Below are 113,243 nucleotides of genomic sequence, written 5' to 3' on the forward strand. Positions count from 1 at the left end.
ATGGTGCGGATGGTCCGGAGGTGGCCGCTGGCGCGGATGGCGCGCAGGCGGCCCGCTCGCCCCAGTACCGGCCCCTGAACCTGGCCCGGCTGGCCGAGCAGGGCATGCTCACGCACGATGGCGGGCGCAGTTCGGTGGCCGAGGATTTCCGCATCATCAAGCGCCCGCTGCTGCGCCAGGCACGCGCCAGCGGCGCCGAGGCCATCCGCCACGGCAACCTGATCGTCGTCACCAGCGCCATGCCCGGCGAAGGCAAGACGTATTGCGCCGTCAACCTGGCCATGAGCATCGCCATGGAAATGGATATCACGGTGCTGCTGGTCGATGCCGACGTGGCGCGCCCGTCCGTGCTGAAAGTGCTGGGCCTGCCGCCCGAGCCGGGGCTGATGGACGTGCTGCTCGACCCGCAGCTGGCGATGGCGGACGTGATCCTGAAAACCAACGTGGCCAACCTGAGCATCCTGCCCGCCGGGCGCAGCAACAAGCATGCGACGGAACTGCTGGCCAGCCGGGCCATGAGCCGCTTGCTGGCCGAGATCGCCAGCCGCTACGCCGACCGCGTCGTCGTCTTCGACTCGCCGCCCCTCTTGATCACCAGCGAAGCGCACGCGCTGGTGGGACAGATGGGGCAAGTGGTGATGGTGGTCGAGGCGGAAACGACGACCCAGCACGCCGTCAAGGAAGCGCTGCGCCAGATCGACTCGTGCGAGCACATCCATTTAATCTACAACAAGACCAGATCATTCCCCGGCAACGACTACTACGGCTATGGCCATTACGACTAGCTGCCGCACGCCGCTGGCGCTGCCGCTGCTGCCGTTCCTGTCCCTGCTGCTGCCCGCGCCGGCCGGCGCCGTCGACTGGCTGGTGAAACCGTCGCTGCGCCTGCGCGAAAGCTATACGGACAATGCCTTGCGCGCGCCGCCCGGCCAGGCGCAATCGGACTTCATCACGGAAATCGCGCCCGCCATCGCCCTCATCGGCACGGGCCCCGCCTGCGCGTGCACCTCGACTACAGCTGGCACAAATACCTGTCGGGACAGCGTGCCGATACAGACAACCACCAGCTGCACGCCTCGGCCGACGCCGAGCTGGTGAAGGACTGGTTCTTCATCGATGCCGATGCCAGCGTGAACCGGCGCAACATCTCGCCGTTCGGCCCCCAATTGATCGACGACCTGCCCGACACGGACAATGCCAGCACCGTGCGCACCACCGGCATCAGTCCGTATTTGCGCCACCGCTTCCGCGGCCTGGCCACGGCCGAGCTGCGCTACACGCGCAACACGGTCGACAGCGGCGGCGACTTGTTGTCCGTGCACAGCGATGAAATGGAATTGCTGCTCAGCGGCGAGCCGCGCGCCGGCGGCTGGACCTGGAACGCCAGCCACGACGTGCGCCGCACGCAGGACAGCAAGCTGGCGCCCGTGCGCATGCAGCGCAGCAGCGTGGGCCTGCGCTATCCGTTCAGCAGCAAATGGGCGGCCACGGCCAGCGGCGGCCTGGAAAAGGAAGGCTATATCTCTACCAGCGGCAAGGCGCCCGAGGGGCGCTTCTGGTCGCTGGGCGGCGTGTGGACGCCATCGCCGCGCACCAGCGTGGCCTTCAGCACGGGCAAGCGCTTCTTTGGCACCACCTACAGCCTGGATGCCAACTTCCTGCAGCGCCATACCAACTGGCAACTGAGCTACAGCGAAAACATCACCACCATGCCGACGCAATTTTCTCGCCTGGGAAACCGCGACGCGGCCCAGTTGCTCGATCAGTTATGGCGCGGCATCTTTCCCAACACGCGCGACCGGCGCCTGCGCATCGATGCCTTCCTGCGCTACGCCAACAGCCTGGGGCCGGAACGGGGCGCCATCAATTACTTCAGCCACCGCTATTTCCTGCAAAAACAGCTGAAGCTGACGATGGCGCGCGCCACGGCGAAAAGCACGATGATCGCCGGCATCACGGTTGTCGACCGCACGGCGCAGACGGCCAGCGGCATCGACAGCGGCTTGCTGCCCGGCGTGGAATTCGGCAGCGAAGACCGCACGCGCCAGATCGGCGGCAACCTGGGCTGGAGCTGGCAAGCCAGTGCGCGCACCAGCGTGAATCTCAATGGCGGCTACGCCAGCGTGCGCTCGCTGAGCGTACCCCGGCGCGACAACAACATCACCATGACGGCCGGCTACAACCGCATCCTGCAGCCGGACATGACGGCCAGCATCGAGCTGCGCCACACGCGCCACGCCAGCAACCGGGGCGGCGATTACCGCGAGAACGGCGTCAGCGCCACGCTCATCATGCAATTCTAAGGAGGCCGCAATGTCCGACCCCTCTCTTGCGTCCGCCGCGCCGGCGCACCTGCTGTGCGTGGTGGCCGCGCGCCCCAACCTGATGAAGATGGCGCCCATCCTGGCCGCCCTGGCCCGCCAGGCGCCGGCCGTGCGCGTGACCTTGCTGCATACGGGTCAGCATTACGACACGGCCATGAATGGGCAGTTGTTTACGGACCTGGACCTGCGCCCGCCCGACATCGCCCTCGACGTCGGCTCGGGCAACCACGCGCAGCAGACGGCCGAGATCATGCGCCGCTTCGACGCCGTGCTCGACGCCCATCCGCCGCTGGCGCCCGATGCCGTGCTGGTGGTGGGCGACGTCAATTCCACCTTGGCTTGCGCGCTGGTGGCGGCCAAGCGGGACATCCCCGTGATCCACGTCGAGGCGGGCCTGCGCAGCGGCGACCGGCGCATGCCCGAGGAAATCAACCGCGTGCTGACGGATCAATTATCGAGCCTGCTGCTCACCAGCGAGGCAGGCGCGCGCGCCAACCTGTTGCGCGAAGGCATCGCTCCCGAACGCATCCATTTCACGGGCAACGTCATGATCGACAGCCTGCGGCGGCAGCTGCCGCGCGCCGTCAAGCCGGCCGCCACCCTGCGCGCGCACGGCCACGCCTGCCCGCCCGCGTATGGCCTGCTCACCCTGCACCGGCCGTCGAACGTGGATGACCCGGCGCAGCTCGCCGCGCTGCTGCAGGCGCTGGGGCAGCTGTCGCGACAGCTGCCGCTGCTGTTCCCCATCCATCCCCGTACCCTGGCCGGCCTGCGCCTGGCGGGCCTGGAACCCGTGCTGGCGCGGCATGCCATCATCCGCCTGCCGCCGCTGGGCTACCTGGAAATGCTGGGCCTGATGCAAGAGGCGCACCTGGTGCTGACGGATTCGGGCGGCATCCAGGAAGAAAGCACGGCCCTGGGCGTGCCCTGCCTGACCCTGCGCGCCAACACGGAGCGGCCCGTCACCGTGAGCGACGGCACGAACACGCTGGCCGGCACGGAGCCGGCCGCCATTCTGGCGCTGGCGCGCGCCATCCTCGACACGGGCGGCAAGCGGGGCCGCATACCGCCCCTGTGGGATGGCCACGCGGCCACGCGCATCGCCGCCATCGTCGCGCCCTGGCTGGCGGCGCGCCGGGGCACGCCATGACGGCGCCGGCGCTGCCGCCGGCGCTGAAGAATGCGCTCACCATCGACGTGGAAGACTATTTCCGGTATCCGCCTTCGCGCCGCACATCGCCCGCGCCGACTGGCCCCGCCTGGAATGCCGGGTCGAGGCGAATATCGAGCGCATCCTGCTGCTGCTGGAGAGCCGGCGCATCCACGCCACCTTTTTTACGCTGGGCTGGATCGCCGAACGCTATCCGGCCATGCTGCGCCGCGTGGCCGCCGCCGGGCACGAGGTGGCCAGCCACGGCTATGCCCACCTGCGCGCCAACGAGCAGCCGGCCGCGCAGTTCGCCGACGACGTGCGCCGCAGCAAGGCCATCCTCGAACAATTGACGGGGCTGGCCGTGCGCGGCTACCGGGCGCCCAGCTTTTCCATCGGCGCGGCCAATCTGTGGGCCTTCGACGTGCTGCAGGAAGCGGGCTACCGCTACAGTTCCAGCATCTACCCGATCCGCCACGACCATTACGGCATGCCCGACGCGCCCCGCTTCGCCTGGCGCCCGCGCGGGCCGCACGGCGTGCTGGAACTGCCCGTCAGCACCGTGCGCCTGCGCGGACGCAACCTGCCGGCCGGCGGCGGCGGCTATTTCAGATTGATGCCGTATGCACTGTCGCGCTGGCTTTTGCGACGCATCAATTCGCGCGACGGGCAAGCTGGCATATTCTATTTTCATCCCTGGGAACTCGATCCCGGCCAGCCGCGTCCACTTGGTCTCAGCGCCAGGACGCGCTTTCGCCACTACCTGAACCTGGGGCGCATGGAAGCGCGGCTGGGGCGACTGACGCGCGACTTCGCCTGGGACCGCATGGACCGTATTTTTCTGGAAAGCACATGATGCACGAGGCCAGCCTTCCTCCCGACTACGCGCCGTCCAGCGCCGCCATCGCCGTGCGCTCCCTGCAGGCGCACGAGCATGCACGCTGGGATGCCTTTGTCGATACTTGCCAGCAAGCGACCTTCTTTCACCGGGCGGGCTGGCAAACCATCATGGAGCAAGGTTTCAAGCACGACAGCTATTTCCTGTACGCGGAACAGGACGGGCGCATCGCCGGCGTGCTGCCGCTGGCCCATCTGCGCAGCCGCCTGTTCGGCGCATCGCTCGTCTCGCTGCCGTTCTGCGTCTACGGCGGCATCGCCGGCGGCGGCGCGGCCGTGCGCCAGGCGCTCGACAGCGCCGCGCTGGCGCTGGCGCGGCGCCTCGGCGTGGGCCACCTGGAATACCGCTGGCGCGAAGTGGAGCAAAACGCGTCGGAAAATGCGGACTCTGCCTGGCTGCACAAACCCCTGTACGCGACCTTCCGCCGGCCGTTAAGTCCCGATGCCGAGCAGAATCTGCTGGCCATACCCCGCAAGCAGCGCGCCGTCGTGCGCAAGGCCATGGCGGGCGGCCTGCACAGCGCCATCGACTACGACCTGCGCCATTTCTACCCGATCTATGCGGCCAGCGTGCACCGGCTGGGCACGCCCGTCTTCGCGCAGCGCCATTTTTCCCTGCTGCGCACGGTCTTCGGCGACGCCTGCGACATCCTCACCGTGTACCACGGCCAGCAGGCGCAGGCCAGCGTGCTGCTGTTCTATTTCCGCGATGAAGTATTGCCGTATTACGGTGGCGGCACGCCGCTGGCGCGCAGCACGGGCGCCAACGACTTCATGTATTGGGAAGCGATGCGCCGCGCCTGCGCACGCGGCTACCGCCTGTTCGATTTCGGCCGCAGCAAGCTGGGCACGGGCGCCTTCGACTTCAAGAAGAACTGGGGTTTTAGTGCGCAGCCGCTGCCGTATGCCTGCCAGCTCGTGCGCGCCAGGGCCTTGCCGGAAGTCAATCCCCTGAATCCGAAATACGCGCTGTTCATCCGCGCCTGGCGCCGCCTGCCGCTGCCGCTGGCCAACCTGCTGGGGCCGCACATCGTGCGGCAACTGGGCTAAGCAAGGGGACACACCATGCGCGAACTCCTGTTCCTCGCCCACCGTCTGCCGTATCCGCCCAACAAGGGCGACAAGATACGTTCGTGGCACATGCTGCAATACCTGAGCCGGCATTTCCGCGTGCACCTGGGCTGCTTCATCGACGATGACGACGACTGGCAGCACGCGAAAACCGTGGCCGCCCTGTGCGCCAGCACGCGCTTCATCGGCTTGCGGCGCACTACGGCCCGCTGGCGCGCCATGCAGGCGCTGCTGTCGCGCCAAGCCATGAGCGTGCAGTATTACCGCGATGCGCGGCTGCTGCAATGGGTCGAAGGCGTGATCTCGACCGGCAAGGTGCGCCACGCGCTGGCCTTTTCCGGCCCCATGGCGCAATACATCGACGGCAGCGCGGGCCGTGCCTTGCACCGCGTCATCGATTTCGTCGACGTCGATTCCGACAAGTGGCGCCAGTACGGCGACAGCAAGCCCTGGCCCATGTCGCAGCTGTACCGCCGCGAAGCGCATCTGCTGCTGCAGTACGAGCGCCATATCGCCCAGCAGTTCACGGCCGCCAGCTTCGTCTCGCCGGCCGAAGCGGCCCTGTTCCGCCAGTGCGCCCCGATGGCGCGGCGCAAGACGGGCCATGTCAACAACGGCGTCGACACGGCATATTTCACGCCCATGCCGGCCCAGCCCGGCGTATATCCGCCCGGCGTGCAGGCGCTGGTGTTTACGGGCGCCATGGATTACTGGCCGAACGTCGACGCCGTGCAATGGTTCGTGCGCCACGTCTGGCCCGCCCTGCGGCGCCAGTTTCCCCAGCTGCGGTTCTATATCGTCGGCAGCGCGCCCGTGCCCGCCGTGACGGCGCTGGCCAAGATTCCTGGCGTGGTGGTGACGGGCAAGGTGCCCGACATCCGCCCCTACCTGGCCGGCGCGGCCCTGGCCGTGGCACCGCTGCGCATCGCCCGCGGCGTGCAGAACAAGGTACTGGAAGCGATGGCGATGGGCAAGATCGTGCTGGCCACGCCGCAGGCGCTGGAAGGCATCGCCGCCCAGCCGGGCCTGGAACTGCTGCTGGCGCGCGACGACGCCGAATTCATCCACCATGCGGCGCGCGTGCTGCGCCATGCCCAGGGCGACGCGGCCGAAGGCAGCGGCGCGGCCATCGGCGCGGCGGCGCGCCAGCTGGTCCTGCAGGATTACGACTGGGAACGCAATCTGCGGGGCCTGGGCGCCATGCTGGGACTGCCTGCCGAGGCCGGGACCGATGCGGCTGGCAGCGGCGCCGCCGCGCCTTTGCTGCCGGCGCGGGAGCCCTCCACATGAGCTTGCAGCTCGACAGCGCCACGCGTTTGCCGGACGCGGCCGTCCTGCCGCGGGGCCGGCGCCAGGCCGCCCTGGCGGCCCTGCTGCTGGCCCTGGCCGCCGTCGTGCTGCTGTACCACGCCACCTTCTGGTCGATGGTGGAACTGTGGTCCCGCTCGCAAACGTTCGCGCACGGCTTCCTGATCGTGCCCATCAGCTGCTGGCTGGCCTGGCGCCAGCGGGACCGCCTGGCCGCGCTGGCGCCCCAGCCGTCGCGGCAGGGCTTGCTGCTGCTGGGCGCGCTGGGTCTGGCCTGGCTGCTGGCCGACGCCGCCAACGTGCCCGTGGTGGAACAATATGCGGCCACGGCCATGCTGCCCGCCTGCGTGCTGGCCATCCTCGGCTGGCCGGCCGTGCGCCTGCTGGCCTTTCCGCTCGCGTATCTGTTCCTGGCCGTGCCGTTTGGCGAAGTCTTCCTCGACCCGCTGATCGACTTCACGGCCGCCTTCACCGTCACGGCGCTGCAATGGACGGGCGTGCCCGTGTTTCGCGACGGCAGCAATTTTTCTTTGCCCTCCGGCAACTGGTCGGTGGTGGAGGCGTGCAGCGGCTTGCGTTACCTGATCGCCGCGCTGGCCCTGGGCGCCCTGTTCGCCCACGTCAACTTCCACAGCGCGCGGCGGCGCCTGGCCGTCATGGCCGCCGCCCTGCTCGTGCCCATCCTGGCCAATGGCGTGCGCGCCTACCTGATCGTGATGCTGGGTCACCTGAGCAATATGCGCCTGGCCGTGGGCGTCGACCACCTGATCTATGGCTGGCTGTTCTTCGGCGTGGTGGCGCTGCTGCTGTTCTGGCTGGCCGCGCGCTGGCGCGAACTGCCGCCGGCGCCGATCTTGCCACCCACGTTGCCGCCCCGGCCTGTCGCTGGTGGCGTTGCGGCCAGCCCGCGCGCCGCCGTGCGCGCCAGCATCGCCTGCCTGCTGCTGGCGGCGCTGTGGCCGGCGCTGGCCTTCGCCAGCCAGCACCAGGATGGCATGGCGGCGCCCGCTTCCCCGCCATGCTGGCCTTGCCCGATCCGCCCGCCTGGCGCCGGCTGCACGCTGCGCCACCCGCGTGGCAGGCGCCGTATGCGGGCGCGCCCGCGCGCTTTGCCGCCACGTATGCGCGCCGGGAAGGCGACGGCGCGCCGGTGGGCTTGCAGCTGCACTGGTATGCGCGCCAGGCACGCGATGCCGAACTGCTGACGCACCAGGCCCTGCCCTACGGCCCCCGCTGGATGGCACTGGCGCAGCGCGTGCGGCCCGTCACCCTGGCCGGCGGCCCCATGACCGTGCGCGAAAGCGTGCTGGCGCACGGCGGCGAGCGCCTGCTCGTGTGGCGCCTCTACCGCCAGGGCGGCATCGTCACGGCCAGGCCCGTGCTGGTGAAACTGCTGCTGGCGCAAGCCAAGCTGCTGGGCAGGCGCCAGGATGGCGCCGACATCCTCGTCTTTGCCGCCTACGACGAGCTGGCGCCGCCGCCGCGCGCGCGCCTGCAAGCCTTCCTGCAAGCGGCGCTGCCCGTCATCGAACAACGCCTGCAGGAGCTGCCGCATGGCCCTTGACTTCGATACCGGCGGCACGCGCCAGGCTGCCGCAGGGCCCGGCGGCGCCCCCTGATCGTGCACGTGATCCACCAGCTCGACGTGGGCGGGCTGGAAAACGGCCTGGTCAACCTGATCAACCATTTGCCGCCCGGGCGCTACCGGCACGCCATCGTCTGCCTGAAGAACGCCACCGCGTTTCGCCAGCGCCTGACCACCCCTGGCGTCGACGTGATCAGCCTGGACAAACGCGAAGGCAAGGACTGGCGCCACTACCTGCGCCTGTACCGCGTGCTGAAACAGCTGCGCCCGGCGCTGGTGCACACGCGCAACCTGGGCTGCCTCGAAGCGCAGTTGCTGGCCTGCCTGGCCGGCGTGCGTCTGCGCGTGCATGGCGAACACGGGCGCGACATGAGCGACCTGCACGGCACCCGCCTCAAATACCGGCTGCTGCGCAAATGCATGCTGCCGCTGGTGCAGCACTTCATCGCCGTCAGCGCCGACCTGGGACACTGGCTGGTGGACGCCATCGGCGCGGCACCCGCGCAGGTGTCGCACATCGGCAATGGCGTCGACAGCGTGCAATTCCATCCGCGCCTGGGGCCGCCCGCCGCCGTGGGGCCGCCCGGTTTCCTGTGCAACGGCGCCTTCGTCATCGGCAGCGTGGGCCGCATGGCGGCCGTCAAGGATCACGCCTCGCTGGTGCGGGCCTTCCTGTTGCTGCTGGCCCAGCCGGGCGCCCGCGCGCGCCTGCGCCTGATCATCGTCGGCGACGGGCCGTGCCGCCAGGCTTGCCTGGAGCTGCTGCAGCAGGCCGGCGTGGCCCATCTGGCCTGGCTGCCCGGCGCGCGCGACGACGTGGCGCAGCTGCTGCGCGCCATGGACCTGTTCGTGCTGCCGTCCTTGGCCGAAGGCAGCTCGAACACCATCCTCGAAGCCATGGCGACGGGGCTGCCCGTCGTCGCCACGCAGGTGGGCGGCAATGCGGAACTGGTGCAGTCGGGCTGGAGCGGCACCCTGGTGCCGCCCGGTTCGCCCGAGATGCTGGCCGACGCCATGCTCGACTACTACAGCATGCCGGAACTGGGTCCGCGCCATGGCGCGCGCGGGCGGCGCCAGGTGCTGGCCGAGCACAGCCTGCCCGCCATGGCCGGCGCCTACCTGGCCGTGTACGACCGCCTGACGGGCGCGCGCCAGCCCTCTCCCTGTCCACCACTCCCTGAAAGGCCTCCCATGTGCGGCATCAGCGGCATCTTTGATTTGCAGGGCCAGCGCGACATCGACGTGCTGCTGCTGGCGCGCATGAACCACAGCCTGCGCCACCGGGGGCCGGACGAGGGCGGATTGCACCGCGAGCCGGGCCTGGGCCTGGCGCACCGGCGCCTGTCCGTGATCGATCTGGCCAGCGGCCAGCAGCCGCTGTTCAACGCCGACCGCAGCATCGCCATCGTCTTCAATGGCGAAATCTATAACTATCGCGGCCTGATGGCGGAATTGCGCCAGTTCGGCCACCCCTTCCGCACCAGCAGCGACACGGAAGTCATCGTCCACGCCTGGGAGCAATGGGGCGAACAATGCGTGCAGCGCTTGCGCGGCATGTTCGCCTTCGCCCTGTGGGACCGCCGGCGCCATGTGCTGTTCCTGGCGCGCGACCGCCTGGGCGTCAAACCCCTGTACTACGGCGAGGCGCAGGACGGCACCCTGCTGTTCGGCTCCGAACTCAAAGCCCTGCTCTCGCATCCGGCCATGCCGCGCGAACTCGACCCGCTGGCCGTGGAAGACTATTTCGCCTACGGCTACGTGCCCGAGCCGCGCAGCATCTTCCGGCACGCGCGCAAGCTGCCGCCCGGGCATACCCTCTGCATCCGCGCAGGCCAGCCGCTGCCCGCGCCGCAAGCATACTGGGACATTCCGTTCACGCCGAATCCCCCGCCAGCGAGGCGCAGGCGGCCGACGAACTGCTGGCGCGCCTGCGCGAAGCAGTGCGCATCCGCATGGTGGCCGAAGTCCCGCTGGGGGCATTCCTGTCCGGCGGCGTCGATTCGAGCGCCGTCGTGGCGCTGATGGCGGGCGCCAGCGCCACGCCCGTCAACACCTGCTCCATCTCGTTCGGCGACCCGGCGTACAACGAGGCGCGCTACGCCGACCTGGTGGCGCGCCGCTACGGCACGGCGCACCACGCGCGCCAGGTCGAGCAGGACGACTTCGAGCTGATCGACCTGCTGGCCAAGCTGTACGACGAACCGTTCGCCGACAGTTCCGCCATGCCCACCTACCGCGTGTGCCAGCTGGCGCGTCAGCGGGTCACGGTGGCCCTGTCGGGCGACGGCGGCGATGAAAGCCTGGCCGGCTACCGGCGCTACCGCCTGCACACGCGCGAGGAAAAAGTGCGCAAGGCGATGGACCCGCTGCTGCCGGCCGGCCTGCGCCAGTCGCTGTTCGGCACCCTGGGGCGGCTGTACCCGAAGGCCGACTGGGCACCGCGCTTCCTGCGCGCAAAGACCACCTTCGAGGGCCTGGCGCGCGATACGACGGACGCGTATTTTCACGGCGTCAGCCTGCTCGGTGACGCCATGCGCGCGCGCCTGTTCAGCCCCGAGCTGCGGCGCAGCCTGCACGGCTACCGCGCCGTGGAAGTGCTGCGCCGCCACGCGCTGGCCAGTCCCGCGCAGGATCCGCTGTCGCAGGTGCAGTACCTGGACCTGAAAACCTACCTGCCCGGCGACATCCTCACGAAAGTCGACCGGGCCAGCATGGCGCACGCGCTGGAAGTGCGCTCGCCCCTGCTCGACCATGAACTGGTGGCGTGGATGTCCGGCCTGCCGCCGCAATTCAAGCTGCGGCGCGGTGTCGGCAAGTATCTGCTGAAAAAGCCCTGCGCCCGCTGCTGCCCGACACCCTGCTGTACCGCCAGAAGATGGGCTTTTCCATCCCGCTGGCCGACTGGCTGCGCGGCCCGCTGCGCCAGCGCCTGCAGCAGCGGCTGCTCGGTCCCACCCTGGCGCAGTGCGGCCTGTTCGACATGGATTACGTGCGCCTGCTGCTCGAGCAGCACGCGAGCGGGCGGCGCGACTACAGCGCGCCCCTGTGGGCGCTGCTGATGTTCGAGGCCTTTTTGCGCCAGGTTGCAACGGGGTCAGACCCGTTGGGGGAATATGGCCCAATGGGCCGTATTCCGCTCCCGCAGGGACTGACCACAACATCCGTCCCAGGTTAAACCATGCGCATCCTGCACATCCTCGACCACTCGCTGCCCCTGCACAGCGGCTACACGTTTCGCACCCTGGCCATCCTGCGGCAGCAGCGCGCGCTGGGCTGGCACACCATGCAGCTCACGAGTGCCAAGCAGGGTCCGGCCGACGGCGCGCAGCAGCTGGTCGACGGCTGGCATTTCTACCGCACGGCGCCCGATGCGCGCTGGTGGGCGCGCCTGCCCGTGCTGCGCCAGGTGGCCGTCATCGTCGGCCTGGCCGTGCGCCTGCGCCAGCTGGCGCAACGGCTCAAGCCCGACATCCTGCATGCGCATTCACCCGCCCTGAACGCCGTCGCCGCCCTCAACGCGGGCCGCGCGCTGGGCATCCCCGTCGTGTATGAGGTACGCGCCTTCTGGGAAGACGCGGCCGCCGACCATGGCAGCAGCCGCTCCGGCGGCTTGCGCTACCGGCTCACGCGGGCGCTGGAAACCTATGCGCTGCGCCGCGCAGACGCCGTCACCACGATCTGCGAGGGCTTGCGGCGCGAACTGTGCGCGCGCGGCGTGCCCGCGCATAAGATCACGGTGATCCCGAACGCCGTCGATGCGGGCGCCTTCCATGCCTCCCACAATCCGGCATTGGCCCGCACGCTGGGTTTGGATGGTCATCCTGTTATCGGCTTCATCGGCTCGTTCTATGCCTACGAGGGCCTGGCCCTGCTGCTGCGCGCCATGCCGCGCATGCTGGCGGCGCAGCCGGCATTGCGCCTGCTGCTGGCCGGCGGCGGACCGCAGGACGCGGCGCTGCGCGCGCTGACGGCGCAGCTGGGCATAGAGTACGCCGTGGTCTTCGCGGGCAGGGTGCCGCATGCGCAGGTGGCCAGCTATTATCAGCTGGTCGACATCTGCGTGTATCCGCGCCTGCCGATGCGCCTGACGGAGCTGGTGACGCCCTTGAAACCGCTCGAGGCGATGGCGCAGGGGCGTCTCGTGGTGGCGTCCGACGTGGGCGGCCACCGCGAACTGGTCGAGCATGGCGCGACAGGCATGCTGTTTCGCGCCGGCGACGCCGGGGCGCTGGCGCAAACGGTATTGAACCTGCTGCTGGCCCCGGCCAGCTGGCCGCCGCTGCGGCGCCAGGCGCGCGCCTTCGTCGAGACGGAGCGCAGCTGGGGCGCCAGCGTGGGCCGCTATGCGCCCGTGTATGCGCGCGTGGCGGCGGCACGCATGGCGCCGGGAGCGACGCCATGATCTTCACGGGCCTGCGCATCGCGCTGGTCGGCCCGCTGCCGCCGCCGGCCGGCGGCATGGCGAATCAGACGGCACAGCTGGCGCGGCTGTTGCGCGAGGACGGCGCGCAAGTGCAGCTGCTGGCCGTCAACGGCCCCGTCCTGCCGCCCTGGCTGGCGCGCATCCGCTACCTGCGCGCGGCGCTGCGCCTGCCCGTGCACCTGTGGCGCCTGTGGCGCGCCGCCAATACGGTCGACCTGTTCCACATCATGGCCAATTCCGGCTGGTCCTGGCACCTGCAGGCCGCACCGGCCCTGTGGATCGCCAGCCTGAAAGGCAAGCCCGCCCTGCTCAACTACCGGGGCGGCGAAGCGGCCGCCTTTTTCGCCCGCTCGCCGCGCCTGGTGGCGTTCAGCCTGCGCCGCGCCAGCGCCATCGTCGTGCCGTCGGCCTACCTGGCCGGCGTCTTCGAGCAGCATGGCCATACGGCCCACATCGTGCCGAACGTGGTGGACTTGCAGCGCTTCGCGCCGGCCGCGCCGCGTGCGCCAGGCGATGCCGGCCCGTGCATCCTCGTGGCGCGCCACCTGGAAAGCCTGTACGACAATGCCAGCGCCGTGCGCGCCTTCGCCATCGTGCGCGAGGCTTTTCCCGCGGCGCGCCTGGTGCTGGCCGGCGGCGGGCCGCAGCGCGCGGCGCTGGCGCGCATGGCCAGGTCGCTCGGCGTGAAGGATGCCGTCCGCTTCGCCGGCCCCGTCGACAACGCCGCCATGCCGGCCCTGTACCAGGCCGGCGACATCGTCCTCAACCCCAGCCTGGCCGACAACATGCCCAATTCCGTGCTCGAGGCGCTGGCCTGCGGCGTGCCCGTCGTCAGCACCAACGTGGGCGGCATCCCCGCGCTGCTGCAGGACGGCGTGACGGCCCTGCTGGTGCCGCCCGCAGATCCGGCCGCCATGGCGCAGGCCATCCTGGCGCTGCTGCGCGATCCGCCGCGCGCGCAGGCGCTGGCAAACGCGGGCCTGGCGCATGCGGCCGCCTTCGGCTGGCCCGGCATCGCGCCCAGGCTGGCCGCCCATTACCGCCGCATCCGCGCCGCGCCGCGTCCCGGCGCCTACACGCGCCTCGTCGCCCACTGGCTGTTTCCCCTGCATGAACGGTTCAAGAGCCACCACAGCGTGCGCCTGCTGCGCCGGCTGGAACGCTCGCAGTGGTGGAGCGCAGAACAGCTGCAAGAATGGCAGCTGGCGCGCCTGCGCGCGCTGCTGCGCCACGCGGGCGCGCACGTGCCCTACTACCGCGCCCTGTTCGCCCGCAGCGGTTTCGACCCGGAACAGCTGCGCCAGCTTTCCGACCTGTCGCGCCTGCCGCTGCTGCGCAAACGCGATATTGCCAGCGCGCGCGACAGCTTCAAGTCCGCCCGCGCCGTGGGCTTGCGGCCGTTCGCCACGGGCGGCTCCAGCGGCGAGCCGTTGCAGTTCTTCCTGGGTCGGCGCCGCATCAGCCACGACATCGCCGCCAAGTGGCGCGCCACGCGCTGGTGGGGCGTCGACATCGGCGACCGCGAAGCCGTGCTGTGGGGTTCCCCATCGAGCTGCAGGCGCAGGACCGCCTGCGCCGCCTGCGCGACGCCCTGCTGCGCACCACCCTGCTGCCCGCGTTCGCCATGTCGCCCGCGCGCCTCGATGGCTATGTCAGGCAGCTGCGCCGCCTGCGCCCGCGCATGCTGTTCGGCTACCCGTCCGCCCTGTGCCGCCTCGCCAGCCACGCCGCCGCGCACGACCTGCCGCTCGACGGCCTGGGCGTGAAGGTGGCGTTCGTGACGGCCGAGCGCCTGTACGACGCGCAGCGCGCGCAGATCGCCGGCGCCTTTGGCTGCCCCGTGGCCAACGGCTACGGCGGGCGCGACGCGGGCTTCATCGCCCACGAATGCCCGGATGGCGGCATGCACATCACGGCCGAAGACATCATCGTGGAAATCCTTGATGGCCAGGGCCGGCCGCTGCCCGCCGGGGCCACGGGCGACATTGTCGTCACCCACCTGGCCACGCAGGACTACCCCTTCATCCGCTACGCCACGGGCGACGTGGGCGCGCTGGGTACCGAACCCTGCACCTGCGGCCGCGGCCTGCCCCTGCTGCAGAAAATCGAAGGGCGCAGCACGGATTTCCTCACGGCCGTCGACGGCACCGTCATGCACGGCCTGGCCCTCGTCTACATCGTGCGCGAACTGCCGCAGGTGCGCAGCTTCAAGATCATCCAGGAAAGCCTGCTGCGCACGCGCGTGCTGCTGGTCTGCCTGCCGCGCCTGGACGACGCCACGCGCAGCGCCATCGTCACCGGCTTTCGGGCCAGGCTGGGCGCGCAGGTGGAGGTCATCATCGAGGAAGTCGGGGAAATCGCGGCGGAGGCGTCGGGCAAGTACCGCTATGTGGTGAGCGAGGTGGCTTAACGCCGAAACGCCACCGAATAAGGTTGCTTTGGTTGTCAATATCAGCTTATGGAGTAGAATCTGGTATGGTAACTGGAGGGTGTCATGGCAAAGTTGGAAGTCTCAAAACCGGCAAAAGCGAAGAGCGCGCATCGAATGACAGTGCCTGACGCAAGCAAGGCCCTGGGTGATTCGCTCCGAAAGATCGGCGCAAAAGGCATCGACCTTGGCGAGGGCTACGTATTGGTCAAGATACGACGCCCCAAACAGCTAGCGCATCATGCGCGTGAAAAGGATGCGGCGTATGTACCGCGACAGCTGCCGGGAGTGCCTGTGGTTTCTAGTGCAGATCTCCAGGAATTGATCCAGCGATTCCAGCGCACACATACAATGCAAGCCGGTATCAGCACGATTCCGCCAGAAAACCAGGCATTCCTCGATCAGTTTTCCCGCCAGGAAATGCAAAGATATGCGAGCCTGGAAAAGAAAGGCGAATTGGTCGATTCAAGAACACTGGCCGAGCAAATGGGCGTGACGCGGCAGGCGATCAGCAAGGCCGTGACGGAACAGCGAATGTTTTCCATGGATAGTGTCTCCGGCAAGAAGCTGTACCCTGCCTTCTTCGCCGATCCCACCTTGAACCGTCGCCAGCTCAGCAAAGTGAACAAGGAATTGGGACAGCTGGCTGGGTCCAGCAAGTGGCAATTCTTCACCACTGCGCGGATGTCGCTCAACGGCAGCAGTCCGCTCAATGCTTTACGGAAAGGAAAATTTGCCGACGTCATCGCCGCAGCGACAGCGTTCAGGGAGGCATGATGTGGCCGCGACCAGGCTGAAGCCACCTCCGAAGGTGCTGGCAACGAGCGCGACGCTTCCCGTCGTCGGGTTGCCGGTCCCCAGCCTGTACCGTATCTCGGGACATGCGACTGGCGAACCCTATTTTGGCTCCAGCGGAGGGAACCGGTTTGATGCACCTGGCTGCAAGAAAGGCCATCCCGAATACAGCACTTGCTATCTGGGGCCGAGTTTTGATGTTGCTCTTGCCGAGTCCCTGTTGCACGATGCAGTGCCTGTGAAGGGGGCATTTCCTATCGCCAAATCCGAGATTGATCGCCGGTGGGTACATCAATTCATTGGTAGTTTTCGACTGTTTGACCTGACCGGCCATTTTCTCAAGCAGATGGGCGGACATGCTGGCCTGACCGGCACCTCAAGTTACACGCTGCCGCAACAATGGGCGCTGGCCGTGTATCGCAATCCGCTCCAGGTCGATGGCTTCCTGTATATGTCGCGTCATTTCACCAACGAAAAGGCGGTCGTGGTATTTGATCGCGCCAGGTCTTATCTCACGGCCGTTGATAGACCTGTCCAGCTTATAGCGGCACAGGAAATGCCGGATGCCATGCGATTGTTTAATATCATTGCTGCGTGAGATCGCCAATTATCCGCTAAATCCGCTTGCTGCGTGATGTTGTCCGCCTTGCGTTGATGGTCCATTCGCTAACCGCAGCAGGTCTGAAACGGTAAATATGATCGCGTTCTCTTGAAAGGAGCGCATGTTACAGGCTCACGCTTGTGATGCCTTCTGATTTTCCTCACGCTTTAAACCTATCGACAGCCCTACGCATCCACTACCAACCACAAGGAAAAAATATGAGTCCACATCTGATGTGCTGGTATTTTCCGCTTCCTCAAGTAAGCTGTCCCCCAGCTTTTTCCATACTTCCGACTTTTCTGGCGTAGTAATGGCATCGACCAGGCAGATCACTTTTCTTAATATCTCTGGTGTGGTTTGTGGAATAAGCACTAATGCAACCTCAATTAACTTCTTTAATTTCGTTACATTTCCCACAAATCCTCCATTTTTTTATTGTTAATGAGAACACATTGCAGACTCAGTTAGCCGTGCAGACACCCATTGCCTGTGTCTCGCCTGACGTATTTGTGAGATTAAATGAAACAAGAAACATTTTATGCTTGGTCATTAACTGTTTTATTTTTTCAGTGCACACCCTGGCCTGCCAAATCTCAGTACGCGCCAGGTTTGCCAGGAACTTCGCCCTATCGACATCTGCACCAGGCGCCGACATGAATTCGACGGCATCTGTCGAAAATTTCAGCACATAGGAGAGCCTGGGCTTTTCTAAGGTCTGCACCAAGGAGTCATAACTCATTTTTGCTTCGAACGAAGCAGCGACTTCGTTTCCGTAGGCATTCAACTCCCCTGCAATTTTTCCGGGATCTGGAGAGCATCCACATAGCGATACCAAGGCAAGGAAAAACCCATATATTTTAAATTTCTTCATATTATGTTTTTCAGAAAGAGCATATTCCCCGGCATATATTGGACTCCATGCCGCTTACATTTAGTATATATCTGCAACGATGGCATGTATATATCAATATCCGACCAGATAATATTAAGGTCTGGTTCAGCCTTTCAGCAAGCGAGCAATCCCGGATACATCCTCCTGCGCCACAAACCACTCCCCCTGCCAGCGCTGCGTGCGCTGCGCCTGGATGGATTCCGGCGCGCACCAGGGCGGATACACGCGCAGCGCGCGCTTGCCGCCCTGGCCGGCGCGGGACATCACGCCCCGTTCGGCCAGCACGCTGCGCGGCAAAATGAAGAAGCCGTGCTGCGCACCGTCAGTGACGGCGATGATGACGGCATCGACGGGGTCCGCTTCGTCCAGCGGGGCGATCTCGGCGTCGGGATGGGGGCGCTTCCAGACGGTGACAAACTGGCCGGTTTTCGTCGGCGTCGTTTTCGCCACGCGCAAGACCAGGCGCTTGCCGCGCAGCTCGGCGCGGCAGGCGCCGTATTCCGCGCTTTCCGCTTCCGGCACGGGCGCTTGCGGCAAGCCCAGGAAAGCCCAGGGACTGGCCCTCATTGCGCGCTGAACTCGGCCGCTGCCTTGGCCGCCCACAGCGCCTCGGCATGGCTGGCGAACGGGCTGTCGTAGCCGTCGATGTTGCCGTCCTCGTCGACAAAATACAGCCACCAGCCGTCAGCCTGCTCGCGGATAGCCGTCTGGCCGGCCGCGCAGTGGGCAGCGACGTCCTGGCCTGCCGCCAGTGTGGTGATGGTGATGCTGTGGTGAATAATATGCTGGGGTGTCATGGAGAGTACGTCATGTAAAAAAATCAATGGCCGTAGTGTAGCCGCACCGCCCAGTCCTGGCCAGTGCGCTACACTATTCCTTCATACGGAGGACGACATGGCATCACAGCAAGGCACGGTGGATTTTTTGCTCGACCAGATGGCGGGCGCGGGCGGCATCAGCGCAAAGAAAATGTTTGGCGAGTATGGGCTGTATTGCGACGGCAAGATGTTCGCCATCGTCGCCGACGACATGCTCTTCATCAAGCCGACGGACGCGGGCCGCGCCTGGATCGGCGCGCAGGGTCCGCTGCAGGAAGCGCCGCCCTATCCGCAAGCCAAGCCGTATTTCCTCATCGATGGCGGGCTGTGGGACGAGCGCGACTGGTTGTCCCAGCTGGCACGGCGCACGGCCGATGCCTTGCCGCAGCCGAAACCCAAGCCGCCGCCCAAGCCCAAGAAACCGGCTTCAAGCAGCTAGTACGCTGTTCTCGCACGCCTTGCCCTGGCGGAAGCATTGCAGGTTGTGGTAGGTGATGGCGGCGATTTCGCGCAACGCCTCGATGGTGAAGAAGCCCTGGTGGCCCGTCACCAGCACGTTGGGGAAGGTCATCAGGCGCTGGAAGACGTCGTCGTCGATGATGTCGGACGAGCGGTCCTGGAAGAACAGATTACTTTCCTGTTCGTACACGTCGATGGCCAATGAGCCCAGCTGGCGCGATTTCAGCGCCTCGATGACGGCGCCCGTGTCGATCAGGCCGCCGCGCGAGGTGTTCACCAGCATGGCGCCCTGCTTCATCAGCGGCAGAGTCGCTGCGCTGATCATGTGGCGCGTGCTGTCCATCAGGGGGCAATGCAGGGAGACGATGTCGGACTCGGCCAGCAGGCGCGGCAGTTCCACCATCGTGCCCAGCTCCCCGAACGCGGGCGCCGGATACGGGTCGTGGCCCAGCACCGTGCAGCCGAAACCCTTGAAGATGCGCGCCGTGGCCAGGCCGATCTTGCCCGTGCCGACGATGCCCACGGTCTTGCCGTGCAAGGTGGCGCCCAGCAAGCCGTCGAGCGAGAAATTGCCTTCGCGCACGCGGGCGTAGGCGCGGTGAGTGTGGCGGTTCAGCGTCTGCACCAGGGCCAAGGTGTATTCGGCCACGGCTTCCGGCGAGTAGGCGGGCACGCGGGCGACGAACAGACCCAGGCGTTTCGCCGCTTCCAGGTCGAGGTTGTTGTAGCCGGCGCAGCGCAGCAGGATGGCGCGCACGCCGTAGCCGTGCAAGGCTTGCAACACGGGCGCGTCGAGCACGTCGTTGACGAAGACGCAGACGGCCTCGGCGCCTTGCGCCAGCACCACGGTTTCCTGGCTCAGCAAGGCGCTGTGGTAGACCAGTTCGATGCCGGCAGGGTCGGGCTGGGACGGCAAGGCTTCATCGAAGAAACGGCGGTCGTAGGGCTGGCTGGCGAAGAAGGCGATTTTCATGGGGCGTCCTGGAACTTGCTGAATGGCAAAACATCATCATAGCGCAAGCGCCCTGCCCCACGGCGTCCGCCTGGCAGCTTGGTCGCCTATTTGGGTTCGCGGGGCAAGGTCAGCACGTGGCGCAGGTAGGCCGTTTCTTCGGGGTGCTGGACGTGGTAGCGCGCGCGCGCGCCCGCGTGGCCGCCTGGTGGGCCGCGATGCTTGCCGGCGTCAGCTCGACGCCAAAGTCCGCCGGCGGCGGCAACTCGCCGCCGAACAGGCGCGCCAGGATGAGATGGCCCACATTGTCGCGGTAGTGCGACGCTTCCCAGTAATAGCGCATTTCGCGCATGCCCGTCACCTGCGGGATCGGCTCGCTGGTAACGCTGTTGAAGCCGGAAAAATCGTACAGGCGCACATCGCAGCCCTGCTGGCGGTAGCGCCCCGCCATCTGCGCCAGATCGCGCTGCCACTGTTCCATGGCGGCCCACTTGCCGCGCCAGTACAGGGCGTCGAGCGTGAGCGCATGCGTGGGATTGATGTACAGGCGCAAGCGCGTGCCGCCCTGGCACAGCTTGCCGACGCTGGCATCGAAAGCCTGCAGCGCGGGTACGGTCGGACCCAGGCCGTCGCCGAATTCCTGCAACCGCGGCGTGAACGCGCGCGCCGTGCCCGTCCAAGTACGGTTGCGGCTGGTAAGGCAGGACTCGTCGCGCTGGCCGTGCAACGCCAGGCTGGACAGGCAGACGCCGTCATAGCTGCCGCTGAGGATGCGCCAGGTATCGCGCGTCATGTCCACCGTCAGGCCGCGCTTGATGTTGAGCAAGGCGCGCCGCGCAAAAACGCGGGGCCGCCCTCCGTCAAGCCCGGCTCCACGCCGGCCGAACCCAGTTCCAGGGAAAACGAGGGCGCGTCGATGCCCCACACCATCGTATCGACATGGCTGACCCTGGCCGCATGCTCGGCCAGGTGGATGGCTTCGCCGATCGAGGCGCCCGAGACGGCGCTGTTGAAGACGCTCTTGCCATCGAACAAAGTACGCATGCTGTTCACCGGCAAACCCATTTCCGTGCGCGAATTGCCGATGTAGACGACGGCGGGCCGGTAGCGCGCCACGGCATACGTCTTGCCCCACACGCTGAGTTTTTCCGTCGTCGGCCGCAATCGCTGCAGCAGCGGGCTGTCCCACTGGTGCAGCAAGTACGGATCGACGTGGTAATTCACGGCGGAAACGAGCGCCAGCGCGGCCAGCGCGCAGGCAAAGAAGATGGCGAGGTAGCGGCGGGCGGTGGTATCCATGGTCAGCTTTGAAAGTAGAGAAATGGCGTACGTGGCGTCCTGCATCAGCGCCGGATCAGCGGCCCGTCCAGCACCTGCTGCGTATAGGCCGCCTCGCGCGCGTGTTCCACGCGATAGCGGTCGCGCGCGGCGCGCATGGCCGCCTGGTGCGCGTCGACGTTGGCCGGCGTCAGCTCCACGCCGAAATCGGCGGGCGCCGGCGTGCCGCCGCCAAACAGGCGCGCCAGGATCAAGCGGCCCACATTGTCCCGGTAATGCGACACTTCCCAGTAGTAATGCATGTCGGGCTTGCCGCTGACGAGCGGGGTCGGTTCCGTCGTGATGCTGTTAAATCCGGAAAAATCAACCAGGCGCACGTCGCAGCCCTGCTGGCGGTGGCGTTCGGCGATATTCACCAGTCCCCGCTGCCAGGCCTGCATGGCATCCCACTTGCCGCGCCAGTGCAGCGCGTACAAGGTCAGCGCGTGCGTGGGGTTGATGTACAGGCGCAGGCGCAGGCCAGCGCGGCACAGCTTGCCGATGCTGGCGTCGAGCGCCAATGTCGAGGGCGGCGTCGGGCCCAGGCCATCGCCGAATTCCTGCAGCCGCACGGGGATGGCATCCTTCGTGCCGAGCCAGTGCGCGATGCCCTTGCGGGTGCACGTCTCGTCGCGCTGCCCGTACATGGCCAGGTTGGAGCGGCAGGTATCGCCGGCATTGCCGGTGAGGATGCGCACGCTGTCCTGCGTCATGTCCACCGTCAGGCCGCGCTTCAGGTTGACCAGGGCGCGCCGGACGAAAAAGCCGTGCCCGGCGCCCGTCAGGCTGTCTTCCACGCGCGCCGCCCCCATCTCCAGGGAAAAAGTGGGCGCGTCGACACCCCACACCATGGTTTCGACGCGGCTGACCCTGGCAGCATGCTCGGCCAGGCGGATGGCGTCGCCGATCGAGGCGCCGGACACCGCGCTGTTGAACACGCGCTTGCCGTGGAACAGTGCGCGCACGCTTGTCGGCAAGCCCATTTCCGTGCGCGAATTGCCGATGTAGATGATGGCCGGCCGGTAGCGCGCCACGGCGTAGGTTTTGGCCCAGGCACCGAGCTTTTCATTGAGCTGGCGCGGGCGCTGCAGCAAGGGGCTGTCCCACTGGTGCAGCAGGTAGGGGTCGACCTGGTAGTTCAGCAACGAGACGGCGCCGAGCGCCAGGCCGACGCAGGCGATGAAGCAGACGAGGTAGCGGCGGGCGGCGGTATCCATGCTCAGAACTGGAAGTAGAGAAATTCGGTGACCCGGTTCATGCCGAAGATGCAGGCGACGAACAGTGCTGCCAGGCCCACGCTCCAGCGGCGCGTGGGCCGCCAGCTGAAGGCCCAGCGCCCGGCGGGCTGAAATATTCTTTCAATGGCAGGCTCGTAGAGAAAGAATATTTCTTGCGTATTCGGCGCCTTGAAGGCCAGCAGCATGGCGCCCAGCAGCACGGGCAAGCCGTAGCCTTCCAGTTCGATCCAGCGGATGCCGCCAAAGGCCGGATGCAGGCCCCACTGCGCCAGGCTGGCGCCGTGGCTGGCCAAGCCGCGCGGCAGGCTCACGCCATTCGCCCCCAGCAGCGCGCCGGAGATATCCCAGGCTGTGGCCACGTCGGGCGCGCGGAAGAACACCCAGGCCAGCATGACGGCGAAAAAGGTCAGGACGCCGGGCCACCAGCGCGCCCGGACCGCGCCGAACGCGCGCTGCCACGCCTGCTGCAGCACCAGGTACAGGCCGTGCAAGCCGCCCCAGATGACGAAGGTCCAGCCGGCGCCGTGCCACAGGCCGCCCAGCAGCATGGTCAGCATCAGGTTGCGGTAGCGCATGACTTCGCCTCGCCGGCTGCCGCCCAGCGGTATGTACAGATAGTCGCGCAGGAAACGCGACAAGGTCATGTGCCAGCGGCGCCAGAAGTCGGCGATGTTGGCCGCCTTGTACGGCGAATTGAAGTTCAGCGGCAATTTCACGCCGAACAGGCGCGACAGGCCGATGGCCATGTCGGAATAGCCGGAAAAATCGAAATACAGCTGGAAGGTGTAGGCCAGCACGCCGATCCACGCCTCGATCAGGGTCGGTTCGGCGCCGGCCGCGAAGACGGGAATGGCCAGCGGCGACAGGTTGTCGGCGATCAGCACCTTCTTGGCCAGGCCGATCGTGAAAATCGACAGGCCGATGGCGAAATTGGCGGCGCGCGGGTGGGCATTGGCCGGGTCGGCGAACTGCGGCATCATGTCGCGGTGGTGCAGCACGGGGCCGGCGATCAGGTGGGGAAAGTAACTGACGAACAGCACGTAATGGATGAAGCGGTATTCGCGCACCTCGCCCCGGTAGCAATCGACGAGGAAGGCGATCTGCGTGAAGGTAAAGAACGAGATGCCGATCGGCAGGATGATGTCGAGGCCGTGCCATGGCAGGCTGGCGGCGTCGGCGCCGGCGCCGGCGGCCACGGCGACGGCATTCACGCTGCCGATGAAGAAATTCGCATATTTATAGTAGGCGAGCAGCCCCAGGTTCAGTGCCAGCGCCGCCACCAGCACGCGCTTGCGGGCCGCGCCCGCGCGCGCGCCGATCAGCCGCCCCGCGCCGTAATTGACGCAGATCGAGGCCAGCAGCAGCGGCAGGTAGCGCACGTCCCACCAGGCATAGAAGAACAGCGAGGCCAGCGCCAGCCAAGTCGCGGGCGCCAGGCGGCGCCAGTTGGTGGACGGGCCGCCGGCGTACGCCCAGCGGTCCAGCAAAAAATAGCCGGCCAGCACGATGGGCAGATAGGCGAACAGGAAGGCGAAGGAATTAAACAGCATGCTGCCTCCTGGCTGGCAAGGACTGCGCCTGGTAATAACAATCGACGATCTGCGCCGCCACCCGTTCCCACGTAAAGCGTTCCACCAGCGCCTGCACGCGCGCGCGTTCGGGCGGCAGCGCCAGCAGTTCGAGGATGGCCTGGCGCTGCGCGGCGCCGTCGTCCCAGCGCACCTTGCGCAGCGCAAACGCGGAATCGGGCAAGTCCAGCGCGCTTTGCGCCGTCATGACGACGGGCGTGCCGGCCGCCAGCGCTTCGAGCACGCTCAAGGGAAACACCTCGCCCTGGCTGGGCAAGGCCGCCACGGCCGCCGCATGGTAGGCGCTGGCCAGCAGCGGGTCGGCGTGGTCGAGCGCGCCCAGCCAGCTGACGTGCGGCAAGTCCAGCAAATGCTGCAGATATGCCTGCTGTTCCCGGGGCGCGGCGCCGATCAGCACCAGGGCAAGCCGGCGCCTATCAGCGCCTGGGCCAGCCCCAGCTGGTTTTTATACGGCGAAATACTGCCCACCATCAGCGCGAACGGCCCGGCGATACCCGTTTCGCGCAGGAACAAATCGCCATTGGCCGTGAAAAAATGCGGGTTGATTCCGTTCGGCAAGACGCGGATGGCGTCGCCCTCCATGCCGAAACCTTGCACGATGGCGTCGCGCTCGGCTTCGCCCAGGGCGATCACCACGTCGGCCAGCTGCAGGGCGCGCCGCGTTTGCGCATAGCTCGTTTGCACCATCCACTCCGTCAATCGCCCCGCCAGGCGGTCTGCCAGCCGCGCGCGCCAGGCGCTGGCGCGGTTCCAGCTGGGCGCCATCAGCGGCGACAGCACCACGGGCACGCCTTGCTCGCTGGCCATTTCCATGATGCGGTAGGTGCCATTGCTCGCTGAAAACACGTGCAGCACATCGAAATCGGCCAGCCGCTGGTGGTTGGCGTCGACCAGCTGCACTTCCAGCGGGCGCGCCGGCAGCTGGGGCAGCCGGTTCAGCGCGGCGATGGTTTCGCGTACCTGGATCTGCAAGCCGCCGTCGCGCTGGAACAGCATCGGGTAGGACAGGATACCGACACGCATGGTCTTCCTTTCATGGGCCCGCGCCGCTGACAACGGCTCAGTGCGGTGATTTGACGGCCAGCCAGCGGCCGGCCAGCTTGCGTTGCAACAATAAAAATTCGCCGGCCAGTTCATGCTTCACCAGGAACAGACCGATCAGCCAGCACAGCAAGGTGGCCAGCGCCGTGCCCGTCAGCGCCAGCAGCGCCGGCGTGTCGGCAGGCAACCACAGCAGCGAAGCGATGGGCGCGGCGGCGCTGACGCCGCACAACAGCAAACTCTTGCGCAAAGCGCGCGCCAGGATGCGCCAGTCGAGTGCGCTCAAGCGCCGCAGGCAGCCGTAGCTCATCCAGCTGCGCAGCACGTTGCTGAGCACCACGGCCCAGGCCACCGCCACCAGGCCGAACGGCGCCGCGGCCAGCAGCAGCGCCACTTTGCTTGCGCCGGCCCAGGCATCGAGCCGCACCTGCGCATGCAGCTGGCCCGTCGCCACGAACAGGTAGCGGGCCATGCTGAACATGCTATACACGGCCGAGGACAGGCACATGATGCGGATCAAGGGCACACAGGCTAGCCATTGTGTGCCATACAACACCTTGACCAGGGGCAAAGCCATGCAGGCGAGGAAGAGAAAGAACGGCCAGGCCAGCGCCGTCATGTAGCTGATCGTGCGCAGATACACGGGTTCCGCCCCGCCCTGCCCCTCACCTTCGCGCGCGCGCCGCGAACAGGGGAAACACGACGGGCGAAATGGCGCTGGTGATGGCCTGGTTGAAGATATTGAGCACGCTTTGCGCCTTGCCGAACAGGGCCAGGCTTTCAATGCCGATCAGCTTGCCGATGATGAGGTCCGGCGCCGCCACGCCCGCCTCGTCGACGAGGCCGCCACCCGTCGCATACGCGCCAAAGCTGGCGATGGCCCCCATGCCGCGCCGTCCCGGCAGCCACGGCAATTCGCGCGGCCGCACCAGCAGGCTCACCAGCAGCGAGGCACAGGAACCGGCCAGCGCCGCCCACACCATGCTCATGTAACTGTAGCCCTGCAGCGCCAGCAGCACGGCCACCAGCAGGTTGACCACGCTATTGGCCGCGTTGATGGCGTAGATGGCGCGAAAGCGCAGCTGCCGGCGCAGCATGGGCAAGGTCAAGGCGCTGAACGGGATCAACAGGAAATTGATGGCCAGCAGCCGCAGCACGAGCGTCAGCCGCGGTTCGCCATAGAAATGCGCGAGCGGCGCGCTGGCCAGCAGCACCAGGCCCGCCAGCAGCCAGGCGACGAGCAGGCTGGTGGCCAGCGCGGCCCGCAGTTTCACGGCATCGAGCTGCTTTTCCTGGATCAGGTATTGCCCGACGCCAAAATCGCGCACCACTTGCGCCAGCGCCACCAGCACGGCGCCCAGCGAATACACACCGACCTCGGCCGGCGTCAGCAGGCGCGACAGCACCATGGTGGCGACAATGCCCAGCAGCAGTACCGTGTATTTTTCGGCAAACGAAAAGAAAAACGAATGGCGGGTGGCGCTCATGCGGGCCGCCCGCGCCTACACCAGGCCCGCGTAAAATGCGCGCAGCTGGCGTTCCAGGCGCGGCATCGAATAGCGCTGCACGGTTTCCTCGCGCGCCAGCCGTCCCATGCGGGCGCGCCGTGGCGCATCCAGCAGCAGCTGCGCCACGGCCGCGCAGGCGGCGTGTTCGTCGTCGAGCGGCAGCAGCAGCCCTCCTTCACTATCGTGCAGGATATCGCGGGTGCCCGGCACATCCGTGCCCACGGCCGGCACGCCGCACGCCATCGCTTCGATGGTGGCAATGCCGAAGCCCTCGTTCTTACTCAGCAGCAGGTGCAGGTCGAAGGCGGGCATCAGCAGCTCGATATGCTGGCGGAAGCCGGCGAACAGCACGCGTCGCGCCAGTCCCAGCTGCGCCACCTGCAGGCGCAGCATGGCTTCCAGCGGCCCCGTGCCCACCAGCACCAGATACAGATCGGGAAAACGGGGCGCCAGGCGGGCGAACAGGGCCAGCAGCGCCTGCGGGCGCTTTTGCGCGGACAGCCGCGCCACGCAACCGAGCACCAGCGCCTCCGGCGGCAGCCCCAGCTCGCGCCGCGCCAGCAGGCGGCGTGCGGGCGAGACGATAAACGTGTCCGTATCGACGCCGTTGGGAATGACGGCCAGCCGCGTCTGCGGCGCCAGCATGTCGCGGTACAGGTCGAGGAAATGCCGCAGGGCCGACGGCGACACGGCATACACGCCCTTGACGCTGCGAAACGCTTCCTGCAGCCGGGGCCGCTGCCAGGCGCTGAAGGTTTCCAAAGGAAACGCGTTGTGCACGCTGATCACGGCCGGCAGCCGGCATTGCCGGGCCAGCCACAGGATGGATGCGCCATATGCCGTCCAGCAAAATGCCACGTGGACCAGGTCGGGCCGCAGCCGCCGCAGCCGCCAGGCGCCCGTGACCCTGGCGCGCAGCCAGTTCCAGCGGCGCCAGGCCCAGTGTTCGAGGAACAAGGGCGGTTCATACACGCGCACCTGCAGATGCTGCGCGCGCAAGCCTTGCACCCAGGCAGTAAAACCGGGAAAGCGCCGCAGGGCCAGCACGCTGTCGTAGCCGCTCGCGCCCAGCAATTTCGCCTCTTGCGCCATGCGCAGCTCCATGCCGCCCAGCTCGCCCGAGTAACTGCTGATGACGACGCGCGGCAGGCGTTTACGACGTCCGCGCCACGCTTCATGAAAGAAACCGCGCAGCCAGGCCCGTTCCCACTGGCGCAGGAACAGGTCGGCGTGGTCGCGCCGCAGCCAGGCCCGCGCGGCGCCGAGGGTGTCGCGCACGTATCTGCCCAGCATCCAGCGTGGCACGCCCAGCAATTCCGCGCTGGGCGCCAGGGTCGCCAGCCGGCACTGGCCCCGGCCGAACAGCATGGCGCGGCGCAATATCCAGGCGCGCCGCACTTGCGGGACGCGGATGATGTGCGCCACCCTCGCCTGCGGACAGAACCAGGAAGGGTTGCCGGCCGCATGCATCTCCAGGTTGAGCCGGGTTTCGCTGCCCATGGCGTAGTTGGCTCCCTGCGGGCCGATGCTTTCGTCATAGCGGGCGCCCGCCTCGAAGATGCGGCGGCGGATCGCCATGTTGGCGCCCCACACCAGGCCCGGATAGATGGGGGCGTCGCGCAGGTCGGGGCTGGTGATGCCCCAAGTTAAACCCACGGGGGTCAGACGCAGCAGCCAGTCCGCCGGCCGTTCCCGCCAGGCGGGCACGATGGCGCCGCCGAACAGGGCATAGCCGGGGTGGGCGCGCGCGCAGTCCTGCAAGCGGCACAACCAGTCGGGCGCGGGCATGGCGTCGTCGTCGCCAAAGACGAACAGCTCGCTGCCATCGCCGCCCTGGCGCAAGGCGTGCTCGACGGCGTCGTTCAGGGCGGGACTGCGGCCGCGCCGCGCCACGTAGATATAGCTCAAGGGCAATCGTCCGCGAAAGGCGGCGATCACCCGGGCAGTGGCGTCCGTGCTGCCATTGTCGGCGATGACGAGACGCCAGCCGCCTGCGGGCGGTCGCAAGCCCATGTAGGCGCGCAATACCTGGGGCAAGGTGCCGGCGCCATTGTAGGTCGCCATGAGAACGGTCAACAAGGACATGCCTCCTTGGTCTTACCATGACAAAACTATGTACTCAAGCAGTGTTGATCCAGTGTACTGAGCCTGCCCGCCAGCCCGTTGACCGGTGTCAAGGGCAGGCAAAGCCGGAGCAAACCAGGAGCGTCCCCCTTCATGCGCGACATCTTGATCACCATCATCATCCTGGGTTCGCTGCCCTTCATCCTGAAGTCGCCGGCCATCGGCGGCCTGATGTGGGTCTGGGTCAGCGTGATGAACCCGCACACGCAGGGCTGGGGCTTTGCCACCCACATGCCGTTCGCCTTCATCATCGCCATCGCTACCCTGGTCAGCCTCGCGATGACGCGCGAGCCGAAAAGCCTGCCGCTCACGCCCGTCAGCGTGCTGCTGCTGCTGTTCGTCGCATGGATGAACGTCACGGCGCCGTTCGCCCTGCTGCCGGCCTCGTCGTGGGTGCAGTGGAACAAGGTCATGAAGATCATGCTGATGAGCTTTGTCATCATGATGGTGATACGCACGCGGCGCGACATCGTGCGCCTGATCTGGGTGCTGGTGGGCTCGATCGGCTATTACGGCGTGAAAGGCGGCATCTTCACCATCCGCAGCGGCGGCACGGAGCGCGTCTGGGGGCCGGAAGAAACGTTTATTGGGGATAACAATGCCCTGGCCCTGGCCCTGATCATCACCATCCCCCTCATGTATTACCTGCAGCAAAACACGGAGAAACATCGACGCTGGGTGCGCCATGGCTTGACGGCGGCCATGCTGCTGTCGGCCCTGGCCGCGCTGGGCTCGTATTCGCGCGGCGGCTTGCTGGCCATTGCCGCCATGGGCTTGTTCATGTGGCTGAAAAGCGACCGCAAGCTGGTGCTGGGCGCGCTGCTCGGCGCGGTCGCGCCGCTGCTGCTGGCCTTCATGCCCGAGCGCTGGGCCGACCGCATGGACACCATCAATACCTACCAGGACGATGTGTCCGCCATGGGCCGCCTGAATGCCTGGCGCATGGCCTGGAACCTGGCGCGCGACCGTTTCCTGGGCGGCGGCTTCGACGTGTCCGATGCCTCCATCTTTGCCCGCTATGCGCCCACTCCCTCGGACGTGCATGCGGCGCACAGCATCTATTTCCAGGCCTTGGGCGAACACGGCTTTGTCGGCCTGTTCATCTACCTGGCGCTGGGCATCGCCACCTGGCGCACGGCGGCCGCCATCATCCGCCGCACGCGGGGCCAGCCGGAACTGCGCTGGGCGCATGGCCTGGCCACCATGAGCCAGGCCAGCCTGATCGGCTTTGCCGTGGGCGGCGCCTTCCTCAGCCTGCTGTACTTCGACATGCCGTACTACCTGATGGCCGCCCTGATCGCCACGCGCATCATCGTCGAGCGGCAGGCGCCGGCGCCGACATCGCGCCAGGCCAGGGCCAAGGCCCGGGCCGCCATCGCGGAGCAGCCATGACGGCCAGCCTGTCCATCCTGATCTACCACCGCGTGCTGGCGCGGCCCGACCCGCTGTTTCCCGGCGAGGTGGACGCGCGCTTGTTCGAGCGCCAGCTGCGCCTGCTGAAACGTTTTTATGCGTTGCTGCCCTGGACGAGGCCGTGCAGCGGCTGCAAGATGGCAACTTGGCGCCGCGCGCCGCCTGCATCACCTTCGACGACGGCTATGCGGACAATGCGCAGGTGGCCCTGCCCCTGCTGCAGCGCCACGGCTTGCACGCCACGTTTTTTATCGCCACGGACTACCTCGATGGCGGGCAGATGTGGAACGACACGGTGATCGAGGCCGTGCGCCAGGCGACCGCTCCCCAGCTGGACTTGCGGGAACTCGGCCTGGACTGCCTGCCCGTCGCCAGCCTGGCGCAGCGGCAGGCCGCCATCGCCATCTTGCTGGGCCAGCTCAAATACCTGCCATTTGCCCAACGCCAGCAGCTGGCCCTGCAGATCCGCCGCCAGGCGGGCGCCACAGCCGGGCCGCCAGCCATGCTGAGCACGGCGCAGCTGCGCCAGCTGCATGGGGCCGGCATGGGCCTGGGCGCGCACACGGCCAGCCATCCTATCCTGTCCACCCTGCCGGACCATGCCGCGCGGCGCGACATCGCCGACGGCAAGCGCCAGCTGGAAAGTATGATCCAGGCGCCCGTCACCCTGTTTGCGTATCCGAACGGCAAGGCCGGGCGCGACTATGGCACGCCGCACGTGGCGATGGTGCGCAACCTGGGTTTCCAGGCGGCCGTGGCCACGGACTGGGGCGTGGCGCGCCCCGGCGCGGATCTCGACCTGCTGCAGCTGCCCCGCTTTACGCCGTGGGATAGAGGACGGCTGGCGTTTCTGTGGCGTTTGCGGCAAAACCGCCGGCAAGCGCGCCCAGCGCCGCCGGGTGCTGGCTGAGCCACTGTTCCAGCATCAGCAGCAGCCACACCATGGTGCCGTGATAGGCCGGGTGTTCCGCCAGCAGGCGCCCCTGTAAATCGTCGATGAAGGCGGGCCGCACGATGCCGCGCCCGCGCAGCTGCGTCAGGTTGTCGAACGCAAACTCGCGCAGCGGCGCATGGCTGTGCAGCCACTGGCCGAAAGGCAGGCCGAAGCCGTGCTTTTTCTTGCGCACGATGGCCGGCGGCAGGATTTCCGCCAGCGCCCGCTTGAAGAAGGGCCGCAGCTGCCTGCCGTCGAGCTTGTCGCGCGGCGCCAGGCGCGACGCGAACGCCACCATCGCGTCGTGCAGGAAGGGAAACGCCGCTTCCACGCCGGCCAGCTCGCACGCCTTGCGCACCTTGAACAGGTCGTTGTCGGCCAGGGTAAAACGCATGTCCAGCGCCAGCAGCTCATTGATCTGGCTCAAGCCCTGGCCTTGCCGCTCCCAGTACGCGCCGTTCACGCAGCCGGGCGCCATGCCGGGGTCGATGGTGTCGATGAAGCCCGCTTCCAGCACCGTGCGGTGGCCATGGCGCAGCAGCAGGTTGTAGCCGTCGAGCCTGGCCGGCAGCGGCAGGCTGGCCTGTTCGATGTAGCGGCGCGCCTTGTCGCCCAGCCGCCACGGCTTGCCCGTGCGTTCGCGGAACAGCAGCGGCTCGATGATGGCCTGGCGCAGCATGACGGGCAAGCGCTCGTACTGCGACAGCAAGGCCTGGTGCGCATAGCGCTCGTTGCCGCCAAATAATTCGTCGCCGCCGTCGCCGCCCAGCAGGCGCGTGATGCCATCCTCGCGCGCCATCTGCGCGCAATAGTATGCGGGAATGGCCGAGGCATTGCCGAAAGGCTGGTCGAAGATGGCCGCCATGGCGGGAATCGCGGCCAGCACGTCGCCAGGCGTCACGTAGCGCTCGTGGTGGATGCTGCCCGCGTGGCTGGCGGCCAGGCGCGCATACGCCATTTCATCGTAGCCGGGCGCGTCGAAACCGATGGAATACGTGCGCGCGGGCCGGCCCGTCACCTGCCCCATGATGGCGGCCAGGGTGGAGCTGTCCGTGCCGCCGCTGAGAAACGCGCCCGTGTCCGCCCCATCCGTGCCCAGGCTGCTTTCCACGGCCTGGCGCAACAGGCGCAGGAATTCCTGCTTGTTGCTGGCGAAGGTGGCCCGCGTGCGCGCTGCCGGCTCGTGGAAGGCCAGCTGCCAATAGCTGCCCTTGCATTGCTTGCCGCCCCGTACATGCAGGTATTCGCCGGGCAGCAAGCGCTGCTGGCCAAGATAGGCCGTGGCCGGGCCGGGCACCATGTGAAAGTACAGGTAGTGATACAGCGCCTGCGGATCGATCGCGCCCCGCACGGACGGATGGGCCAGCAAGGCGTCATGCGAGGAGGCAAAGAACAGGCCTTGCGCATTGCTCGCATAGCTGAGCGGATGCATGCCGGCGCGGTCCACGGCCAGCAGGGCCGAGCCGGAAAAAGAGTCGAGGATGGCCAAACTGAACGGCCCGGACAGGCTGGCGCAGGCGGCCACGCCCCGGCTCAGCCACAGGGACGCGAGGCGGGACGCCACGTCGTCGGCCGAACCGTCGAGCATGGGCCGGCCCCAGATGGCCACCTGCAAGCCATCCTGCTGGTACACGTGGCGGCTGCCGTCAATGGCGGCCACGGCCACGCCGCCCACTTCGCTCACGCTGGCGGCCAGGGGCGCGTCGTCGAAGCGCGACAGGGGCGCGGCCATGTTGGCCAGCGTGGTGGACGCGGCGCCATCGGCATCGGCATCGGCATCGGCGGCGGCCAGGCGAGCAGCGCCGCCCGCCCCCAGCCAGCCGCACAGGCCGCTCATACGAGCACCTCGGCCGGCAGCGGATGGCCGAGAAACGCCGTCGGGCTGGCCGTCAAGCCATACGCGCCCGACTGGAACACCACCACCAAGTCGCCCTCCTCGGCGCGCGCCATCTCCATCTGGTCGGCCAGCAAGTCCAGCGGCGTGCACAGCGGTCCCACGACGGACGCCACCTCGCGCGGCCCGCCATGCAGCCGGTTGCCGATGGCGACCGGGTAATTCTTGCGGATCAGCTGGCCAAAATTACCGGAAGCGGCCAGGTGATGGTGCAAGCCGCCGTCCGTCACTAAAAATACCTGTCCATGCGACACCTTGCGTTCGAGCACCTTGCACACGTACACGCCCGCCTCGGCCACCAGATAGCGGCCCAGCTCCAGGTTCAGGCGCACGCCCGGCGCCGCCTGGGCCAGCAGATCGAGCTGCCGCTGCAAGCCCGCAGCCACGGGGGCCAGATCCAGGGTCTGGTCGCCGGGAAAATACGGCACGCCGAAGCCGCCGCCGATATTCAGGGTGCGCAAGGGCGACGGCGCACTGTCGGCCAGTTGCAGCGCCAGCTGCACGCTGAGGGCCTGTGCTTCGGCCAGGGCTGGCGCCGACAGGCTTTGCGAACCCGCATACAGGTGAAAGCCGTGGAAATCCAGGCCCAGCTGGCCGATGCGGCCCAGCAGCGCGGGCACCAGGGCCGCGTCGACGCCAAACGGCTGCGCGCCGCCGCCCATGCGCATGCCCGTGCGGCGCAAGGCGAAGTCGGGATTCACCCGCACGGCCACGCGGGCCGTCATGCCCAGCCGTTCGCTGGCCAGCGCCGTCCTTTCCAGCTGGGCGCCCGATTCCACGTTGATCAGCACGCCCGCTGCCACGGCCCGCGCCAGTTCGCCCTCGCTCTTGCCCGGCCCCGCAAAACTGATGCGTTCGGCCGGCATGGGCGTATCGAGCGCCGTGGCCAGTTCGCCGCCCGAGGCCACGTCGATGCCGTCGACCAGGCCCGCCAGCCACTGCACCACGGCCGGCATGGGGTTGGCCTTCATCGCGTAATGCACATGCACGCCGGCGGGCAAGGCGGCGCGCAACTCCGCCACGCGGCGCGTGATGTGCGCCCGTTCATAGGCATAGAACGGCGTGCTGCCCACCCGCTGGGCCAGCCGGCGCAAGGACATGCCGCCGACCTGCAGCATGTCGTTTTCCACCGCGAACTGCTGGCCCAGGGCCGCGTGCAACGGTAATTCCGTACTGTTCGATCGGATCAAGTCCTTCATGCCGCATCTCCTGTTTGGACCGCATACGCCTGCGCCAGTTCCCTGGCCAGCAAGGGCCGGTCGATCTTGCCGTTCGGATTGCGCGGCAACACGCCGTCGCGGATTTCCACCCACAGCGGCACCATATAGCTGGGCAGGCGCGCGCGGCAGGCGGCCAGCACGCTGTCGCGCAGCAATTCGACACCGGGCGCGGGCGTGACGAGCAAGGCGATGGCCTGGCCCAGCACGGCATGGGGCAAGCCCAGCGCGGCGGCCTCGCCCACCAGCCCGCTCGCATACGCGACTTCCTCGATCTCGGCCGGACTGACCCGGTAGCCCGAGGTCTTGATCATGTCGTCGCTGCGGCCCACGAAATACAGATAGCCGTCCGCATCGCGGCGCACGGTGTCGCCCGACCAGACGGCCAGTTCCGGCAGCACCAGGCCGCTCGCCTGCGGCGGCAGCGGCTTGAAGCGCTCGGCCGTGCGCGCCGCATCGTTCCAGTAGCCGAGCGCCACCAGCGCGCCGCGGTGCACGAGCTCGCCCGGCTCGTCGGCGTCGCAGACGCTGCCGTCGGGACGCAGCACCAGCACTTCCGCGTTCGGGATCGCCTGTCCGATGGAACCGGGGCGCAACTCCAGCTGTTCCGGCGCCAGATAGGTCGAGCGGAACGCTTCCGTCAAGCCATACATCAGGTAGACCTGCGTGCGCGGCAGCGCCTGGCGCAACCGGTCGAGCGTGGAGCGCTGCATCACGCCGCCAGAATTGGTGATGTAGCGCAAGGGCGTGGACAGGGGCCAGCTCAGCTGCGACAGCTGCACCCACAGGGGCGGCACGCCGGCCAGGCCCGTGATGGCTTCCTGCTCCACGGCTTCGACGATGTCGCGCAGCAGCAGATAATTCATCAGCACGGCGCAGGCGCCGCTGGCAAACGCCGTCGTCAGCTGGCTCAGGCCGTAGTCAAAGCTGAGCGGCAGCACGCACAGAATCCGGTCCTGCGGCGTGTTGCGCAGATAGCCCGAGACGCTGAGCGCGCCGGCCAGCATGTTGCGGTGCGACAGCACCACGCCTTTCGGGCGCCCCGTGCTGCCCGAGGTATATAAAATGGCGGCCATGTCCATGTCGATCGCCGCATGCGGCCTGGGCGCGGGCGCACCGGCAACGGGCACATTGGCGGGCACTGCGGTCCACGGCAGCAGGCGGACCTTGCCCAGGCGCGTTTCCGTCTCCCCTTCGCCCGTCAGCAGCACCGTTTGCAAGTCCGGGCAGGCGGCCAGCGCGGGTGCCAGCTGCGCCAGGCGTTCGCGCGACGTGACGAGGATGGTCACGTTGCAGTCGGCCAGGATGTACGCCACCTGGTCCGGCTTGAGCAAGGGATTGACGGGCACGAACACGCCGCCGGCCGCCGCCGCGCCAAACATGGCGCTGACGTTTTCCGGGCGTTTTTCCAGGTACACGGCCACGCGCGCGCCGCGCCGCAAGCCCAGGGTCAGCAAGGCGCAGGCCGTCTCGCGCACGGACTGCGCCAGCGCGGCATAGCTTGTTTCCTCGCCCTGCCACGACAGGGCCGGCGCGTGGGGCGCCCGCTGCGCCGTGTCGAAGATCAGATCGTGTATCAGTGTCGCCATCGTTTCATCCCGGGTTGTCATGATTGCCATGCATTCCACTATGATTCAGACAAACGGGCGCGGCAGTGTTGATTTTTATCAAGTAAGCACCTCTCCCGCCGGACGGCGGCCCATCAGGCGTAATGCTTGAGGCCGCACAACATCGGCCACTGGCCGCTGCGTTCTAATGGACAGCGTTGGCTGCATAGCCGCCCCCTCCTTGACCGCCATGGCCAGCCTCGCCCATTTCCTCTATTTTTCCCGCTTGCAAGGGCTTGCCGACAGCCTGCGCCAGCTGGGCTGGCGCGACAGCGCCTGGCTGGCCGTGGCGCGGCTGCTGGAACGCGTGCCGGGCGGCGCTGCGCGCTGCACCGTTACCAGTTCGTCGCGCAGGCCGTGGCGCCCGGCTCGCTGTGCCGGGGGCGCGGCCAGTCGATCACGGTGATGCCCTGTCTGGCGGAGGCGGACTTGCCGCCCGGCCCCGAACGCCACCCGGGCGTGCTGGCCGAACGCTACCGGCAAGGCGCGCAATGCCTGGTGGCCCGCGCCGGCAACGACAGCATGGCCGGCTGGATCTGGCTGCTGCGCCACGGCTGCCAGGAAGACGAGGTGCGCGCCCGCTATGCGCTGGCCTCAAACCAGTCGTCGTGGGACCTGGACGTGTGGGTGCATCCCGGCCAGCGCGGCGGACTGGTCTTCGCCCGCCTGTGGGAAGAAGCCAACGCCGTGCTGCACGCGCAGGGCGTGCGCTGGTCGTGCAGCCGCATCTCGCGCTTCAACCGCGCCTCGCTGGGCGCCCACGCGCGCCTGGGCACGCACGCGCTGGGCACGGCCACCTTTATCCGCTGCGGACGCTGGCAATGGATGGCCGCCAGCCTGCCGCCGTATCTGCATCTGTCGCGCCGCCCGGACGACATCCCCTGCCTGGCCTTCGATACGTCGTCCCTGCCGCACTACCCTTCCCTGGAGCTGACATGCCGCATCTTGAAGCAGTAAAACGCATCCTCGACACCACCCTGGGCTTGAACGGGCGCGCGCTGGAAGCCCGCACGCCGCTGCTGGGCAGCGTGCCGGAGCTCGATTCGATGGCCGTGATCGGCGTGATCGCCGCGCTGGAAGAGCATTTCGGCATCATCGTCGCCGACGACGACATCCACGCGCGCCACTTCGCCACCGTCGGCACCCTGCACGATTTCGTGTCCACAAAGCTGCGGCCATGAACAGCGCCGCCATCGACGCCCTGCCGCTGCTGCCCTTCTTCCTGCCGGCCAGCGGCGGCCAGCGCTACTGCCTGCTGCACCTGCCGCCGCCGGGCCGCGGCGCGCGCGGCGGCATCGTCTACGTGCATCCATTTGCCGAGGAACTCAATAAAAGCCGCCACGTGGCCGCGGCGCAGGCGCGCGCCTTTGCCGCCGCCGGCTACAGCGTGCTGCAGATCGACCTGTACGGCTGCGGCGACAGCAGCGGCGACTTCGGCGACGCGCGCTGGGACATCTGGCACAACGACCTGCACCTGGCTTGCGCGTGGCTGGCGCAGCGCGTCGACGGCCCGTTGACCGTCTGGGGCTTGCGCCTGGGCGCCCTGCTGGCACTCGATTTCGCCAGCCGCGCGCCGCTGCCGCTGGCGCGTTTGCTGCTGTGGCAACCGGAACCCGATGGACGGCGCGTCATCGACCGCTTCCTGCGCCTGCGCCTGGCGGCGGGCATGCTGGCCGGCGGCACGCGGGAGGCGCCGGGCCATGCCCGCGCCGCACTGGCGCAAGGCGAGTCCGTGGAAGTGGCCGGCTACCTGCTGGCGCCGGAACTGGCGCACGCCATCGATGGCATCAGCGCTGCCGCCCTGCTGCCGTCCGTTCCCGTCTACTGGCTCGATTACCGGGGAGCGGAACAGGCAGCCGCACCCTGCCGCCGCTGGCGCGCGAATGGCGCGAACACGGCGCCGCCGTGCACGTGGCCAGCTTCGGCGACGGCCCGTTCTGGCACAGCGGCGAGCTGCTGGCGTGTCCGCAACTGCTGCACGCCACGCGGGCGCTGTGCCGCGACTGGCTCGACGAGGAAAGGACGCCGCCATGAAACGCGACAGCAGTCAGCAGCACCTCGCGGCGCACGCCGTGCGCGAGCTGGCCCTGCGCTTTCGCAGCGCGGCGGAAGACGGCGAGGCGCAGGCGCGCATGGTCGGCATCCTCAGCCTGCCCGCCGCGCCCGGCCCGCGCGGCGTGTTGATCGTCACGGGCGGGCCGCAGTACCGGATCGGCAGCCACCGCCAGTTCGTCCTGCTGGCCCGCGCCCTGGCCGCGCAAGGCTGGCCCGTGCTGCGGTTCGACCTGCGCGGCATGGGCGACAGCGAGGGGCGCCCGCGCGACTACCGCGCCGCCGGTCCCGACATCGCCGGCGCGCTGGCGCAATTCTTCGACGCCGTGCCATCCTTGCGCGAAGTGGCGCTGTGGGGCTTGTGCGACGGCGCCACGGCGGCCGCCTGCCATGCGCCGCGCGATGCGCGCGTCCATGCCCTGGTGCTGCTCAACCCGTGGGTGCGCAGCAGCGCCGGCCTGGCGCGCGCCACCTTGCGCCATTATTATTTGCCGCGCCTGCTGCAAGGCGCGTTCTGGCGCAAGCTGGCTGGCGGCGGACTGCAGCTGGGCGCCAGCCTGGCGTCGCTGCGGCAGGTGGCGGCCGCCACGCAGGAGCAGGCAACGCCAGACGACGATGCGCCCGCGCCGGCCATGCTGCGGTCGCTGGCGCAATTCCAGGGCAAGGTGCTCTTGATCCTCAGCGGCGACGACCTCGGCGCGCGCGAGTGGCAAGCGCTGCTCGCTGGCGACCCGGCCTGGCGCGGCGTGGCCGCCCGCGCGCAATGGACGCAGGCGCGGGTCGAGGGCGCCAACCATACGTTCGCCAGCGCCGCCTGGCGCGGCGCAGTGGAAGAGCTGTGCGCACGCTGGCTGCAGTCATGCTAGACGCCAGTCCGAACGCGGCCCGGCCGAACGCGGCCCGACCAAAACGGGTACTGATGGTCGCCTACCATTTTCCGCCGCTGGCCGGCGGCAGCGGCATTTTGCGCACCCTGGGCTTCGCCCGTCATTTGCCCGCCTGCGGCTGGCAGCCGCTGGTGCTCAGTCCCAGCCCTGTCGCGTATGCGCAAAAAGGAACGTCGCAGCTGGCGCAGATCGGGGAGCGCGCCACCGTGCGGCGCACCCTGGCGCTGGACGCGGCGCGCCATTTGTCCATCGCCGGACGCTATCCGCGCTGCCTGGCCTTGCCCGACCGCTGGAGTTCCTGGTGGCTGAGCGCCGTGCCGGCCGGCCTGCGCATGATCCGCGAGTACCGCCCGGACGCCATCTGGTCCACGTATCCGATCGCCACGGCGCACCTGATCGCGCTGACCCTGCAAAAACTCAGCGGCCTGCCGTGGATCGCCGACCAGCGCGACCCCATGCTGGACGACAGCGACCCGCTGGCGCCGTATCCGTCCGAGCCGCGCCTGCACCGCATGCATGCGTGGATCGAACAGCGCATCGCTGCGCGCGGCGCGGCCATCGTCTGCACCACGCCGGGCGCCATCGACGCGCACCGGCGGCGCCTGGCGCAGGTGGGACGCGAGCGTTTCCACCTGATCGAAAATGGCTACGATGAAGACGGCTACCCGGACAGCCCTGCGCGCACGGGACACGGCGGCCGCTTTTTGCTGCTGCACAGCGGCGTGATCTACCCGTCCGAGCGCGATCCGCAAGCGCTGTTCGAGGCGCTGGCCCGGCTGCGCCGCGACGGCGTGCTGCATGCGCGCAATTTCCAGCTGGTGCTGCGCGCCACGGGCCACGATGCGTGGCTGGCGGGCCTGCTGGCGAAGTACGGCATCGGGGACCTCGTCAGCCTGGAACCGTTGCAGCCGCACGGCGCGGCGCTGCGGGAAATGCTGGCCGCCGACGGCCTGCTGCTGCTGCAGGCGGCCAACTGCAACGGGCAGATTCCCGCCAAGCTGTATGAATACCTGCGCTGCCGCCGGCCCATCCTCGCGCTGACGGACGTGGCGGGCGACAGCGCGGCCAAGCTGCGCCACTGCGGCATCGACACCATCGGCCAGCTGGCCTCGAGCGGCGATTGCGCGCGCGCGCTGCTGCGCTTCCTGGAAATGGCGCACCAGGGCCGCGCGCCGCTGGCCAGCCCCACGGCCATCGCCCTGGAATCGCGGCAAGCCCGCAGCAACGCCCTGGCCGAGGTGCTGGACCAGGTCAGCCACAGGAGAACAGCATGAAGCATCCGATACTCGCCTGCACCCTGGCCGCCTGCTGCGGCATGACGGCGGCCGCATGCCCGCCCTACGTCAAGGGCACCACGGGCGGCGACTATACGAACGCGGAAGACCGAGAGGGCCTGTCCGTCGTCGAGCAATTCCATTTTTCGCGCGCAGTGGAAACGCTCACGCAAGGCATGACGACCAGCGTGGGCGGCGACATCAGCTACACCCTGGAGCACTTCCCGAACCACCACCGGGCGCTGGCCTCGATGGCGAAACTGGGTTTGCGCCTGAAAAGCGCGCAGCCGCCCGGCGCCCGCTACACGATCAGCTGCTTTTTCGAGCGCGCCATCGCCTTCGCGCCCCACGACGTGACGGCGCGCATGGTGTATGGCAGCTACCTGCTGGCCACGGGCCAGGATGGGGCGGCGCTGGAACAGCTGGACGCGGCCAGCCGCCTGGCGCCCGAGCAGGCCACGATCCAGTACAACCTGGGCCTGATGTACGTGAAAAAGAAGGAATACGAGAAGGCCAGCGCGCACGCGCAAAAGCCTATGCGCTGGGCTTTCCCCTGCCGGGCCTGAAGAACAAGCTGAAGGCGGCAGGCAAGTGGAAGGAACCGCCGCCGGCGCCGGCCGCCGTTGAAGCGAAGGAAGCACCGAAAGCAGAAGAACCGGCCGTGCCGCCGGCCGAAGATCCTAGCGGGGCATGAGGGCTGGCCGGCTGGCCACGCTCAGGTGACCCGTCGGCGAGGCGGCCAGCGCGGCGGCCAGGTCGCGCCGCGCTTGCGCCTTGTCTTCGGCACCGCCGATGTGCGCCAGTTCGGCCGGCTGCAGCACGGTGACGGTGAGCAGCAGCACTTCGCCATACGGCGTGGCGAACGCGGGAGGAAGCGTGGCCGCTCCCTGGGCCAGCAGCACGCCTACCTGTTCGTCCTCGTCTTCGAGGCCTGCCGGCGCATCCCGCACGTCCAGCACCATCGACACGCTGCCGTGGCGCTGCACCAGCAAATCGATGGAACCGTGGTCGGCCACGTTCTGGCTGACCTGGTAGATCACGTCGAACAGCCACGATGCCTGCACGGGATCGCCGTCGAAGGCGGACAGCGGCGCCTCGATGCACACTTCCAGCAGGTGGCCGCGCGGCACGAACACGTCGTCGTCATCCTCGAACGGATCGCTCAAGCCGTCACTGGCGATGAGGATGGAATCGGCACGGCGGATCACGCGCCAGGCCTGGCGCAGCGATGGCCAGCGCGGACCGCCCATGAAGGCGGGGTTGACCAGCGGCGCCAGCACGTCGGCATCTACGCTGCCCAGGGTGGCATAAAAGGCGTCGCGCGCGGCGCAGGCCGTTGCCAGCATCTGCGCGCCCGCCTCCTTGCCGACGACGGCGTCGTCCGGTTGCGGTACTTGCGGGATAGCGTTTTCAGGCATGAGAATACTCCTTGAATTAGTCGGCGGGAGGAAAATCGTGATAGGAACGGGGCAGATAGCCCCAGATGCGCGCCACCCGGTCGCGCACCTCGAAATCGAAGCCGATGCGTTGGAGCTCGGGCACGATCCACACGCCATGGTCGATGATTTTCTTCGGCAGCAGCATGGCCACGTGTTCTTCCGAGTACAGGCTGATGTCGAACCATTCCACGCCCAGGAACGGAAACGGCGGATGGTAATCCCATTCCGTGTCCCAGCGCGACACGTAGCCGCTGACGGAGCCGTAGCGGTACGACGGCGCCCAGTCGGTGCGCCCGCGCATGAAGGCCAGCAGCTCGTTCCACTTGCAGTCGTTGGCGGCGCCGGCCAGGTTGCGCCGCGCGATGTGGCCGCGCAGCTTGCGCTTGATGTCGTCGCCGCCCGCGTCGGCCAGCGGCAGGCTGGCGTGCGCCGCCAGGGCCATCAGCGCGCCACCGGCTTGACTTTCGACGCGGCCAGCACGGCCCGTTCGCGCGCCGTGTCGATATCGCCGGCCGTGGCCAGCGCCACGCCCATGCGGCGGCGGGCGAACGATTCCGGCTTGCCGAACAGGCGCAGGTCGGCGCCCGGCACGCTCAAGGCGTCGGCCACGCCTTCGAAGGCGATGCCTTTCGCTTCCAGCTGGCCGTAGATGACGGCCGAGGCGCCGGGCGAGCGCAGCGCCACGTTGACGGGTAGACCCAGGATGGCTTTCGCGTGCAGCTCGAATTCGCTCTGCACCTGGCTGGCCATGGTGACCATGCCCGTGTCGTGCGGACGGGGGCTCACTTCCGAGAACCACACCATGTCGTCCTTGACGAACAGCTCCACGCCGAACAGGCCCAGGCCGCCCAGGTTGTCCGTCACCTTGCGGGCGATGTCGCGCGAACGCTCGAGAGCCAGCGGCGCCATGCGCGCCGGCTGCCACGATTCCACGTAGTCGCCGTGTACCTGCAAATGGCCGATCGGTTCGCAGAACTGCGTCTCGATCTGTCCCGAGGCGCCCACGGCGCGCACCGTCAGCAGGGTGATTTCGTAGTCGAAGTCGATGAAACCCTCGACGATGACGCGGCCCGTATCGACGCGGCTGCCGCTGGCCGCATACGCCCACGCCGCCTCCACGTCAGCGGCGCCATCCAGTTTGGACTGGCCCTTGCCCGACGAGGACATCACGGGTTTCACCACGCACGGGAAGCCGATCTCCTGGCAAGCGGCCTGCAACTCCTGCAGGCTGCTGGCGAAGCGGTAGGGAGAAGTCGCCACGCCGAGCGTTTCGGCGGCCAGCGTGCGGATGCCTTCGCGGTTCATCGTCAGCACGGCCGCGCGCGCATTCGGGATGCACGTGATCTGCCCCGCCGCTTCCAGCGCCGCCAGGGTCTCGGTGGCGATGGCTTCGATTTCCGGCACGATCAGGTCCGGCTTTTCCAGGGCGATCAGGGCGGCCAGCGCCACGCCGTCGCTCATGTCGATCACGTGCGAACGGTGCGCCACGGGGTGGCCCGGCGCGTTCGGATAGCGGTCGACGGCGATCACTTCCACGCCCAGGCGCTGCAGCGCGATGATCACTTCCTTGCCCAGTTCGCCGGAACCCAGCAGCATGACCTTGATGGCGGTGGAAGACAATGGCGTGCCGAAGGTGCGGGGCGCGATGGTGTTGCTGGTGCTGATAGTCATGGGCAGGGTCAATCTGACAATGGAAAGATGGCCGGAACTATAGCAAATGCCGGCCATCTTGGACAGGGCGCGCCGCTGGCGTGCGCCCCCTGCCCCGCATGGCAGGCTAGCCCGCGTACGCGCGCTTGATTTCGTCGATGTCGATCTTCTTCATGCCCATCATGGCCTTCATCACGCGCTGGGCCTTGACGGGGTCGGGGTCGCCCAGCAGCTTGACCATGATGGTGGGCACGATTTGCCACGATACGCCGAACTGGTCCTTGAGCCAGCTGCATTGCTGCGCTTCCGGCGGCCCGCCCCGGGACAGCAGATTCCAGTAGTGGTCAACCTCGTCCTGGGTTTCGCAATTGACCTGGAACGAGATCGCTTCGGAGAACTGGAACAGGGGGCCGCCGTTCAAGCCCGTAAACGTCTGGCCATCGAGCTCGAAGGCCACCGTCAGCACGCTGCCCGGCTCCTGGCCGTGGATTTCCTTGCCCTCCTCGCCGTAGCGCAGGATCTGGCCGATCTTTGAATTGGGAAATATTTCCGTATAAAACCGGGCCGCCGCCTCGGCGTTGCCGTTGAACCATAAACATGGGGTAATCTTTTGTACGCTGTGCATGATGTCTCCCTTGGCCGGTGTATGGATTAGCCCCTCTAATATAGTCACAATTGCGCCGCCGGGGCGCGCAATTTGCCGCCGCCTTGCGCGACGTCGTCGCGTCCCAGGATGCCGGCGCTGGCCAGCAGCCGCAAGCGGGCCGAGCGCCATTCCGCCTGGCAACGGATGCGCTCCTGCCGCGCCTCGAGCAGCGCCGACTGCGTGTTCAGCATTTCCAGGATATCGGCCGCGCCCAGGCCAAACTTGCGCCGCACGCTGGCCAGCGCGTCCTGCGCCGCATCCAGCCACGCTTGCGAGGCGGCCAGGTTGGCCAGCGCCGTGCTGGCATCCGCATGCGCTTTCACCAGTTCCATCAGGGTCTGCTGCCGCACTTCCTCAGCCTCGGCTTCCCTTTGCCCCGCCTGCGCCTGCGCGCCGCGCACCTTGTAGTGGCGCGCAAAACCGTCGAACAGGGGGATGTTGAGCGAGATGCCCACCAGGGTTTCGCGCGTGGAGGCCGGCGACAAGCCCTGGTTCGGACGGCCGTTCTGGTAGAGATTGGCCGTCAGGTCGATGCTGGGGCGGCCCTCCGAGCGGGCAATGTCCACCCGATCGCGCGCCGCCGCCAGCTGCGCCTGCGCCGCCAGGATGGCCGGGTGGCGCTCCCTGGCCCTTGCCAGCCAGGCGTGCAGCTCATCCTGCAAACCCCCGTGCAGGTCCGCCGCCGCGCCGTCCGCGTCCTCATCCAGGACCACGCCCGCATCGGCCGGCAAGCCCAGGGTGTAAATGAGCACCGCGCGCGCCTTCTGGAACTCGCCGTCGGCGCGGCTGGCGCCCAGGGCCGCCTTGGCCAGGGCGCTGGCCGCCTGCAGGGTGTCGCTGTGCGAGCCGAGACCCCGCTGGGCGCGGCGCTGCGTGGCCTGCACCGTTTCATTGGCCAGCGCCTGGTAATCCTGCCGCATGCGCACGCTGGCGCGCGCCGTCTGCGCCTCGAAATACGCGCTGACCGTCGCCGCCAGGGTCTTTTGCAGCACGGCGTCGCGGTTGGCCAGGGCCGCGTCCAGCATGGCTTGCGCGGAACGCTGGCCCGCCGCGCGCCCGCCGAAGTCGAACAGGCGCCAGGACAGGCTCAGCGAACCCGTATTGCTGTTCAGGCTGCCGGACGGCGTGTCCGCGCCCGGATAGGCGGTGCGGTCATGCACCCGGCTCAAGCCCCCATTCAGGGTGGGCAGATAGGCGGCCCTGGCCTCGCCCACGCCGGCCGCCTGCAGCCGGATGCCGGCCCAGGCGCCGTGCACCTGCGCGTTGCGGCACAGGGCCAGGTCGACGGCCGCCGGCAGGGTCAATGGGACTGCGGCTTCGTAGGTAGATGGACATGGCGCGGCGTCCGGCATCTGCGCCCGGACTGGCGCGGCGGCCAGGAACAAACCGGCGGCGAAGAAAATGGCGGCGTGCCTAGCGTTCATGCAGCGCCTCCTTCTGGTGCCGCACCAGCGGCGAGAGCACATATTCGACCACCCTGCGCGTGCCCGTGCGGATTTCCGCGCGCACGGCCATGCCGGCCGACAGCGGCACCAATCTGCCGTCGATGACGATGGCCGGCTGGCGCAAGGTGATCCTGACGGCGTAGACGGGGCCCTTCTTTTCATCCTCGATGGCGTCGCGCGAGACGCTGCTGACGACGGCGGGCACGGTGCCATACTTGGTGTAGTCGAAGGCGTCGACCTTGACGGCGACCGCCTGCCCTGCCTGCACAAAGCCCACGTCGCGGTTTTCCAGCATGGCGTCGATTTCCAGCCTGCCCTGGCGCGGCACGATCTGCATCAGCGCCTGCGCGGCCGGCACCACGCCGCCCACCGTATGCAGCTTGAGCTGCTGCACCGTGCCGTCGACGGGCGCCGTCAGGCGCAGCAGGCTGCCGCGGGCGCCCGCGCGGCGCGCATCCTGGCCGCTGGCCGCCGCCACTCTCGCGCCTTCCGCCAGCGCGTCGTAGGCGTCTTTCCGCGTCTGCGCCACCAGGGCCGCCCGCTCGCTGCGGGCCGACGCCAGCTGGCCGGCCAGGTCGATGCGCGCCTGCTCCTTGTCCAGCCACGCGTGTTCGGCCACGTCGCGCGTGGCCAGCAGCACCCGGTAATCGCCGGCCCGCTGCGCCGCCAGCGGCAGCGCCTGCGCGTAGCGGGCGATTTCGCCGTCGAGATGCGCCAGCCGGGCGCGAAAACTCGCGTACTGGCCATCCACATGCGCCTGCGCGGCGGCGCGCTCCAGCGCGGATGCCTGCTCCGGCGCCGCCAGCTTCGGCGGCGCGTGCGTATCGACGGCGGCGATCAGCGCGCGCGCGCGGGCCATCTGCAGCGCAGCCGCCACGGCGTCGCCGGCCGCCTTGTCGCGCTCGGCATCCGGCCCCCGGCTGTCGAGCTCCACCAGCAGCTGGCCCGCCTGCACGGCCTGCCCCTCGCGCACGTGCAGGGCGCGCACGGCGGCCACGTCGACGGAAGCGATGGTCTTGGTGTTGCCGGATGGAATGATCTTACCGGCCGCATGCACGATGATGTCGACCTTGCCGAAGACGGCCCACAGCACCACGCAGCCGACCAGCAGCATCAGCACCCTGGCCGTGAGGCGCAGCGACGGCGACACGGGCCGCTCCTGCAGCGCCAGCGCGGCCGGCAGGAAGGCCGCCTCGTCTTCGCTGAGCACGGGGCCGCTCAATGCGGCGCGGCTTTGCCAGCTATGCCGCAGCACCTGGGCATAACGTTTCAATAACTCGCCATACGCGGCGAGACGGTGGCCGGCGCTCATGTTGCGTCCCCTGTTGCGCTCCCGGCGCCGCCCTGCTGCAGGCTGTACAAATGGGCGTAGATGCCGCCCGGCCGTTTCAGCAGCACGTCGTGGCTGCCCAGTTCCGCCACTTGCCCCCGCTCCATGACGACAATGCGGTGCGCTTCGCGCACGGCCGACAGGCGGTGAGCGATGATCAGCACCGTGCGCCCCGCGCAAATGCCGCGCATATTATCCTGGATAATCTTTTCCGACTCGTAGTCGAGCGCGCTCGTCGCCTCGTCAAAAATCAGGATGCGCGGGTCGCCGATCAGGGCGCGGGCGATGGCGATGCGCTGGCGCTGGCCACCCGAGAGGCCCGTGCCGTGCTCGCCCACCATGGTGTCGTAGCCTTCCGGCAGCTCGCAGATAAAATCGTGGGCGCCTGCCAGTTTCGCCACGGCAATGACCGCCTCGATGGGCAGCGCCGGGTCGCTCAGGGCGATGTTGTCGCGCACGGAACGGTTGAACAGGATGTTTTCCTGCAGCACCACGCCGATCTGGCGCCGCAGCGACGCCGTGTCGATGACGGCGATGTCCTGCCCGTCGATCAGCACCTTGCCCCGCTCGGGGATGTACAGGCGCTGCGCCAGCCGCGTCAGGGTGCTCTTGCCGGAGCCGGAACGCCCGACGATGCCGATCACCTCGCCGGGCGCGATGGCGATCGACACCTCGCGCAGCACCTCGGCCGCGTCCGGCCGGTAGCGGAAACCCACCTGCTGGAAGTCGATGGCGCCGGCGATGCGCGGCAGGCGCGCCTTCTGGCTGCCCGCGTTTTGGCTGCCCGCTTCCGTGCGGGCGTTGAGGATATCGCCCAGCCGGCTCATGGAAATGCCCACTTGCTGGAAATCGTTCCACAGCTGCGCCAGGCGCAGGATGGGCGAGGCCACCTGCCCCGCCAGCATATTGAAGGCCACCAGCTCGCCCACCGTCATCCTGCCGTCAATGACGAGGGTGGCGCCCCACCACATGATGGCCGCCGTCACCAGCTTGCTCACCAGGGTGACGCCGCCGCTGGCCAGCATGCCGATGTTGTTCGCGGACAGGCCGGCCGACACATAGCCGGCCAGCTGCCTTTCCCACTGCTGCTGCCAGCGCGGTTCGACGGCCATGGCCTTGACGGTATCGACGCCGCTGATGGTTTCAACCAGAAAAGACTGGTTTTCCGCGCTGCGGTTGAATTTCTCGTTCAAGCGCCCCCGCAGCACGGGCGTGAGCAGCATCGACAGGGCCGCGTAGACGGGGATCGACGCGAGCACGACGACGCTGAGCGCGGCGCTGTACCACAGCATCGCGGCGATGAAGATGAAGGAAAACAGCAGGTCGAGCACCAGGGTCATGGCGTTGCCGGTAAGAAAAGAGCGGATGTTTTCCAGTTCATGGATGCGCGCCACGGAATCGCCCACGCGGCGCGCCTGGAAATACGCGATCGGCAAGGCCAGCAAGTGGCGGAACAGGCGCGCGCCCAGTTCCACGTCGATCTTGCTGCTGGTGCGCGCGAAAACATAGGTGCGGATGAGGCCCAGCGCCGCCTCGAAGACGATGGCGCAGACCAGGCCGATGGCCACCACGTTCAAGGTCTGCATGGCGTGGTTGACCAGCACCTTGTCCATCACCACCTGGAAAAACAGGGGCGTGGCCAGGCCGATCAATTGCAGCACGAAGGAAATGAGCAGCACTTCGCCCAGCAGCCTGCGGTATTTGACGATGGCGGGGATGAACCAGCTGAAGTCGAAGCGGGCCGTCTCGCCCGCATAGCTGGCCTTGCTGGTAAAGAAGATCAGTTCGCCCGACCAGGCGGCGAGGAAAGCGTCGCGGCCGAGGATCTGCGGCGGCTGGCCCGGATGCTGGATCAACACCTTGCTCACGGCGCCGTCGCTGCTGTCGACCTTGCCGAGGATAAAGAAACGCCCGTCGTGACCGATGGCGATGGCGGGCAGCGGCGCTTGCGCCAGCCGTTCGGGCGGCTGGCGCACCAGCTTGGCCGTCAAGCCCAGCCCTTTCGCGGCCAGCAAGACGGTTTGGCGCGTAAACACGGCCTGGCCGAAAGCGTGCTTGAGCTGGGCGCCATCGGCGGCGATGCCGTGCAGGCTGGCCATCAGCAGCAGCGACAGCAAGCCCGTGTCGGGCGCGGGTTCGGTGGACGAGGTAGCGTGGCGATATGGAAGTGCGGTCATCGGATCATGTCAGAAATTCAATGGCGCAGCCGGGCCGGGACGTGCAAGGCCGGCCCGGCTGCGCGGGGTGGAACTACGTGCTCAAGCGATCAACGTAAGCGATCATTGCGCTGCCGCCAGCTGGATCTGCGTCGACGGGTTGCCGTGGCCGGACCAGGGCGCCGATGCGGCCGCGGGCACGGCAAAACCGGCCATGGCCTGCACCAGCTGCGCCGGATCGGCTTGCCAGGCAGCGGATCCGCCCTGGCTGGCCACGCCGAATTGCTGCGCAGCACGCCAGTTCTGCGCCAGCGCCGGCGCCAGGATGGCAGCCGTGCCGGCAGGCAAGGTCAGCTGGCCGGCCGGCGGCGGCGTCAGGCCCGCCATGGCCTGCACGAGGTTTTGCACATTGCTACCCAGCAAGACGCGGCCATCGGCCATGCGGAATTCCTCGATGCGCCGCAAGGTGCTCTCGTACCAGCCCGTGACGGTGACCTTGTCGCCCGTGCCGATGGTGCTCACTTCCAGGGCCGTGCCCACCTGGCGGAACCACAGCTGCTCGGCGCTGACGCCGGCCAGGAAGGCCACCACGTCGCGGCTGCCCGCCTCGTCCGCCTCGTTGATCACGTCGACGCCGTCGCCGCGGGCGAAGACATAGGTGTCGTTGCCCAGCGCGCCGGACAGGATGTCGTCGCCCTTGCCGCCTTGCAAGGTATCGTTGCCGAGACCGCCCACAAAGATATTCTTGAGCTCATTGCCCGTCAGCACGTCATCGAACTTGCTGCCGATGACCGCATTGAAGTTGGCCACCACGTCCACGCCCGGACGCGCCGCCAAGGCAGCGCCGACGGGCGCGAAGGCCACCGTCGCACCCGTGCCGGCATTGAGATAATTGAGCGTGTTGCCTGCGCCGGCGCCATCGAGCACGTTGCCGCCAGGGGTATCGACGAAAAACACGTTGTTGGTGTAGGCGCTGCCCGTCACTGCCAGGCCGGGGCCGCTGAGGCGCACGTACTCGACGTTGTCGGCCACCGTGTAGCTGACGCTGGTGTACACGGTGTCGGTGCCGCCGTTGCCCCGCTCCACGATGAAGTCGCCGCTGTGATTGACGTAATAGGTATCGTTGCCGCCCAGTCCTTCCATCAGGTCGGCGCCCGCCGTGCCGTTGATGACGTCGGCATTCGCCGTGCCGACAAAGGTTTGTCCCGTCGGCTGCGTGGGACCGTTGAAGTGCCAGGCCTGTGCCAGCACGGGCGCCAGGGCGGCGGCGGTGCCTGCCGGCAAGGTCAGCTGGCCCAGCGGCGGCGGCGCCAGGTTCGCCATCGCCTGCACCAGCAATTGCACGTCCGCACCACGCAGGATGTGGCCGGCAGCCGTGCGGAATTCCTCGATGTTCGGCGTGGCCGCATTCCAGCCGCGGATGGTGATCTTGTCCGTGGTGCCGATGGTGCTCACTTCCAGGTCCGTGCCCACCTGGCGGAACCACAGCTGGTCGATGTTGATGCCGGCCAGAAAGGCGATGGCATCATAATTGGCTTCTGCAGCCGTTTCGACAATGAGGTCGTTGCCGTCGCCACGGGCGAAGACATAGATATCGTCGCCCAGGCCGCCGGTCAGCAGGTCGTCGCCCTTGCCGCCTTGCAAGGTGTCGTTGCCGAGGCCGCCGGACAGGGTATTTGCCCGCTCGTTGCCGGACAGCACGTCGTCATAGGCGCTGCCTTCCACGCTACTGAAATTGACCAGCACGTCGCTGCCAGGCAGCGCCGTGGGCGTGCCATGGATGGAGTAGAGGGTAGCCACCGCGCCCGTCTGGGAACCGGCATAGCTGGCAACATTATCCAGCCCGGCGCCCAGCAGCACGTTGCTGCCGCTGACGTCGACATGGAAGCGCTGGTCGCTGTTGCTGCCGGACACGGTCAGGCCGGCCGCGCTGATGTGCACCTCTTCGATATGCTCGGCCACCGTGTAGTTGGCGCTGACATAGACGGTATCGCGTCCGCCGCCAGCCTGTTCAACCACCACGTCGCCGCTGTGGTTGACATAATAAATGTCGTCGCCGGCCAGGCCCGCCATCACGTCGGCGCCCGCCGTGCCCTTGATGATGTCCGGGTTCGCCGTGCCGGTAAAGGTGCCATTGCTGGGCTGGTTCGGTCCTTCCGTGCGCCAGTTCTGCGCCAGCGCCGGCGCCAGAGCGGCGGCGGTCGCCGCTGGCAGGGTCAGCTGGCCGGCCGGCGGCATCGCCAGCCCTGCCATCGCCTGCACCAGCTTGTGCACGTCGCTGCCCAGCAGCACGCGGCCTTCGGCCGTGCGGAACTCCTGAATGCGCGGCGCCGCACTGGAAAACCAGGCGTTGACGGTGATCTTGTCGCCGGTGCCGATGGTGCTTACTTCCAGCGCCGTGCCCACCTGGCGGAACCACAGCTGATCGGCGTTGACGCCGGCCAGGAAGGAGACCACGTTATGGCTGCCCGCCTCTTCCCCTTCAACGATCACGTCGGCGCCGTCGCCGCGCGCAAAGATATACGTGTCGCTGCCCTGCATGCCCGCCAGCGTGTCGTCGCCCTTGCCGCCGCGTAGGATATCGTTGCCAAAACCGCCCACGAGGGCGTTTTTGAGCTCGTTGCCGGTCAAGACATCGTCGAGCTTGCTGCCGACGATGTTGGCGATATTGAGCAGCACGTCGCTGCCGGGAGGCGCGCTCACCGGGCCGTTCGCCCCGGACAGGGTGGCCGTCACGCCCGTGGCGGAAGCGGCGTAGTTGACCGCGTTGCCCGTGCCGCCGCCATCGATCCTGTTGCCGCCGGCCGCATCGACGAAAAAGACGTTATTCGTGTTGGCGCTGCCCGTCACGGTCAGCCCGGCGGCAGTCAGGTACACGCTCTCCACGTTGTCGGGCAAGGTGTAATTCACGCTGGTGTACACCTTGTCGCTGCCGCCGTTGGCCAGCTCGACGATCACGTCGCCGCTGTGGTTGACGTAATACGTATCGTCGCCCGCCAGTCCCTCGAGCACGTCGGCGCCCGTGGTGCCGCTGAGCACATCGGCGTTCGCCGTGCCCACGAAACGCTGCGGGGCCGCCAGCGCAGAGCTGTTCAGGTAAGCCTCGACGGCGGAGACGTTGGTGTCAGATGCAATTCTTTCAGTCATGTTGCAGTTTCCTGTCGTTAAACTTCAAAACCAAGAGTGAATATGTCGGCGCAAGCTGACATGCAAGGCAAAAGTCCCGGCCGCATCCACTTGCAGTTCAGCGTGCACCATCAACGGTCCGGCACTTTCGGCGCATGGACGGCGCGCGCTTGAGCGCCGCCTCGCATGCACCCCCTACTGACGCGCAAGCGGACGACACACTGTTATTTGTCATGCAAATGTCACACTGGTGGCAGGAAGCGCAACGGCGGGAGAAGGAAGAGAAAGAAGAAAGGCGCGCGCAGGCGCGCCCGGTGCGGCTGGCGCTTACTTGCCGGGCGCCGCGGCCTGCAAGGCGCGCAGGGTGGCCATGCGGCCGGTAAACAGGGCGAGTGCATCGTCCAGCGCCAGACCCGGCCGGCTGGCGGCAAAACCGGCCCAGGCTGGCGCGTGGCGCGCCGCCTCATTCCGGCCGTGCTGGCCATCGAGCCAGGCGATGGCAGCCATGGCTTGTTCCTGATCAAAGTACAACTGCGGCTGGCGCAGGTAATGCTCAAGATAGCGGTGCAGGTAGTCGCGGCTGGCGGGCGTGTCGAAAACGGCCAGCGCCAGGCAATAGGCGCTGCCCGCGTAGCAGACCTCGCTGGCCAGCAGCAGGCCGCCCAGCTGGTCCGTGAAGGCGCCCTGCCCGGTCAATGCGGCCAGGTAGGCGCCTGCCGTGCGGCTGCGCCAGTCGAATTGCCCCAGCAGGCGGGCGATGAGGGCGGCGTCGGCCTGCGCCAGCCGCGCCACGCATGCGCTTGCCTGGGGCTGGTGCAGACCCATGTACAGGGGCCGCACCCAGTCGTCGCGCATGGCCGCCGTCAACGCTTCCTGCGGCGGCAACGGCGCGATGCCGAACGGGTGGGCGTGGCGCACGATGGCGCCGGCCACGTGGCGCCGCAGGGCGGCGTTGTCATCGCTCAAGGCCAGCCTCCCGAAGTACGCTGATCGAATTGTTCCACCAGGAAATCGATGAATACGCGCAGGCGCGGCGGCAGGTGGCGGCTGGCAGGCCACAGCAGCCAGAACGCCGTGCGCGCCTGCGTATGCGCGTCCAGCAGCGAGACCAGCTGCCCCGCCGCCAGCTCGCGCTGCACGGCAAATGCGGGCAGGTAGGCGATGCCCTGCCCCTGCACGGCCAGGAAGACGCGCATTTCCACGCTGTTGCAGACCATGCCCGGCGCCGGCTGGGCAGACTCCTCCATCAGCGGCCACTGTTCCAGGCGGCCCGTGGCGGGAAAACGGTAGTGCAGGCGCTGGTGCCGCAGCAGTTCGGCGCCGTCGGCGGGCCAGCCATGGCGCGCCAGGTAGGCGGGCGAGGCCACCAGCAGGCGGCGGAACGTGCACAGTTTGCGCCGCATCAAGCCCGAATCGGCCAGTTCGCCCGTGCGCACGGTCGCGTCAAAGCCGTCGCTGACGATGTTGACCATGGCGTCGGAAAAATCGAGATCGAGCTCGATGGCGGGATACGCTTGCATGAAGGCGGCGATGGCCGGCTCGAACAGGCCGCTGTAGCGTGGCAGGCTGATGCGCAGGCGGCCGCTCGGCGCGCCGCCCGATTCGCCCAGCTCGCGCTCGGCCGCTGCCACCTCGGCCAGGATGCGCTTGCAGCGCTGCAGGAATTTTTCTCCTTCGGCCGTCAGCGCCAGGTGCCGCGTGCTGCGCTGGAACAGCCGCGCGCCCAGCCGCGCTTCCATGCGCGCCACGCTCTTGCCCACGGCCGACGATGACAGGCCCAGCAGCCGGCCCGTGGCCGAAAAGCTGCCGCTGTCGGCCACCTGCACGAACATGGCGATCCCGCCCAGGCTATCCATACGATTTTCCATTGAAGACATTCTTGTCCGATATGTTCGTCAGTTTAGCCCATTTTTCTTCAATGGCGGGCGCGCCATACTCGTCCCTCTTTCTTTCATATCCGACACCGATGCCCTTTTCTTCCCGCCTTTCTCTCCCGCTGCAGGTGCTGGCCGCCTGCCTGACGGGTTTGCTCATTCCCCTGTGCTTCACGGGCCCGGCCGTGGCCTTGCCCGCCCTCGGCGCCGAACTGCACGGCAGCGCCGCCGCCCTGAACTGGGTCGTCAATGCCTATATCCTCAGCTATGGCAGCGCCATGATGGTGGCCGGCAGCCTGACGGACGTGCTGGGACGGCGCCGCGTCTGGCTGGCGGGGCTGGCCCTGTTTTGCGCGGCCACCATTGCCATCGCCGGTGCGCCCTCGGTGGCGTGGATCGCCGCACTGCGCTTCGTGCAGGGCCTGGGCGGCGCGGCCGCGTTCGCCGCCGCCATGTCGTCGCTGGCGCCCCTGTTCCAAGGCGCGGCGCGCAGCCGCGTAATGAGCGTGCTGGGCACGACCTTCGGCCTGGGCCTGGCCTTCGGTCCGCTGGCGGCCGGCGCCATGCTGGCGCTGGCCCGCTGGCCCGCCATCTTTTACGCCACCGCCGCGCTGGGCGCCATCGGCATGCTGCTGGTGGGGGGCAGCGTGCCGGCCGATGCGCCCCGTGCCCAAGGCCGCGTGGACTGGCCCGGCGCCATCAGCTTCAGCGCCGCGCTGGGCCTGTTGACCCTGGGCATGCTGCTGGCGCCCGAACACGGCTGGCGCAGCGGGGCCGTGCTGCCGTCCGTCGCCGCGTCCGCGCTGCTGTTTTTCATTTTTATCAGGATCGAACGCAGGACGGCGCAGCCCATGCTGGACTTGACCCTGTTCCGCCAGCGCCGCTTTGTCGCCGTGCAAGTGCTGGCCGCCTCGCCCGCCTTCCTGTTCATCGTGCTGATCGTCATGCTGCCGGGGCGCTTCATCGGCATCGACGGCATGTCCGCGCTGGCGGCGGGCCGTTTGATGGTGGCCCTGGCCGCGCCATTGCTGCTCGTGCCCGTGCTGGCGGCGCTGCTGTCGCGCTGGATCAGTGCCGGCATGCTGTGCGCGGCGGGATTGCTGCTGGCCGCGGCTGGCCTGACCTGGCTGGCACAGGTGCTGGGCCATGGCAGCGCCGCGGCGCTGGCCGGCCCCCTGCTGCTGCTCGGCGCGGGCATCGGCTTGCCGTGGGGCTTGATGGATGGCATGGCCTTGAGCGTGGTGGAAACAGAGCGGGCCGGCATGGCGACGGGCATCTTCAATACCGTGCGCATCAGCGCCGACGGCGTGGCGCTGGCTCTGGCGGGCGCCATGCTGGCCGGCCTGATCGCGGCGGCGCTGGCGCGGCAGCTGCCCGCAGATCTACCGCTATTGGCGGCCGCCAGCCGCGCCGCGCTTGGCGATATGCAACAGGCAACACAGCTGCTGGGCGGCCACGAAACACTGCTGCGCGCCAGCTACGACGCCGCCTTCCGCCAGTTGCTGCACGGCCTGGCGCTGCTGGCCGTTGCGCTGGCCGCGCTGCTGCCGTATTTGCTCAGGAAGAAAGAAAGGCGTCTAGGCGTCGAGGCCGTAGAACACGGCGACAAGGATGGCGATGTTGTTGCAGGCACGGGCAAAGGTCGTTGTCGCGTAGGCCACGGCCACAGTGGGCGCGCGGTAGCGCAGGTAGACAAAGCTGAACATGGCGCCTGAACCGAGCGCGACGATGGCGTGCAGCAAGCCGCCGCTGATGAAATGCACGATGGCCCACAGGATGGCGCCGATAAAGATGCTCAGCTGGCGGCTGGCGCCCAGGCGCCTGAGGATTTCCAGCGGCAGCAATTGCCCGAGGAATGTTTCCAGGATGGGAGAATAGATGACGACCCAGAACACCAGCAGCGGCAGCGACATTTCCCGCTTGAACTTGGACAGGCCCGTGTGCGCGCCCCAGTATTCGGGCGGCAGCAGCCACTTGGTGAGGAACAGGATGGCAAAGCACAGCATGCAGGTGAGCAAGCCCCAGCCGAGACCGGCAAGGGCCAGCTGCAGCACGGGCGGCGCCGGCTTGTCGTCGTCCGGGCTGGATAGATCATGGCTGCTGCGCACTTGCATGAGTCGTCCTGGCGGTGATCCAGCGCTCATTGTAGCGCGGAATAGGACTATTGGCGCATGGCTGCCGGCGCGCCGCGCCGCCGCGCCATCGGCGTCAGGCCGCCAGGCGCAGGCGGCCGTTCGGCGGCGGGGCCAGCTTGAAGATGCCCACTTCCTGTTCCAGCTGCGCCGCCTGCTGCTGCAGCTCGTGCGCGGCGGCGGCGGCCTGCTCGACCAGGGCCGCGTTTTGCTGGGTCACGCGGTCCATGTCGACGATGGCGCGGTTGACCTGCTCGATGCCGGCGCCCTGCTCCTGCGTGGCGTGGCTGATCTCGGCCATGATGCCCGTCACCCTGCCGATGCCGGCCACCACCTCATGCATGGTGGCACCGGCCTGCTCGACGAGCACCGTGCCCGTGCCCACCTTGCTGACGGAGTCGTCGATCAGGGCCTTGATTTCGCGCGCGGCAGCGCCGAGCGCTGCGCCAGGTTGCGCACTTCCGTCGCCACCACGGCGAAACCGCGTCCCTGCTCGCCCGCGCGCGCCGCTTCCACGGCCGCGTTCAAGGCCAGGATGTTCGTCTGGAAGGCGATGCTGTCGATCACGCCGATGATGTCGACGATCTTGTTCGACGAGGCATTGATCAGGCTCATGGTATGCACCACTTCGGCCACGGCCTTGCCGCCCTGCTCCGACACCTTCGACGCTTCGCGCGCCAGGCGGTTCGCCTGCTGGGCGTTGTCCGCATTCTGGCGCACGGTGGAAATCAGTTCTTCCATCGATGACGCCACTTCCTCCAGCGAACCGGCCTGCTGCTCCGTGCGCTGCGACAGGTCGCGGTTGCCCGAGGCGATCTCGGTCGAGGCCGTGGCGATGCTTTCCGTGCCGTGCCTTACCTTGCCGACGATGGCGGCCAGGTTGTCGCGCATGGTCTTGATGGCGAACAACAAACTGCTGTCGTCGCCGTGGCGCGTATGCACGTCGATGGCCAGCTCGCCCAGCGCGATGCGCCCGGCGATCGTGGCCGCATACGCGGGTTCGCCGCCCAGCTGGCGCAGCAGGCCCCGCGTGATGACGGTGGCGACCGCAATGCAAATGAGCACGCTGAGCGCGGCCAGCACGCCGATCCAGCGCAGCGACTGGCCGTAGATGGCGCGCGCGGCAACGCTGGCCTGCTCCGATTCGCGCTGCACGCTTTTCAGCACCGTATCGATGTCGGCGACGATCTGGCGCCGCAGGGGGCTGCATTCCTCGACGAGGAAGGTGCCGTACTGCTCCATCTGCCCCGTGGCGCGGAACTGGCGCGGACGCTGCAGTTCCTGCGCCATGGCTTTCAAGCCCGTGCTGACCTTTTCGAACTGCGCATCGCCGGCGAACCGCGGCGCCAGCTTCGCCAGCGCTTCCAGGTACAGCGCCTTCTGGGCGTCGAGGATGGCCAGTTCTTTTTCGGCGGCGGCCTGGTCATGGAAGATATACGCGTTGCGGGCGGCCAGGCCCGTCTGGTCGAGCGCTTCGCGCGCCACGTACAGCGGTTCGAGTTTTTCCAGCTGGACTTTTTCTTGCGCGTCCATGGCGCCGGAGATGGCGCCGATGCGCAGCAGCGCGAAGGCGGCCAGCACCAGCATCAGCAGCACCAGCAGCCCGAAGCCTGCGCTCAGGCGCGCGCCTATCGTCAAACGATTGAATGACATCATTGTTGTTATTGCCCTGTATAAAGTTGATTGTTGCCGGCTCCGCTAGAGCCAGCGATCTGCTCGCCGTCGTGTTGCCTTTCCCGCATGGCGCAGGATGGGTCTCTAACTGGCGTTTTTTGGGCAGTCAGCTTCTAATTTCGGGCAATGTCGCTGCGCGGGGAGAAACCCCGCGCCATACAACAGCACACTGAATTATAAGCGAACAGCGTTATGGATGATTCCACGCGCTCGCTTTTAGTGCCTTGATGCAAGTCAAGGAGCGCCGTGTCAGCCCGCGCCCGGGGCGTCGATGACGGCCATGGTGATGCGCGAAATGCAGCACAGCTTGCCGTCATCATCCGTGATGCGGATTTCCCAGACCTGGCTGGTGCGGCCACGGTGGATGGGCGTGGCGCGCCCCGTCACGTGGCCGCCGCGCACGCCGCGTACGTGGTTGGCGTTGATTTCCTGGCCCACGCTCACGTGGCGGCGGCTGTCCAGGCAGGCATTCGCGGCCATGCTGCCCAGGGTTTCGGCCAGCAGGACGGACGCGCCGCCATGCAGCAGCTTGAAAGGCTGCATGGTGCGGTGGTCGACGGGCATGGTCGCCTCGATCCAGTCGGGGCCGAAGGCCGAGAATTCGATGCCCAGGTGGCGCATGGCCGTGCCCTCGCTGGCGGCGTTGAGGGCGGCCAGGTCGAGCGGTGCGTGCCAGATTTCCATTGTTACCCCTTCAGTGATGAAATAAAGCCATTGTAGGACAGAGCGCCAGCGCGCGCCGCTTCATCTTTCCTTCACCGTGGCACGGGGTAGCCGGGGCATTAACTGGTTATAATTGCCCCATTCTTTCAAAACGAGGTTGTGTATGAAGTGGGCCTTGCTGGGCATTTTTGTGTTTTCTGTTTTACATATTCATTTTCGGGGCAAGGTGCGCCTGCCGTTTCGCCGCCAGATCTTCGATCACTCCTCGTTCATGGCGCCGCTGAACCTGTTCATGCACACCTTTTCCAAGGTGCCGGCCACGCCCTATCTGTCCGTCGATCAATTCCCGGAACTGGCACCGCTGCAGCAGAACTGGCAAATCATCCGCGATGAAGCGCTGCGCATGCAGGAAATGAAAAAGATCAAGGCGGCCGAGAAGAACAATGACGTGGGCTTCAATTCCTTCTTCAAGTATGGCTGGAAGCGTTTCTACCTGAAATGGTATGACGCGAACCACCCGTCGGCACAGCAGATGTGCCCGCAAACCTATGCGCTGCTGCAATCGATTCCCTCGATCAAGGCCGCCATGTTCGCGGAACTGCCGCAAGGCGGCAAGCTCAACCCGCACCGCGACCCGTTCGCCGGCTCGCTGCGCTACCACCTGGGCTTGCAGACGCCGAACGACGACCGCTGCTTCATCGACGTCGATGGCGAGCGCCACAGCTGGCGCGACGGCCAGGCCGTGATGTTCGATGAAACGTATATCCACTGGGCCCGCAACGATGCCGACAGCGACCGCATCATCCTGTTCTGCGACATCGAGCGCCCGATGCGCTACCGCTGGGCGCAAGGCTTGAACCGCTGGCTGGGCCGCACCCTGATGACGGCCGCCGCCTCGCCCAACGAACTGGGCGACCAGGTGGGCGGCGTGAGCAAGCTGTTCCAGATTTCCTGGACCATGGGCCAGTACCGCCGCCGCTTCAAGGCGTGGAACAAGACGGCGTACCAGGTCACCCGCGTGGCGCTCGTCGTGGGCGTGATCGCGCTGATCTACTTTATCTAGCTGCCGGGCTGTCGTTCCCATAAGAAAACCGCCTGCGGGCGGTTTTTTATAATGCGATGCCACCGACCCGGAGAATCTGAAGAAATGACCGAACGCGACCGCCAGTACGACATCCAGATCGGCGACGACGCCTGGATCGAATTCATCGATCTTGACGGCCGCTATGACCAGGCGATCGACATCGATCCCTTGCTGGGGGAACTGTGGCAGCTGATCTGCCTGCTGGAAACCCATTGTGTCGCCGGCTGCTGCGGTATGGATGCCTACGATTTTACGCGCGCAGCCATCGATACGGCCTTGCTGGAACTCGATCGCGCGCAGCTGCATGCCGCCTGCGCGCAGGCCAGGGCCGCCGTGACGGCGGTGGCCAGCGATGTCTTGACGAGCGCCACGATGAATCACTTTGCGGATAAACGCGTGTTCTTGCAATTGCTCGACCATCTCGACGCGTGCATCGTCGCACAGGATCGCGCAGGGGCTTGACCTTGCCAAGGCGGGAAGGTCCACAGTGACGGCATTGAAGGATAACCGAGGAGAATCCCGCATGCCAAAAATCACCGTCCTGCCCCATCCCGAGCTGGCCCCGAAAGGCGCCGTCTTCGACGCGCCGGAAAACATGAGCATTTGCGACGCCTTGCTGCTTCACAAGATAGACATCGAACATGCCTGCGGCCAGGTGGGCGCCTGTTCCACCTGCCACGTGGTCGTGGTGCAGGGTTTCGATTCGCTCAACGAGCTGGGCGACAATGAAGAGGACATGCTCGACCAGGCCTGGGGCTTGCAGCCCCACTCGCGCCTGTCCTGCCAGGCGCGCCTGGCCCAGGAAGACCTGACGGTGGAGCTGCCCCGGTACACGCTCAACCACGCCAAGGAATAGTCCCCGGCGCGGTTGCCCGACTGCCCTACGGCTTTACCACATGATTTACCACATGATCACGCGCTGCTCGGGCGGCAGGTACATCGGGTCGCCCGGCTTGATGCCGAACGCTTCATAAAAGCCGGGCTGGTTCTTGACCGTGCCCTTGGCGCGGAATTCGCCCGGCGAATGGGGGTCGCTCTTGATCTGGGCGATCGCCGCTTCCGGACGCAGTTTCGCGCGCCATTTCTGCGCAAAGCCGATGTACAGGCGCTGTTCGCCCGTCAAGCCGTCGATGACGGGCGAAGGCTTGCCGCCCAGCGAACGCTGGTAAGCCTTGTAGGTGATCGACAGGCCGGAATTGTCGCCGATGTTCTCGCCCAGGGTCAGCTCGCCATTGATGTGGTAGCCCGGCACGGGGCTGTAGGCGCCGTACTGCTTGACGAGCCCTGCTGCCAGCGCCTTGAAGGCCGCGCGGTCCTGCGCCGTCCACCAGTTGCGCAGGCGGCCCTTGGCATCGTACTGGCTGCCGGAATCGTCGAAGGCATGGCTGATCTCATGGCCGAAGGTGATGCCCAGCAAGCCGTAATTGACGGCATCTTCCGCTTTCACGTTGAAGAATGGCGGCTGCAAAATGGCGGCCGGGATCGTGATGGCGTTCAGCGCCGGGCTGTAGCTGGCGTTGACGGTTTGCGGCGTCATCGACCATTCGTCGCGGTCGACGGGCTTGCCCAGCTTGGCCAGGTTTTGCTGGCGGCTCCATACGCGCGAGGCGCGCACGTTGGCGATCAGGTCGTTCGGCTGCGTCCGCATGCTGCTGTAGTCGCGCCAGGTATCGGGATACGCGATCTTCGGTTTCAGGGCGGCCAGCTTGAGCTGGGCTTCCTTCTTGGTTTCCGGGCCCATCCAGTCCAGCTGCTCGATGCCATCCTTGAACGAGGCGACGAAATTGTCGAACATGGCCATCACGCGGGGCCGGGTTTCCGGCGGCAGATACATGTCCACGTAGCGCTTGCCGACGGCGTCGCTGATGGCGTTATCCGTGAAGCGCAGCGCCAGCTGCCACTGCGGTTCGCTTTGCGGCACGCCGCGCAGCACCGTGCCGTCGAAGGCGAAACGCTCCTTGACGGTGGCGCTGTCCAGGTAGGAAGCATAGCTTTCGATGATGCGCCAGTTCAGGTAGCTCTTCCACGATGCCAGCGGCACGGCGGCCACGGTCTCGGAAAAACCGCTGAGGAAGCTGGGCTGGCGCACCACGGCCGAGCTTTCCTTTTTCGCCAGGCCGGCGGCGGCAAAGTAGGCGTTCCAGTCGAAGGCGGGCGCCAGCGCCGTGAACTTGTCGAAATCGACGCGGTTGTACGACTTGACGGGATCGCGCATCTGCACGCGCGTCCACTGCACGGCCGCCAGGCGCGTTTCGATGTCGAGGATCTGCGCCGCGTGTTCGGCCGCGGCCTTGTCGCCGCTCATTGCCAGCATGGTCTCGATATGCTTGAGGTATTTGGCGCGCACGGCTTGCAGCTTGGCGTCGTCTTGCTTCAGGTAGTAATCGCGGTCGGGCAAGCCCAGGCCGGACTGGCTGATGTTGACCGTGTAGCGCTCGGGATCCTGCGCATCGGGCGCCACATAGGCGGAAAACGGCGTCTGGATGCCATTGCCTTGCAAATAAGCAAACAGCGCCGGCAAGTCCTTCTTGTCCTTGATGGCGGCAACGCGGGCCAGCTCGGCCTTCAAGGGCTTGAAGCCGGCCGCATCGCGCGCCTTGTCGTTCATGAAACTCGTGTACAGGTCGGCGATCTTGTGCGCCTCGCTGCCGGGCTTGCCGGGGTTCTTGACGGTGGCGTCGATCAGGCCGCGCAGCTGGCCTTGCGCGATTTCGCGCAATTCGATATACGTGCCCCAGACGGATTTGTCGGCCGGGATTTCCGTATTGCGGGTCCACACGCCATTGACGTAGCCGTAGAAATCATCCTTGGGGCTGACTGCGGGGTCCAGGGTTTTCAGGTCGATGCCGGAGACGGGCGCGGCAGCATTGGTGGCTTGGGCGTACAACGACGGCGAGGAGAAGGCGAACAAGGCGCAGCAGGCGGCGCTGATGAGTGAACGTTTCACGAAGATTCCTTTAATTGTTTTAACTTCATGTTGGGGAACATGCTGTGTCCAGGCATGGGAGGCAGGATTATAGTCGGCCTGCTGGCGGGGAAACAATGTCCATTAAATAAGTCTAGTGTTCCGATGGGCAAATGTTACTATGCCGCAATACGGCCTATCTATTCGTCTGTCTCTCGGACTGGAGGAGTTTGATGCAGGAATTCAAATTCAATGTTTTCGGCACCCTGATCGCCATCCGCGGCAATCCCGGTGCGTGGCGCGCATACTATCTCGGCGCGGAAGGCAAGCGCCGGCCCGCCGATTTCATCGTCCCCGACGATATCAGCGCCGACGCGCTGTGCGACTACCTGGCGGACCTGTTCCATGAAGAGGCGACGCCGCGCAATAACACGGCCACGCGGCTCACCACGTCCGCATTCCAGGCCTGAGCTACTTCACCGCTACTTCACCGGCTCGAACGTCACCGTCAAGCCATTGCCCGTGGTCCTGAGCTGCGTGGGCACGAATTGCACGCCCGCGTAACGCAGTTCGTCGGGCTTGAACGTGTAGATCGGCGTTTCATGCATGAGCTGGTCGGCCACCAGGCTGGCGACCTTGGCGAACTGGCGCTGCTGCGACTCGTCCATGCCGTCGATGCTCACCTTGTCCACGCTCGCTTCGCTCAGGTACACGGCGTTGCGCTGGGCGTCGAGCACGAGCCGGCCCGACATGGCCAGGCTGCCGCGCCAGGTCTGGCGGATGAACGGCGGCATCACGCTGGCGTCCACGCTCAAGGCCACCCGTTCGCGCTCGGGCTGCAGGGACAGTTGCGGATGGGTCAGCTTGACGTCCAGCACGGACAGCACCCGTTTATCGATGGGAAAGCGGCGCTCCAGGCCTTGCTGCATCTTGCTGAGCGACACATTCACGTCGCGCGGGCCGATCAGGGTGGAACACGCGGCCAGCATCGTGCAGGCAAAGGCGGCAATGGCGGCGGTTTTCAGCAAGGGACGGATGGTGCTCACGTTCATGGATAGTCTCGGTGGAAAGATGGCGCCATCTTACACATGCGGCCGCTTTCACGCAAAAACCGGCGCCCACCTTGCAGCGGGCGCCGGTTTTTCTCATGTCGGCCTGGTCTGGGCCTTGTCAGCGGACGAACAGGGCGATCAGTATGACGATGGGCAATGGAATGCCCAGCAGCAGCAAGAGGATGGAACGCATGGCAGACTCCTTGATTTATATGATAGGTAGGGGTTCAGATGGTGACGTGGCGCAGCACGCGCTCATGGTCGCGCTGGCGGCCGCCGAACGTTGCCGCCAGGCTGGCGACAAAAGCCCCAAGCAACAAGGCGACGAACATCCACAGGGCCGTGTGGGCGCCGGCCTTGCGGGCCGTTTCCGCCGCTTGCTGGGCGGCAGCCTTCGTATCGGCGGCGGCTTTCACGGCGCGGCCGTAGACGGCATCGACGCGTGCTTCCGCTTCAGCCTGCGTCAAGCCCGTGCGGCTGGCCACGACCTGGCCCAGGTAGGCACGGTCATCGGCGGCCAGGCTGCCCTTGGACAGGCTGGTGGCGAAGATCTTGCCGATTTCCATGCGCTGGTCGGCGACCGTCACGCCCGGGTTCGCCATCGCGGGCATGCCGGTGGCGGCAGCAGAAGCGGGTGCGGCGCGCAACAGCATGTCCGAGAAATAATCGAGGGGATCGGCGCTGCCGCCCTCGCCCGCCTTGGCGCCTGCCGCATTGCCTGCCACTGCCGCAGCCGGGGCCACTGCCGCCGCCACGCCGCTGCCCGCGTCGATGGCGCCGCTCAGGACGGCGCGCGTGCCGCCGGCCAGCACGGCCACGGTGATCAGGGTGGCCACGGCCCAGGCCAGCAAGCCGTGCGCCGTATCGCGGAAATGCACTTCATCCGTGTGGATGGCACTCCATTTCACGCGCAGACGGCCCGCCATGTAGCCGCCGATGCCGGAGGCGGCCAGTTGCATGAAGGCCAGCCAGACGATGGTCGACACGCCGATGGCCGTGGCATTGAACGACCATGGCGACACGGACGACAGGCCCAGGCCCACGCCGAGGATCAGCAAAATGAAGGACAGGGCCGCCGCCGCCGCGGCGCCCGCCAGCACGGCGCCCCAGGACACGCCCGGGTTGTTCAGGTCCGATACGGACAGTTGTGTAGCTTGCATGAAATACTCCCTTGGTTGTTGATTTTTTATGCCGTTCAGGCGGCGACGCCCGTCAGCTGTTCCTTGCGCGCGGCCATTTCCCGGCCCAGCGCATCGAGGTCGACGGCCGTATGGCGCACCTTGGGAAACATGTCGCCCTCTTCTTCCTTGACGTGGTGTTCGATCTGCTCGGACAGGACCTTGACCTTGGCGTCGTACAGGTCGTCGGCGGGGTCCATCGCGGCAATTTGCGCGATCAGTTCCTTGGCGCTCGCGTGCTCGACGAGGGCTTCATCCATCAGATCGCCGTCGTGGATGGGGCGGCGCACGGCCGGATAGAAGATTTCCTCTTCCAGCTGCGTGTGCACGGTCAGTTCCTGGCAGATCTGGTCGGCCAGCTTTTTCTTGGTGGCAAATGAGCGGTCGCTCAAGCCTTCATATTGGGCAAACAGGGCTTTGACGGCCTTATGGTCCTGCATTAATAAACTGATCGCATTCATGACGCCTCCTCGTTGTTGATGAGGCTAGGATGCGCCACGGCGGCGCCAGCGTATGTGCGTCGCCTTACACAATCTTGATATTTGATACACATCAGTATGCGCACGCTACTTGATGCCGTGATGGCCCATCAGGTCGTACAGCGTGGGCCGGCTCACGCCCAGCAGTTCGGCCGCCCTGGCGATATTGCCGTCGGCCCGCGCCAGCGCCCGCACCATCACCTTGTATTCGGCCCCTTCGCGGGCCTGGCGCAGGTTCAGCGGTTCATCCTGGGGCGCCGCCTGGGCGCTGGCGGGCAAGCCCAGGTCGTCGGCGGCGATCTGCGGGCCGTCGCTCATGATGACGGCCCGCTTGATGCAGTTTTCCACCTCGCGCACATTGCCGGGCCAGCCATAGCTTTCGATCAGCTGCAGCGCGCCCGCGCTGAAGTGCAGGCTGCCGCGCCCTTCGCTGGCGCAGAACTTGTTCTTGAAATGATGGGCCAGCAAGGCCGCATCGCCGGCCCGCTCGCGCAGGGGCGGAATGCGCAGCACGATTTCACTGAGCCGGTAAAACAAGTCTTCGCGGAAACGTCCCTGCTCCGCCAGCACCTTTACATCCTGGTGCGTGGCGCAGACGATGCGCACGTCGACGGCGATCTCGGCCCGTCCGCCCACACGTTCGATGATTCGCTCCTGCAGGAAGCGCAGCAGTTTCGCCTGCAGCGCCATCGGCATGTCGCCGATCTCGTCGAGAAAGAAGGTGCCGCCGTGGGCCAGTTCGATCTTGCCCAGCGTCTGCCGCGCCGCGCCCGTAAACGCGCCCCGCTCATAGCCGAACAGCTCGCTTTCCAGCAGGTTTTCGGGGATGGCCGCGCAATTGATGGCGACGAAGCGTTGCGCATGGCGGCTCGACAGCGCATGCAGGCCCCGCGCAATCAGTTCCTTGCCGCTGCCCGAGTCGCCCAGCAGCATCACGCTGGCCGACGAGGGCGCCACCTTTTCCACGCTGCGGCACAGTTTCAGCATGCCGGGATCGCGGCTGACGATGCCGGCCAGCGGCGAATCCGCCTGCGTCTGCAGCATGCGGCGGTTTTCCTGCTGCATCGCGTGCAAATAGAACGCGCGGGCAATGACCAGGCCCAGCATGTCGGCATCGAACGGCTTCTGGTGGAAATCGTAGGCACCCAGCGCGATGGCCTTCAAGGCATGCGCGCGCTCCTGGTTGCCCGAGAGGATGATGACTTTCGTCTCCGGCGCCAGCGCAAGGATTTGCTGCAGGGTGGCCAGGCCTTCCGTGGCGCCGTCCGGATCGGGCGGCAAGCCCAGGTCCATCGTCACGACGGCCGGCTGGTGGCGCCGCACCAGCGCCAGCGCCGCCTCGCGCTCGCCCGCCAGCAAGACCTCGTAACCATCGAAACTCCAGTGCAGCTGCTTTTGCAAGCCGGGATCGTCTTCGATGACCAGCAGTTTTTGTTTGCCCATGGCACTCCTTTGCTATGCCGCATGCAGCGGCAGGATCACGCGGAACGTCGTGCCCACCTGCGGTTCGCTGCGCACTTCCAGGCTGCCGCCCACCTCGCGCAGGTATTCCCGGCTTTCGAACACGCCGATGCCCATGCCCGCCGTCTTGGTCGTGTCGAACGGTTTGAACAGGCGCTCGCGGATGAACTGTTCGCTCATGCCCTGTCCCGTATCGTCGAGCTCGACCACGGCCATCTGCTGTACCCGCCGCAGCCGCACGGCCACCTTGCCATCGCTGGCCGTCGCCTCGATGGCGTTCTGGATCAGGTGGCCCAGCACCCTTTCCAGCCGCGCGCGGTTGGCCAGCACCGTCAGCTCGCCATCGACGATTTCCAGCCGGGGCGCGGGCGCCAGGCTGGCCTTGGCGGCCACGGCCTGGCGCAGCAAGCCATCGAGCAGCAGCGGCGCCGGCGCTTCCGGCGCCTCGCCGCGCGCCAGCTTCTGCAGCAGGGTTTTCATTTTCTGCACGGAATGGTCAAGGGTGCCCAGCATGTCTTCCTGGAAGGCGGGATTGGCGCGGTGCTTTTCCGCATTGCTGAGTAAAAGGGATAATTGAAACACCAGGTTTTTCAGGTCGTGCACGATGAACGTGGACATGCGGTTGAACGAGTCGAACTGGCGCGCCACCGTCAGGGTATCGAGCGATTCGCGGTGCGCCAGGTAGCTGGCAGCCTGGCTGCCGGCAATTTTCAGCACGTCGAGGATTTCCCAGTTCAAGCCGATACGCGTGCGGGGCCGCGCCAGCGCGACAAAGGCGAACAGCTGGCCATGCAGCATCAGCGGCACCAGCAGCCACACGTCAGGCAGCGCCAGCAGCGCGGGCGGCAAGCGCAAGCCGCCGTACTGGCGCGGGTTGTGCTGGCAATCGGGCACGTCGATCACCCATTGCCGTGCTTCCAGGAACTGGCACAGGGGCCAAGCGCCGGCTCGCTCCACGTGCCGGGCGGCCAGTTCCAGCTGGCGGCCGGGGCAAACTGCCCCTGCTCGCGCCGTATCCACAGCGCGCCGGCGCGGCTTTCCACCAGTTGCGCCATGGCCTGGATCGTGCGCTCGCCCAGGGCCGGGCCATTTTCGGACAGCGCCCGCGTAAACCGCAGCCATTCCTCGCGGTAGTCGAAGATGGCGTTATAAAAATGTTTATTGATCGTGACCTTGAGCTTGGCGCGCAGGCTGCCGGAAAACAGCACGCCGGCCAGCAGCAGGGCCGCGCCGCCCAGGTAGGCCATCTGCATCAGGGAACCCCAGGTGCCGCCGAAATAGCGCAAATAGTAGGCGCTGGCCGCCATCGCCAGCAGATAGATGGACGACCCCAGCAAGGCGGCCGAGCGGTACAGCATCTGGCGCGAGACGGACAGGCCCAGCGCCCAGCCCGGATTGCGCGCGGCCGAGACGGCCAGCAGCGGCGCGCACAGGGCGTCGACGATGCCGCGCGCGGCCCAGATGTCGTCGTTGACCGTGCGAAACAGCAAGGCGTCGCTATACAGATAAAAATCGTAGGCAAACAGGCCACCCACGCCCAGGCACGCAAACTTGATGCCCCAGCGTTTCAAGGACGGCGTGTTGCGGTACCATTGTTCCACCAGCAACATGCCCAGCACGGCCAGCAGCAAACGGCTGACGCTGGCGATGATGCGCGCCGGCAAGGGCAGCGCCAGCCACGACGAGGCCAGCGCGGACAACCCGGGCGCCAGCGCCGTGAGAACGATGCCGGCCAGCACCAGGCGCAAGCGGGGCCGCGACGGTTCGATCAGCAGCAGCAAGAACACCAGCCAGGCCAGGGTGCGCAGCAACTCGAGCGCCTCGCCGGCCGGCGAGGCGCGCTGCCCCAGCAGCACCAGCACCACCGTGCCCGTGGCCCAGCCGCCCGTCGCCAGGCAAGCGGCCAACAAGGCGCGCACGTTCTGCCGCGCGCGCCAGTTGCTGATCAGTAGCAGCGCCAGCGCGAAGAAGGCCAGCGACGCCAGCCCATGGCTGAGGGCCGCCGCGTCGGTGGCCGCCAGCCAGTCCGACTGCTCCCGCATCATCGGCTGCCCTTGCCAAACAGCACCACCTGCACCGTGTCGAGCAAGATCAGCAAGTCAAGGAACAGGCTGTTATTCTTTACATAATACAGATCGTATTGCAGCTTCTTGACGGCGTCGTCGACGGAGGCGCCATATTGATAGCGCACCTGCGCCAGGCCCGTGATGCCGGGCTTGATATTGTGACGAATGTTGTAGTACGGCACCTGCTCCTTCAGCTGCTCGACAAAATACGCGCGCTCGGGACGGGGGCCCACGAAACTCATCTCGCCGCGAAACACATTGAGCATCTGCGGCAATTCGTCGATGCGCAGCTTGCGGATCAGCTTGCCCACGCGCGTGATGCGCGCATCGTTGTCCAGCGCCCAGATGGGCTTGCCGTCGCGCTCGGCGTCGCAGCGCATGCTGCGAAATTTCAGCACCTTGAAAGGCAGACCGTCGCGCCCCACCCGCTCTTGCTGGTAAAACACGGGGCCGCCGTCTTCCAGGCGGATGCACAGGGCCGTCGCCAGCATCACGGGCAGCGCGGCCAGGCAGATGACCGCGCTGGCGGCCAGGTCGAACAGCCGCTTCGAGGCGGCGCGGAAGAAACTCTGGTCGAAGCCGCCGCCATAGATCAGGTAGCTGGGTTGCAATGAATCGATGCGGATCTGGCACGCTTCGCGCTCGAAAAACGTGGCCGCGTCGATCACCTTCACGCCGCCCAATGCGCATTCCAGTAGCTGCTTGGCAGGAAACGCGCCATTGCGCCGGTCGCTGACGGACACGACGATCTCGTGCGCGGCATGGCGCTGGGCCATGGCCAGCAGCGAGGGCCTGCCGGCAGCAAGGCCGAGGCCGGCACGCAGCATTGCTCCCCCGCCACATCGATGCAGCCGACGACGGTAAACTGGTGGAAGCCGATCTTGCTCGCCGCCAAGTCCATGCATTCGCGCGCCAGCGCCCCGCCACCCACCAGGATCAGCCGGCCTTCCATCAGCGCCGATTGCGAGGATTTGAACACCACCAGGCGCGCCAGCAGCACGCCGATGGCGCCCAGGCCGAAGATCATCGCGCTGCCGCGCCCGAATTGCAGCACGGGAATAAAGCGTATCAGGACGCTGAGCACGGCAAAACCCAGCGCGAACGACGGCAGGATGCGCAACAAGGTGTTGCGGATGTCCTCGCGCGAGCGGTGCTGGTACATGCCCAGCGCGCTCATGCTCAGGACGATGACCAGCGCAAAGATCGCGGAGGACAGGTAGATCTCGCCCACGCGCAGCACGCGGCTGCCGTCCGCCAGCCACAGCAAGGACGTCAGGGTGGCCGACAGCAGCAGGATCAGGATTTCCAGCAACAGCAAGATAAACGCTGTTTTCGAGACATAATGGCTGAAGATGCGGATCACGGTTCCTCCTGCGGCAAAAAGCATCACGCCGCGCACAGGGCGGCCTGCTGCTGTCTTGCCATGATGGCGAACTGTTCCAAGAAGACATTGATGCGCCACAAGCTACGGCCCCAGCTATCTTTCGCTGGCAGAATTTATCTCAACACATTACCGAATGGGGGAAATGGCATATAGTATGCTTCCCCTAAAAGAGATAAATGTCATGAAATTTGATGTAGCGATTGTCGGCAGTGGCCTGGCGGGTTTATCGGTTGCACTGCATTTAGCTGAGACGCGCACCGTCGCGATCATTTCCAAACGCGCGCTGCTCGATGGCGCCAGCAACTGGGCGCAAGGCGGGATCGCGGCCGTGCTGGACTCCGGCGACAGCCACCAGCAGCACATCGAAGACACCCTGATCGCCGGCGGCGGCCTGTGCGACGAAAGCGCCACGCGCTACATCGTCGAGCACGGCCGCGAAGCCATCGAATGGCTGATCGAGCAAGGCGTGCCGTTTACGCGCGACGCCTCGGCCGAGCTGGGTTTTCATTTGACCCGCGAAGGCGGCCACAGCCAGCGCCGCATCATCCACGCGGCCGACGCCACGGGGCACGCCGTGCAAGTGACCCTGGAAGAAAAGGTGCGCGCCCACCCGAACATCAGTCTGTTCGAACACCATTGTGCCATCGACCTGATCACCTCCGACAAGCTGGGCATGAAGCCGGCCCAGCGCAACGCCCAGCCCCATTGCCACGGCCTGTACGTGCAGGATGAGCAAACGGGCAAGGTGCACACCTTTGCCGCCGAGCATACCGTGCTGGCCACGGGCGGCGCCGGCAAGGTGTATCTATATACCACCAACCCGGACACGGCCAGCGGCGACGGCATTGCCATGGCGTGGCGCGCGGGCTGCCGCGTGTCGAACATGGAATTCATCCAGTTCCACCCCACGTGTTTGTACCACCCGTACGCCAAGTCCTTCCTGATCACCGAGGCCATCCGTGGCGAAGGCGGCTTGCTGAAACTGCCGCCCGAAGCGGGCGCGGCAGCAGGCACGCGCTTCATGCTGGCCCACGACGAGCGGGCCGAACTGGCGCCGCGCGACGTGGTGGCGCGCGCCATCGACTTCGAGATCAAGAAACGCGGCCTCGACTACGTGCACCTGGATATCAGCCACAAGCCGGCCGAATTCCTCATCGAACACTTCCCCACCATCTACGCGCGCTGCCTGGAACTGGGCATCGACATCACCAAGCAGCCGATTCCCATCGTGCCGGCCGCCCACTACACGTGCGGCGGCGTCGTGACGGATTTGTCCGGCCGCGCCGACTTGCCCGGCCTGTATGCGGTTGGCGAGACGGCCTGTACGGGTCTGCATGGCGCGAACCGCCTGGCGAGCAATTCCTTGCTGGAATGCATAGTCATCGGCCGCGCCTGCGCGCAGGATATCGAAAGCAAGGAAAAGCTGGGCACGCCCTACCTGCCCGACTGGGATGAAAGCCGCGTCACGGATGCGGACGAGGAAGTGGTGATTTCCCACAATTGGGACGAGCTGCGCCGCTTCATGTGGAATTACGTGGGCATCGTGCGCACGACCAAGCGTTTGGAGCGGGCCCAGCACCGCATCGCCCTGCTGAAGGAAGAAATCGACGAGTACTACCGCAACTTCCGCATCACGCACGACCTATTGGAATTGCGCAACCTCGTCGACGTGGCCTCGATGATCGTCAACAGCGCCCTGTCGCGCCGCGAAAGCCGCGGCCTGCACTTCAGCCGCGATTATCCGGAAACGTTGCCGAAGGCCATCGCCAGCGTACTGACGCCGCCGCACAGGTAAGCCACCAGGCCCTTCCATCATGGAACCCATGCAAGGTCCGGGGGCGTACCCTGAGGGTACGACCCTGATCTGTGTCTTGGGGGAACGCCATTTGCCACAGGCGCCCCCCGCTGCAGGCATCGCGCAATCACCGAAACGTAAGGCAAATGTTGAACAAGAGACTATTTGATGCCATTGCATCCGCGGTGGACCTGGATGACCCTGCAGAACAATCTTCAGCTCAGCGATTCATGATCGAGGCTATTGGCAGAGTGACTGCACAATTGCCTGAGGTTGCCAGGTCAGCAGTCGCTGCGGCGAGTCGATACATCACCGGTGCGGCGACGGCTGAGGAAGTCATCGCCGAGCGTGTACGCCTCTGGCGAGCAATCGACGGGCGTGACCAATCGGACGAGCCGGACGTTTTGAAAATCAGAACGGCCATATGCGTCTTGCATCCCATGGATAGTGGCGCCTCTGCCGAAACCTTGGAGTATTTTTTGAATTTTGGCGGCAAGCAGGCTTGCCGCAGGCTGAGCTTGAGGCCGCTGCTCGGAACAGGTATGGAATTTGAGGTGGCTTCAAGCGGCCAGGGGCGGACGTTGAATAGGATTTACGGGCAAGAACACAATCGTCTTCAACGATTCTGAACGCAAGTCGATTTTGCGTCAGAGCAGCCGCTCGATAGAATAAAGGTTGTTTAATTCAGGGCATGCAGTCGCCCATTGCTACATATGGAATCAATGACAGTGATGGCAACAAAGTGGAATAACCAGGAGGTGCGAAGCCACAATGGCCTCGTGTGCAGCAATGGTGATATCTACGAAGTGCACGAAACCAGAATGGTCAGAGTACGTGAAAAACAGGAACTTGGCGGTTGGCTCAATGTCGCGATTCTGGCGCAAGAAGCGCTGTATGGCGGACAGTACATAGTTAAGTGCGGAGAGGCTGCGGAACATGGCTCAATCGGCGTAGTCGTTTTGGAATCGCTGCAAAATCATGAACCTGTGTGGACGTTTGTTTCGGATCAATCCAATCCATTTGATCAAATAACAATCAAGGGCGGCCTGGTTTTGGTGCTGTCAACGTCAGGCGCCGTGTTACGGTTTGGTGCGCCAATGAGGGAGCCAAGGCTTCTGCTTCCGAGTACTTCGATCCATGCTTCTAACGACGGGTGCTTGTAAGGTGAGACGCCGCGCGTCCGCTATGCTTAGGTTCGAAGCCTTTGCCCGTTGCCGCATAGAACCTCAAATTTTTCCTTATGAGCTTATGGACCTATATCAAAAGGGAACGAATTTCAGCGGATGCTTGAACATTCGCCCTACGCTATCATTCGAAGCGACCGTTGCCGTGTTGGGCGAGGCACTCGGAATCAGGTTTTGCCCTGATCAAGGCGGAAAATACGAGGAATATCCGGCGTACCTGGCCTTTGCACTCGGACTCGAACTTGCTTTGTTGGCGCCGCCCCCTCCAGAATTCGATACGAGGGATGTCCCCGACGATTGTTTTCAACTGATAATCGGTTCGCTTGTACATGTTAAAGATGTGGGCGTGAACGTTGATTTGAGTGCCCTTATTAAGGCTCAGCTGGCTGCGTGTACGGATTTAGTAATTGAACAGATCGATTCTTGACGCGACGACCGACTGCTTTGGGGCGTCATTTCCACTACCTGTCCATGCCTCGCAAGAAGGCTGGCCACGCATCACTTGCCCCTGTCACGGTTCCGGCATCAGAGGATCGATGCCATCCTCGGTGTACGACATGCTGGCGGACGCCCCCGTACATTCGCCCTGCGCCACATCGGCCACATAGCGGCATTCGCTTTCCACGCTGCCATCTTCGTTCCAATGCCGCGTCCAGCCCTGGCGTTCGCCATCCACGTACTCGATCAGCTGGCGCGGCTTGCCATCCGCATACCAGGAACGCAATGCGCCCTCCTCGCGCCCGCCCGCGTTCCAGCGTTTGTCCACGAGCAATACGCCGGCGCGGCTGAAGCGCTGCTCGCTGCGCAGCACGTAATGACCGCTGTGCGTGCGCTTGCTGGCGACTTTACCGTCCGGATAATATTCAACGCTGTCGCCGGCGGGCTTGCCGTCCACGTAGTTGGCGGTGCGCCGCACCTTGCCATCCGGGAAATAGCCGATGCCCGGGCCCGTCATGATGCCATTCACGTACTGGCTGCGGCTATCCACGGCACCGTCCGGATAGAACAGCAGCAGCTCGCCGTCCGTCTCGCCCTTGACCCGCGTCATGCGCGTACGCAGCTTGCCGTTTTCATCGAACGTTTCCACCACACCATCGGCGCGGGCGCCGTTGCGGTAGGTGCGCGACTCGATCAGCTTGCCACTCTGGTGATAGGTCTGCTCCTCCCCCTCCTGCACGCCGTTGCGCCACGTACTACGCATGGAAACCTGGCCGTCCGGGTAATAGCGGGTCTGCGTGCCCTCTTGCACGCCGCGCCCGTCCTGCTCCACCTGCATTTCCAGCTGTCCATGCGGGTAATACATGCTGTAGTTGCCCAGCAGCTTGCCGCGCAGGTAATCGGGGCCGTCGACCTGGCCGATCAGCCGCGTCGGCTCGCCTTCGCGCACATGATAGATCTCGACTTGCCAGGTGCCCGGCGTCTTGCCTGCCGGCAGCGGCACGACCAGCGCGTAGCGCGCATGCTCCTTGACTTCGCCGCGCGTCAGATTGTGGTTCAGGTACAGGCGCGCCTTGCCGTCCGCACAGGCTTGCGGCTCGCAGCCGCCCAGCTTGCTGACTTCGGGCATGGCGAGCGCTGCGCCGGCTGCCGGACACGATCTGATGCGCATCAGCAAGGGCGTCGCCTCGCGTATCAACGGCGCCAGCTGCTGCTTCATGGCCGCGTATTGCGCGGCGTCCAGGTGCACGGACACGGCATCCATGCGCACCTGGCGCCCGCCGCAACCGTTGTCGCCGGCCAGGGTCAGCACGTCGCCGCCGCCCTTGCCGGACTCGGTCTGGATCGCGCTGACCACTTGCCGCTGTTCGATCTCGGCGTGGACCAGCGCCGGCCACAGCAGCGTTGCAAGCAGCACATGCTTCACAAGGCGCGCCATGCCTGCTCCTTGCGCTGCAGTTCCGGCGCCGGCGGCGCGTCGCCGCATGCACCCTGGGCCTTGCCAGCCACATACTGACATTCGCTTTTCAGGCTGCCATCTTCGCGCCAGCTGCGGCTCCAGCCGTGGCGCCGGTCGTTCACATACTCGATCGATTGCTCGGGCTTGCCGCTTTCGTACCACGAGCGCGACGTGCCCTGCTCGCGCAATTGCGCATCCCACCGCCGCTCCAGCACCAGCACGCCTTGCGGGCTGTAGCGCTGCAGGCTCAGCAAGCCGCCATCGTCGGCATACTGCTGGCGGCTTTGCACCTTACCCTCCGGATAGAATTCCAGCGCCTCGCCCGTGGGCAAGTCATTGCGCAAGGTCATGGTGCCGCGCACGGCGCCATCAGGGTAATAGTTTGTCGTCAAACCATTGTATTTCCCCTCCTTCATTGCGGAGCGGCTGGACACTTTTCCATCAGGGAAATACGTGAGCATCTCGCCTTCGATCTTGCCGCCGCGCAGTACATAACTCGTGCTCGGCTTGCCATTTTCAGCCGAGATCTGCTTGGGGCCGTCCAGCTGCTTGCCATCGCGGTAGCTGCTCGTCTCGCGCAGCTTGCCCGTGGCGTGATACAACTGGTGTTCACCTTCAGGCAAGCCGTGGCGCCAGTTGCCGCGCAGCTCCAGGGTGCCGTCCGGATAATACTTGCTGCCGACGCCGTGCTGCCGGCCCTGCCCATCCTGCGCCACCTGTTTTTCAATCTTGCCATTCGGGTAATACGTGACATAGCCGCCCACCAGCTCGCCGGAGGCATAATCGGCCCGGTTGACCTGGCCGGACAGGCGCAGCTTGTGGCCGGCGAGGCTATAGATATCGACCTTCCACGTGCCAGGCTGCTTGCCTTTCGGCAAGGGCAACAGCAGCACGTTGGGCGCTTTTTCCTGCTCGATGGGGTAGAAATGTTCGTGCAGATACAGCCGCGCCCGGCCATCGGCGCAGGCCGCTGGCGTGCAGGCGGCGATCTGGCGCACGATGGGCACGCTTGCATCCTCGGGGCATTTTTTCAGGGTGACGAGCATGGGCGTCTTGCTGCGGATGTGGCGGGCCAGTTCGGCTTTCAGCGCGTCGTACGGCGCCTCGTCCAGATTGACCGAGCGGGCATCCATGCGGATCTGCCTGCCGCCGCAGGCCGTCGTCCCGGCAATCGTGAACACATCGCCGCCTTCGCTATCGGGTTCGCCGGCCATGCTTGCCAGCACCTGGCGCTGCACGATGTCCGCCTGCGCCATGCCCGGGGTCAGCAAGCAAGCGCCAAGCAGCGCGCATAGGGTCTTGATTTTCATGCTATTCCTTTAATTTTCCGCCGTGGCGGGCGCGCCCGCCGGCACGAAGCTGACACTGCCATTGCGGTAGCGCACCAGCACGTCCACCTTGGCGTCCTGGAATTGTCCATTTTTCACGGACGGGTTGAAAGTCCAGCTCTTCAGGCTATCCAAGATGACCTTGTTGAGCATGGGCTCCATGTATTGCTCGGCCCGCGCGGCGGTCAGGCTGCCATCGGCAGCGATGGACAGGGTCAGACGGCTTTCGCCGCTGGCCTGCGCGGTATTGAGCACGCGGTAGGCGACGGTGGCCATCGTGTCGCGCTGCACGCTGGCGCCCTGGTCCGGCGGCGCCGGCAAGGCTGCCAGCTTCTTTGCCAGCAAGGCGCCGTCGGCCAGCGCCTTGTCCCAGCGTTTCGGATAGGCGCCCGGCTGCACCAGGCGCAGCATATTGGCCGCGCGCTCCATGCGGCTGGCCGTGCGCTCGACGCCGTTGTCGGCCGCTTCGCCTTCTTCGGCCGGCATGGCATTCTGCGCCGTATGGCGCTGCGCCGTCACTTGCGCCAGCGCCACCAGGTTGGCGGCATCCTGCTCGCCCCCGCCGCCGCGCAGCAGTGCCGTGGCGGCGATGCCGAGCCAGGCCACGCCATCGGTCGGACGGGCCCACACGGCTTGCTCGAAGTATTGGCGCGCCGCTTGCGGCTCATTCAGGCTCAGGTGCGTGCGGGCCAGCGCCGCCGCGGCCAGGTGGTCGCGCGGATCGGCTTGCAGCAAGTCGAGGTAGGTATCGGACAAGCTGGACTGGTAGCCGGGCAGCCAGCCCATGCTTTCCATCATCGAGGTGCGCAGACGCGCGCGGGCCAGGTCACCGCTGTAGCCCGACGATTTTTCCCGCTCGCTGCGGTACAGCAGTTGCAAGCCCCGCACGACGGCGGCATCGTCGCCCTTGCCCATGGCTTGCGACAAGTTGCGCACGGCACGCCGCACGTCCGACGGCTGCAATGCACCGGCCTTGCGCGCATGCCAGTCCAGCTGTTCCAGCCCGGCTACGGGCACCGTCGTGGCTTGCTGCCCGGTCTTCTTTTCCGCATCGTCCGGTACGGCGGTCCAGATCGCAAAGCCGATCACGAAGAACACAATCAGGATGATGATGACCACCCAGCCCGTGTCCGACACGGCGGACTGCCCTTGCGCGGCCGGCGCCGGCGCGGCGTTGCCAGGCAAGGTACGCGGACGCCGCGGCGGCGGCGCCTGCCTTGCCTGCGCCAAAGCGTGAGCCGAAGCCTGCGCGGCCGCCCCGATGACCTTGTCGCGCGCGCAGGCCGCGCAACCCTGGCCCGCAAAATGCTGGTGTTCGGGATTCACGGCGCACACTGTCAACTTGCCGCCGCTGCGCTGCGCATAGCCGCGCAGCAACTGCGCCCAGTCGGCCGCCGATGGCCGCTGCGCCGTGGAGGATGGGGAAAACGCGCGGTCGAACATGGCGCGCAATTCCGGCGGCATCAAGGCATGGCCGCTGGTGGCGTTCGGCGCCAGCTGCTTGTGGCGTTTGACGCCATACGCATAGCAGCCGTCGCGGATGCGCCCGGGAATATCGGTCGCCACTTGCGCATTGCCGGGCCGCCCGCTGTACGGGTGGATGCCGAAGTTGAGCAACTGGAAGATGACGACGGCCAGGGCGAAACGGTCCTGCGCCATTTCCGTGCCCGCAGGCATGCCCTTGCGCTGGAATTCCGGCGCCAGGTAGTCGGCCGTGAATTGCTCGGCAGGAAAACGCTCCGCATGGCCCTGGATGCTGAAACCGTCGCAATCGAGCATGGCGATGTACAACGAATCGCGGTAAAAACGCAGGTTCACGGGTTTTAAGTCGACCACGTAATGCTGCTGCTGGTGCAGCGCATCGAGGACGGCGGCCAGGTTGGCGGCCAGGGTCAGCTTGGGACCGAGTCCCGTGGGCAGGCCCGCCGCGCGCGCTTGCCGCTCCTGCATGATCTGTTCCAGCTCGGCCGTCTGCGCCATGTCCAGCAGGGGCATGACAAAACCGGCAAAGCCGCCCTGGCCGTCGAACACGGCCGCTTGGGGCCACGCGATCTGCACGTAGCGCTTGCCGTTTTCCAGCTGGTCGGGCAATTCGGGCGACAGTTCCAGCATCGCTTCGAGCTTGCGCCGGTTGGCCGCCCGGTCCAGGTGCGGGTGGTACAGCTTGGCGACCTGCGCGGACGCGCCGGGCAACAGGTACACGCTGCCCGCGCCGCCGCTCTTGACGAGTTTACCCAGTACCAGGCTGCGGACCTTATCCAGCCATATCTTGCCGCCCGGACTCAGACCGGGCGTGACTCCCTGCTTCCGGCTCATGCGCGCAAGGCCAGCAGCAGGGTCTTGTCGTCGCCCGTGATCTGGTGCGTGCGCGGGTCGGCCAGGGTAGACGCCAGCGCCGTATTGCCCAGCTCGATACTCTCGACCGTGCGCAGATAGCCTTGCACGGCATCCATGAACGGCGCGTACAGCGCTGCATTGTTCTTGCTCATGGCAAAGGGCATGCAGCCGTCCGACATCAGCACGACGCCGCGCACGGCTTGCGGAATCGCCAGCAGGCGCAGCTGTTCGCGCCAGCGCTCGCCACTGATGAAATAGGTTTCGTTGGCGTATTCGCCGTTGGCGGGCAGCGAGATCAGTTCGCCGCCGTCCATCAGTTGCGCCACGCCCAGGCCGTCGCCCAGGTGGAAGAAGAAGCCGGCCTCTTGCCCCATGACCGCGCCCACCACCGTGCTGGCATAGTCGTCGAGGGTGGCGTTGGCGGCGCGGGCGATGTCGTCGAGCGCGGCGCGGATCTGCGCCAGGGTCGCCGCCAGCGCGCCGTCATGCAGATCCTGCACGGTGGCGCCCTGCTCCAGCCGTCCGGCCAGCGCCTGCACGGTGTGCGCCGCGACAAACTGCGCGCCCTGCTCGCTGAGGCGGGCCGAACCGGCGCCATCGCAGACGATGGCCACCAAAACGTCGTTCACGACGGCGTGCGCGTGCGCATCCTGGCAAGCGATCTCCTTATCCAGATGCGCCTTGCCCGTGACGGAGGCGCCAAACACGCGCCACTGCTGCTTTGCTATTGCCATGGATCAGCGGGCTTTCACGTATTCACGACGGACCAGCCGTCCGTCGAAGCCAGCTGCGCCTGCGCGCCGGGACGCGATTGCGACACCACCTGCATGCTGGCGCTCAGCCACAGGAACAGTTCGCGGAACTGCAAGCCCTTCAGCTGCTTCACGCCCCGCTCGCCCCGGCTGGAAAACTGCCCCAGGGTAGCGGTATTCGCATTGTCGCCCACGGCGATGGGGAAGATCGCCACCTTATTCGCCTGTTCAGCCGCGCGCGCCTGCTCGGCGCCGCGCTGCCAGGGATCGGTCGGCTCGCCGTCGGACATCAAAAACAGCCACGGCCGCGTGTACGCCACGCCCGCCGCGCGGAAGCGCTGCTTTTCCTGCTCGATCTCGGCCAGGGCCAGCTCGACGGCCGCGCCGGTCGGCGTGGTGCCGTTCGCTTCAAGCCGGGGCGCCGTGAAATCCATGGCGTCGCACCAGGTGCTGGCGACTACCGCTTCATCGTGCGCGCCGTATTGAATCACGAGGATGCGCACGCGCTTGGCGGCGATCACGTCGGATTTCAACTCCTGCTCCAGCAGGGCCAGGCCTTCGTTCAGCAGCGAGACGGGTTCGCCCGCCATGCTGCCGGAGCAGTCCAGCACGAGCACCAGCGGCGTGCGTTGTTCGGTGTTGTCGACCAGGGCGACGTCGGGAATCATTATTGAACTCATGGGCAATCGGTAAATGTGAAATCGGACATAGTGCGAATCTTACATCATGGCCGCGATTTACCCGCGCGAGTTTCCTGCAGAACACTATCCAGAAGGACAGGCGCGAACCATTGCGGCACCGCTGTCTTTGTACTATCTTGATAGTTGCTCAGGACAGAAGACAGCGAACAGACCTTCCTCACAAAGGTGGGACGAATCGCTGCGCAACACCGCCCTTACCCAGTTCCGCACCTGCGCGCCTGCGGCACACTGATGTAGTCAGGATTGGGGGCAAGCATGGACACAGGTATAGCAACGGCGGATGTGGGCAAACTGATCGCCGCCATGTACGACTCGGCCTGCGGCGCGGGCGACTGGCCGCAGCTCGACAGCGCCGACCTGAGCGGCCAGCAATGGCAGGAACTCTTGCCGCATCTGCAACGCGCCCTTTGCCTGCAGCAGCGCCTGCGCGAAGCGCAACTGGCCAGCCACTGCGCGCTGGCGGCGCTCGACGCCATGGGCGCCATCGTGCTGGTGCTCGACGCCAACCTCGGACTGCGTTTCGCCACGCCCGCCGGCCACGCCTTGCATGCGGCGCAACTAGCACACGCCGCGCCGCCCGACTTGGTGCGCGCCGTGCGCATGGTCATCGCCAGCACCGGCGGCGCAGCGCAATGCCAGTCGCTGCGCCTGGCGCGCAAACAGCAAGGTCCCCTGGCCCTGACAGTAACACCGCTTGCCGATTGCCAGCCCCCATGCGCGCTGCTGATCGCGCGCGATCCCACCCAAGCGAGCACGTCTGTCACTGCCTTGCGGCAGCTGTTCGACTTGACGCAAGCCGAAGCGCTGGTGGGCAAGGCGCTGGCGCAAGGGGCCACCATCGAGGAAATCGCCGCGCGCGGCGGCATCAGCGTCAATACCGTCAAGACGCATCTGCACCACACCTATTTGAAGACCGATACGCGGCGCCAGGGCGAGCTGATCGCGCTGATCCACGGTGCCACGGCGCACCTGGCCGTGCTTGACGCATGAGGCCGCGTCATCCGATCGGATGATGCGCGGTGCATATTGCCTGCCTACACTGGCAAGACTGGTCGCCCGCACCTTGCCAAGGTCACCACAGCGCGTGCGGACCAGCCGGTTCGATTTCCCTGGTACCAATAATATCGCCGCGCCGGCAGCGGACGGCACCAAAGTTCAAGGATGGGTAAAAAAATGAAAACATGGATCCTGGCCGGCACCCTGGGCGTCTGCGCCCTGCTGGCAAATGCACAAACGCTTCCCGACAGCCAGACCGTCGTCATTCCAGGCGGGCGCCTGCAGACGATCGAACTGCCAGCCCACAGGCACTTCATGAGCGCGCAAGAATTTTCTCCGTTCCGCGGCGGCTATGAGTTGTCGAACGGCCAGGTGCTCCACCTGCGCAATATAGGCAGCATCGGCGCCATGATGTATGCGCGCATCGATGACCAGGAAGAACATCGCATCATCGCCAGCGGCAGCAACAGCTTCGTGGCGCTGGACCGGCAACTGGCCATGCGCATCGACTTGCGCGACGATGGCAGCGTGGGCGGCGAAGTGCTGATGGTGGTGCCGGCAGAAAAACTGGTCAGCGGCGACATCGTGCCGGCACACGTGCAAAGCATGGGCCTGGCATCGCGTTGAGGCGGCAGGCAGGCGCCAAGCCGCCTTCCGCATGGGTGACAGCCATGAGCAAGCAATATTCTGTGCAACAGCAAAACGCGCTGACCCTGGCCACCATCCGCCAGACGGCGGCTTGGTGGCGCGCCCGCCCCTGCCCGACGCCTTGCGCCAGTGCGCGGCCAGCCATGGCGTGGCGCTCGATGCGGCCCTCATGCTCGACCTGCGGCTGGCCTGCCCCGGCAGGCCCCGTGTACGGCAAGCTGCTGAGCGCCGACGGCCACTTCATTCATTTCGAGATGGACCTCGACGACAACTTGCGTCCCTTGCCCGGCAGCGTGGCGTGGGACGACATCAGCGCACGCTACGACCTGGCCGCACACAAACGGGGCACGGGCGTGGGGTACGGCGAGCTGTGCAAGCAAGTGCTGCAGGAATTGAATCAGGACGGGCGGCAGGTGCCGCGCGCTAGTAGCCATCAAGCAACAAGGACAACGACATGAAAACCGTCACCTTGGGCACACTCCTGTGCCTCGCCGCCGCCAGCACGGCAGCCACCGCGCAATCCCTGCCGCCGGAGCACACCGTCACCGTGCCCGGCAACGCGCTGCGCATCGACGTGCCCGAACACCCGCGCTACATGATGCGCCAGGATTTCAAGAAATTCGTCGGCACCTATGATCTGTCGAATGGCGACACGCTGGAACTGCGCCTCGCCGGCGCCGTCAAGTATGCGCGTATCGGCAAGCAGGAAGAGCACCGCATCGTCGCCACCGACGGCAACGCCTTCGTCGCGCTGGACCGCCAGTTGAAGTTGCGCATCGACCACAACGATGACGGCAGCGTGGATGGCGAACTGGTGATGGTGGTGCCGTCGCAAAACCTGTCGGGCGGCGGCGTCGTGCCGTCCCACGTGCAACACATCGGGCTGGCATCGCGTTGAGGCGCAGCGTAATTGCGGGCAGTTCCAGGGAGGTGCGCGCGGCCCTCGCGTGCTATCATCGCCGCCAAATTCCTTAAATGAATGACAACGGCCCCTGGAGCGCAATGCAGACACCTCGCAGTAACCCTATATTCACCGTGCTGCGCCGCACCCTGCGCCTGCTGGCCTGGCCCCTGCTGGCCCTGGTCAGCGCCGCCTGCACCAGCACCACGCGCCATCCGGCCAGCGAGCCCACGCAAGTCGTCCTGCGCTTTACCTATGACGACGGCAAGCCGATGCGGCATGACGATTACCTGGCCCAGGCGCGCCAGCAAACGTATATCAAGCGCTGCAGCAAGATAGGCAGCACCACTGTCTGCGACATCGGCTCGGATGCACTGTTCACGGGCGGCGACGCCCCGCTGGACGCCAACGGCGAAGTGCGCGTCACCCTGCACTCGACCGGCCCCATCGGCAACAATCCGACCAGCCTTTGCATCAAGGGCAAAGGCTACGTCTTTGATTCCGGCGACTGGAAACGCGGTCCCTTCAGCCCCGGCCAGGTGATCGAGATCCGCTACAGGATCAGCGAAGTGGACATGGCGTGCCCCTGGTCGTCGGGCACGCCGCCGTGGTGGGACAAGAGTTAAGCCAGCCAGCCTGGGCCGCCTGGCCCGGCTTTACTGCAACTCGAACTCCGCCGGAGTCAAGCCCAGCTCGCGCGCGATCTTGCTGGCCACGCGCTGCTCGTTGGCGTCGAAATTGCCGTCCGACGAAGCGACGGCGATGATCATGCGCACCAGCAGGCGCGACGCCTCCACATTCGACTTCATCTTGCCCAGCGCCTGATACGCCTTGGCTTCGCCGATATCCTTGTCGAATTCCAGCTGGCCGACATAGTCCTGGAAAGCCTTGATCACGTCCGTGGTGCTGAATACGGATAGCGCGTCATTACTTTCAATAAACTTCACCATCTTCTGCTTCTCTTCCGCGCTGACGCTGCCGTCGGCCATGGAGATCAGGGCCGAGCCCGCCATCGCGGCGTTCAGGAAATCCTTGTTCTTGTACTTCAGTGCCTCAGTTTTCAGTTCACTTGCCTTGGACTTCAGCTTGCTCAAAAAGGAATCGAAACTCATGGCGTACCTCCGGGTTGGTTGATTCATATCGAGCGGCAAGTCTTGCCGCCACCAGGGATAGTTGAGGGTGTAAGCTTAAAATACAAGCAAGGCCATGCGGCGGCCCTTTACTTCACCCGCCAACGAAGCCGCCACTCCCGCCAATCGAAGTGCATCGACTCCAATACGCACCAATAAACAACTGAAACGCGGCGATTCTCCAGAGATTCGAAAAGTTAAATAATTTGCAGTTGAAAAATAAGTAACTTCATGGCAGCATGGAATTACTTTTTCCATACTGCAAGGCTGTGATGGACAAGCAACTGCTGCTGATTTACGCGCTGACGTTCATCATCCACTTCGTTGGCACCCTCGCCTCCCGTGCGCATCGCCGGAATCCGCACGCGGAGCATCGCCGTATCGCTAGCCCTGTTCAGCATCCTCATGCTGTTGTCGCGCACCTCGAACTCCTTCCTCGGCCATTTCCTCGCCAAACATATGGAAACGGGCATCGACCGGCATGCGGCCGCCAGCCTTCCGACGATACCCGGCACAATGCTGATCCCCACCTTCCAGCGCGCCTTCTGCCGCGCCGTCGAGCACTTCCAGGTGCACAGGTCGGTACCGAAACTGCTGCTGCACGCCGTCTTCAAGGGCGGCTTGTCCTATCTCAAGACCTCCGCCAGCCTGCCCAAGCCTGCCAACGTCACGGGCCTGCGCGAAAAATTCGGCGTTTCCGTCTCCATGATAGCCATGAACGTCATCGCCATGGCACTGCGGACAGCTGGGCGCATCTTTTCCCACCTTACAGCGCGGCCATGTACGCACGCGTGCTCGCCCCCAGCATGCGCGTCACCTCCAACACGCTTTCATCGATCATCAACGGCGGCGGCGCCATCATGATGGCCTTCTTCATCTGTGCGTGGTGTCGGGCATGACTGATGACGTCATCAAGGGCAAGATCGAAGAATCGCAATTCAGGCGGACGGTGATGAGATTGGTGGGGAGAAAATTGGTGGGGACATTGACTGCGCGGTTTTTATTGGTGCCGTCGGCGATGGTGATTATGGGAGTGGCGAAAAATATATAAGGTCAACACGTTTAATCATGCGAAACTTTTCATACCTAGAAAATTTAACACATAAATTATATGAATAATTATTTAAAATCTTCCATATCAATTCTTTATGGAGAAGAAGATGACTTTATGATACTAGGGTTAACTGGGAGAACCGGTAGCGGATGCTCAACCGTAGCAGAAATATTACAATCAGAAAAAATAATATTAACCACTCTTTAATTAATGATGAAAATCCCATATCAAATGAAGACAGGAAATCAAAAATAATCCTCACAAATTTTGAAGCAACATGGCATCCATTTCATTTAATTCAAGCAAGCTCAGTACTTACTCTTTTATTTTCTCAAAAGAAAAGCAGCGACATAAAAAAATACATTGATGGACTAAAAATACTAAAAAAGGAAGCGACCACATATCTAGTAAAAACCCTAGCATTAATAAACACAAAAGAAATAAATGCAACAAGAACGAAAGTAGGCGCATCTTATTTTTACACAAAAGAGCTACCTAAAATATGCAAGGAAGTAAAAAAGAAATTGGCGACAATGCTTTTGTAAAAATATACCAATTGATAGGAAAAAATGTCCGCATGTCGGGAGACCCAACAGACTCAAAACTAATTGATGGAAAATTTTTCACTTTAGCAAAAAAATTAACGAAATAATAAAAAAATAAGAAATGAGGACAAAGAGAAAGAAGAAAAAACTCAGATCGTAATCGATGCCATTCGAAGTCCCCTTGAAGCGATTTTCTTCCAAGAAAGATACGCAGCATTCTTCTTAGTTGCAGTATCCTGCTCTGATAGCGACAGAAAAAGTAGATTGCGAAAATTAAAATATTCAGAAAGTGACATTAAACTCATAGATGAGCAAGAATATAAAAGCAGAGATATTAATGAAAATACTTCATTTTCCGTGCAAGATATCCAAGCCTGCCTTCAAAGGTCTGATATTTATGTAAGCAACCCCACCGAAAAAAATAAAGTATCTGAATATAAATATCTTGCAAATCAAATAATCAGATTTATTACCTTAATGAAACGGCCAGGATGCATTACACCAACCGCATTGGAACGAGGCATGCAAGTTGCGTATACAGCAAAACTACATTCCGGGTGCATTTCTAGACAAGTAGGTGCAGTAATAACAGATAGTAGCTTTTCAATTCAGGCAGTCGGCTGGAATGACACTCCATACGGACAGGTTCCTTGCATTCTTAGAAATCGCTTTGATATGATCAATGGCCGTGATCAAATAGCATATAGCGAATATGAAAAAACAAACTTAGAGTATATCGCTCATTTTTCAAAAAATACTGAAAAATATATAGAAATAAAATCAGGAAGGAATATTTCATTTTGCTTCAAATCCGAATTCAACTCTTTCAAAGGAAAAGATAACCAAGTTCACACGCGAGCCCTTCATGCTGAAGAAAATGCATTTTTGCAAATATCAAAATACGGTGGAAGAGGTATAAAAGATGGATTCCTCTTTACCACGGCGAGCCCATGCGAACTTTGTGCGAAGAAGGCATATCAATTAGGAATTAAGAATATATATTACATCGATCCGTATCCAGGAATCGCAACAGAACATGTAATTCAAAGTGGCTACAATAGACCAAATTTAGTATTGTTCTCGGGAGCAATTGGAATTGCGTTTCATCGCTTATACACCCCAATGGTTGCTTACAAAGATGAGCTAAATTCACTAAAAATAATATCTGAAACAAATCCCATGGCAGTTGATGCTTTCAAAAATATACGTACAGCCATAGTAAAAATACAAGATCCCATAAAACTAAAGGAAATTAGATCCACCATAGATAGCATGGAAAATACATATGGCACAAAAAAATTCACTGGCGCATATGTTGACTTTATGGAAGCAATAAAAAATCATTTATCAAGCGTAAAAACTGCATTACCAAAAATAACAAATCTCCTAATAAACTAATAAACTAATAAACTAAAAATATTGATGCATAAAGGATAGGGCCAGAATGAAATGATGCAAAAAAACATTCATGCTATTAGTTATCTATTAGTTTAAAAGCACATCTCAAGGACCATGAATAATAAAAAAGCCGCTGTCTCCCGACAGCGGCTTTCTCATTCCTACCCCAGCAGCACCTTGACCCAAGGCGCCGCGCTAACAACTAACTAATTACCCCACAAACTTCCGTGCATTCCTGAACATGCGCATCCACGGCGAATCCTCGCCCCATGCTTCAGGGTGGTACGACTGCTGGACTGACCGGAACACGCGCTCCGCGTGCGGCATCAGCACGGTGAAGCGGCCGTCTGGCGTGGTGACGGAGGTGATGCCTTCCGGCGAGCCGTTCGGGTTGTACGGGTAGGCTTCGGTGGCGGCGCCCTTGTTGTCGACGAAGCGCATGGCTTTCGTGACCTGGGTGATGTCGCCCGTTTGCGAGAAGTCGGCGTAGCCTTCGCCGTGGGCGATGGCGATGCCGGCTTGCGTGCCGGCCATGCCGTTGAAGAAGATCGATGGGGAGTCCATCACTTCGACCATGGCAAAGCGGCCTTCGAATTTCTCCGACTTGTTGCGCGTGAACTTCGGCCAGGCGTGGGCGCCGGGGATGATCGATTTCAGGTTGCTCATCATCTGGCAGCCGTTGCAGATGCCGAGGCCGAAGCTGTCGGTGCGGTTGAAGAAGCGCGCGAACTGTTCCGCCAGGCTGGCGTTGAACAGGATCGTCTTCGCCCAGCCTTCGCCCGCGCCCAGCACGTCGCCGTACGAGAAGCCGCCCACGGCGATGATGCCCTGGAAGTCGTCCAGCTTGACTCTGCCGGCGATCAGGTCGCTCATGTGCACGTCGACGGCCGTAAAGCCTGCCTGGTGCATCACGTAGGCCGTCTCGATGTGCGAGTTGACGCCCTGCTCGCGCAGGATGGCGACACGCGGACGCACGCCGGTGGCGATGAATGGCGCGGCGATGTTGTCGTTCTGGTCAAACGTGACGATCGGCGACATGCCCGGATCTTGCACGTCCAGCAGGCGGTCGTATTCGGCGTCCGCGCAGGCCGGATTGTCACGCAGGCGGGCGATGCGCCAGCTCGTTCTGCTCCACAGGCGGTGCAGCTCGGCGCGCGGCTGGGTGTAAATCAGCTTGGCGTCGCGCGTGAATTCGATCACGTCGCGGTCGTTCAATTTGCCGATGATATGGCTGCAGGCGCCCAGGTTGAAGGTGCGCAACACATCCATGACGAGCGACTTTTCTTCCGCGCGCACCTGGATCACGGCGCCCAGCTCTTCGCTGAACAGGGCGCGCAGGGTCAGTTCGTTGCGGCGTTCCGCTACCTGGCCCGTCCAGTTCTTGGCATCGCCCCAGTCGCTCGAATGCTCGCCTTCCATGGTCAGCATGTCCAGGTTGACGGACATGCCCGTGTGGCCGGCGAAGGCCATTTCCGTCAGGGTGGCGTACAGGCCGCCGTCCGAACGGTCATGGTAGGCCAGCAGCTTGTCGTCGCTGTTCAGTTTCTGGATGGCGGCGAAGAAGCCTTTCAGGTCTTCCGCGCTGTCCACGTCCGGCGTTTCATTGCCCAATTGGCCCATGACTTGTGCCAGCGCGGAGGCGCCCAAACGGTTTTTGCCGCGGCCCAGGTCGATCAAGATCAGGGACGTGTCGCCCTGGTCCGTTTTCAGCTGCGGCGTGAGCGACTTGCGCACGTCCGTCACTGGCGCGAACGAGGAAACGATCAGCGACACTGGCGACGTGACGGATTTCGCCGCGCCCGTGCCCTCGTCTTTCCACGTCGTGCGCATCGACAGCGAATCCTTGCCGACGGGGATGCTGATGCCCAGCGCCGGGCACAGGTCCATGCCGACGGCTTTGACGGTGTCGTACAGGGCCGCGTCCTGGCCAGGCTGGCCGCAGGCGGCCATCCAGTTGGCGGACAGCTTGATGTCGGAAATGTCGGCAATCGCGGCGGCGGCGATGTTCGTGACGGCTTCGCCCACGGCCATGCGGCCGGAAGCTGCTGCGTCGATGACGGCCAGCGGCGTGCGTTCGCCCATGGCCATCGCTTCGCCCAGATAACCCTCGAAGCTCATGGTGGTGACGGCGCAGTCGGCCACCGGCACTTGCCATGGTCCCACCATCTGGTCGCGCACGGTCATGCCGCCCACGCTGCGGTCGCCGATGGTGATCAGGAAGGATTTGTCGGCCACGGTCGGCAACAGCAGCACTTTTTGCGCTACGTCAACCAAGTCCATGCCCGTCAGGTCGATGGCCGGGAAATCGTTGGCCACGTGGACCACGTCGCGTTGCATCTTCGGCGGCTTGCCCAGCAAGACATCCATCGGCATGTCGACCGGCTCGTTGCCCAGTTCCGGGTCGATCAATTTGAGTTGACGCTCTTCGGTGGCCACGCCCACGGCGGCGAACAGGCAGCGTTCGCGTTCGCACATGGCTTTAAATAATGGCAGGCTTTCCGGCGCGATGGCCAGGACGTAGCGTTCCTGCGACTCATTGCTCCAGATTTCCTTCGGCGCCATGCCCGATTCTTCCAGCGGGATCTTGCGCAGGTCGAAAATCGCGCCGCGCTTGGCGTCGTTGGTGATTTCCGGGAAAGCGTTCGACAAGCCGCCCGCACCCACGTCGTGGATCGAGATGATCGGATTGTCGGCGCCCATTTGCCAGCAGGCGTTGATGACTTCCTGGGCGCGGCGCTCCATTTCCGGATTGCCGCGCTGGACGGAATCGAAGTCCAGGTCGGCCGTGTTGCTGCCGGTGGTCATCGACGAGGCGGCGCTGCCGCCCATGCCGATGCGCATGCCCGGGCCGCCCAGCTGCACCAGCAGGCTGCCGACGGGGATGTCGTTCTTGTGCGTGTGCTGCGCCGAGATATTGCCGATGCCGCCAGCGATCATGATGGGCTTGTGGTAGCCGAACACGGCGTCTTTGTCGGCGCCGACGTTCTGCTCATAGGTGCGGAAGTAGCCGCCCAGGACAGGACGGCCGAATTCGTTCGAGAACGCGGCGCCGCCCAACGGGCCTTCGATCATGATCTGCAGGGGCGAAGCGATGCGTTCCGGTTTGCCGTATTGATCTGCCTCAGTACGCGAGGCCAATGGCGCCGTCACGGAAGCGGCCGTTTCCCAGCTGCGCACGGCGTCCGGCAGCGACAGATTCGACACGGTGAAACCCGTGAGGCCAGCCTTCGGCTTGGCGCCGCGGCCCGTCGCGCCTTCGTCGCGGATCTCGCCGCCCGCGCCCGTGGACGCGCCGGGGAATGGAGAAATCGCCGTCGGGTGGTTATGCGTTTCCACCTTCATCAGCGTGTGCGTCAGTTCCGTGGAAGCCGCGTATTCGTGGTTCGCACCGCGCGGGTAGAAGCGCGACACGGTGGCGCCTTCCATGATGGACGAGTTGTCGCTGTAGGCGACGACGGTGCCCTTCGGCTGCAGTTCATGCGTGTTCTTGATCATGCCGAACAGCGATTTTGGCTGCGCCACGCCGTCGATGGTCCAATCGGCGTTGAAGATCTTGTGGCGGCAATGCTCGCTGTTCGCTTGCGCGAACATCATCAGTTCCACGTCCGTCGGGTTGCGGCCGGCCTTGGTGAAGGCGGCGTCCAGGTAGTCGATTTCGTCTTCCGACATCGCCAGGCCCAGCTCCGTGTTCGCCGTTTCCAGCGCGCGCTTGCCCTGCCCCAGCAAGTCGATCGATTCGAGCGGACGTGCTTCCAGGGTGCGGAACAAGTCCTTGGCATCGTCTGCGCTGCGCAGCACGGATTCCGTCATGCGGTCGTGCAACAGGTCGGCCACGGCCTGTACCTGCTCGTCCGACAATTTGCCGGCGCCAATGGCGCTGCCCAGGATGCCCGATTTCAGGTTGATGCGGAAAGCGACGCCGCGTTCGACGCGCTTGATGTGCGCCATGCCGCAGTTGTGCGCGATGTCGGTGGCTTTCGAGGCCCACGGTGAAATCGTGCCGAAACGGGGGATGACGAAGAATTCTTCGGCAGCGCCTTCCGTATTGTCAGCGTGGGCCGGCTCGCCGTACGTCAGCAAGGCGCCAAGGCGCGTGCTGTCGTCGTTGCTGAGAGCCGCGCCGGCATCGATGAAATGGACATAGCGTGCTTGCACGGCAACGATCGCAGGCGAGACGGCTTGCAGTTGGCTTAACAGACGGTGGCTACGGAAATGGGACAGGGCATTGGAACCCGGCAGTATCAACATGATTGGAAGGTGGTTGATGCAGCGTGGCTGCGGGTTAAAGGTAGGTATGACAATATCTTTCGTACGGCAAATTTCCTTTGCGCGCATTATACCCGTTTTACCCCTGCTTTATTACCGGAACTTATGGCTTTCGGGCCATTTTGCCCCTGAAACCGGCAGTTTTTGCCAACTTGCAACAACCATCCCGGGCGACCGACCATCAGGCGATCACATAGCGGTTCTTGCCTTGCCGCTTGGCCAGGTACAGCGCCTCGTCGGCCAGCCGGTAGCTGTGGCCCAGCTCCCTGCCCCGGTCCATTTCCGCCACGCCCACGCTGATCGACACGAACTGCGCGGCCAGGAAAGCCTGGCTGACGGCGTTGACCAGGCTGCCGGCAAAGGCGCGCGCGTCTTCGCGGCTGCCCGCATAGACGATGCCGAATTCCTCGCCGCCCAGGCGCCCGCACAGATGGCCTTGCGCCTTGTCCGCGATGATGGCGGCCGTGCGCACCAGCACCGCGTCGCCCGCATCGTGCCCCTGCTGGTCGTTGATGATCTTGAAATTGTCGATGTCGATCATCAGGAAATGCAGCATGCCGCCGTGGTTTGCGCCATGCATCTGCTGGGCGCGCTGCGTGAACATACGGCGGTTGTTCAAGCCCGTCAGGCTGTCCTGGAAGGCCAGCCGCGTCAATTCCACCTTGGCGTGATAGTTGCGTAAGCGCAATAAACTGAAGCTGACATTCAGCGCCAGCCCGAACAGCACGCTGACGGCGATCATCAATGGCACCCAGGGCTGGTCGGGCAAGCCCGCGTTCACCGGATACAGGCCGTGGCCCACGTTCCACCACACGCCCGCCACCACGGCCAGGTAGCTGAGGCCGCCATTGAAGATGGAAGCGATGGCCAGGGTCATGAAGACGCCCACGGGCAAGACCCAGAAGCTGGAGTGCTGGACGGCATCGGCCATGGTGCGCAAGCCGAAGGTCAGCGCCAGCACGGCGCAGGCGCCCGTCATGGTCAGCACGGGCAAGGTGGTGCAGCGGTAGCGCACGGCCAGACTCGTCAACATGCCCAGCAAGGCCAGCACGGCGTGCGCCAGGTTCGGATGGTAGGCGGGCGGCATCAGCAGCCAGGCCAGGCTGAAGGCGATGATGCCCAGCACTTGCGTGACCAGGCCGACCCGGTGCAATTCTGCAAAATAGGTATGCTGCTGTTCGCTGTTGCCGCCGAATGCAAGGGGAACGGCGATGCGCCGCAAGGTGGTCAGATCAGAAACGCGCATGACGGGCATCAACACCAGAGAGAGATAAAGCGCCCGTTAAAGCCTTGCGCATGCCTTGCCGCGACGTGGCGCGGCATGCAACAGGTGTTGCATTTTAGAATACTATCACGGTAGTCAAGGAATGGCCGGAAAAACAGGCGCCCACACCGCAGCGAGGGGCTCGCGTGTCATGAAATACAACGCCGGACGGCGCCAGGCGTCCCTGCCCTCGCGCACCGCACCCGATTGCATGCATTTTGCTGGCAGTGTCGCCCGGCTTTGCAGTATGCTGATAAAAAACAATACTGCCAGGCAGCTACATATAAGAAGAGTTCCCGCAAATGACCGAACAGATGAACGAGAGCTGAACCATGCCAGAAACTAGCGACTTATCTGTCCTGATCGTCGACCCGAACCCCAGCATGCGGGGCAATCTGCACAATATGCTGAACCAGGCGGCCATCACCAAGGTGGAATATGCCGTCAATGCCGGCACGGCCATCCGCTTGCTGACGAAGAAACCGTTCGACATCATCCTGTGCGAATACGATCTTGGCAGCGGCACGGACGGCCAGGATGGCCAGCAATTGCTGGAAGACTTGCGCCACCACAAGCTGATCGGCCTGTGGACGATCTTCATCATGCTGACCTCCGAAGCCATCCACAGCAAGGTGATCAGCGCCGCCGAGCTGACCCCGTCCGACTACATATTAAAACCGTTCACCGTCGACGTGCTGAGCGGCCGCATCGCGCGCGCCATCGAGCGCCGCGCCGTCTTCCTGCCCACGTACCAGCTGATCGACAAGGGCGACTTGCGCGAAGCCGTGAAAAGCTGCCGCGCGGCCGAACTGCAGCACCCGCGCCTGGCGGCCGATTTTGCCCGCCTGCGCGCCGAGCTGCATATCACCCTGGGCGAATGGAAGGAAGCGGAGCAGATCTACACCGACATGCTGGCCACGCGGCCCATGGCCTGGGCCCACCTGGGCCTGGCGCGCACCCTGTTCGAACAGCAGCGCCACGAGGAGGCGCAGGACGCGCTGCTGGAGCTGGTGGAAACCTATCCCCGCTTCATGGCCGCCTACGACTTGCTGGCGCAAAACCATGTAGCCATGGGCCAGCAGCTGCAGGCCAAGAAAATCCTCGAGGATGCCGTGGCCATTTCGCCGCACATGGTGCGCCGCCTGCGCCACCTGGGCGGCATCGCCTTCGACACGGGCGACATCGGCGCGGCCGAACGGGCCTACAAGCAGGTGGTGACGAAGGCCAAGTACTCCGAATTCCGCGACCCGGAAGACCACGTCAACCTGGTCAAGACGCTGGTGAAAAAGGGCGACGCGCCGCAGGCCAGCGGCGTGCTGCGCGACATGGAGCGCTCGCTGCGCGGCGGCGCCAACGTGGAAGCGTGCCGCGCCATCTCGGCCGCCATGCTGCATGAACTCTCGGGTAACGACGTCGCCGCCGCCAGCGAACTGCAGCTGGCCGCCGCCGCCCTGGACGACGCGCGCGGCCTGTCGACCCAGCTCAAGGTGGGCCTCGTGCAAAGCTGCCTGAAGAACAACCTGGAACAGGCCGCGTCCGACGTCATGATGAAACTCGTCAACGAAGCGGACAGCGACGTGACGATGGAAGCGGCCGTGGACGTGTTTGAAAAGGCGGGACGCCATGACCTGGCGCAAGGCATGGGCCAGCAGATCAGCAACCAGGTGCAGGAACTGATGCACGAGGCGGCCAGCAAGGCGGAAAGCGGGGAACTCAAGGGCGCCGTCTTCGTGCTGCGCCAGGCCCTGCGCAAGACGCCGGGCAACCTGCCCGTGCTGTTCGCCTCCGTCGAGGCCATCTTGCGTCAGCTCAACATGCTGGGCTGGGAAGCCCCGCTGGCCGAACAGGCGCAGCACCAGATGCAGGTGATCCGCAAGATCGACCCCAGGCATCCGCAGCTCGAGTCGCTCAAGCAGCAGTATGCGGCCACGCAGCACAAGTATGGTATTGCGACCTGAACGACAACCTCGCTCAGACTGCTCTGGAACCAAGCCAGGCCCTTGCATCCGGCTCGAGCTTCGACGACATAGCGCTCATTTCGAGGGCGACGGGACTGCGCCGGCATCGATTGACCACGCAGGCGCAAGCTGCGCCGCGACAGCAACTTACCGCCCGCCGCCGGACAACTCTGCAAGCCGTGGCGTGCGCGGCGACAGTCACCGTGCCGATGGATGTGCACCAGCTGTTGACAGACTGCGAGTCGGCATGGATTGTGAAAGAAGCGAGCGAGGCGCCTGGCATGCGCGCCTTTGCCATGCGCACCCGATCCGGCGTCGGATTGCCGCCATCCCAGGCCGGGCGGCTGCGTATGCAACAGGCCGTAGCTTCATTATTGATGGAGAACATGTATGCATAATGAACAAGGAACGCCAGGCATCGGCGCATCGGCCGCGCGCGGTTTGCCGCCATCCGGCACGTCGCTGATCTATGCGCTTGGCAGGATCGGCTATGATTTCGGCACCCAGGCCCGCATGGATGCCTTTGTCCAGCAGATGGGGCCCGATCAAAGCCCGTTCAATCCCGGCCAATTGCTCAATTTCCTCGCAAAACGCGAAGTCGAAACGCGCATGCTGATCTGGACCTTGAATATCGAGCAGACGCCGCTGTACGCGATTGAACCAGGCGAGCCGTTCGCGCAAGACATTTATGCGCAGCTGGCCGCTGCGCTGGAAGGCCAGCTGAAGGAGGAAGGCGACGCCGCTTACATCGAGCGTGTCTCGCTCCCCGGCTATTTGACGGGGAAAACGGTGCGGCTGTATTCGGGCCAGGTGGTGCCTGTCGTGTCGGCGCTGGCGCGCGGGCTATATTGCTGGGACGTCAACAAGGTGATAGAGGACGCAGTCAATGCGGCGGGCGCCAACCATCCGCCGGAACAGGTGCATAAAATGCGCATCGGCCTGCGCGAGTTCCTGCACCGGATGGGCTACCACTTCCGCAACCTGGGCCTGTCGCCGTCCGAGCGGGCCATGAATTTCGCCGCCACCACCGCCGCCGCGCAGATGGCCACGGCCCTCGCACAACACCTGATTGCCGACAGTGGCAGCGGCTCCCGACAGTTGGCCAACATCGCCGTCGAGAAAAGCCCCTTATCCCGCCCGGATTCCGATTGCTGGGACGTAAGACTGGCCTTCTTTGATCCCGCAAGCAGCCGCCATGTCATGCGTATCGTCCGCTACACCATTGACGTCAGCGATGTCATGCCGGTCACGGTAGGCGAGCCGAAGTCGTGGGAGGCAGACAGCTTCTGACATCCAGCCTGGCTCAGTCGGCCAACAGTTCCGCGCGCGAGAACAACGCGGCATGTCGTGTCAGGCATAGTGGAGCAAACTTGCGCTGATAGCCGCTGTCAGATGATTTACAGTCTACGCACATCAACCTGACCAGGGAGACGCCATGAAAAAACAGATCATCCTCAACCTGCCCGTGAAGGACCTGGACAAATCCAGGGCCTTCTTTTCCGCTCTCGGCTTTACCTTCGATGCCCGCTTCAGCGGAGAGAACGCGGCATTCATGAACATCGTCGACGGCACCATCCAGGCCATGCTGACGACGGAACCCTTCTTCCAGTCCCTGATCGGCAAGCCGGTCGCGAATGCCAAGGAAGCCAATGAAGTCGTCATCTGCCTCAGTTGCGACAGCCGGGAAGAGGTGGACAGCCTGATCGCCAAGGCCGCTGCCGCCGGCGCGCGCATACCGCATCCGCCCGAGGACCATGGTTTCATGTATGACCAGGGCTTCGAGGATATCGACGGGCACCTGTGGAATCTGGTCTGGACGGCGCCGGAAGCCTGAGCCGCCGGGCCAGCTTTCAAGGCAGTGGCGTAGGTCGGATTAGCGGGGCCGCCAAGGCGCAGCGTAATCCGACAATTTGCGGACCTCGCCGCGTCGGATTACGGCCCTGCCGGGCCTAATCCGACCTACGCGCCACGCGCGCCACCACCAGCTCGATCAGTTCCGCGATCAGGGGCCGGAAGGTGGCCGCGCTGCCGCCCTGCCCCAGCATCACGGTGCGCGTGGTCAGGTGCGAAAAGACGGCGTCGAACAAAATCTGCGGCAGGTTGGATAACGAGGTGTCGGGCGCGATGCGGCCCTGGGCGCGCTGCTGCTCCAGCAGGCGCAAGATCAATGCATGCCACACTTGCGGGCCGTGCTCGTACCAGGTCTGACCCACGGCCGGCACGGCGGCCGCGCCCGTGACGACGAGGCGGTAGAAATCCGCGTGGCGGGGGCTGGTGACGACGGCCACCAGTTCATCGAGGATCAGCTGCAAGCCCTGCTCCAGGCCCGCTTGCGACGTATCGAGCTGGCGCAGCGCGATGATGAAATCGGCGCACAGGTACTCGACCACGGCCACCAGCAGTTCCTGCTTGCTGCCGAAGTAGCGGTAGGCGGTGGCTTTCGAACCGCCCGCCTCGGCCACGATGGCGTCCATGCTGACGCCGTCGTAGCCGGAGGCGAGGAAGAGGTCCGCCGCCGCCACCAGCAGCTTGCGCCGCCGCTCCTCGCTTCGGGTCGTCGGGGAAGCGGGAACGGTGCGCAACTGGGGCATGAAGCAAACTCTTACTGTGTCTTGGGAAGCGCGTATGCTATCACGTAATCCCCCCGGTCCGGGCTCTGGCGGGCGCCGCCCGCGACCACCACGACGTACTGGCGGCCCGACGTGGGCGACACATACGTCATCGGCGTGCCTTGCGAACCGACGGGCATGCGCGCCTTCCACACTTCATGGCCCGTGGCGATATCCATGGCGCGCAAATAGTAATCCTGCGTGCCCGCATAAAACACCAGGCCGGACGCCGTACTGACGCCGCCGCCCAGGGTGGGCATGCCCAGCGGGATGGGCAGGCTTGCGCGCACGCCGTGGATGACGGCATCGCGCACCGTGCCGGCCGGGCGCTCCCACACTTTCGTGCGGGTTTTCAGGTCGATGGCGGCGAACACGCCCCACGGCGGGCTTTGGCACGGTATGCCCAGCGGCGAATTGAAGGCCTTGTGGTCGATGACGAAGGGCGTGCCATCCATCGGATAAGTGCTGCCCACGCCGTGGCCCGACGTCAGCTTGGCCACGTCCACCGTCTCGCGCGGCACCAGCTTGACCACTTGCGGCATGCGGATATCGTTGACGAACATATAGCCATTGCTTTCATCGACGGCCGCGCCGCCCCAGTTGAAGCCGCCGTAGTAGCCCGGGTAGATCAGGGTTTCCCTGGTACTTGGCGCCGTGAACTCGCCCTGGTAATTGAGCTTGCGGAAGCTGATGCGGCAAGCCAGCTGGTCGAAGAAGGTGGCGCCCCACATGTCTCGCTCCGTCAGGGTTTCCGCGCCGAGGGCCGGCATGCCGGTGGAGTATGGCTGCGTCTTCGACACCCAGTCGCCGGCAGCATGCTCTTGCGGCACGGCTTTTTCGATGACTTCGGCAATCGGTTTGCCCGTGCGGCGGTCCAGCATGAAGATCTGGCCCCGCTTGGTCAGCTGCACCAGCGCGGGGATCTTGCCGCCCTTGCCGTCCGGGACGTCGTACAGGGCCGGCTGCGCGGCCACGTCGTAATCCCAGATATCGTGGTGGACGGTTTGATACGTCCAGCGCTCGCGCCCCGTGGCCATGTCGAGGGCGACGATGGCCGACGAATACTTCTCTGTCAGCGGCGGACGCTTGCCGCCCCAGAAGTCGGGCTGCTCGTTCCCCGTCGGCAGGTAGACCAGGCCCAGCGCATCATCGAACGCGGGCGCCGACCACATGTTCGGCGTGCTGCGCGTGTAGGTCTGCCCTTGCGGCGGCAGTTTGGTGATGGCCGGATTGCCCAGGTCCCAGGCCCACACCAGTTCCCCCGTGTCGGCGCTGTAGGCGCGCACGACGCCCGAGGGTTCATCGGTGGAGCGGCCATCGAAGACCCAGCCGCCCAGGATGATCAGGTTGCGCGCCACCGTGGGCGCGGACGTGTAGGCGTAGTACGGCACGTTCATCTTGACCTTGCCCAGGCCGACGGTGAGGTCGACGGAGCCCTTGTCGCCAAAACCCTCGCACTGCTTGCCCGTCTGCGCGTCGATTTCGATCAGGCGCGCATCCATGGTCACTTGCACGATGCGCTTCGCGCACGCGCCCGCCACCGGCGCGCCGGCCGCCTGCATGCCGTCGAAATGAAAGGGTTTTGTCACCTTAGCCGGCTCGTAGTAGCCCACGCCACGGCAGCGGTTCCACGTCTTGGTATTGGCCGGCTTCGGATCGAAGGTCCAGCGCTCCTTGCCCGTGTCCGCGTCGAGTGCGATGACCTTGCTCGTCGGCGTGCACGTGTAGATGGTGTCGCCGATCTGCAGCGGCGTGTTCTGCGATTCGGATGCCCCTTCGGCCAGCTCGCCCGTGCGGTAGGTCCACGCCACCTGCAGCTGGTCGACGTTCTGCCTGTCGATCTGCGTGTAAGGCGCGAAGCGCGTGCCCGACGGTCCATAGCCGTAATGCGCCCAGTTGGCGCTGCCGTCGTTGACGGCCGTCACGGCATTCTGCTGCGGCAGCGCGGCCGCCTCCGTCACGCCATGCGGCTTGAACATCGAGGCGAAACCGGCCGCCAGCACGACGGCAAACAGGGCAGCGAAACCGCGCGACTGGCCACCGTGAACACGCCCGGCCAGCCACGGATGCAGCAAGGCGGCCACCAGGCCGATGACGAGGAACGGCGCCAGGCGCGGCACCATGGGCCAGAAGGCAAAGCCGATTTCCCACACGGCCCAGATCAGTGTCGCGACGAGCAGCGCGGCGATGACGGCACTGGCCAGCGGTTTGCGGCGCAGATACAGCACGCCGGCGAGGAGCAAGCCGAGGCCGGCCGGCAGGTAATACCAGGAACCGCCCAGGGTAATGAGTTCGATGCCGCCCGCTGCCAGGGCCAGGCCGGAAAATCCGAGGAAGATGCCGAAAAACGTCAGGGCAAGCCGCTTGCCCCTGAAGACCGCCGGGATCGCCGGCGCGCCTTTATTTACTGAAGTGTCCATTTTTTATCCATGACGCCTCCCCTGCCCAGGCCAACACGCCGGGGATGGCTGGTTTTTTAAATCTACGTAGTGAAACTGTACTGTACGGTTTCATTTTATGCCGATTTTTGACGCAAGTAAAGAAAGTGACATGGGTGCTTGATTTTTGGCGGGGATGGGCAGCTGGCGGGGTTGTCGGATTACGCTCTACGAGCTAATCCGACCTACTGGACTTGTCAAATTACTCAGTGCGTAGGTTGGATTAGCGCAAAGCGCGTAATCCAACAAACACGGGCGGGCCGGTCGTTACAAAGACGCCATGTCGATCACGAAGCGGTAGCGCACATCGCTCTTGACCACGCGCTCGAACGCCTCATTGATATCCTGGATGCGGATGATCTCGATGTCCGACACGATATTGTGCTTGCCGCAGAAATCCAGCATTTCCTGGGTTTCCTTGATCGAGCCGATCATGGAGCCGGACAGGCTGCGGCGCGCGCCCACCAGGCCGAAAGCGTTCACGGGCGGCACGGCGCCGTCCGGGATGCCGACGATGACCATGTTGCCATCGACTTTCAGCAGGTTGATGTACTGGTTCCAATCGATGGATGCGCCCACCGTGCAGATAATCAGATCGAAGGAGCCGGCCAGCTTGCTGAACGTTTCCGCGTCGTTGGTGGCGTAGTAATGCTTGGCGCCCAGGCGCAGGCCGTCTTCACGCTTGGACAGGGTCTGGCTCAGCACCGTCACTTCGGCGCCCATGGCGTGGGCGATCTTGACGCCCATATGGCCCAGGCCGCCCATGCCCAGGATGGCGACCTGCTTGCCGGGGCCGGCCTTCCAGTGGTTCAGCGGCGAATACAGGGTGATGCCGGCGCACAGCAGCGGCGCGGCGGCGTCCAGCGGCAGGTTGTCGGGAATCGACAGCACATAGCCCTCCTTGACGACGATGCTGTCCGAGTAGCCGCCCTGCGTGGCCGTCTTGCCGTCCGCTTCCAGGCCGTTGTAGGTCTGGATCAGGCCTGGCATGTACTGTTCCAGGTCCACGTTGCGCGTCTTGCAGGTGGTGCAGGAATCGACGAAGCAGCCCACGCCCACGTGGTCGCCCACCTTGAACTTGCTCACATTGGCGCCGACGGCCGTGACGACGCCGGCGATTTCATGGCCGGGCACCATGGGGAAGGCGGAACCGCCCCACTCGTCGCGCGCCTGATGGATGTCGGAATGGCACACGCCGCAATATTTGATCGAGATGGCCACGTCGTCTTCGCGCGGGGCGCGGCGCTCGAACGTGAACGGTTGCAGTGCGGAAGTCGGGCCGAATGCGGCGTAGCCTTTGGCGATGGTGGTCATGAAAACTCCTGTATCTATAGGTGTGTGGCGAGGGGAACGCGTGCCATGCATGCGATTGCACAAGTGTGCCCGAGATGCCTGGTTTCCGTTACCGCGATCCTGCAAGACCTTTGCACGATCCTCCAAATCTGCGTAAGATCAGCCCCTGCCCTTCCCCATCTGACGCATACTGGCCCACATGTCCACCCTGTCCACATCACTCACACCGCAAGATGAAATCGCCGCCCTGATCATCCGCCACGCGCCGCGCACGGGCGACTTCACGACGGCCATCGGCAATCTGACGTTTCATCGCCAGTCGTCCGTCACGGAATCGCTGTTCCATGCGGCGCGCCCCAGCGTGGCCATCATCGCGCAGGGCGCGAAGGACGTCACATTGGGAAGCGAAACCTTTCATTACAGCCGCATGCAGTATCTGCTGACGTCCGTCGACCTGCCCGTGCAGGTGCGCGTGGTGGAAGCGAGCGTGGAGCAGCCGCACCTGTGCGTGGTGCTGGGCATCGACATCGCCGACGTGGCGGCGCTGCTCGACAGCGAAAGCGCCAGCGGCGCAGCCGGCGCGGCGCAGCAGAAAATCCTGCCCGCCACGCGCGGCATCTCCGTCAGCGACGTCTCGCCCGAGCTGCTCGACGCCATGCTGCGCCTCGTGCGCCTGCTCGACAAACCGGAGGACATCGCCGCGCTGGCGCCCCTGATCCGCCGCGAGCTGACCTACCGCCTGCTCAATGGCCCCGTGGGCGCGCGCCTGCGCCACATGGCGCTGGCCAGCAGCCAGTCGCACCAGGTGGCGCAAGCCATCGACTGGATCCGGCACCATTACGCGCAGCCGCTGCGCATCGAGCACCTGGCCGGCATGGCGAACATGAGCATGTCCTCGCTGCACCACCACTTCAAGGCCATCACCGCCATGACGCCGATGCAGTACCAGAAGCTGCTGCGCCTGCAGGAAGCACGGCGCCTCATGCTGGTCGAACAGATCGACGCCGGCACGGCCGGCTACCGGGTCGGCTACGCCAGCGAATCGCAGTTCAGCCGCGAATACAGCCGCCAGTTCGGCCGCGCGCCCATGCGCGACGTGGGCCAGGTGCGCGCGCAACTGAGCGGCGCCAGTGCTGACCTGGCCTATTCCGTCTTGCCGTAACCGCCGCCGCCCGGCGTCTCGATGACGAACACGTCGCCAGGCCGCATGGCGGTCTTGCCGATATGCGCCAGCTGCTCCACCGTGCCGTCCGCGCGCTCGACGTAGTTGCGCCCCAAGGCGCCCGCCTCGCCGCCGTCCATGCCGAACGGCGGGACGATGCGGTTGTTCGACAGGATGGCCGCCGTCATCGGTTCCAGAAAGCGCACCCGGCGCACGCCGCCATTGCCGCCCTGCCAGCGCCCCGCCCCGCCCGAACCGGCACGGATGCTGTAGCTGTCCAGCCGCACGGGGAAACGCCACTCGAGGATTTCCGGGTCCGTCAGGCGCGAATTGGTCATGTTCGTCTGCACCACGTCCGTGCCATCGAAGCCGGGACCGGCGCCCGAGCCACCCGATATCGTCTCGTAGTACTGGTACTTGGCGCTGCCGAACGTGAAATTATTCATCGTGCCCTGCGAGGCGGCCATCGCGCCCAGCGCGCCGTACAGGGCATTCGTGATGCAGGTCGAGGTTTCCACGTTGCCCGAGACGACGGAGGCCGGATACTGTGGGTTGAGCATGGAGCCGGGCGGGATGATCACGGTCAAAGGCTTCAGACAGCCCGCGTTCAGCGGTATCTCGTCGTCGACCAGGGTGCGGAACACGTACAGCACGGCCGCCATGCAGACGGCGGACGGCGCATTGAAATTGTTCGGCAGCTGGGCGGACGTTCCCGTAAAGTCGATGACGGCGCTGCGCTGCGCCACGTCCACCTTGATCGCCACCTGGATGCGCGCGCCGTTGTCCAGGTCCAGCGCGTAGCTGCCATCCTTCAAAGTGGTGATGACCCGGCGCACGGCTTCCTCGGCGTTGTCCTGCACGTGGCCCATGTAGGCTTGCACGACCTCGATGCCGAAATGCGCGACCATGTTATGCAGTTCGTCGGCCCCCTTCTGGTTGGCCGCCACCTGGGCGCGCAGGTCGGCCACGTTCTGCTGCGGGTTGCGCGCCGGCCAGCTGGCCCCCGCCAGCAGGGCCAGGGTGTCGTCTTCGCGCATCGCCCCCGTGGCGCCGTCGACCAGCTTGAAATTGTCGATCAGGACGCCCTCTTCCTCGATGCGCGTGGAATCGGGCGGCATGGAACCGGGCGTCGTGCCGCCGATGTCCGCATGGTGGCCGCGCGAGCCGACATAGAACAGGATGGCCCCGCCGTTTTCATCGAAGACGGGAGAAATGACCGTCACGTCGGGCAGATGCGTGCCGCCGTGGTAGGGGTCGTTCAGCATGAAGACGTCGCCGGGCCGCATGGCGCCCGCATTGCGCGTCATGACGGTGCGGATGCTCTCGCCCATGGAACCGAGGTGCACGGGCATGTGCGGCGCGTTGGCGATCAGCTGGCCTTGGGCGTCGAAGATGGCGCAGCTGAAATCGAGCCGCTCCTTGATGTTGACGGAATGGGCCGTATTCTGCAGGCGCAGGCCCATCTGCTCGGCGATCGACATGAACAGATTATTGAAAATTTCCAGCATCACGGGGTCGGCATTGGTCCCGATGGCGACACGCTCCGGCACGGCGACGACTCTGCGCAAGATCAAATGGCCGTGCGCCGTCACCTCCGCGCGCCAGCCCGGTTCGATGACGGTGGTCGCATTGGCGTCGCTGACGATGGCCGGGCCGTCGATAGTATCGCCGGGACGCAGGCTGTCCGCCCCATACAGGCCGCTGTCGCGCCAGGTGCCGGCGCAGTACATGGCCACCGTCTGCACGGGCGCCAGAGCGCCTTCACGGGGCGCATACGCGGGCGCGGCCGGTTCCGGCGCATCGGACGCGCCGATGGCTTCCACGGAAATGGCTTCGACGATCAGGGCGCGCGCCGGCATCAGAAAGGAAAAGCGTTTTTTATACGCCGCTTCGAATTGCGCCTGCATGCCGGCCAGCGTATCGAACAGCACGACGAGGGCCGAATCCGTGCCTTCGTAGCGCAGATGCACGCGTTGCACGAGCGCGATGCGGTCAAGCTCCACGCCCTGGCGCAGCAAGTCATCTCTCGCCTGCGCTCCCAAGGTCTCGAATTGGCACGCTAGGTCGCTGCCCAGCCTGGCCTCGATGGCCTGTTCGCGCATGGCGCTCTGGTCGGCCAGGCCCATGCCGTAGGCCGACATCACGCCCGCCAGGCTGTGGATGAAGACCGTGCGCATGCCCAGCGCATCGGCCACCAGGCAGGCATGCTGGCCGCCCGCGCCGCCAAAGCTGGTGAGCGTATAGTCGGTGACGTCGTGGCCGCGCTGCACGGAAATCTGCTTGATGGCGTTGGCCATATTGCCCACGGCGATGGCGACGTAGCCTTCGGCCACCTGCTCCGGGGTCGAATTCACCGTGCGCGCCAGCGCTTCGAACTGGGCGCGCACCGTGGCCGCATCCAGCGCTTCATCGGCGCCGGGACCGAAGACGCGGGGGAAGAAGGCGGGCTGCAGTTTACCCAGCATGACGTTGCAGTCGGTGACGGCCAGCGGGCCGCCGCGCCGGTAGCTGGCGGGGCCGGGGTTGGCGCCCGCGCTGTCCGGCCCCACCTTGTAGCGGGCGCCGTCGAAATGCAGGATGGAGCCGCCGCCCGCCGCCACCGTGTGGATGCTCATCATGGGGGCGCGCATGCGCACGCCGGCGATCTGCGTCTCGAACACGCGCTCGAACTCGCCCGCATAATGCGACACGTCGGTGGACGTGCCGCCCATGTCGAAGCCGATGACCTTGTCGAAACCGGCCAGCGCGCTGGCGCGCACCATGCCGACGATGCCGCCGGCGGGGCCGGACAAAATGCTGTCCTTGCCCTGGAAGGCGCGCGCATCCGTCAAGCCGCCGTTCGACTGCATGAATTGCAGGTGCACGCCGGGCAGCTCCATCGCCAGCTGGTCGACATAGCGGCGCAGGATCGGCGACAGATAGGCGTCGACCACGGTGGTGTCGCCGCGCGCCACCAGTTTCATCATGGGGCTGACCTCGTGCGACACGGACACCTGCGTAAAACCGGCCTCGCGCGCCAGCTGCGCCAGCCGCGCCTCGTGCGCGTGATGGCGGTAGCCGTGCATCAGCACGATGGCGATGGCGCGCACGCCGCGCGCATGCGCGTGTGCCAGCGCGGCGCGCGCGGACGCCTCGTCGAGCGGCGCGACCACCTCGCCATGCGCGCCCACACGTTCATCGATCTCGATCACGTCGCCATACAGCAGTTCCGGCAGGATGATCTGGCGCGCGAACAGCTGCGGGCGGTTCTGGTAGGCGATGCGCAGCGCGTCGCGAAAACCGCGCGTGATGGCCAGCACGGTCGGCTCGCCCTTGCGTTCGAGCAGCGCATTGGTCGCCACCGTCGTGCCCATCTTGATGGCGCCCACCTGCTCCACGGGCAGGGGCGCGCCGGGCGCAAGGCCCATCAGCTGGCGCATGCCGGCCAGCGCCGCGTCGCGGTACTGGCCCGGATTCTCCGACAGCAGCTTGTGCGTGGCCAGGCTGCCGTCAGGACGGCGCGCCACGATGTCCGTAAAGGTGCCGCCCCGGTCGATCCAGAATTGCCAGTCCATCGTCCTGCCCCCGTGCTTATGTGAGATGGCTATTGTAGCCGCCAAACAGGGACGCGTTTCAGGCGTGCGCGCCTTGCCTTTCACCCGCTTCGGCCTTATGTTGAAGGCATGCTGACTAACGGAACACCCCATGACCCCGATCGACTCTGCCGGTAGCACCCTTGCGCTGTACTCCATCGCCGAACTGCGCGCCATCGAACAAGCGGCCCTGCGCGACCTGCCGCAAGGGCTGCTGATGCAGCGCGCGGGCCAGGCCGCCGCCAGCGCCGCCCTGAAGCTGCTGCACGCGCAGGAAGACGGCGACGCGGGCCACCGGCGCGTGCTGGTGCTGGCCGGCCCCGGCGACAATGGCGGCGATGCGCTGGAAGCGGCCGCGCACCTGGCCGGCAGCGGCCTCGAGGTGCTCGTCTGGCTGGCGCCCGAAGCACCGGCCACGTCGCCCGAACGCGAACAGGCCCTGAGCCGCGCCCGCAACAGCGCGGCGCGCTGCATGGAAGCGACGACCAGCATGGCCTCGGCCGCCGTGGGCGCCGCGCCGTGGGACCTCGTGATCGATGGCCTGTTCGGCATCGGCGCGTCGCGCCCCTTGGACGGCGAATGCCGCGACATGGCGCAGCTGGTCAACAATCTCGATTGTCCCGTGCTGGCGCTCGACGTTCCCAGCGGCCTGCACGCGGACACGGGCGCCGTCGACGGCATCGCCATCCGCGCCACGCAGACGCTCACCTTCATCGGCGACAAGCCGGGCCTGCACACGGCGAACGGCCGCGACTACGCGGGCGAAGTGGAGGTGGCGGCGCTGGCCATCGACCCTTCCCTGCTGCCGCCCGCCAGGGCCAGCTGGGCGGCCTGCACCTGTTCGCGCGCCAGTTGCAGCCGCGCCGGCAGAATACGCACAAGGGCAGCTATGGCAGCGTGGCCATCATCGGCGGCGCGCAAGGCATGGCCGGCGCGCCCATCCTGGCGGCCCGCACGGCCCTGCATGCGGGCGCGGGAAGAGTGTATATCGCGTTTCCCGACGCACCGCCCGCCTTCGACAGCGGCCAGCCTGAACTGATGTGCCGCCGCGCCCAGGACGTGGATTTCTCGGGCCTGCACTTTGCCGCGCTGGTAGCCGGGCCGGGCCTGGGCGACGACGCCGATACGGTGGAACTGCTGCAGCGGGCCATTGACAGCGACAGCCCCCTGCTGCTGGACGCGGACGCGCTGAACCTGATGGCGGCCGAGCCGGAGCTGCAATCGGCGCTGGCCGTGCGCACGGGTGCGGGCGCGACGATTTTGACGCCGCATCCGCTGGAAGCGGCGCGGCTGCTCGACATGACGGTGGCCGAGGTGCAGGCCGACCGCCTGGGCGCGGCGCGCCAGCTGGCCACGCAGCTGGGCGTCATCGTAATATTGAAGGGTTCCGGCACGGTCATCGCCGCACCCGATGGCCAGGTGGTCGTCAACAACACGGGCGGCCCCGCGCTGGCGACGGCCGGCACGGGCGATGTATTGTCCGGCCTGTGCGGCAGCCTGCTGGCCCAGGGCTGGCCGGAATGGGAAGCGGCGCTTGGCGCCGTCTGGCTGCACGGCGCGGCGGCCGATGCGCTGGTGGCGGCAGGCAGCGGCCCCATCGGCTTGACGGCGGGGGAATTGATCCCGGCAATACGCAGCTTGATCAATGCCTTGTCGGCATAGGTAGGCGGTGCGGTGGTGTTGGATTACGCTGCGCTAATCCAACCTACGGCCCGGAGGTCGGGTAAGTCAGATTAGCGCGCAGCGCGTAATCCGACAATCACCACCAGCAATCACACCAGCCTGCCCGCCGAAATCGTGATGGTGCGCCCGCAACGGGCCGCGATCGAGCTGTCGTGCGTGACCAGCACCAGGGTCGAACCCCGTTCGCGGTTCAGCTCGAACATCAGCTGGATCACGGCCTCGCCCGTGGCGGCGTCCAGGCTGCCCGTCGGCTCGTCGGCGAACAGCAGCGGCGGCTCCGTCACAAACGCGCGCGCCAGCGCCACGCGCTGCTGCTCGCCGCCGGACAGGTATTTCGGATAGTGTTTCAGGCGGCTGCCCAGGTTGACCCTGCCCAGCATGGCTTGCGCCTTTTCCTTCGCCTGCGGGTCGCCCCGCAATTCCAGCGGCAGCATGACGTTTTCCAGCGCCGTCAGGTGGGCCAGCAGCTGGAACGACTGGAACACGAAACCGAGCTTTTCCTTGCGGAAACCGGCGCGGCCGTCTTCGTCGAGGGCGAAGATATCGGTGCCGTCAAGCACCACCTTGCCGTCGCTGGGCGTGTCCAGTCCCGCCAGCAAGCCGAGCAACGTCGACTTGCCGGAACCGGAGGCGCCGACGATGGCCAGCGTCTCCGCCGTTTGCACGGTAAAATCGACTTGATGCAGGATGGTCAGCTCACCATCGGCATCGGGTACGCGCTTGGCCAGCTGGACCACTTCGATGGCCGGCCGGGCATTTTGGCTGTTTTGACTGTTGAGTGCGGCGGGCCGCCGGGCCGCTGCTTCTGATGGAAGAAAACTGGTGGAAGTCGCTTTAGGGAATTCGGGCATGCTGATCTATCTTAAAAAATTTCGTGAACAAATAAGTGTCAAGGGCGGCAGCCGCATGCGGCGGCGCACGCTGTCCCTGCTTCCTGCGGCAGCCCTGCTGCTGGTGTCAGGCATGGCGAATGCCTATTCTGCACCAAAAACGCTGCTGGTGCTCGGCGATAGTCTCTCGGCCGAGTATGGGCTGGCACGCGGTACTGGCTGGGTGGCGCTGCTGGAACAGCGGCTGCAAGCGCAAAAGAACGACACGCGCATCGTCAACGCCAGCATCAGCGGCGAGACCACCAGCGGCGGCCGCGCGCGCCTGCCCGCCCTGCTGGCCAAGCACCAGCCCGACGTCGTGCTGATAGAACTGGGCGCCAACGACGGCTTGCGCGGCTTGCCCGTGGCGGCCGCCGAAGCGAATCTGCGCGCCATGGGCGACGCCGTGAAAAAGACGGGGGCGCAGGTGGTGCTGGTGGGCATGCGCATGCCGCCCAACTATGGCCGCGCCTATGGCGAGCAGTTTTATGGCGTGTACGGCAAGCTGGCGAAGGAATGGAAGGCGCCGCTGGTGCCCTTCATGTTCGAAGGCATCGCCGACCAGCCGCAGCTGTTCCAGGCCGACCGCATGCATCCGAACGCGCAGGCGCACCCGACCATTTTGAAAAACATCTGGCCGCAACTGGCGCCGTTGCTGAAAGCCAAGTAAGTCCACAAATTCTGCAGACAAAAAAATAGCCGCTCGAAAGCGGCTATTTTTATGCGTGGAAACTAAATCTTACGGCGCTTCCGGCGCGGCGGCGACTGGGGCGGTGACCGGCTTGACGATCTTCACCTTGGCCTTGGCTTTCAGGTATTCGACGTAATCGAACATTTCCTGTTGTGCCAGGATGCCGCTGATCTGGTCTTTCTCTTGCTGGCGCCGCGCCGCGTCCACTTGGGCCGGCTGCTGCACCTTGGCGATGCGGTAGATGCCGTAGCCCAGGGCTGGCAGGTCCACGCCCACATAGGCTGGCAGCTTGCTCGTGTCCGCTTTCATGACTTGCGCGATGGCGGCGCGGTTGATGCCGTCCAGCTTGCTGCGCGATACCCATTGGGCTGCGCCGAAACCGCTCGCATCACCCGAGGCTTTCAAGGCGGCCAGCTTGGTCTCGCCCGCTTTCTTGGCCAGCTTTTCCGCTTCTTCCATGGTCACGCGTTGACGGATCATCGCTTCGACTTCGGCCAGCGGACGCTTCGAGGCTGGCTTGAATTCCACCACGCGGCCGGCGATCAGCACGTTCGGCGCGACGGTGACGGCTTCCGTGTTGCGCTTGTCTTTCAGCGAGTCGTTCGAGAAGATGGCGGTCAGGAACTTGGCATTGTTGAACGGCGCCTTGCCCAGTGCCGGCGACGGCGTGCGCGACAGGTTGGCGACGGTTTCCACTTTCAGCTTCAGCTTGTCGGCCACCGGCTTCAGGCTGTCCGATTGCTCGTAGACCGTGTTGGTGAACGTTTCCGCCATTTCCGAGTATTTCTTGGCAGCGAATTGCTTGCGCAGATCGGCCGTGATTTCGCCCCGTACTTCATCGAGCGCACGCACGTGCTGCGGCTTGAGCGAGGTGACGGTCAGGATGTGGTAACCAAAATCGGAAGCGACGACGTCGCTGATTTCACCTTGCTTGAGTTTGCTGACGGCGCTCAGCAGCGGTGCCGGCAAGCCATCCTTGCCGATCACGCCCAGGTCGCCGCCCTGCTCGGCGGACGCCGGGTCTTCCGACTTGGCCTTGGCTACGGCGGCAAAGCTGGCAGGCGTTTTGCGCACCTCAGCCAGGATGGCTTCCGCCTTGGCCTTGGCGGCTGCCTTGTCGGCGGCCGAGGCGTCTTTCTTGACGGCTACCAGGATGTGGCTAGCCTGGCGCGCTTCTTCCGTCGTGTAGGCTTTCTGGTTCTTCGCGTAGTAGGCGGTTACGTCGGCGTCGCTGACGTCGACTTGCTCGCCGGCAGCGCTGTCGTCGAGCACGACGTATTCGACCTTGGCTTGTTCCGGGATTTCGAAGAACTTGCTGTTCTTGTCATAGAAAGCCTTGATCATGGCGTCCGTCACTTTGACTTCCGGCACGTACTGGGCGATCGGCAACAGCAGTTCCTGCACTTCGCGCTCTTCCGAGGTGATGTCGGACAGGCGCTTGGAGACGGTGTTCGGCGCGAAGGCGGTGCCTTGCACGGCGCCGGCCAGTTGCTGCAGGGCCAGGTCGCTGCGGCGGCGCGCATCGTACATCTGCGGCGTCATGCCTTGGGCGGCCAGCATGGCCTTGTAGCGTTCCAGATCGAATTTACCGTCCGGCAAGGTCAAGCCTGGAATTTCCAGCACTTCCTTTTGCAGCACGGCATCGCTGATGACCAGGTGGCTACGGCCCACTTCGGCGGCCACGGCGCGCTCGGCGATCAGGTTGTCGAGGATGCTCTGGCGCGCTTCCGGCGTATCGAACATTTTCTGGTCGAACTGCTCGCCCATCATCTGGCGGTAGCGGTCGATCTGCTGGCGTTGCGCTTCTTCATATTGCTGCTGCGTAACGACCTGGTCGCCGACCTTGGCGATGGTGTTCGCGCCGTCGCCGAAGCTTTGGTAGCCGCTGATACCGACCAGTGCAAAAGACGGGACGATGACCAGCATCAAGAGAAACTGCATCAAGCGTCGATGGGTACGAATAAATTCAAACATGGTCAGCCAATTCGGGATGAGTGGATCACTATAAAAAAAGGCGAACATGCGTTCGCCTTGATTTCTTCGGCGGAATGGACGGGACAGATGTCCACTTCCCCTTTAGATTCAACAACTTGGCGCTGGAACTAAAGCAGGATTCTGACGCCCAAGCCATTATCTCCTGATTCTACAATGCCCATAGCGCTATAGCAAGAGTAAATCAGGGCGCGCGCCCTGCCCCGGCGCCGCATGGACGGCAAGGCGCCGGCCCCGTGCATTTAACCGGGCGCAGCTTAAAGCGGATTTAAACGCAGGCTTTTTTTATTCAAAACGGCGGGACGGGATTTTAAAAGCAGACGCGCCGGGATAATCTGGCGCTGAAAAAGAAAAACCCGCGCTACTTATTCAGCAGCGCGGGCTTCTATATTCTGGCGGAGCGGACGGGACTCGAACCCGCGACCCCCGACGTGACAGGCCGGTATTCTAACCAACTGAACTACCACTCCTTGAGAGCGTATTTTTGGCGGAGCGGACGGGACTCGAACCCGCGACCTCCGACGTGACAGGCCGGCATTCTAACCAACTGAACTACCACTCCGAAAAATACACAGTACTGCTTGCATCTGTATTCAAGGTTGCGATTCGCAGAACTTCAACCTTGAAATCGCGGCACCCGGAGGCGCCGCCAAATGTTTCCGGTGATTGTCACCTCACCGAAGTCCGTTAGTTTACAGCATCCTTCAAAGCTTTACCAGCTTTAAATTTTGGAACTTTTGCTGCTTCGATCGTGATCGCTTCTTTGGTACGCGGATTGCGGCCGGTACGCTCAGCGCGTTCGCTGACCGAGAAAGTGCCAAAACCAACCAGCGTCACGCTGTCGTTGTTTTTCAAAGTTTCCGTCACGCCGCCGATAACAGCGTCGAGTGCGCGCGCAGCGGCGGCTTTGGAAATGTCAGCTTTTTCAGCAATGTGGTCGATCAATTCAGTCTTGTTCACTAGCATCCCCAATTACAAAGGTATAAAACGTTTACCGTATCGTTGCGGCACTTTTGGCACCACAGCTGTCCGGCGAAAAAAATGTGCAGGCGTATTAAACAAGCCACACTGTATATGTGTCAAGCGCTTTGGGGGCGCAATTCACGTTTCAATATAAAACAAGCGCTCTAAAAGCGCTTGTTTGGGGAAAACAGGGGTAAAACGTTAGTGTTTTACTACCTCGCCGGCCGCGTCAGGCTTGGCCGCGGCGGCCGTGACAGCCTCCACCGCAGCGACGTCCGCCAACGCTTCAGGCATGCGTTCGAGGGCGATTTCCAGCACTTTGTCAATCCAGCGCACGGGCACGATCTCCAGTTTGTTCTTGACGTTGTCCGGAATGTCGGCCAGGTCTTTCACATTCTGCTCGGGAATCAGGACCGTCTTGATGCCGCCGCGATGGGCCGCCAGCAGCTTTTCCTTCAGGCCGCCGATCGGCAGCACTTCGCCGCGCAAGGTGATCTCGCCCGTCATCGCCACGTCGGCGCGCACGGGGATGCCCGTGAAGACCGACACCATCGCCACCGTCATGGCCGCGCCAGCCGAAGGACCGTCCTTCGGTGTCGCGCCTTCCGGCACGTGGATATGGATGTCGCTCTTCTCGAACACGTCCGCCTTGATGCCCAGGCGCTGTGCCCGGCTGCGCACCACCGTGCGGGCCGCCTCGATCGACTCTTTCATGACGTCGCCCAACGTACCCGTGCGGATGATGCCGCCCTTGCCCGGCATCGACACGGCTTCGATGGTCAGCAGATCGCCGCCCACTTCCGTCCATGCCAGACCGACCACCTGGCCCACCTGGTTTTCTTTCTCTGCGACACCGAAATCGTAGCGGCGCACGCCGAGGAACTTGTCCAGGTTCTTCGAGTTGACGATGACTTTCTTGTCGGATTTCTTCAGCAGCAGCATCTTGACCACCTTGCGGCAGATCTTCGACACTTCACGCTCGAGCGAACGCACACCGGCTTCCCGCGTGTAGTAGCGGATGATGTCGCGCAGGGCCGACTCGGCCACCGAGATTTCCTCTTCCTTCAAGCCATTGTTCTTGATCTGCTTCGGCAGCAGGTAACGCTGCGCGATGCTGGTCTTTTCATCTTCCGTGTAACCGGACAGACGGATCACTTCCATGCGGTCGAGCAAGGCTGGCGGGATGTTGTACGAGTTCGACGTGGCCACGAACATCACGTCGGAGAGGTCGAAATCGACTTCGATGTAATGGTCGGAGAACGTGTGGTTCTGTTCCGGGTCTAACACTTCCAGCAGGGCCGACGATGGATCGCCACGGAAATCGGCGCCCATCTTGTCGACTTCGTCGAGCAGGAACAAAGGATTGCGCACGCCGACTTTCGACAGCGATTGCAATATCTTGCCCGGCATCGAGCCGATGTAGGTGCGGCGGTGCCCGCGGATCTCGGCTTCGTCGCGCACGCCGCCCAGGGCCATGCGCACGAACTTGCGGTTCGTCGCGCGGGCGATGGACTGCCCCAGCGAGGTCTTGCCCACGCCCGGAGGGCCGACGAAGCACAGGATAGGCGCTTTGAGCTTGTCGACGCGCTGTTGCACCGCGAGGTATTCCAGGATGCGTTCCTTGACCTTGTCGAGGCCGTAGTGGTCGCCTTCGAGCACTTTTTCCGCATTCGACAAGTCGTTATTGACCTTGGATTTCTTTTTCCAAGGCAAGTTGACGAGGGTGTCGATGTAGTTGCGCACGACGGTGGCTTCGGCCGACATCGGCGACATCAGTTTCAGCTTCTTCAGCTCGTTGGTGGCCTTGTCGAGCGCTTCCTTCGGCATCTTGGCCGAAGCGACTTTTTTCTCCAGCTCGTCGAGGTCGGCGCCATCCTCGCCCTCGCCCAGTTCTTTCTGGATCGCCTTGACTTGCTCGTTCAGGTAGTACTCGCGCTGCGACTTTTCCATCTGGCGCTTGACGCGGCCGCGGATGCGCTTTTCCACCTGCAGGATGTCGAGCTCGCCTTCGAGCTGGCCCAGCAGGTGCTCAAGGCGCTTGGCCACGCTGAAAATTTCCAGGATGACTTGTTTTTGCTCCAGCTTCAGGGGCAGATGCGCGGCCACCGTGTCGGCCAGGCGGCCGGCATCGTCGATGCCCGACAGCGATGCCAGGATTTCCGGCGGGATCTTTTTGTTCAGTTTGACGTACTGGTCGAACTGCTGCACGATCGCGCGGCGCATGGCTTCGACTTCCGACTCGTCGCCCGGCTCGGACTCGAGCGGCGTCAGGTCG

At 65.1% G+C, this 113,243-nt stretch carries 100 protein-coding genes, 2 tRNA genes and 7 pseudogenes (2 of these 109 running past the window's edge); 52 read left to right on the plus strand and 57 right to left on the minus strand.

What is annotated here, in order from left to right; genetic code table 11:
- The 16 genes and pseudogenes from ACRHIG_RS18545 to ACRHIG_RS18620 form a co-directional block, all read left to right on the plus strand.
- Positions 1–785, plus strand: partial view of an XrtA-associated tyrosine autokinase gene (locus ACRHIG_RS18545; protein ID WP_489627420.1) — the 3' portion only. Its footprint begins 67 nt before the window's first position; the window shows 785 of its 852 coding nt (coding positions 68–852); its start codon lies beyond the left edge, outside the window; its stop codon occupies positions 783–785.
- Positions 769–1,098 (plus strand): hypothetical protein, encoded by a 330-nt coding sequence (locus ACRHIG_RS18550; protein WP_489627421.1) that lies wholly within the window; start codon positions 769–771, stop codon positions 1,096–1,098. The genes ACRHIG_RS18545 and ACRHIG_RS18550 overlap by 17 nt, the downstream gene beginning before the upstream one ends.
- Positions 1,002–2,303: a TIGR03016 family PEP-CTERM system-associated outer membrane protein gene (locus ACRHIG_RS18555; protein WP_489627422.1), complete on the plus strand. Its 1,302-nt coding sequence runs from the start codon at positions 1,002–1,004 to the stop codon at positions 2,301–2,303. Before ACRHIG_RS18550 ends, ACRHIG_RS18555 begins: the two co-directional genes overlap by 97 nt.
- Before the next feature lie 10 nt (positions 2,304–2,313).
- Positions 2,314–3,474: a non-hydrolyzing UDP-N-acetylglucosamine 2-epimerase gene (gene wecB, locus ACRHIG_RS18560; protein WP_489627423.1), complete on the plus strand. Its 1,161-nt coding sequence runs from the start codon at positions 2,314–2,316 to the stop codon at positions 3,472–3,474.
- Positions 3,471–4,330, plus strand: a pseudogene (locus ACRHIG_RS18565) (XrtA system polysaccharide deacetylase). The gene wecB and the pseudogene ACRHIG_RS18565 overlap by 4 nt, the downstream one beginning before the upstream one ends.
- On the plus strand, positions 4,330–5,421 hold the full coding sequence (locus ACRHIG_RS18570; protein WP_489627424.1) for a FemAB family XrtA/PEP-CTERM system-associated protein: 1,092 nt from the start codon (positions 4,330–4,332) through the stop codon (positions 5,419–5,421). Before ACRHIG_RS18565 ends, ACRHIG_RS18570 begins: the two are co-directional and overlap by 1 nt.
- Before the next feature lie 15 nt (positions 5,422–5,436).
- A complete protein-coding gene (locus tag ACRHIG_RS18575; protein WP_489627425.1) occupies positions 5,437–6,732 on the plus strand; it encodes a TIGR03087 family PEP-CTERM/XrtA system glycosyltransferase in 1,296 nt (431 codons plus the stop codon).
- A 134-nt stretch (positions 6,733–6,866) separates the two neighbouring features.
- A pseudogene (xrtA, locus tag ACRHIG_RS18580) lies at positions 6,867–7,526 on the plus strand (exosortase A); the annotation flags it as partial.
- Between the two features lie 242 nt (positions 7,527–7,768).
- A complete protein-coding gene (locus ACRHIG_RS18585; protein WP_489627426.1) occupies positions 7,769–8,314 on the plus strand; it encodes an exosortase C-terminal domain/associated protein EpsI in 546 nt (181 codons plus the stop codon).
- A gap of 57 nt (positions 8,315–8,371) precedes the next feature.
- Positions 8,372–9,463: pseudogene (locus ACRHIG_RS18590) on the plus strand (TIGR03088 family PEP-CTERM/XrtA system glycosyltransferase); the annotation flags it as partial.
- Positions 9,464–9,526: 63 nt separating this feature from the next.
- A pseudogene (locus ACRHIG_RS18595) lies at positions 9,527–11,510 on the plus strand (XrtA/PEP-CTERM system amidotransferase).
- A 3-nt stretch (positions 11,511–11,513) separates the two neighbouring features.
- A complete protein-coding gene (locus ACRHIG_RS18600) occupies positions 11,514–12,737 on the plus strand; it encodes a TIGR04063 family PEP-CTERM/XrtA system glycosyltransferase (protein ID WP_489627427.1) in 1,224 nt (407 codons plus the stop codon).
- Entirely contained in the window at positions 12,734–14,524 is a 1,791-nt protein-coding gene (locus ACRHIG_RS18605; protein WP_489627428.1) for a glycosyltransferase family 4 protein, read from the plus strand. The genes ACRHIG_RS18600 and ACRHIG_RS18605 overlap by 4 nt, the downstream gene beginning before the upstream one ends.
- A 386-nt stretch (positions 14,525–14,910) precedes the next feature.
- On the plus strand, positions 14,911–15,168 hold the full coding sequence (locus tag ACRHIG_RS18610; protein ID WP_489630828.1) for a hypothetical protein: 258 nt from the start codon (positions 14,911–14,913) through the stop codon (positions 15,166–15,168).
- A gap of 84 nt (positions 15,169–15,252) precedes the next feature.
- Positions 15,253–15,963, plus strand: coding sequence for a hypothetical protein (locus ACRHIG_RS18615; protein WP_436541948.1), 711 nt, complete (start codon positions 15,253–15,255; stop codon positions 15,961–15,963).
- Position 15,964: 1 nt separating this feature from the next.
- Positions 15,965–16,579: an RES family NAD+ phosphorylase gene (locus ACRHIG_RS18620; RefSeq protein WP_489627429.1), complete on the plus strand. Its 615-nt coding sequence runs from the start codon at positions 15,965–15,967 to the stop codon at positions 16,577–16,579.
- A 135-nt stretch (positions 16,580–16,714) separates the two neighbouring features.
- On the opposite strand, the gene ACRHIG_RS18625 is transcribed toward ACRHIG_RS18620, so the two are convergent.
- The 4 genes from ACRHIG_RS18625 to ACRHIG_RS18640 all read right to left on the minus strand — a co-directional run bounded on the left by ACRHIG_RS18625 (position 16,715) and on the right by ACRHIG_RS18640 (position 18,271).
- Positions 16,715–16,999, minus strand: a complete 285-nt coding sequence (locus tag ACRHIG_RS18625; RefSeq protein WP_489627430.1) for a hypothetical protein — start codon at positions 16,997–16,999, stop codon at positions 16,715–16,717.
- 43 nt (positions 17,000–17,042) lie between these two features.
- The gene (locus ACRHIG_RS18630; protein WP_143449884.1) at positions 17,043–17,453 is read right to left on the minus strand and encodes a hypothetical protein; all 411 of its coding nucleotides are present in this window, start codon (positions 17,451–17,453) and stop codon (positions 17,043–17,045) included.
- Between the two features lie 126 nt (positions 17,454–17,579).
- Positions 17,580–18,041, minus strand: a complete 462-nt coding sequence (locus ACRHIG_RS18635) for a MepB family protein (protein ID WP_489627431.1) — start codon at positions 18,039–18,041, stop codon at positions 17,580–17,582.
- Complete coding sequence (locus ACRHIG_RS18640) at positions 18,038–18,271, minus strand: hypothetical protein (protein ID WP_489627432.1); 234 nt, start codon at positions 18,269–18,271, stop codon at positions 18,038–18,040. Before ACRHIG_RS18640 ends, ACRHIG_RS18635 begins: the two co-directional genes overlap by 4 nt.
- Before the next feature lie 97 nt (positions 18,272–18,368).
- On the opposite strand from ACRHIG_RS18640, the gene ACRHIG_RS18645 reads away from it, so the two are divergent.
- On the plus strand, positions 18,369–18,731 hold the full coding sequence (locus ACRHIG_RS18645; protein ID WP_489627433.1) for a TfoX/Sxy family protein: 363 nt from the start codon (positions 18,369–18,371) through the stop codon (positions 18,729–18,731).
- Here the strand turns inward: ACRHIG_RS18645 and ACRHIG_RS18650 are convergent.
- The 10 genes from ACRHIG_RS18650 to ACRHIG_RS18695 form a co-directional block, all read right to left on the minus strand.
- Entirely contained in the window at positions 18,720–19,724 is a 1,005-nt protein-coding gene (locus ACRHIG_RS18650; protein ID WP_489627434.1) for a 2-hydroxyacid dehydrogenase, read from the minus strand. The two genes, ACRHIG_RS18645 and ACRHIG_RS18650, sit on opposite strands and share 12 nt — an antisense overlap.
- A gap of 109 nt (positions 19,725–19,833) precedes the next feature.
- Complete coding sequence (locus tag ACRHIG_RS18655) at positions 19,834–20,529, minus strand: hypothetical protein (protein WP_489627435.1); 696 nt, start codon at positions 20,527–20,529, stop codon at positions 19,834–19,836.
- A complete protein-coding gene (locus tag ACRHIG_RS18660) occupies positions 20,505–21,002 on the minus strand; it encodes a hypothetical protein (protein WP_489627436.1) in 498 nt (165 codons plus the stop codon). The genes ACRHIG_RS18655 and ACRHIG_RS18660 overlap by 25 nt, the downstream gene beginning before the upstream one ends.
- Before the next feature lie 44 nt (positions 21,003–21,046).
- Positions 21,047–22,237, minus strand: a complete 1,191-nt coding sequence (locus tag ACRHIG_RS18665) for a hypothetical protein (RefSeq protein ID WP_489627437.1) — start codon at positions 22,235–22,237, stop codon at positions 21,047–21,049.
- Between the two features lie 2 nt (positions 22,238–22,239).
- Positions 22,240–23,808, minus strand: coding sequence for an MBOAT family O-acyltransferase (locus tag ACRHIG_RS18670; RefSeq protein ID WP_489627438.1), 1,569 nt, complete (start codon positions 23,806–23,808; stop codon positions 22,240–22,242).
- On the minus strand, positions 23,798–24,244 hold the full coding sequence (locus ACRHIG_RS18675; RefSeq protein WP_489627439.1) for a glycosyltransferase: 447 nt from the start codon (positions 24,242–24,244) through the stop codon (positions 23,798–23,800). Before ACRHIG_RS18675 ends, ACRHIG_RS18670 begins: the two co-directional genes overlap by 11 nt.
- On the minus strand, positions 24,238–24,870 hold the full coding sequence (locus tag ACRHIG_RS18680) for a glycosyltransferase (protein ID WP_489627440.1): 633 nt from the start codon (positions 24,868–24,870) through the stop codon (positions 24,238–24,240). Before ACRHIG_RS18680 ends, ACRHIG_RS18675 begins: the two co-directional genes overlap by 7 nt.
- A gap of 37 nt (positions 24,871–24,907) precedes the next feature.
- The gene (locus ACRHIG_RS18685) at positions 24,908–25,531 is read right to left on the minus strand and encodes an oligosaccharide flippase family protein (RefSeq protein ID WP_489627441.1); all 624 of its coding nucleotides are present in this window, start codon (positions 25,529–25,531) and stop codon (positions 24,908–24,910) included.
- A gap of 22 nt (positions 25,532–25,553) precedes the next feature.
- Positions 25,554–26,375, minus strand: coding sequence for an oligosaccharide flippase family protein (locus ACRHIG_RS18690; RefSeq protein WP_489627442.1), 822 nt, complete (start codon positions 26,373–26,375; stop codon positions 25,554–25,556).
- Positions 26,376–26,390: 15 nt separating this feature from the next.
- Entirely contained in the window at positions 26,391–28,475 is a 2,085-nt protein-coding gene (locus ACRHIG_RS18695) for a glycosyltransferase (RefSeq protein WP_489627443.1), read from the minus strand.
- Positions 28,476–28,613: 138 nt separating this feature from the next.
- Between ACRHIG_RS18695 and ACRHIG_RS18700 the strand changes: the two genes are divergently transcribed.
- The gene (locus tag ACRHIG_RS18700; protein ID WP_489627444.1) at positions 28,614–29,912 is read left to right on the plus strand and encodes a putative O-glycosylation ligase, exosortase A system-associated; all 1,299 of its coding nucleotides are present in this window, start codon (positions 28,614–28,616) and stop codon (positions 29,910–29,912) included.
- 142 nt (positions 29,913–30,054) lie between these two features.
- The gene (locus ACRHIG_RS18705; protein WP_489627445.1) at positions 30,055–30,843 is read left to right on the plus strand and encodes a polysaccharide deacetylase family protein; all 789 of its coding nucleotides are present in this window, start codon (positions 30,055–30,057) and stop codon (positions 30,841–30,843) included.
- On the opposite strand, the gene ACRHIG_RS18710 is transcribed toward ACRHIG_RS18705, so the two are convergent.
- From ACRHIG_RS18710 to ACRHIG_RS18720, 3 genes are read right to left on the minus strand one after another with little or no spacing between them, the layout of a single operon-like run.
- Complete coding sequence (locus ACRHIG_RS18710; protein ID WP_489627446.1) at positions 30,752–32,704, minus strand: asparagine synthetase B family protein; 1,953 nt, start codon at positions 32,702–32,704, stop codon at positions 30,752–30,754. The genes ACRHIG_RS18705 and ACRHIG_RS18710 overlap by 92 nt on opposite strands.
- Positions 32,701–33,960: a pyridoxal-dependent decarboxylase, exosortase A system-associated gene (locus ACRHIG_RS18715; RefSeq protein WP_475416350.1), complete on the minus strand. Its 1,260-nt coding sequence runs from the start codon at positions 33,958–33,960 to the stop codon at positions 32,701–32,703. Before ACRHIG_RS18715 ends, ACRHIG_RS18710 begins: the two co-directional genes overlap by 4 nt.
- Positions 33,957–35,567: an acyl-CoA ligase (AMP-forming), exosortase A system-associated gene (locus tag ACRHIG_RS18720; protein WP_489627447.1), complete on the minus strand. Its 1,611-nt coding sequence runs from the start codon at positions 35,565–35,567 to the stop codon at positions 33,957–33,959. The genes ACRHIG_RS18715 and ACRHIG_RS18720 overlap by 4 nt, the downstream gene beginning before the upstream one ends.
- A 208-nt stretch (positions 35,568–35,775) precedes the next feature.
- Between ACRHIG_RS18720 and ACRHIG_RS18725 the strand changes: the two genes are divergently transcribed.
- The 8 genes and pseudogenes from ACRHIG_RS18725 (at position 35,776) to ACRHIG_RS18760 (ending at position 40,364) form a co-directional block, all read left to right on the plus strand.
- Positions 35,776–35,991: a hypothetical protein gene (locus tag ACRHIG_RS18725; RefSeq protein ID WP_489627448.1), complete on the plus strand. Its 216-nt coding sequence runs from the start codon at positions 35,776–35,778 to the stop codon at positions 35,989–35,991.
- The gene (locus ACRHIG_RS18730) at positions 35,943–36,542 is read left to right on the plus strand and encodes a GNAT family N-acetyltransferase (RefSeq protein WP_489627449.1); all 600 of its coding nucleotides are present in this window, start codon (positions 35,943–35,945) and stop codon (positions 36,540–36,542) included. Before ACRHIG_RS18725 ends, ACRHIG_RS18730 begins: the two co-directional genes overlap by 49 nt.
- Positions 36,521–36,766, plus strand: a complete 246-nt coding sequence (locus ACRHIG_RS18735; protein WP_475416353.1) for an acyl carrier protein — start codon at positions 36,521–36,523, stop codon at positions 36,764–36,766. Before ACRHIG_RS18730 ends, ACRHIG_RS18735 begins: the two co-directional genes overlap by 22 nt.
- A pseudogene (locus ACRHIG_RS18740) lies at positions 36,763–37,392 on the plus strand (hydrolase 2, exosortase A system-associated); the annotation flags it as partial. The gene ACRHIG_RS18735 and the pseudogene ACRHIG_RS18740, both read left to right, overlap by 4 nt.
- Positions 37,393–37,490: 98 nt before the next feature.
- A complete protein-coding gene (locus tag ACRHIG_RS18745) occupies positions 37,491–37,619 on the plus strand; it encodes a hypothetical protein (RefSeq protein WP_489630911.1) in 129 nt (42 codons plus the stop codon).
- Positions 37,616–38,503 (plus strand): hydrolase 1, exosortase A system-associated, encoded by an 888-nt coding sequence (locus ACRHIG_RS18750; protein WP_489630829.1) that lies wholly within the window; start codon positions 37,616–37,618, stop codon positions 38,501–38,503. The genes ACRHIG_RS18745 and ACRHIG_RS18750 overlap by 4 nt, the downstream gene beginning before the upstream one ends.
- The gene (locus ACRHIG_RS18755; RefSeq protein WP_489630830.1) at positions 38,497–39,798 is read left to right on the plus strand and encodes a glycosyltransferase; all 1,302 of its coding nucleotides are present in this window, start codon (positions 38,497–38,499) and stop codon (positions 39,796–39,798) included. The genes ACRHIG_RS18750 and ACRHIG_RS18755 overlap by 7 nt, the downstream gene beginning before the upstream one ends.
- Positions 39,795–40,364 (plus strand): ABC transporter permease, encoded by a 570-nt coding sequence (locus ACRHIG_RS18760; RefSeq protein ID WP_489627450.1) that lies wholly within the window; start codon positions 39,795–39,797, stop codon positions 40,362–40,364. Before ACRHIG_RS18755 ends, ACRHIG_RS18760 begins: the two co-directional genes overlap by 4 nt.
- Positions 40,365–40,478: 114 nt before the next feature.
- On the opposite strand, the gene ACRHIG_RS18765 is transcribed toward ACRHIG_RS18760, so the two are convergent.
- The 10 genes from ACRHIG_RS18765 to ACRHIG_RS18810 form a co-directional block, all read right to left on the minus strand.
- The gene (locus ACRHIG_RS18765; RefSeq protein WP_489627451.1) at positions 40,479–41,216 is read right to left on the minus strand and encodes a hypothetical protein; all 738 of its coding nucleotides are present in this window, start codon (positions 41,214–41,216) and stop codon (positions 40,479–40,481) included.
- A gap of 16 nt (positions 41,217–41,232) precedes the next feature.
- Positions 41,233–41,679, minus strand: coding sequence for a DUF6678 family protein (locus tag ACRHIG_RS18770; protein ID WP_489627452.1), 447 nt, complete (start codon positions 41,677–41,679; stop codon positions 41,233–41,235).
- The gene (gene purT, locus ACRHIG_RS18775) at positions 41,679–42,908 is read right to left on the minus strand and encodes a formate-dependent phosphoribosylglycinamide formyltransferase (RefSeq protein WP_475416360.1); all 1,230 of its coding nucleotides are present in this window, start codon (positions 42,906–42,908) and stop codon (positions 41,679–41,681) included. The genes ACRHIG_RS18770 and purT overlap by 1 nt, the downstream gene beginning before the upstream one ends.
- Positions 42,909–43,014: 106 nt before the next feature.
- Complete coding sequence (locus tag ACRHIG_RS18780) at positions 43,015–43,512, minus strand: VOC family protein (RefSeq protein WP_475416361.1); 498 nt, start codon at positions 43,510–43,512, stop codon at positions 43,015–43,017.
- A 44-nt stretch (positions 43,513–43,556) separates the two neighbouring features.
- The gene (locus ACRHIG_RS18785) at positions 43,557–44,957 is read right to left on the minus strand and encodes a TolC family protein (protein WP_489627453.1); all 1,401 of its coding nucleotides are present in this window, start codon (positions 44,955–44,957) and stop codon (positions 43,557–43,559) included.
- Positions 44,947–46,290: an HlyD family type I secretion periplasmic adaptor subunit gene (locus tag ACRHIG_RS18790; protein ID WP_489627454.1), complete on the minus strand. Its 1,344-nt coding sequence runs from the start codon at positions 46,288–46,290 to the stop codon at positions 44,947–44,949. The genes ACRHIG_RS18785 and ACRHIG_RS18790 overlap by 11 nt, the downstream gene beginning before the upstream one ends.
- Complete coding sequence (locus ACRHIG_RS18795) at positions 46,287–48,485, minus strand: type I secretion system permease/ATPase (protein WP_489627455.1); 2,199 nt, start codon at positions 48,483–48,485, stop codon at positions 46,287–46,289. Before ACRHIG_RS18795 ends, ACRHIG_RS18790 begins: the two co-directional genes overlap by 4 nt.
- 102 nt (positions 48,486–48,587) lie before the next feature.
- The gene (locus ACRHIG_RS18800) at positions 48,588–51,611 is read right to left on the minus strand and encodes a calcium-binding protein (RefSeq protein WP_489627456.1); all 3,024 of its coding nucleotides are present in this window, start codon (positions 51,609–51,611) and stop codon (positions 48,588–48,590) included.
- Positions 51,612–51,917: 306 nt separating this feature from the next.
- Positions 51,918–52,556 carry a DUF6000 family protein gene (locus tag ACRHIG_RS18805; protein ID WP_489627457.1) on the minus strand — a complete coding sequence of 213 codons (639 nt, stop codon included), beginning with the start codon at positions 52,554–52,556 and terminating at the stop codon, positions 51,918–51,920.
- Positions 52,553–53,446: a LysR family transcriptional regulator gene (locus ACRHIG_RS18810; RefSeq protein ID WP_489627458.1), complete on the minus strand. Its 894-nt coding sequence runs from the start codon at positions 53,444–53,446 to the stop codon at positions 52,553–52,555. Before ACRHIG_RS18810 ends, ACRHIG_RS18805 begins: the two co-directional genes overlap by 4 nt.
- 110 nt (positions 53,447–53,556) lie before the next feature.
- Here ACRHIG_RS18810 and ACRHIG_RS18815 point away from each other — a divergent pair, with 110 nt between their 5' ends.
- A complete protein-coding gene (locus ACRHIG_RS18815) occupies positions 53,557–55,179 on the plus strand; it encodes an MFS transporter (RefSeq protein ID WP_489627459.1) in 1,623 nt (540 codons plus the stop codon).
- A 493-nt stretch (positions 55,180–55,672) separates the two neighbouring features.
- Here ACRHIG_RS18815 and ACRHIG_RS18820 read toward each other — a convergent pair.
- Together ACRHIG_RS18820 and ACRHIG_RS18825 are read right to left on the minus strand one after the other, a co-directional pair.
- A pseudogene (locus ACRHIG_RS18820) lies at positions 55,673–57,252 on the minus strand (methyl-accepting chemotaxis protein).
- 267 nt (positions 57,253–57,519) lie between these two features.
- Positions 57,520–57,954: a hotdog fold thioesterase gene (locus tag ACRHIG_RS18825; protein WP_489627460.1), complete on the minus strand. Its 435-nt coding sequence runs from the start codon at positions 57,952–57,954 to the stop codon at positions 57,520–57,522.
- Between the two features lie 142 nt (positions 57,955–58,096).
- Here ACRHIG_RS18825 and lpxO point away from each other — a divergent pair, with 142 nt between their 5' ends.
- The 3 genes from lpxO to fdx all read left to right on the plus strand — a co-directional run bounded on the left by lpxO (position 58,097) and on the right by fdx (position 59,873).
- Positions 58,097–58,996: a lipid A hydroxylase LpxO gene (gene lpxO, locus ACRHIG_RS18830; protein ID WP_070259823.1), complete on the plus strand. Its 900-nt coding sequence runs from the start codon at positions 58,097–58,099 to the stop codon at positions 58,994–58,996.
- Between the two features lie 84 nt (positions 58,997–59,080).
- Entirely contained in the window at positions 59,081–59,479 is a 399-nt protein-coding gene (locus tag ACRHIG_RS18835) for a DUF6331 family protein (protein ID WP_489627461.1), read from the plus strand.
- 61 nt (positions 59,480–59,540) lie between these two features.
- Positions 59,541–59,873: an ISC system 2Fe-2S type ferredoxin gene (gene fdx / locus ACRHIG_RS18840; RefSeq protein WP_489627462.1), complete on the plus strand. Its 333-nt coding sequence runs from the start codon at positions 59,541–59,543 to the stop codon at positions 59,871–59,873.
- 45 nt (positions 59,874–59,918) lie between these two features.
- Here the strand turns inward: fdx and ACRHIG_RS18845 are convergent, their stop codons facing one another.
- The gene (locus ACRHIG_RS18845; RefSeq protein ID WP_489627463.1) at positions 59,919–61,964 is read right to left on the minus strand and encodes a M13 family metallopeptidase; all 2,046 of its coding nucleotides are present in this window, start codon (positions 61,962–61,964) and stop codon (positions 59,919–59,921) included.
- A gap of 191 nt (positions 61,965–62,155) precedes the next feature.
- On the opposite strand from ACRHIG_RS18845, the gene ACRHIG_RS18850 reads away from it, so the two are divergent.
- Positions 62,156–62,392: a DUF7661 family protein gene (locus ACRHIG_RS18850; RefSeq protein WP_489627464.1), complete on the plus strand. Its 237-nt coding sequence runs from the start codon at positions 62,156–62,158 to the stop codon at positions 62,390–62,392.
- A 12-nt stretch (positions 62,393–62,404) separates the two neighbouring features.
- Here the strand turns inward: ACRHIG_RS18850 and ACRHIG_RS18855 are convergent, their stop codons facing one another.
- From ACRHIG_RS18855 to ACRHIG_RS18890, 8 genes are all read right to left on the minus strand, one after another.
- The gene (locus ACRHIG_RS18855) at positions 62,405–62,974 is read right to left on the minus strand and encodes a DUF1439 domain-containing protein (protein WP_475416377.1); all 570 of its coding nucleotides are present in this window, start codon (positions 62,972–62,974) and stop codon (positions 62,405–62,407) included.
- A gap of 227 nt (positions 62,975–63,201) precedes the next feature.
- Positions 63,202–64,134, minus strand: coding sequence for a hypothetical protein (locus ACRHIG_RS18860; RefSeq protein ID WP_489627465.1), 933 nt, complete (start codon positions 64,132–64,134; stop codon positions 63,202–63,204).
- Between the two features lie 35 nt (positions 64,135–64,169).
- Entirely contained in the window at positions 64,170–64,613 is a 444-nt protein-coding gene (locus ACRHIG_RS18865) for a hemerythrin domain-containing protein (RefSeq protein WP_489627466.1), read from the minus strand.
- 105 nt (positions 64,614–64,718) lie between these two features.
- Positions 64,719–66,074 carry a PEP-CTERM-box response regulator transcription factor gene (prsR, locus tag ACRHIG_RS18870; protein WP_489627467.1) on the minus strand — a complete coding sequence of 452 codons (1,356 nt, stop codon included), beginning with the start codon at positions 66,072–66,074 and terminating at the stop codon, positions 64,719–64,721.
- A 12-nt stretch (positions 66,075–66,086) separates the two neighbouring features.
- Entirely contained in the window at positions 66,087–67,049 is a 963-nt protein-coding gene (gene prsK, locus ACRHIG_RS18875) for an XrtA/PEP-CTERM system histidine kinase PrsK (protein ID WP_489627468.1), read from the minus strand.
- Positions 66,992–68,137, minus strand: a complete 1,146-nt coding sequence (prsK, locus tag ACRHIG_RS18880; protein WP_489627469.1) for an XrtA/PEP-CTERM system histidine kinase PrsK — start codon at positions 68,135–68,137, stop codon at positions 66,992–66,994. The genes prsK (ACRHIG_RS18875) and prsK (ACRHIG_RS18880) overlap by 58 nt, the downstream gene beginning before the upstream one ends.
- Positions 68,134–68,934 carry a TIGR03013 family XrtA/PEP-CTERM system glycosyltransferase gene (locus tag ACRHIG_RS18885; protein ID WP_489627470.1) on the minus strand — a complete coding sequence of 267 codons (801 nt, stop codon included), beginning with the start codon at positions 68,932–68,934 and terminating at the stop codon, positions 68,134–68,136. Before ACRHIG_RS18885 ends, prsK (ACRHIG_RS18880) begins: the two co-directional genes overlap by 4 nt.
- Positions 68,829–69,521 (minus strand): hypothetical protein, encoded by a 693-nt coding sequence (locus ACRHIG_RS18890; RefSeq protein ID WP_489627471.1) that lies wholly within the window; start codon positions 69,519–69,521, stop codon positions 68,829–68,831. Before ACRHIG_RS18890 ends, ACRHIG_RS18885 begins: the two co-directional genes overlap by 106 nt.
- Positions 69,522–69,723: 202 nt before the next feature.
- Here ACRHIG_RS18890 and nadB point away from each other — a divergent pair, with 202 nt between their 5' ends.
- The 4 genes from nadB to ACRHIG_RS18910 all read left to right on the plus strand — a co-directional run bounded on the left by nadB (position 69,724) and on the right by ACRHIG_RS18910 (position 72,948).
- Entirely contained in the window at positions 69,724–71,337 is a 1,614-nt protein-coding gene (nadB, locus tag ACRHIG_RS18895) for an L-aspartate oxidase (protein WP_230538106.1), read from the plus strand.
- Between the two features lie 146 nt (positions 71,338–71,483).
- On the plus strand, positions 71,484–71,966 hold the full coding sequence (locus ACRHIG_RS18900; protein WP_489627472.1) for a hypothetical protein: 483 nt from the start codon (positions 71,484–71,486) through the stop codon (positions 71,964–71,966).
- 93 nt (positions 71,967–72,059) lie between these two features.
- Positions 72,060–72,500 (plus strand): hypothetical protein, encoded by a 441-nt coding sequence (locus tag ACRHIG_RS18905; protein WP_489627473.1) that lies wholly within the window; start codon positions 72,060–72,062, stop codon positions 72,498–72,500.
- Between the two features lie 22 nt (positions 72,501–72,522).
- Positions 72,523–72,948, plus strand: a complete 426-nt coding sequence (locus ACRHIG_RS18910; protein ID WP_489627474.1) for a hypothetical protein — start codon at positions 72,523–72,525, stop codon at positions 72,946–72,948.
- Between the two features lie 84 nt (positions 72,949–73,032).
- On the opposite strand, the gene ACRHIG_RS18915 is transcribed toward ACRHIG_RS18910, so the two are convergent.
- From ACRHIG_RS18915 to ACRHIG_RS18935, 5 genes are read right to left on the minus strand one after another with little or no spacing between them, the layout of a single operon-like run.
- Complete coding sequence (locus tag ACRHIG_RS18915; RefSeq protein WP_489627475.1) at positions 73,033–74,397, minus strand: toxin-antitoxin system YwqK family antitoxin; 1,365 nt, start codon at positions 74,395–74,397, stop codon at positions 73,033–73,035.
- Positions 74,382–75,728, minus strand: coding sequence for a toxin-antitoxin system YwqK family antitoxin (locus ACRHIG_RS18920; protein WP_489627476.1), 1,347 nt, complete (start codon positions 75,726–75,728; stop codon positions 74,382–74,384). The genes ACRHIG_RS18915 and ACRHIG_RS18920 overlap by 16 nt, the downstream gene beginning before the upstream one ends.
- A gap of 9 nt (positions 75,729–75,737) precedes the next feature.
- Positions 75,738–78,062, minus strand: a complete 2,325-nt coding sequence (locus ACRHIG_RS18925; RefSeq protein ID WP_489627477.1) for a hypothetical protein — start codon at positions 78,060–78,062, stop codon at positions 75,738–75,740.
- On the minus strand, positions 78,059–78,817 hold the full coding sequence (locus ACRHIG_RS18930) for a PP2C family serine/threonine-protein phosphatase (protein ID WP_489627478.1): 759 nt from the start codon (positions 78,815–78,817) through the stop codon (positions 78,059–78,061). Before ACRHIG_RS18930 ends, ACRHIG_RS18925 begins: the two co-directional genes overlap by 4 nt.
- Positions 78,818–78,831: 14 nt before the next feature.
- Complete coding sequence (locus ACRHIG_RS18935; protein ID WP_489627479.1) at positions 78,832–79,515, minus strand: vWA domain-containing protein; 684 nt, start codon at positions 79,513–79,515, stop codon at positions 78,832–78,834.
- A 276-nt stretch (positions 79,516–79,791) separates the two neighbouring features.
- Here ACRHIG_RS18935 and ACRHIG_RS18940 point away from each other — a divergent pair, with 276 nt between their 5' ends.
- From ACRHIG_RS18940 to ACRHIG_RS18960, 5 genes are all read left to right on the plus strand, one after another.
- Positions 79,792–80,526: a helix-turn-helix transcriptional regulator gene (locus ACRHIG_RS18940; RefSeq protein WP_489627480.1), complete on the plus strand. Its 735-nt coding sequence runs from the start codon at positions 79,792–79,794 to the stop codon at positions 80,524–80,526.
- 183 nt (positions 80,527–80,709) lie between these two features.
- A complete protein-coding gene (locus tag ACRHIG_RS18945; protein ID WP_489627481.1) occupies positions 80,710–81,159 on the plus strand; it encodes a hypothetical protein in 450 nt (149 codons plus the stop codon).
- A gap of 62 nt (positions 81,160–81,221) precedes the next feature.
- Positions 81,222–81,638, plus strand: a complete 417-nt coding sequence (locus tag ACRHIG_RS18950; RefSeq protein WP_489627482.1) for a hypothetical protein — start codon at positions 81,222–81,224, stop codon at positions 81,636–81,638.
- Positions 81,635–82,078, plus strand: a complete 444-nt coding sequence (locus tag ACRHIG_RS18955; protein ID WP_489627483.1) for a hypothetical protein — start codon at positions 81,635–81,637, stop codon at positions 82,076–82,078. The genes ACRHIG_RS18950 and ACRHIG_RS18955 overlap by 4 nt, the downstream gene beginning before the upstream one ends.
- 104 nt (positions 82,079–82,182) lie before the next feature.
- Positions 82,183–82,707, plus strand: coding sequence for a hypothetical protein (locus ACRHIG_RS18960; RefSeq protein WP_489627484.1), 525 nt, complete (start codon positions 82,183–82,185; stop codon positions 82,705–82,707).
- Between the two features lie 30 nt (positions 82,708–82,737).
- On the opposite strand, the gene ACRHIG_RS18965 is transcribed toward ACRHIG_RS18960, so the two are convergent.
- Positions 82,738–83,193 (minus strand): tellurite resistance TerB family protein, encoded by a 456-nt coding sequence (locus ACRHIG_RS18965; protein ID WP_475416789.1) that lies wholly within the window; start codon positions 83,191–83,193, stop codon positions 82,738–82,740.
- Between the two features lie 75 nt (positions 83,194–83,268).
- Positions 83,269–83,469 carry a hypothetical protein gene (locus ACRHIG_RS18970; RefSeq protein ID WP_489627485.1) on the minus strand — a complete coding sequence of 67 codons (201 nt, stop codon included), beginning with the start codon at positions 83,467–83,469 and terminating at the stop codon, positions 83,269–83,271.
- Positions 83,470–83,553: 84 nt separating this feature from the next.
- Here ACRHIG_RS18970 and ACRHIG_RS18975 point away from each other — a divergent pair, with 84 nt between their 5' ends.
- The 4 genes from ACRHIG_RS18975 to ACRHIG_RS18990 all read left to right on the plus strand — a co-directional run bounded on the left by ACRHIG_RS18975 (position 83,554) and on the right by ACRHIG_RS18990 (position 86,208).
- Complete coding sequence (locus ACRHIG_RS18975; RefSeq protein WP_489627486.1) at positions 83,554–84,075, plus strand: lipid II flippase family protein; 522 nt, start codon at positions 83,554–83,556, stop codon at positions 84,073–84,075.
- A 31-nt stretch (positions 84,076–84,106) separates the two neighbouring features.
- On the plus strand, positions 84,107–84,262 hold the full coding sequence (locus ACRHIG_RS18980; protein ID WP_489627487.1) for a lipid II flippase family protein: 156 nt from the start codon (positions 84,107–84,109) through the stop codon (positions 84,260–84,262).
- Positions 84,263–84,414: 152 nt separating this feature from the next.
- Complete coding sequence (locus tag ACRHIG_RS18985; RefSeq protein WP_489627488.1) at positions 84,415–84,810, plus strand: hypothetical protein; 396 nt, start codon at positions 84,415–84,417, stop codon at positions 84,808–84,810.
- 264 nt (positions 84,811–85,074) lie between these two features.
- Positions 85,075–86,208, plus strand: a complete 1,134-nt coding sequence (locus ACRHIG_RS18990) for a hypothetical protein (RefSeq protein ID WP_489627489.1) — start codon at positions 85,075–85,077, stop codon at positions 86,206–86,208.
- A gap of 210 nt (positions 86,209–86,418) precedes the next feature.
- Here the strand turns inward: ACRHIG_RS18990 and purL are convergent, their stop codons facing one another.
- Both purL and ACRHIG_RS19000 read right to left on the minus strand, forming a co-directional pair.
- Positions 86,419–90,456: a phosphoribosylformylglycinamidine synthase gene (purL, locus tag ACRHIG_RS18995; protein WP_489627490.1), complete on the minus strand. Its 4,038-nt coding sequence runs from the start codon at positions 90,454–90,456 to the stop codon at positions 86,419–86,421.
- 199 nt (positions 90,457–90,655) lie between these two features.
- Positions 90,656–91,720: a GGDEF domain-containing protein gene (locus ACRHIG_RS19000; protein WP_489627491.1), complete on the minus strand. Its 1,065-nt coding sequence runs from the start codon at positions 91,718–91,720 to the stop codon at positions 90,656–90,658.
- 350 nt (positions 91,721–92,070) lie between these two features.
- On the opposite strand from ACRHIG_RS19000, the gene ACRHIG_RS19005 reads away from it, so the two are divergent.
- The 4 genes from ACRHIG_RS19005 (at position 92,071) to ACRHIG_RS19020 (ending at position 95,530) form a co-directional block, all read left to right on the plus strand.
- On the plus strand, positions 92,071–93,696 hold the full coding sequence (locus ACRHIG_RS19005; protein ID WP_489627492.1) for a response regulator: 1,626 nt from the start codon (positions 92,071–92,073) through the stop codon (positions 93,694–93,696).
- Positions 93,697–93,806: 110 nt separating this feature from the next.
- A complete protein-coding gene (locus ACRHIG_RS19010; RefSeq protein ID WP_489627493.1) occupies positions 93,807–94,094 on the plus strand; it encodes a hypothetical protein in 288 nt (95 codons plus the stop codon).
- On the plus strand, positions 94,087–94,986 hold the full coding sequence (locus ACRHIG_RS19015) for a cyanobactin maturation protease PatG family protein (RefSeq protein WP_489627494.1): 900 nt from the start codon (positions 94,087–94,089) through the stop codon (positions 94,984–94,986). The genes ACRHIG_RS19010 and ACRHIG_RS19015 overlap by 8 nt, the downstream gene beginning before the upstream one ends.
- A 145-nt stretch (positions 94,987–95,131) precedes the next feature.
- Positions 95,132–95,530: a VOC family protein gene (locus tag ACRHIG_RS19020; RefSeq protein ID WP_489627495.1), complete on the plus strand. Its 399-nt coding sequence runs from the start codon at positions 95,132–95,134 to the stop codon at positions 95,528–95,530.
- A gap of 115 nt (positions 95,531–95,645) precedes the next feature.
- Here the strand turns inward: ACRHIG_RS19020 and ACRHIG_RS19025 are convergent, their stop codons facing one another.
- The 3 genes from ACRHIG_RS19025 to ACRHIG_RS19035 form a co-directional block, all read right to left on the minus strand.
- On the minus strand, positions 95,646–96,287 hold the full coding sequence (locus ACRHIG_RS19025; RefSeq protein WP_489627496.1) for a TetR/AcrR family transcriptional regulator: 642 nt from the start codon (positions 96,285–96,287) through the stop codon (positions 95,646–95,648).
- Between the two features lie 11 nt (positions 96,288–96,298).
- Complete coding sequence (locus ACRHIG_RS19030) at positions 96,299–98,725, minus strand: membrane-bound PQQ-dependent dehydrogenase, glucose/quinate/shikimate family (protein ID WP_489627497.1); 2,427 nt, start codon at positions 98,723–98,725, stop codon at positions 96,299–96,301.
- 285 nt (positions 98,726–99,010) lie between these two features.
- On the minus strand, positions 99,011–100,057 hold the full coding sequence (locus ACRHIG_RS19035; RefSeq protein ID WP_489627498.1) for an NAD(P)-dependent alcohol dehydrogenase: 1,047 nt from the start codon (positions 100,055–100,057) through the stop codon (positions 99,011–99,013).
- A gap of 178 nt (positions 100,058–100,235) precedes the next feature.
- On the opposite strand from ACRHIG_RS19035, the gene ACRHIG_RS19040 reads away from it, so the two are divergent.
- Positions 100,236–101,198, plus strand: coding sequence for an AraC family transcriptional regulator (locus ACRHIG_RS19040; protein ID WP_489627499.1), 963 nt, complete (start codon positions 100,236–100,238; stop codon positions 101,196–101,198).
- Here the strand turns inward: ACRHIG_RS19040 and ACRHIG_RS19045 are convergent.
- Positions 101,180–104,752: a hydantoinase B/oxoprolinase family protein gene (locus ACRHIG_RS19045; RefSeq protein ID WP_489627500.1), complete on the minus strand. Its 3,573-nt coding sequence runs from the start codon at positions 104,750–104,752 to the stop codon at positions 101,180–101,182. The two genes, ACRHIG_RS19040 and ACRHIG_RS19045, sit on opposite strands and share 19 nt — an antisense overlap.
- A gap of 130 nt (positions 104,753–104,882) precedes the next feature.
- On the opposite strand from ACRHIG_RS19045, the pseudogene ACRHIG_RS19050 reads away from it, so the two are divergent.
- A pseudogene (locus tag ACRHIG_RS19050) lies at positions 104,883–106,432 on the plus strand (NAD(P)H-hydrate dehydratase).
- 110 nt (positions 106,433–106,542) lie between these two features.
- On the opposite strand, the gene ACRHIG_RS19055 reads toward ACRHIG_RS19050, so the two are convergent.
- Positions 106,543–107,304, minus strand: a complete 762-nt coding sequence (locus tag ACRHIG_RS19055; RefSeq protein ID WP_489627501.1) for an ABC transporter ATP-binding protein — start codon at positions 107,302–107,304, stop codon at positions 106,543–106,545.
- 55 nt (positions 107,305–107,359) lie between these two features.
- Here ACRHIG_RS19055 and ACRHIG_RS19060 point away from each other — a divergent pair, with 55 nt between their 5' ends.
- A complete protein-coding gene (locus ACRHIG_RS19060) occupies positions 107,360–107,992 on the plus strand; it encodes an arylesterase (protein WP_489627502.1) in 633 nt (210 codons plus the stop codon).
- Positions 107,993–108,061: 69 nt separating this feature from the next.
- Here the strand turns inward: ACRHIG_RS19060 and ACRHIG_RS19065 are convergent, their stop codons facing one another.
- The 5 genes from ACRHIG_RS19065 to lon all read right to left on the minus strand — a co-directional run.
- Entirely contained in the window at positions 108,062–109,987 is a 1,926-nt protein-coding gene (locus ACRHIG_RS19065) for a SurA N-terminal domain-containing protein (RefSeq protein WP_489627503.1), read from the minus strand.
- 411 nt (positions 109,988–110,398) lie between these two features.
- A tRNA-Asp gene (locus ACRHIG_RS19070) sits at positions 110,399–110,475 on the minus strand.
- A gap of 15 nt (positions 110,476–110,490) precedes the next feature.
- Positions 110,491–110,567, minus strand: a tRNA-Asp gene (locus tag ACRHIG_RS19075).
- 125 nt (positions 110,568–110,692) lie between these two features.
- The gene (locus ACRHIG_RS19080; RefSeq protein WP_010398442.1) at positions 110,693–110,965 is read right to left on the minus strand and encodes an HU family DNA-binding protein; all 273 of its coding nucleotides are present in this window, start codon (positions 110,963–110,965) and stop codon (positions 110,693–110,695) included.
- A gap of 204 nt (positions 110,966–111,169) precedes the next feature.
- Positions 111,170–113,243, minus strand: partial view of an endopeptidase La gene (lon, locus tag ACRHIG_RS19085; RefSeq protein ID WP_034751007.1) — the 3' portion only. 338 nt of this gene lie beyond the right edge of the window; 2,074 of the gene's 2,412 nt are visible here — the last part of the coding sequence; its start codon lies beyond the right edge, outside the window — the gene reads right to left on this strand; its stop codon occupies positions 111,170–111,172.

It is taken from the genome of Janthinobacterium sp. C22 (assembly GCF_057919405.1).

Excerpts from the sequence above, each read along its gene's own strand:
- ACRHIG_RS18550 (WP_489627421.1), top strand. The coding sequence starts at position 769 with ATGGCCATTACGACTAGCTGCCGCACGCCGCTGGCGCTGCCGCTGCTG.
- wecB (WP_489627423.1), top strand. The coding sequence starts at position 2,314 with ATGTCCGACCCCTCTCTTGCGTCCGCCGCGCCGGCGCACCTGCTGTGC.
- ACRHIG_RS18570 (WP_489627424.1), top strand. The coding sequence starts at position 4,330 with ATGCACGAGGCCAGCCTTCCTCCCGACTACGCGCCGTCCAGCGCCGCC.
- ACRHIG_RS18575 (WP_489627425.1), top strand. The coding sequence starts at position 5,437 with ATGCGCGAACTCCTGTTCCTCGCCCACCGTCTGCCGTATCCGCCCAAC.
- ACRHIG_RS18585 (WP_489627426.1), top strand. The coding sequence starts at position 7,769 with ATGCTGGCCTTGCCCGATCCGCCCGCCTGGCGCCGGCTGCACGCTGCG.
- ACRHIG_RS18600 (WP_489627427.1), top strand. The coding sequence starts at position 11,514 with ATGCGCATCCTGCACATCCTCGACCACTCGCTGCCCCTGCACAGCGGC.
- ACRHIG_RS18605 (WP_489627428.1), top strand. The coding sequence starts at position 12,734 with ATGATCTTCACGGGCCTGCGCATCGCGCTGGTCGGCCCGCTGCCGCCG.
- ACRHIG_RS18610 (WP_489630828.1), top strand. The coding sequence starts at position 14,911 with ATGCACGGCCTGGCCCTCGTCTACATCGTGCGCGAACTGCCGCAGGTG.
- ACRHIG_RS18615 (WP_436541948.1), top strand. The coding sequence starts at position 15,253 with ATGGCAAAGTTGGAAGTCTCAAAACCGGCAAAAGCGAAGAGCGCGCAT.
- ACRHIG_RS18630 (WP_143449884.1), bottom strand. The coding sequence starts at position 17,453 with ATGAAGAAATTTAAAATATATGGGTTTTTCCTTGCCTTGGTATCGCTA.
- ACRHIG_RS18635 (WP_489627431.1), bottom strand. The coding sequence starts at position 18,041 with ATGAGGGCCAGTCCCTGGGCTTTCCTGGGCTTGCCGCAAGCGCCCGTG.
- ACRHIG_RS18640 (WP_489627432.1), bottom strand. The coding sequence starts at position 18,271 with ATGACACCCCAGCATATTATTCACCACAGCATCACCATCACCACACTG.
- ACRHIG_RS18645 (WP_489627433.1), top strand. The coding sequence starts at position 18,369 with ATGGCATCACAGCAAGGCACGGTGGATTTTTTGCTCGACCAGATGGCG.
- ACRHIG_RS18650 (WP_489627434.1), bottom strand. The coding sequence starts at position 19,724 with ATGAAAATCGCCTTCTTCGCCAGCCAGCCCTACGACCGCCGTTTCTTC.
- ACRHIG_RS18660 (WP_489627436.1), bottom strand. The coding sequence starts at position 21,002 with ATGGATACCACCGCCCGCCGCTACCTCGCCATCTTCTTTGCCTGCGCG.
- ACRHIG_RS18665 (WP_489627437.1), bottom strand. The coding sequence starts at position 22,237 with ATGGATACCGCCGCCCGCCGCTACCTCGTCTGCTTCATCGCCTGCGTC.
- ACRHIG_RS18670 (WP_489627438.1), bottom strand. The coding sequence starts at position 23,808 with ATGCTGTTTAATTCCTTCGCCTTCCTGTTCGCCTATCTGCCCATCGTG.
- ACRHIG_RS18680 (WP_489627440.1), bottom strand. The coding sequence starts at position 24,870 with ATGCGTGTCGGTATCCTGTCCTACCCGATGCTGTTCCAGCGCGACGGC.
- ACRHIG_RS18690 (WP_489627442.1), bottom strand. The coding sequence starts at position 26,375 with ATGAGCGCCACCCGCCATTCGTTTTTCTTTTCGTTTGCCGAAAAATAC.
- ACRHIG_RS18700 (WP_489627444.1), top strand. The coding sequence starts at position 28,614 with ATGCGCGACATCTTGATCACCATCATCATCCTGGGTTCGCTGCCCTTC.
- ACRHIG_RS18710 (WP_489627446.1), bottom strand. The coding sequence starts at position 32,704 with ATGAGCGGCCTGTGCGGCTGGCTGGGGGCGGGCGGCGCTGCTCGCCTG.
- ACRHIG_RS18715 (WP_475416350.1), bottom strand. The coding sequence starts at position 33,960 with ATGAAGGACTTGATCCGATCGAACAGTACGGAATTACCGTTGCACGCG.
- ACRHIG_RS18720 (WP_489627447.1), bottom strand. The coding sequence starts at position 35,567 with ATGGCGACACTGATACACGATCTGATCTTCGACACGGCGCAGCGGGCG.
- ACRHIG_RS18725 (WP_489627448.1), top strand. The coding sequence starts at position 35,776 with ATGGCCAGCCTCGCCCATTTCCTCTATTTTTCCCGCTTGCAAGGGCTT.
- ACRHIG_RS18735 (WP_475416353.1), top strand. The coding sequence starts at position 36,521 with ATGCCGCATCTTGAAGCAGTAAAACGCATCCTCGACACCACCCTGGGC.
- ACRHIG_RS18750 (WP_489630829.1), top strand. The coding sequence starts at position 37,616 with ATGAAACGCGACAGCAGTCAGCAGCACCTCGCGGCGCACGCCGTGCGC.
- ACRHIG_RS18755 (WP_489630830.1), top strand. The coding sequence starts at position 38,497 with ATGCTAGACGCCAGTCCGAACGCGGCCCGGCCGAACGCGGCCCGACCA.
- ACRHIG_RS18760 (WP_489627450.1), top strand. The coding sequence starts at position 39,795 with ATGAAGCATCCGATACTCGCCTGCACCCTGGCCGCCTGCTGCGGCATG.
- ACRHIG_RS18765 (WP_489627451.1), bottom strand. The coding sequence starts at position 41,216 with ATGCCTGAAAACGCTATCCCGCAAGTACCGCAACCGGACGACGCCGTC.
- ACRHIG_RS18770 (WP_489627452.1), bottom strand. The coding sequence starts at position 41,679 with ATGGCCCTGGCGGCGCACGCCAGCCTGCCGCTGGCCGACGCGGGCGGC.
- purT (WP_475416360.1), bottom strand. The coding sequence starts at position 42,908 with ATGACTATCAGCACCAGCAACACCATCGCGCCCCGCACCTTCGGCACG.
- ACRHIG_RS18780 (WP_475416361.1), bottom strand. The coding sequence starts at position 43,512 with ATGCACAGCGTACAAAAGATTACCCCATGTTTATGGTTCAACGGCAAC.
- ACRHIG_RS18785 (WP_489627453.1), bottom strand. The coding sequence starts at position 44,957 with ATGAACGCTAGGCACGCCGCCATTTTCTTCGCCGCCGGTTTGTTCCTG.
- ACRHIG_RS18790 (WP_489627454.1), bottom strand. The coding sequence starts at position 46,290 with ATGAGCGCCGGCCACCGTCTCGCCGCGTATGGCGAGTTATTGAAACGT.
- ACRHIG_RS18795 (WP_489627455.1), bottom strand. The coding sequence starts at position 48,485 with ATGACCGCACTTCCATATCGCCACGCTACCTCGTCCACCGAACCCGCG.
- ACRHIG_RS18800 (WP_489627456.1), bottom strand. The coding sequence starts at position 51,611 with ATGACTGAAAGAATTGCATCTGACACCAACGTCTCCGCCGTCGAGGCT.
- ACRHIG_RS18810 (WP_489627458.1), bottom strand. The coding sequence starts at position 53,446 with ATGGATAGCCTGGGCGGGATCGCCATGTTCGTGCAGGTGGCCGACAGC.
- ACRHIG_RS18815 (WP_489627459.1), top strand. The coding sequence starts at position 53,557 with ATGCCCTTTTCTTCCCGCCTTTCTCTCCCGCTGCAGGTGCTGGCCGCC.
- ACRHIG_RS18825 (WP_489627460.1), bottom strand. The coding sequence starts at position 57,954 with ATGGAAATCTGGCACGCACCGCTCGACCTGGCCGCCCTCAACGCCGCC.
- lpxO (WP_070259823.1), top strand. The coding sequence starts at position 58,097 with ATGAAGTGGGCCTTGCTGGGCATTTTTGTGTTTTCTGTTTTACATATT.
- ACRHIG_RS18835 (WP_489627461.1), top strand. The coding sequence starts at position 59,081 with ATGACCGAACGCGACCGCCAGTACGACATCCAGATCGGCGACGACGCC.
- fdx (WP_489627462.1), top strand. The coding sequence starts at position 59,541 with ATGCCAAAAATCACCGTCCTGCCCCATCCCGAGCTGGCCCCGAAAGGC.
- ACRHIG_RS18850 (WP_489627464.1), top strand. The coding sequence starts at position 62,156 with ATGCAGGAATTCAAATTCAATGTTTTCGGCACCCTGATCGCCATCCGC.
- ACRHIG_RS18855 (WP_475416377.1), bottom strand. The coding sequence starts at position 62,974 with ATGAACGTGAGCACCATCCGTCCCTTGCTGAAAACCGCCGCCATTGCC.
- ACRHIG_RS18860 (WP_489627465.1), bottom strand. The coding sequence starts at position 64,134 with ATGCAAGCTACACAACTGTCCGTATCGGACCTGAACAACCCGGGCGTG.
- ACRHIG_RS18865 (WP_489627466.1), bottom strand. The coding sequence starts at position 64,613 with ATGAATGCGATCAGTTTATTAATGCAGGACCATAAGGCCGTCAAAGCC.
- prsR (WP_489627467.1), bottom strand. The coding sequence starts at position 66,074 with ATGGGCAAACAAAAACTGCTGGTCATCGAAGACGATCCCGGCTTGCAA.
- prsK (WP_489627469.1), bottom strand. The coding sequence starts at position 68,137 with ATGATGCGGGAGCAGTCGGACTGGCTGGCGGCCACCGACGCGGCGGCC.
- ACRHIG_RS18885 (WP_489627470.1), bottom strand. The coding sequence starts at position 68,934 with ATGGCCCAGCGCCATGCCGCGCACGAGATCGTCGTGTCCGTCAGCGAC.
- nadB (WP_230538106.1), top strand. The coding sequence starts at position 69,724 with ATGAAATTTGATGTAGCGATTGTCGGCAGTGGCCTGGCGGGTTTATCG.
- ACRHIG_RS18900 (WP_489627472.1), top strand. The coding sequence starts at position 71,484 with ATGTTGAACAAGAGACTATTTGATGCCATTGCATCCGCGGTGGACCTG.
- ACRHIG_RS18905 (WP_489627473.1), top strand. The coding sequence starts at position 72,060 with ATGACAGTGATGGCAACAAAGTGGAATAACCAGGAGGTGCGAAGCCAC.
- ACRHIG_RS18910 (WP_489627474.1), top strand. The coding sequence starts at position 72,523 with ATGCTTAGGTTCGAAGCCTTTGCCCGTTGCCGCATAGAACCTCAAATT.
- ACRHIG_RS18915 (WP_489627475.1), bottom strand. The coding sequence starts at position 74,397 with ATGGCGCGCCTTGTGAAGCATGTGCTGCTTGCAACGCTGCTGTGGCCG.
- ACRHIG_RS18920 (WP_489627476.1), bottom strand. The coding sequence starts at position 75,728 with ATGAAAATCAAGACCCTATGCGCGCTGCTTGGCGCTTGCTTGCTGACC.
- ACRHIG_RS18925 (WP_489627477.1), bottom strand. The coding sequence starts at position 78,062 with ATGAGCCGGAAGCAGGGAGTCACGCCCGGTCTGAGTCCGGGCGGCAAG.
- ACRHIG_RS18930 (WP_489627478.1), bottom strand. The coding sequence starts at position 78,817 with ATGGCAATAGCAAAGCAGCAGTGGCGCGTGTTTGGCGCCTCCGTCACG.
- ACRHIG_RS18935 (WP_489627479.1), bottom strand. The coding sequence starts at position 79,515 with ATGAGTTCAATAATGATTCCCGACGTCGCCCTGGTCGACAACACCGAA.
- ACRHIG_RS18940 (WP_489627480.1), top strand. The coding sequence starts at position 79,792 with ATGGACACAGGTATAGCAACGGCGGATGTGGGCAAACTGATCGCCGCC.
- ACRHIG_RS18945 (WP_489627481.1), top strand. The coding sequence starts at position 80,710 with ATGAAAACATGGATCCTGGCCGGCACCCTGGGCGTCTGCGCCCTGCTG.
- ACRHIG_RS18955 (WP_489627483.1), top strand. The coding sequence starts at position 81,635 with ATGAAAACCGTCACCTTGGGCACACTCCTGTGCCTCGCCGCCGCCAGC.
- ACRHIG_RS18960 (WP_489627484.1), top strand. The coding sequence starts at position 82,183 with ATGCAGACACCTCGCAGTAACCCTATATTCACCGTGCTGCGCCGCACC.
- ACRHIG_RS18965 (WP_475416789.1), bottom strand. The coding sequence starts at position 83,193 with ATGAGTTTCGATTCCTTTTTGAGCAAGCTGAAGTCCAAGGCAAGTGAA.
- ACRHIG_RS18970 (WP_489627485.1), bottom strand. The coding sequence starts at position 83,469 with ATGGAAAAAGTAATTCCATGCTGCCATGAAGTTACTTATTTTTCAACT.
- ACRHIG_RS18980 (WP_489627487.1), top strand. The coding sequence starts at position 84,107 with ATGACTGATGACGTCATCAAGGGCAAGATCGAAGAATCGCAATTCAGG.
- ACRHIG_RS18985 (WP_489627488.1), top strand. The coding sequence starts at position 84,415 with ATGCTCAACCGTAGCAGAAATATTACAATCAGAAAAAATAATATTAAC.
- purL (WP_489627490.1), bottom strand. The coding sequence starts at position 90,456 with ATGTTGATACTGCCGGGTTCCAATGCCCTGTCCCATTTCCGTAGCCAC.
- ACRHIG_RS19000 (WP_489627491.1), bottom strand. The coding sequence starts at position 91,720 with ATGCGCGTTTCTGATCTGACCACCTTGCGGCGCATCGCCGTTCCCCTT.
- ACRHIG_RS19005 (WP_489627492.1), top strand. The coding sequence starts at position 92,071 with ATGCCAGAAACTAGCGACTTATCTGTCCTGATCGTCGACCCGAACCCC.
- ACRHIG_RS19015 (WP_489627494.1), top strand. The coding sequence starts at position 94,087 with ATGCATAATGAACAAGGAACGCCAGGCATCGGCGCATCGGCCGCGCGC.
- ACRHIG_RS19020 (WP_489627495.1), top strand. The coding sequence starts at position 95,132 with ATGAAAAAACAGATCATCCTCAACCTGCCCGTGAAGGACCTGGACAAA.
- ACRHIG_RS19025 (WP_489627496.1), bottom strand. The coding sequence starts at position 96,287 with ATGCCCCAGTTGCGCACCGTTCCCGCTTCCCCGACGACCCGAAGCGAG.
- ACRHIG_RS19030 (WP_489627497.1), bottom strand. The coding sequence starts at position 98,725 with ATGGACACTTCAGTAAATAAAGGCGCGCCGGCGATCCCGGCGGTCTTC.
- ACRHIG_RS19035 (WP_489627498.1), bottom strand. The coding sequence starts at position 100,057 with ATGACCACCATCGCCAAAGGCTACGCCGCATTCGGCCCGACTTCCGCA.
- ACRHIG_RS19040 (WP_489627499.1), top strand. The coding sequence starts at position 100,236 with ATGTCCACCCTGTCCACATCACTCACACCGCAAGATGAAATCGCCGCC.
- ACRHIG_RS19045 (WP_489627500.1), bottom strand. The coding sequence starts at position 104,752 with ATGGACTGGCAATTCTGGATCGACCGGGGCGGCACCTTTACGGACATC.
- ACRHIG_RS19055 (WP_489627501.1), bottom strand. The coding sequence starts at position 107,304 with ATGCCCGAATTCCCTAAAGCGACTTCCACCAGTTTTCTTCCATCAGAA.
- ACRHIG_RS19060 (WP_489627502.1), top strand. The coding sequence starts at position 107,360 with ATGCGGCGGCGCACGCTGTCCCTGCTTCCTGCGGCAGCCCTGCTGCTG.
- ACRHIG_RS19065 (WP_489627503.1), bottom strand. The coding sequence starts at position 109,987 with ATGTTTGAATTTATTCGTACCCATCGACGCTTGATGCAGTTTCTCTTG.